Genomic DNA, 110052 nt, shown 5'->3' with positions numbered 1-110052 from the left:
GTGGGGTCGTCCACCAGATGGGCTCGACCGCCGTAGAAGGCGATCTGCGCCAGCTTTTCTTTGGCGGTGGAAGCCGGCACCACGGCAATGAACGGCAGTCCCAGCAGCCGCGCGAAATAAGCCTCGGAAATCGCCGTGGAGCCGCTGGAAGCCTCGATCACCGGCGCCCCGGGCTTGAGCCAGCCATTGCACAGGGCATACAGAAACAACGAACGCGCCAGGCGGTGCTTGAGGCTGCCGGTGGGGTGGCTGGACTCGTCCTTGAAATACAGCTCGACGCCCGGCAGCCCCGGCAACGCCAGGGGGATCAGGTGGGTATCGGCGCTGCGCTGAAAGTCCGCCTCGATGATGCGTATCGCCTCGCGGGCCCACTGGCGTAGATAGGTCATGGATGTGTCCTCAATCGAGAATACCGGCCGGCACCGGGGTGCTGCCGCGCCACTGGCTGAGTGCAACCCCTGCGAAGACCAGGGCGGCTGCGGCGTACTGCCACGAGCTCAGGCTTTCGCCGAGCAACAACGCAGCAAACAGCAAGGTGAACACCGGCAGCAGATTGGTGAAGCCGGAGGCCTGGCTGACCGGCAGGCGGCTGACACCGAAGTTGTACAGGCCATAGGCTCCCACCGTAACCAGCAGTCCCAGATAGGCCACTGCAGCAATGCCCTGGAAACTCAGTTCAGCGGGTAACGACTGCCCCGCCAGCGCCAATGGCAAAAAGAACAGCGTGCCGATAAAAGCTTGCATGGCGGTCAGCACAAAGGGCGAGTAGCGCTCGCATAGACGCTTGAGCAACAGGGAATAGGCCGTGGCGCAGAGCACGGCAAGAAATTCGTAGAAGTTGCCCAGCAGCGGAGCCGGCGCGCTGGCATCGGCTTCACCGATCAGGCTCAGCCACAGCGCCCCGATCAGCGCCAGGAGAAAGCCTGCCCAGGTAGTCGCAGCGATGCGCTCACGCAGAAAGAAGAAGGCGCCCACTGCCACCAACATGGGTAGCAAGGCGGTGATCATCCCCGCCTGAGATGCGCTGGTGTGCTGCAGCGCGAGGGCTTCGAAGATGAAGTACAGGCAGGGCTCGCAAGCCGCGAGTAACAGCAGGTAGCGCCAGTCGCCAGGGCGGTACTCGACACGCCCTCGCCAGCGCCAGGCCAGCAGGAACACCAGACTGCCGATGGCCATGCGTCCGAATACCACCCACATCGGCGGCAGCTCGGCAAAGGCCAGCTTGAGGGCAATGAAGGAACTGCCCCACAGCGCCATGGCCAGCACCAGGCAAAGCGTTGCAAATGTCCGCCCCGGCATGACTGCCTCTCCAGAAAACCGACAGTCTAGAAGCCGTGGTGGAACCCGGACAGGCACAGCCAGCCAGGAAAACTGTGCTCCCGCCTGGTCACTCTTCCCAGGGTTTGCCGCGGGTGGCCGAGTCAATCGGCAGCTTTTGCTGCAAGGCGGCCTTGGCCAGCATGTGCGCGCTGACCGGCGCGGTGATGAAGAGGAACAGGGTGATCAGCAGTTCGTGCAGGCTGATGCCCTCCTCCCCCGCGCCGAAGAACAACATGGAAGCGACCACCAGCCCCCCCACGCCCAGCGTAGTGGCCTTGGTGGGGCTGTGCAGGCGGGTGAAAAAATCGGGAAAACGCACCAGACCAACTGCGCCGACCAGGGTAAACAAGCTGCCAGCCAGCAGGAAAAACGCGACCAAGGCTTCAATCCAGATATTCATGCGTCGCTCCTACTCGATGATGTCGCCGCGCAGCAGGTACTTGGTCACCGCCACCGTGCCAATAAAACCCATCACCGCAATCAGCAGAGCCGCCTCGAAGTACAGGTCGGAGCCCTCCCAGATACCCAGCAGCACGATCAGGGCAATCGCATTGATGTACAGCGTATCCAGAGCCAGGATGCGATCCGGCATGCTCGGCCCGCGGATCAGCCGTACCAGGGTCAACAGCAGCGCCAGTCCAACCAGGGCGACGCACAGGGGGATCACGTAGGCGAGCATGCGAACACCTCCAGCAGCGGGCGCTCGTAGCGCTGTTTGATCTGCGCCACCAGCGCGGCCTCATCGTCGATATCCAGGCAATGCAGTAGCAGGGTGCGGCGATCGGCACTGAGGTTGGCGGACACTGTGCCCGGCGTCAGGCAGATGATGCTGGCCAGCATGGTCAGCGCCAGTTCGTCGGTCAGTTCCAGGGGGACCTCGACGAAGGCCGGGCGTGGCCGGGTGAACGGGTTGAGCACCAGGCGCGCCACCTGCAGGTTGGCGACGATAATGTCGAACAGCACCAGCAGCAGGAAACGACACAACTGCCAGGGCTTGGCAATCTGCGGCGGGTTGATCCAGAACAGCTGTGACACCAGCGGGATCACCCAGCCCAGAAAAGCGCCCAGCAACATATGGCCGAAGCTGAAGTCGTTGACCAGCAGCAACCAGAGCAGCAGCAGGAACAGGCTCAGCAGTGGATGCGGTAGCCAGCGCCAGGTTCTCATTGGCCACCTCCGAGCAGCAGATAGGTATTCACATCCAGCAATTGCAACGCCGCGGCACTCAGGTACTCCAGCACGGGAGCAGCCAGCAGGGTCAGCAATGGGCTGAGCAGGAATAGGCCCACACAGGCCAGCAGACGGCCACGATCGAGTTCAGAACTATCCAGCTGATCCTGGCCGACACGCCAGAAAATGGTGCTTCCCGCGCGACTCAAAGCCACCAGCATGCCCAGACCGCCGACCAGCAGCAGCGGCCACAGCCACAGGGCGTACTGCCAGTCGCTGGCGGCACGCAACAGCAACAGCTTGCCGATAAAGCCCGACAGCGGCGGCAAACCGGCAATGGCGATGGCACCAAGGAAAAACAGCCCGCCAAGCAGGCGTGGGTGCTGGAGTGCCGGGCCCTGGACCAGATCGCCCGTTTTGTCGCCACGCTGGCGCGAAACCAGGTCGACCAGCAGGAACATGGCCGCCGACACCCAGGTGGTGTGTAGCCAGTAATACAGCGCCGCCTGCAGCGAGGCAGGGGTGCCGATGGCCATGCCAGCCAGCAGGGTTCCCACCGAGACAACCAGCAGATAGGCGATCAAACGCTGCAGGCTGCTGGCGGACAGGGCACCGAGCACGCCCGCGGCCAGGGTCAGCAGGGCCAGTGGCCAGAGCCACTCCTGGGCCAGATTGGCCAGGCTGCCGGCCTCGCTGCCAAACACCAGGGTGTAAACCCGCAGAATCGAATACAGACCCACCTTGGTCATGATGGCGAACAGCGCCGCCACCGGAGCACTGGCCGAGGCATAGGCGCTCGGCAACCAGAAATACAGCGGCAGGAAGGCCGCCTTGAGGCCGAACACCAGCAACAGCAGCAGACCGGCAGCCCCCAGGATTGGTGCCTGGTCCGCAGAGGCAGCAGCCACTTTCACTGCCAGATCGGCGATGTTCAGCGTGCCGGTAATACCGTACAGGGTACCCACGGCGATCAGAAACAGCGCCGAACCCAGCAGGTTGAGCACCACGTAGTGCAACCCTGCCCTCACCCGCTCGCGACCACCGCCATGCAGTAGCAGCGCATAGGAAGCAATCAGCAGGATCTCGAAGAACACGAACAGGTTGAACAGATCGCCGGTAAGGAAGGCGCCATTGATCCCCAGCAACTGAAACTGGAACAGCGCATGGAAACTGCTGCCACGTTCGTCATCGCCACGCATCGCATACAGCAGGGCGAACAGTGCCAGCACCGCGGTCAGCAGCAGCATCAGGGCACTGAGGCGATCCAGCAACAGCACGATACCGAACGGTGCGGCCCAGTTGCCGAGGGTGTACTGCTGCAGCTCACCCAGCCCGGCCAGGTGCACCAGCCACAGGCTGACCGGCAACAACGCCAGAGTGGCCAGCAGCGACAGAGAGCGCTGCGCCGCCATGCGAACACGCCCGCCCAGCAGTAACAGGCCGCCGGCGAACAGCGGAATAAGGACCGGCAGGATCAGCGCATGATTCATCGGCGCGGTTCTCCACCATCCACATGGTCGGTATCGTGCTCACCCAGGCTACGCAGAGCCAGCACCACAACAAAGGCGGTCATGGCGAACCCGATGACGATGGCAGTCAGCACCAAGGCCTGGGGCAATGGGTCGGTATAGCTCGCGCCCTCACGAATAACCGCAGGTACGCCACTGTGCAGGCGGCCCATGGAAAATAAGAACAGGTTGACCGCGTAGGACAACAGGGTCAGGCCCATGACCACGGGAAAGGTGCGGGCACGCAGCAGCAAATACACGCCGCTGGCGGTCAGCACACCGAGTACCAGAGCGAACAGGGCTTCCATCTCAGAGCAACTCCTCGGTGCTATTGCCACGGGTCAGCTTGCCCAGGCTGGCGAGAATCGTCAGGGTGGCGCCGACCACGGCGAGGTAGACGCCGAGATCGAACAACATGGCGGTGGCCAGCTCGAACTCTCCCACCAGCGGCAGGTGGAAGTGGCCGAACGAAGTGGTCAGGTAGGGATAACCGAACAACCAGCTACCCAGCCCGGTCAAGCCGGCAAGCAATACACCGGCACCGGCCACGCGCTGGTAGTCCAGCGGCAGGCGGCTCTGCGTCCAGCTCACGCCATTGGCGACATACTGCAGGATCAGCGCCACGGCGGTGATCAGGCCGGCAATGAAACCGCCGCCCGGCAGGTTATGACCGCGCAGGAAGATGAACACCGACACCAGCAGCGCCAGCGGCAGCAGCACCCGCGACAGGGTGGACAGGAACAGCGGATGACGGTCGCGGGCCCAGTGGTGCCCGGCGCTGTCGGCCTGCGGCTGATACAGGCGCAGGCCTTCGAGCAGAGCGAAGATGCCCACGGCGGCGATGGCCAGCACAGTGACCTCGCCCAGGGTATCGAAGCCACGGAAGTCCACCAGGATCACGTTGACCACGTTGGTACCGCCGCCGCCCGACACACTGTTGTCCAGGAAGAAACCGGAGATGCTCTGTAGCGGGCGCGTCAGCACGGCATACGCCAGCAACGCCACCACCCCACCGCAGCCCACCGCCACGATGAAGTCACGCAAGCCACGCAGACTGCTGCTCTCGGCTGGCGTGTGCGACGGCATGAAGTACAGCGCCAGCATCAGCAGGATGATGGTCACCACCTCCACCGATAGCTGGGTCAGGGCCAGATCCGGCGCCGAATAACGGGCAAACACCAAGGAGACCAGCAGACCGACCACACTGAGCATAAGCAGCGCCACCAGACGCTGGCGATGGAAGATCACCGTCAGCAGCGCCGCCACGCACAGCACCGTAGCGCCCATCAGCCCCGGCCCGTCCAGAGGTGACAAGCCCAATGAACCGGTAAAGCGTGGCAGGCCGGTCAGACTGCTGACCACCACCGCCAGCGCAGCGAGCAGCATCAGCGCCAGATAACGCTGCAGCGAACCGTTCTCCAGCAGCGCGGTAATCCGCCGGCTGAGTGCCACCACGGCGCGTACGCCACGCTCGAACACATCCTTGGCGTCCACCTCGGGCAGGCCGGCATACCAGCGGAACAGCGGCTGGCGGAACAGGTACACCAGAATGCCGCCCAGCGTGGCAGCAAAACTCATGGCCAACGGCAGGTTGAAGCCATGCCAGATGGCCAGGTTGTACTCCGGCAGCGGACCATTGAGGCTGGCCTGGGCCGCCACCGACAGCAGCGGCGCCACGGTATAGCCCGGCAGCATGCCCACCAGCAGGCAGAGGAAGACCAGCACCTCCACCGGCACCTTCATATAGCGTGGCGGCTCGTGGGGCGGGAACTTGGGCAGGTTGACCGGCTCGCCGTTGAAGAACACGTCATGGATGAAACGCAGCGAATAGGCCACCGAGAACACTCCGGCCAGGGTCGCAGCAGCCGGAATCACCCAGTTGAAGCTGCCCAGCAGATCCTGCTGCAGGGTCTCGCCAAAGAACATTTCCTTGCTCAGGAAGCCGTTGAGCAACGGCACGCCGGCCATCGCCGAAGACGCCACCATCGCCAGCACCGCCGTGTGCGGCAGGTACTTCCACATGCCATTGATGCGACGCATGTCGCGACTGCCGGTCTCGTGATCGATGATCCCCGCAGCCATGAACAGCGAAGCCTTGAAGGTCGCGTGGTTGATAATGTGGAACACCGCCGCCACCGTCGCCATGCGCGAGTCGAGGCCGAACAGCAGAGTGATCAATCCCAGGTGGCTGATGGTCGAGTAGGCCAGCAGACCCTTGAGATCGTGCTGAAACAGGGCCATGCCGGCGCCCACCAGCAAGGTCGCCAGGCCGGTCAGGCTGACCAGGTAGAACCACAGGTCGGAGCCGCTCAGTACCGGGTACAGGCGCGCCAGCAAAAAGACCCCGGCCTTGACCATGGTCGCCGAGTGCAGATAGGCCGACACCGGCGTCGGCGCCGCCATGGCATGTGGCAGCCAGAAGTGGAACGGGAACTGCGCCGACTTGGTGAACACACCCAGCAGCACCAGCACCAGCATCAGCGGATACAGCGCATGGGCACGCACCTGATCGCCGGCCGCCAGCACTTCGCTGAGCTGGAAGCTGCCGGCCATCTGCCCCAGCAGCAGCACCCCGGCCAGTAACGCCAGGCCACCGCCACCGGTTACCGCCAGCGCCATGCGCGCGCCTTTGCGGGCATCGCCTCGATTACCCCAGAAGCCGATCAGCAGGAAGGACGACAGGCTGGTCAGCTCCCAGAACACCATCATCAACAGCAGGTTTTCCGACAGCACCACGCCGAGCATGGCGCCCATGAACAGCAGCAGGTAGGAGAAGAAACGCCCGACCGGCTCGCGCTCGGACAGGTAGTAGCGGGCATAAAGGATGACCAGCAGGCCGATACCGAGGATCAGCAGGGCGAACAGAAAGCCCAGGCCGTCCAGGCGCAGCGAGAGATTCAGTCCCAGCTCGGGCAACCAGTTGTACGACACCAGCAGGCGCTCGCCAGCGAATACCCGCGGGGCCAGCCAGAGCAGCCAGGCCAGGCCCAGCAGGGGTGCGACGGCGGCGGCCAGCGTAGTCTGCACGCGGCCGAAACGATCAAACAGGATGGGCAGGAGAGCGCCGAAAAACGGCAAGCCGACAATGAGCAGCAGCTCCATGAATCTCCCCTTTCCTCAAGCCCCATGCCGCTGCACAGCTGGGGCGAATCAGACTTTCCATTGCGCCGCTAAGTCGTTGTCAGCGCAGGACTAGCGGGCGATTATCCATGACTGGGAGAAGCAAGTCATGGCTGAATTATTACCAGAACTTATCTAACCAGCACGCCCGATAGACGCACAAAGGAAAAGCCCGGCAAATGCCGGGCTGGTCAGATCAGTGAGCGACGCGACTGGTGCCATCCACCGTCATGATGCGTACCCGGTCACCCACGCGGAAGATCTCGTTCTCCTGCACTTCCTGCACGTAAGCGCGCAGCGTACCGTCATCCTCGCGCACGGTGATCTCCACACCCTGAGTGCGGGTCAGCCCCTCCTCGGTGGCGGCGCCCAGCAAACCACCGGCGACAGCACCGATCACCGCTGCCACGGCGGAACCACGACCACCGCCAATGGTGCTACCGCCAATGCCACCGACCACCGCACCGGCACCCGCACCGATGGGCGTCTTGGTGCCCTCGATCTTCACCGGGCGCAGCATCTCGACAGTGCCCAGACGCACGGTTTGCACCTTGCGCGCCTCGTCGCGACTGTAGCTATCGCCGCTCAGATTGGAAGCACAACCACCCAGGGTCAGACCCAGGGCAACCACGGAAACAGTCAGTAGATTGGATTTGCGCATTAGGTTCTCTCCAAGTAAGGCAGTTATTAGACAGCGGCAACTGCTGCCTGTCACCCGCTCCATGGCAGTCACTCACAGTGTAGAAGCCGGGTGCGACATCGGGTCAGGTTTCCTGGCGCTTCGAGCTGGCGCAGGATGGCGGGACTCTTGGAGAAATCCCTGCATGGACTATTTCATCGTCGCCGTCGCCACCCTCGCCGGCCTGATCTTTCACGGGTGGCTGTATCGGCTCATTCGCCGCTGGATGGACCGCGACCTGGCGCTGTCAATCGCTGCTGGCGACCCGGCCATGCAGGCCCACCTGCTGGAGTGCCTGGAACAGGCCAAGCGCCAGGGTATACCACGGCGCCAGCTGGAAGACTGGCTGCACCAGGCGGCCAAGGACTATCTACAGCAAGGCCACTAGGCGCGGGCCATACGCCACACCCGCGCCAGATCACAGGCGCGCGCCTCCAGCGCCGCCGCCGCCCCGGCCATGGCCTGCTCCAGGCTTTGCGGCCCGGCGCTGAGGCTGAAGGCCGCATCGATACCCGCCTCATACGCCGCCTGATAGCCCTCTCCCAGGCTACCTGCCAGCGCGATGACCGGCACCCCGGCGGCACTGGCGACCCGCGCCACGCCCACTGGAGTCTTGCCATGCAGGCTCTGTGAATCCAGCCGCCCCTCCCCGGTGATCAGCAGATCCGCGCCTTGCACCGCAGCAGCCAGTTCGGAGAGCTCGGCCACCAGTTCGATGCCGGGACGGAACCTGGCGTGCAGGAACGCCCGCGCGGCAAAGCCCAGGCCGCCGGCAGCACCGACACCGGGAAAACCGCTGTGATCCTTGCCCAGCGTGGCGGCGACTACCTGAGCGAAGTGACCGAGCGCCGCATCCAGCGCCAGCACCTGCGCGGCACTGGCGCCCTTCTGCGGACCAAAGACATGAGACGCACCGCGCGGCCCGCACAGCGGGTTGTCGACATCCGCGGCGACCTCCACCTGCACGCCGAGCAAGCGCGCGTCCAGACCACTCACATCGATGCGCGCCAGACGCGCCAGCGCCAGGCCGCCCGGCTCCAGCTCCTCATCCCGGGCGTCGAGAAAACGCACGCCCAGCGCCCGCAGCAAACCGGCCCCACCGTCGTTGGTCGCACTGCCGCCGAGACCGAGAATGATGCGCCGTGCGCCAGCCTCCAGCGCCGCGCGAATCAGCTCGCCGGTGCCATAGCTGCTGGCCCGCGTGGCATCGCGCTGCTGCGCCGGAACCCAGTGCAGACCGCTGGCCGCGGCCATTTCCAGCACCGCCGTAGCATCGCCCAGCCAGCCCCAGTGCGCCTGAACCGGCTCGCCCAACGGGCCACTGACGCGTAGCTCGCGGCGCTCCCCCCCACAGGCCGCCAGCACGGCATCCACCGTGCCTTCGCCACCATCGGCCATCGGCCGCAGCAGCACTTCGGCCTCGGGAAACACCCGCAACCAGCCACGGGCGATGGCCTCGGCCACCTCCGGCGCACTGAGGCTTTCCTTGAAGGAATCGGGGGCAACGACAATCTTCATCAACAGCGACCTTGCAGAGAATTACAACAACACCAGGCTGAGCAGCCAGACCGTGACGATACCGGCAATACCCTGCACCAGCGTGGCCATGGTTTGTGCGCGGTAGGCCACCGCCACCGGCATGCGGCTGAACTGGGTCACTACCCAGAAGAAGCTGTCGTTGGCGTGGGACACGGTCATGGCGCCGGCACCGATGGCCATCACGGTGAGCACGCGACCCATCTCGCTATCCAGGCCCAGCTGCCCGAGCAGCGGCGCCACCAGTGCGGAGGTGGTGACCAGCGCCACGGTGGACGAGCCCTGGGCGCTCTTCAGCGCGGCGGCGACCACGAACGGCATGAACAGACCGATACCCAGCGACGACAGGGTGCTGCCCAGGTAATCACCCAGCGGCGTGGCCTTGAGCACGGCACCAAAGGCACCGCCGGCACCGGTAATCAGCAGGATCGGCGCCGAAGCCATCAGGCCCTCGGCCACACGGTCATGCAGTTCCTTGCGCTTGTCTTCGCTCTTGAGCAGGGTGCAGGCCAGCGCCAAGCCGACCAGCAGCGCCACCACCGGCTGACCGAGGAAGCTCAGCACGCTCAGCAGCGCGCCCTCGCCCAGCGGCTTGCTGGGGAACGCGGCAATCGAGCCCAGGCAGATCAGCAGGATCGGCACGAAGATCGGTGCGAAGGCCTGGAAGGCGCTCGGCAGTTCACCATAGCGCGCCTTGAGCACGGCGAAGTCTTCAGCGGCCGGCAATGGCTGGCCATCGTCTTCCAGCGCGATGTCCTTGCCGATGAAACGGTTGGCCCAGAGCATGCCGGCCAGGGCCGTGACCATGGCCACCAACAAACCGACGCCGATCACAAGACCCAGGCTGGACTCCAGCCCCAGGTTACCGGCAGCCGCGATCGGGCCTGGGGTCGGCGGCACGAAGGTGTGGGTGGCGTAGAGCCCCGTGGCCAGGGCCACGCTCATGGCCACCACGGAGACCTTCATTCGTGCGGCCAAAGCGTTCTTCAGCGAATTGAGGATGACGTAGCCGGAATCGCAGAACACCGGGATCGACACCAGGTAGCCGATGATCGACATGGTCAGGGTCGGGAAACGCTCGCCGAGCAGCCTGATCACCGTCTCGGCCATGGTGATCGCCGCGCCGCTGCGCTCAAGGATCACCCCGATGATGGTGCCGAGCACGATGACGATACCGATATAGCCGAGGATGCCGCCAAAGCCGGCCGTGATGGTCTTGACGATTTCGCCGCTGGGCAACTGGTAGGCGAAGCCGGCGACGAAGGCGGCAGCCAGCAACGCCAGGAAGGGATGCAGCTTGAGACGGGTAGTGGACAGGACGATGAACGCGATCAGCGCCACCAGGATCAGGACCAGAGTCATGGCCGATTCCTCTTGTTGTTATGGGTATGGGTGCCACGAGGCACGCCATTGTCACCCAGCCTCTACCGACGAAACCCCATGCAGCCGCACCAATACCCCTACCGGAAAAGCCCCAAAACTGTGCAAACGCACAAGCGGGGTTACTCCTCCAACAGCTCCAGCCCCAGCGTAAACAACAGCCGCTGATCACGCCGGGCCAGATCCAGCCCACTCAACTCGGCAATCCGTTCGAGTCGATAGCGTAGTGTATTGCGGTGAATACCGAGCGCCTCGGCACAGGCCTGTGGATGACCGTCGTGTTGGCACCAGGCCTGCAGGGTCTGGCGCAACTGGCCCTGGGCATCCTGGGCCAGTACCCGGCGCAACGGCGCCAACCAGCGCTGCAGCGACCAACTGTGGCGCTGGCCATGCAGCAGTGCCTGCAAGCGGTGCTGTTCCAGCCGCAGCAGGCGCGCCTCCGGCTTGTGGGCGCAGGCATACGCTTGCAGCTCGCGCAGGGCCAGCGCGGCCTCACGCAGCTCGGCCAGGTTCTCCAGCGTATCGCTGAGCAGCAGACGCCGCACACCCCAGCCACGGCTGTCGGCTTGCTCCAGCCAGGCCTGCTCATCACGCCCGGTCTGCAAGGGCCGGCACCAGAGCAACTCCTGCGCCGCCACAGGCCCGCACTGCTCGCCCTTGCCGCTCAGGGCGCCCAGTAGCCGCGTCGGCTCACCCGCCTCGGCCAGTTCCAGCAGTACCAGCTGCCGTGGCCAGCTGAGTGGCACGCCGATGCGCTCGGCCTCTGCGCTCAACTGGGACAGGCTCACCCCTGGATCGAACAGCTGGCGCAGCCAGGCCTCCAGCTGGTGACGCTGCCAGTGTCGCTCGGCTTGTAACTGACGCTGCTCAACCAGCATCTCGGCCGCCATGCGCACCAGCTCGGCATAAGGCCGCACCGTCTCCGGCGCGCCGGTGATGCCGAGCACGCCGATCAACTGGTCGGCATGCAGCAACGGCAGGTTAACCCCGGGGCGCACACCGCGCAGGCAGGCGGCGGCCTGGTCGTCGATCTCCACCACCCGCCGGTTGGCCAGCACCAGCTGCGCCCCCTCGTGACGCGTGTGCAGACGTTGCGGGTCGCCACTGCCGATGATCATGCCCTGGGCATCCATGACATTGATGTTGTGCGGCAGGATGGCCATGGCGCGGTCAACGATGTGCTGCGCCAGGGTGGAATCGAGTTCGAGCATCAGAGGCCTCCATCAGGAGGCCAGAGTTTAGGGGGCGAGGCGCTCGCGCAGCCAGTCGCCATCCACCAGGCGGTAGTTGAGACGATCATGCAGCCGGCTGGCGCGCCCCTGCCAGAACTCGATGCGTTCGGGCAACAGGCGATAGCCACCCCAGTGCGGCGGGCAATGTGGCGCGGTATCGAGGAAGCGCCGCTCGGTCTCGGCCAGGTAGCCTTCCAGTTCGGCGCGATCACGGATTACCCGGCTCTGCGGTGAAGCCCAGGCGCCCAGGCGGCTGCCCAGCGGGCGTACCTGGAAATAGGCGTCGGAGTCCTCGAAGGAGACCTTCTCCACCTTCCCCTCGATACGCACCTGACGCTCCAGGCTCGGCCAGAAGAAGGTCATCGCCGCATAGGGACATACCGCCAGCTGTTCACCTTTGGCGCTTTCGTAGTTGCTGAAGAAGGTAAAGCCACGCTCATCCAGGCCCTTGAGCAGTAGCACCCGGCAATGTGGACGGCCCTCGCCATCCACGGTCGCCAGAGTCATGGCATTGGGCTCCACCGGCAGCTGCTCGGTTTGCACCGCATCAGCAAACCACTGGCGGAACAGGGCGAAAGGCTCGCCCGGGGCCTGGGCTTCGCTAAGGCCGTCGCGCACATAGTCGCGACGCATATCGGCAATGGACTGAGACATACAAGGACTCCGGGTTCAGAATCCCTCTAGCTTACTGCGCCTTGGCCGGTTTTCCTTGATCTGCAACAGCTTGCGACAGCGGCACCGACGCAGGTTGGCTGTACTGGGCCAGCAGTGCGACCAGGGTCGGTTGCGGGGTCAGGACGATCTCCACCCGGCGGTTGAGCGCACGACCCGGGGCACTGTCATTGGCTGCGCGCGGCATGTCGGAACCTACGCCCTTGAGCAGCAGGCGATCACGCTGCAGGCCGCTGAGGCGGAAGATGGAAGCTACCGCCTTGGCGCGATCCTCGCTGAGCTTGCGATTGGCTTCGACCTGGCCGCTGCTATCAGCATGCCCAAGGATCAGCACGGCGGTTTTCGGGTCTTTTTCGAGAATCTTGGCCACACGAGTAAATGGGCCCAGCACGGCCGGCATCAGCATGGTGGGGCGATCCGGATTGAACGAGCTCTCCACCGGCGCAGTCACCACCAGTACGTTTTCACGACGCTCAAGCTCCATGCGGGTGTTCTTCAAGGCTTCCTTCAAGCGCGGCTCGTACTCGTCGAGCCAGGCATTAGTCAGCTGATGGTCGACCTTGGGTACAACCTTGGCCACGGGCTTGGAGTCATCGGCCTGGGATAGAAAGGAGCCGGAACAGGCGGCCAGGCTGATGCAGCTGAGCAGAACGAGGGCTTGAGTTCTCATTATTGGTCTTCCAAGTGGCGGGTCATAAACATTGATCCAGCACACGCGCCAGTTTTTGCGTGCGCGGGTCCATCAAAACGTAGGGGCCGAGGCTGTTGGTGACGAAGCCAAAAGCGACTTCGCGCTCGGGGTCGGCAAAGCCTACCGAACCACCAGCGCCCGGGTGGCCGAAAGCCTTGCTGCCCAGGCCGTAGGTGGCATTCGCTACGCTTGACTGATCGAGCATGCAGCCCAGGCCAAAACGGGTTGGCGTCAGCAGGGTGAGATCGTCACCGCAGGCATGCTCGCGGGTCATCTCGTTCAGCATTTCTGCCTCCAGCAAACGGCCATCGAGCAGTGCGGCGTAGAAGCCCGCCAAGGCACGGGCATTGCCATGGCCATTCGCCGCCGGTTGCTGCGTGCGCCGCCATTCCGGCTTGTTGGTGCTGGTCAGAATAGACGGTGGATTGGCAAAAGCGCGCGTGCTCAGCGCATTCGGTTCGCTCATCATGCATTTGAACAAACGCTGTGCGGCGGCATCGCCCAGCTCACCTTTCTTGCGGGCGATATGGGCGACGCGAGGAAATTCTTCTTCGGCCAGGCCGACATGGAAATCCAGCCCCAGCGGCTTGGCGATGCGCGCAACAATCGACTCACCCGGGCCACGGCCGTCGACGCGGCGCAGCAACTCGCCGATCAGCCAACCATAGGTAATGGGGCAATAGCCATGGGCCTCGCCGGGCGTCCACCAGGGCTGCTCGGCGGCCAGGGCAGTGGTCATCTGCTGCCAGTCATAGAGCGCTTCGGCCGGCAGCATCTGGCGCAGAGCCGGCAAGCCGGCTTTATGACTGAGCAGTTGGCGCAAGGTAATGCGCGCCTTGCCCGCAGCAGCGAATTCAGGCCACCAACGCGCCACAGGCGCATCCAGCTCCAGCTTGCCCTGTTCCACCAACTGCAAGGCGGCAACGGCGGCGAAGGTCTTGGTACAGGAGAACAGGTTGAGAATGGTGTCGCTGTGCCAGGCCTCGGCGCTATCCTTATCGGCGGTGCCTGCCCAGATATCGACGACAGTTTCGCCACCGATCTGCACGCAGAGTGCGGCTCCGCGCTCCTGTGGATCAGCGAACAATTCGGCGAACGCTTCTTTGAGCGCCTCGAAACGCAGGTCGTAATAGCCCTGGATCAGCAACCCCATACTCCTCGGTCTGATTGCCGCGCATTGTTCCAGCCCAGGCGGCACATGGGAATCCTGGCCATCTGCCCAAGCGGCTTCCTCAGACCAACGGTGCGGGTTGGCCTGAGAAACCGGGCATGGCTCACGGTTTAGCCGCAGCCACAGGAGCTGCCAGCAATTTCTCGGGCACCGCCAGGTTGGCCGCCCGCACGGCTTCGACGAAGCCCTGCCAGGGACGATCGGTGATGGCCACCAGCCCCAGGTGGCCGTTCTCGCCGTCGAGCAAACGACCGCTGGCAGGCTGATCCAGGTACTGGAACCAATGCACGCCAACGATCACCGGCTCGTCCAGTGCGCGTTTGAGGAAGCGGGCATAAGCCGGGCCACGCTCCTCCTCGCGCGCCACCTCGCTGACACCACCCCAGAAAGGCCCACGATCGCGCGAGCCAAAGTGGAATTCGCTGATCAATAACGGCTTGTCCAGCGCCTGCAAGGCGGCGAAGTCATAGCCCTGCTGCGGCTCGGCGGTATAGAGGTTGAAGCTGAGCACATCACAGAACTGCGCGCAGGCGGCCACCGCTTCCGGCGTGGAAATGGCGAAACGCCCGCCCAGCAGCAGGTGGTTGGGGTCATGCCACTTCAGGGAGTCGGCGATGGTCTTGAAATAGGTCTCCGCAAACAGGCGCTGGAATGCCTGCAGATCGGCCTCGATCTGCGGATAAGCGGCACTCGGCAAAGGTGCTTCGAAACCCGGATCCTCCATCAGCTCCCAGGCCTTGAGTTGAATGCCCCAGGCTTTCGACAGCCCCGCCTCGTTGCGGTACTTGTCACGCAACTGCTTGAGGAAGGCGCGCTTGGCCGGCACATCCGTGCTCAGGCGCAAGGTGCCGTAGGCCAGGGCATAACGGGCACGAGGCCCGTCACCCGGTGCCGCCCAGGCCAGTTCGTTATCGGCGAAATAACCCAGCAGCCAGGGATCGTCACGGCGGTCACGGGTGGCGATGGCGATGGCGCGCTCGGCGGCCATGGCAAAACGCGGATCGAAGGGATCGGGCATGCCGCCCCACCAGTCGTGCCCGGTGCTGATGGTCGCGTAGTCGCCGGAAATCGACAGCGGAATGCTGTAGGGGATGCGCTTGGTCGCCACCAGACTGTCGTCGCTCCAGTTACCCAGGCTGTTGAAGCCCCAGGCTTGCAGACGATCGACGGCATGCTGCGCCCAGCGCACCTCGTCAAACCCGGCTGGCGGGCAAGGAGTCGGCTCCGCCGGGGCCGGTGTCGCGGCCAGCGGAGGCGCTACCACCGGGCAAGGTTCGGCGTAGCTGCGCTGCAGGTTGGCGCGGTAGAAATCGAACCAGCGACCATGGTCGAAGGCCCTGCCGCGATTGGCACCGTTGGTGCTGCGACTATCCCGCGTGCCGTAATAAGTCGCGAGTGGCTCGCCGTCCTTGGGCAGGTTGGTGAACAGGCTCTCGCGACCCTCTACATAGGTCTGGCTCTGCCAGGCGCTGACGGCGTTGACACCCAGCGAGTAGAACGGATTGCCCTCCGGACTGACCAGGAACCAGCGACCGTCACGCTTCTCGACACGGAAAAAGCCCGCCGCCTCGAAGCGTGTCGCAGCGCCCAGCCAACCGCCGAACTTGTCCTGCTGCGGACGCTGGCCCAACCAGGCCTTGAGTTGTTCGCGCTCGCCCTGAGCACCTTCACGCAACTGCTGATCCCGCTCGATCTTGCCCGGCCACTGGCCATGGGCATACTGCCCCCAGCCATCGATCAGGCCGTTATAGGCCTGCGCTTGCAGATCATCGGTACTAACGCCAAAGCGGCCCAAAAGGATACTGTGCGGCGAGTCCGGATTGTCGAGATAAAAGGTTACAGCGCTGACCTTGTCGCGACTCAGCTCGCCACTGACGTTTTCAGCCAGGAGTACGCGCTGGTCGCCCAGGCTCATCGGCATCGGTGGGCCGGCGCGCATGCCGCGCGCGAGCGGCGAAGTTGCCGTCAACGGTACCAGCAGGGTTTGCGCCGGCCCGGCTGGCAGCGCGATGCGGCTGTACAACGCTTTGCCATCGCGGCTTTCGATGCGCACATGCAAGGTCAGCGCCCAGTCCATGGCGTTCTGCAGGCGCAGGCTCATGGCCCCCTGCTGCGACCAGTCCCAATCGCCCTTCTGCGGCGACAGGCGCAGGCTCGGCTGCTTGGCTGCCGTGAACGTAAAGCGGCGCAGCACTTCACCTTCGGGCGTGGGTTCGGCAGTCAGTTCGGGAAAACTGGCGGCGCTGCTATCGACGCTTACGACATCGGTAGGTTTTACGAAACTGAGCAGAGTGGTCTGGTTCGCGGCGACCGCGCCCACTGGCGCGGCACAGATAAGGCTGAAAATTAAGGGCAAGGAACGGCGAATCATCAAGCGTGCTCTCCGGAAGATGCCCAAGTAGACAACAGCCGGGACAGTAGATGCCACCCCGCTTCAGGCAATCTCGCGGCGAAACGGAGGCAGCGCGTTGAGGATGGCCTTGCCGTAGCGCTGAGTCACCACTCGCCGATCCAGCAGGGTGATGGTGCCGCGATCCGCCTCGGTACGCAGCAGGCGACCGCAGGCCTGGATCAGGCGCAGCGAGGCATCGGGCACGGCAATCTCCATGAACGGGTTGCCGCCGCGCGCTTCGATCCACTCGGCCAGAGCCGCCTCCACCGGGTCGTCCGGCACGGCGAAGGGAATCTTGGCGATCACCACATGTTCGCAGTAGGCGCCGGGCAGGTCGACACCCTCGGCGAAACTGGCCAGACCGAACAGCACACTCTCCTCGCCGTCGTCGACCCGCGCCTTGTGCTTGTTCAGGGTTTCCTGTTTGGACAGGTTGCCCTGGATCAGTACACGCTTGCGCCAGTCGCGATCGAGGCCGTCGAACACGTCCTGCATCTGCTTGCGCGAGGAGAACAGCACCAGGGTGCCACGTGCGCCTTTCACCAGTTCCGGCAGGTCGCGAATGATGGCTGCGGTGTGGGCGGCGGCGTCACGCGGGTCGGCCTTGAGGTCCGGCACCCGCAGCAGGCCGGCGTCGGCATGGTGGAACGGACTGGGCACTACGGCGGTCACGGCCGCCTTGGGCAAGCCGGAGCGCATGCGGAAGCGGTCGAAGGTGCCCAGCGCGGTCAGGGTGGCCGAGGTCACCAGGGCACCGTAGGCAACGTTCCACAGATTGCGACGCAAGGTCTCGGCGGCCAGGATCGGGCTGGCGTTGACCTCGATATCGAAAGCCGCACCGCTTTCGGCCAGGGTCAACCAGCGTGCCATGGGCGGGCTGTCCTCAGGGTCCTCGACGGTAAAGGCGGTCCACAGCTCCCAGTTGCCCTGAGCGCGAGCCAGCAGGCTGCCGAACAGTGGGTACCACTCCTCGGCCTGGTGGCTGGCCAGGCCGAGGCTGGTGCCCTCGTCGTCCATGGCCTGCTTGAGCAGTTCGGTGAGGCGGGTGAACACGTCGGTGAGTTTGGCGAAGCCTTTCTTCAGCTCGATGCCCAGCTCGCGCAGGTGCTCCGGCACCAGGCCGCCCTCGAAGCGATGGCGCGGCCGCTCACGACCCTCCATGTCCTCGCCGGCGCGGAAATCGGCCAGCTGTTCGCAGGCGCTGAACATGAACTGCTGCTGGGTACGCAACTCGCGCGCCTGCTCGGGCACCTGCTCGATAAGGCGGCCGAGGTCACCAGGCAGCGGATGCTGGGCCAGCAACTTGGTCAGGTTCTTCTCCACCTGGCCGAGCCAGTCGGCAGTGCTGCGCAAGCGGGTGAAGTGGGCGAAGTGACCGATGGCCTTGTCCGGCAGATGGTGGCCTTCGTCGAACACGTAGAGGGTTTCGCGCGGGTCAGGCAGCACGGCGCCGCCGCCCAGGGCCAGGTCGGCCAGGACCATGTCGTGGTTGGTGACGATCACGTCGACCTTGGTCATGCCCTCGCGCGCCTTGTAGAAGGCGCATTGCTGGAAGTTCGGGCAGTGGCGATTGGTGCATTGACTGTGGTCGGTGGTCAGGGTGCTCCAGATCTGATCTTCCAGCTCCTCGGGCCAGCTGTCGCGGTCGCCGTCCCAGCGGTTGCCCGCGAGCTTCTCGATCATCTTGCTGTAGAGCTTCTGGCTCTGCTCGTCGACGTCGATGCGGAAGCCTTCCTCCTCGAACATCTGCGCGGTGGCACTCTGTGCCTGGCCTTCCTGCAGCAGCATGTCCAGTTTGGACAGGCACAGGTAGCGGCCCCGGCCTTTGGCCAAGGCGAAGCTGAACTGCAGGCCAGCGTTGCGCATCAGGTCCGGCAGGTCCTTGTGCACGATCTGCTCCTGCAGCGCCACAGTCGCAGTAGCGATCACCAGGCGCTTGCCGGCGGCCTTGGCGGAAGGAATAGCAGCCAAGCTGTAAGCCACCGTCTTTCCGGTACCAGTACCCGCCTCCACCGCCACCACGGCCGGCTCGCCGTCACGCTGACCTTCCTCGTTGGCCTTGATCGTGCCGAGCACCTTCGCCACCTCGGCGATCATCAGGCGCTGGCCATAACGGGCCTTGAGCCCCTTGGCTTCGAGAAAACGGCTATAGGCGCCCTGGATCTGGGACTTGAGTTCGGTGCTGAGCATGGGCGCGAAAGGCTGGATAAATTTTCAGTAGTTTACCGATAGGTTATGCTCGCGCGCCATCGTTAACCGGAGCCTGCCGATGACCGTATTCGCTGCCCTTTACTCCCTACACACCCTGGCCGCCCTGATCTGGGTTGGCGGCATGTTCTTCGCCTGGATGATTCTGCGTCCGGCCGCGATGGCCAAACTGCAGGCTCCGGAACGCTTGAGCCTGTGGCAGGAAGGTTCCGTCGCTTCTTCCTTTGGGTGTGGATCGCCGTGCTGGTCCTGCCGATTTCCGGCATGGGCATGCTGCATCTGCGCTTCGCCGGCTTCGAAGCCGCCCCGCGTTATGTGCAGATCATGATGGGGCTGTACCTGGTGATGCTGGCACTGTTCCTGCGAATCCAGTTGCTGCAATACCCTCAACTCAAGCGTGCAGTTGAGTCTCAGCAATGGCCGCAAGGTGGCGAAATATTGGGGCGCATTCGCCGCCTGGTAGGCAGCAACCTGTTGGTGGGACTGGCTCTGGTTGCCATTGCGGCAGCCCGACCGGGCTTCTGATCAAAAGCTCCTGCGCTACCGAGCAAGGGTAGCGCAGGAGTAACTTGCACTAACAAACGTGGCGACTCATGGCTGCGCCTCGACCGCCGCCTCCACTCGGCGATTGACCGCTCGACCCTCGTCGGTTTCATTGTCGGCAACCGGCCTGGACTCGCCATAACCCACCGACGACACCCGGTCACCCTCCACGCCATACTGGTTGACCAGTACGTCACGCACCGCATTGGCACGGCGCTCGGAGAGTCCTTGGTTGTAGGCATCTGAGCCTACGGAGTCGGTATGGCCTTCGACCACGGTAGAGGTCTGCGGGTACTGCTTCATGAAGTCAGCCAGGCTCTGGATATCGGCCATGCTGTCTTCCTTGACCACAGACTTGTCGAAGTCGAATTTGACATCCAACTCGACACGTACCGCGTCAGTCGCTTCGACAATCGGCTCCATGGGCGCCGCAGTATCCGGATATTCCGGCAGCGGACAGCCGTTATGACGCACTTCAGTGTTGGGAGGCGTTTCGGGGCAACGATCACGACGGTCATGTACACCATCGCCATCCTCGTCACCATCCTGGGCATAGCAAACCAGAGTGCCGATAATGGCACCAGCCACTGCACCTCCAGCTGCCCAGGTAGAACTTTCGATTGCACCAAGACCACCGCCGGCTAAGCCGCCCAGCACGGTGCAAATAGGCCAGTTCCCTTGGTTGAGTGGCGCGTCTCCCGTACTGGAAGTCGTGGTACAACCAGAAAGAACACTGCTGACCAAGAGAAGGGGTACTGCAGCCCTTGAGAGTCTTGTTCTCATGGCGGGGATCTCCTGTGTCACCGGTTAACTACCGGTAACACAGGAGTAAAGACCCGTCCCCCAAAGTGTACAAGCCAACGCCCGGTTGACGACCTATCGACAGTCGTCATTCCGGGCCTCGGTTACTTAGGGGCGAGCTTCTACTTCGGCCTCAACGCGACGGTTGATGGCACGACCCTCTGCAGTGGCGTTGTCAGCCACCGGACGGCTTTCGCCATAGCCCACCGAGCTCACACGATCGGCACCTACGCCATACTGATCGACCAGTACGTCGCGCACGGCGTTGGCACGGCGCTCGGACAGGCCCTGGTTGTAGGCATCGGTACCGACGGAGTCAGTGTGACCTTCAACCACGGTAGTGGTTTGCGGGTACTGGCTCATGAAGTCGGCCAGGGACTTGATGTCGCCTTGGCTTTCTTCCTTGACCACTGCCTTGTCGAAGTCGAACTTGACGTCCAGCTCGACACGTACCGGCTCGGCAGGCTCTGGAACGACTTCTTCAACCACTACTTCCTCGACAACAACCTGCTCCTCGGCGCCATGCACCCAGCAATAGGCTGCGGCCAGGCCAGCACCCAACAGGGCACCACCACCCGCCCATTCGGAACTTTCAATAGCGCCCAGCGCTGCGCCTGTCACACCGCCAACGGCGGCGCAGGTTGGCCAATCGGTTTTCTGAATACCGGCACAACCGGTCAACAGGCCGCTTGCCAGGATCAGAGGTACTGCTTTCCTTGTGATACTCATTTCTTAGGTCTCCTGAGGGAAATCGGCATGGAACCGACAGCAAAGAAGTAAAGATCGCTTCCTTACTATCCGCTAGTTATAGGCAGTTTCCGGGCCTACTTCCACAGCTAGGCCAAATTTTCTCGACGCGATAGGCTTGCTGTTCGCTCTAGGGAACCCGTCGATGAGTCAGAATCTATCCCCCCGCACCCCCCAACAGTCACTTGCAGCGCTGCTCGATCACCACGTGCCGCAGCGCATGCTACTGGTAGGCGCCAGCCAATTGCCTGCCCTGGAAGCATTTCACCAGGCTCACCCAGGGTCCGTACTGGCCCATGCCGATGCCGGCGCATTGCCGGCTGAACTGGCAGCCCAGCGCTACGACCTAGCACTGATCGTGGATTGTCTGGAGCACCTGCCCAAACGCACCGCATTGGAACTGCTGGGTGGTATTCGCAACCTCAATGCCAGCAGGCTGGCCGTGCTGGTTGACCTGGACGCCTGCGACTGGGAAGAAACCGATTTCTTCGCCCTGGCCCTGCAGGACAGCGAGCGCTTCAAGCGGGACGAGCAGGTGCTGCACCTGTTCACCTACGACCTGCATGATTACAAACAGGTACCCGACTGGCTGAATGCCAAGTTCTGGGCCAACCCGGAAAACTTCGGCAAATACTGGTGGTAACTCCATGAACCAGACGTGCCACTGCGGTAGCGGCGACCCGCTGGAAGCCTGTTGCGACAAATATCACCAGGGCACTCCCGCTCCCAGCGCAGAGGCCCTGATGCGCTCACGCTACAGCGCCTATGTACTGGGCCTGATTGACTATCTGCGCGACACCACCCTCCCCGCCCAGCAGAGCGGTCTGGATCTGGCCGGCATTCGCGCCTGGAGCCTGGGCAGTACCTGGCTCGGGCTGGAGGTGGAAAGCAGCGAGGTGATTGGCGCACAACCAGAGCACGCCTTCGTGACGTTCACCGCCAGCTGGCACGACGGCACCAGCCAGCACAGTCATCGCGAACGCTCAGCCTTCGTGCAGCGCAACGGGCGCTGGTATTTCATTGATCCAACCGTCGCCCTCAAGGTGGGCCGCAATGACGCCTGCCCCTGCGGCAGCGGGCAGAAATTCAAGAAGTGCTGCAGCGCGTATATGAGCTAGAAGAAACGCCTTCGGTAAACAACGGAGAGAAGCGTATGCGCCAGCAACGGCAGATGGCCGCGGTGCACGCCGACATAGACCAGAACCTGCCATCGCCCCTCAACAGAGGCTGTACAGCGCCGCCAATAGTCGGTTACCAGACCTGCATGCCGCTCCGGGAGTGCAATCTGGCCCAGATCAGGCACAGACCAAACCACGCCATAGCACGAGGCCCGCATCAGCGGGCCTCGGTGTTTATTCCTGCAGCTTGAGGTGCGAAGTATCCGGTGGAGGCGCTGGCGGAGCATTCTTGGCCTGCCCCATATCACTGCCGACCGGTGCCAGACTGAACTGCGACATATCAACCTGCGGCGCCTGCGCTGGTGGCCTGGCATCCTGCAAATCGGCGCCGACCGGGGCAATGCCGAAATCCGGCGCTTCGACTTCGCTAAAAGCCGCCATGTATTCATCGCGCGGGATTACCCGAGTACTGCCACTCGTCGAAGCAGGAGCAGGGGCGGGAGCAGTTGCAGGCTCCGGCACGGCAGGTGGCGGCGCCATATCCACCTCCTCCACCTGCAGCGCCTGAACCAGGGCTATTGCACCGGCGCGCTCCATGGTCGAGCGATACTTCTCGGCACCCGCGGCATCCAGCCCGCTTTTGATCACGATGCGCCGTCCGGAGAACAGCAAGGCAATGCGCTGCTCGTCAGCCTGGAACAGACGCGCCAGGTTCGCCTTCACCTGCTCCACGGCAGCTCCGGGCACCAACTGCCCGGAGAAGGCAATCTCGTACAGACTCATGGTCACACTCCCGTCCAATTCGGGCTTCAGTATGGCGCAGTTTTTCCCTGCACTGCAGCTAGCCAGCCAGTACACGCTTGTTACACTGCGGCAACCATTGGAGTTTCTCGATGCTTATACGGGCGCCACATACAACAACTATCGCCCTGACATTGCTGATGCTTCTGGCAACCAGCCTGAGTGGCTGTGCCAGTTGGTTTGCCAGCGATTTTCAGGATCCTCACGTCCATCTGGTCAAGGTCGACGTGATTAAAGCGCGCCTGCACGAGCAACGCTTCAGCCTGCGCTTTCGCATCGACAACCCCAACGACACGGCGCTGGTTATTCGCGGCCTGATCTACGACATACAGCTCAACGGTGTACCACTAGCAAACGGCGAGTCCAGCCGCTCCATCGAGGTACCTGCGCATGGCCGCAGCGACTACGAGGTGGCGGTGCGCACCAATCTCTGGCGTCACCTCAAAAAACTGGTCAAGTCCCTGGAAAACCCCGAACAAGCCATCCGCTACCAGCTGCGCGGTGAGGTCAAGGCCGGCAGCTGGCTGTTCGGTCGCAACGTGCATCTGCAGCGCAATGGCGAGATAATCCCCGGCGATTACATCCCGGAGTGAGCGTCATGACTCAGCAACCCCACGTCCACGGCCCCGACTGCAACCACGACCACGATCATCATCATGACGACGGTCACGTGCACGGCCCGCACTGCAACCATCACCACCAGGAGCCGGTGCGCAATCCGCTGAAGGAAGTCGGTCGCAACGATCCTTGCCCCTGTGGCAGCCAGAAGAAGTTCAAGAAGTGCCACGGCGCCTGATCTGAACTGATGGTCGACAGGGCTTACCGCCCTGTCCGCCCCTACTCTGCTTCACGTTCGCCCTCTACAATTCGCACCCATCATCCGTCTCCCGCGCCAGGAGCCAGTCATGGGTTCGCGCTTCCTTCGTCTTACCGTCCTCGCCACCCTGGGTAGCAGCCTGCTGCTCGGCGGCTGCCAGTCATTTCTCAACAGTCGTTATGCCGACAGCGTGCACCCCGACCAGGGCATCGTCCGCGTCCAGGGTCTGGCGCAGAGCGTGGTGGTACGGCGCAACGCGCTGGGCATGCCGCTGATCGAGACCACCACCTTCCATGACGCCCTGTTCACCCTGGGCTACGTGCATGCTGCCGACCGCCTGAGCCAGATGGTCGGCATGCGCCTGCTGGCCGAGGGCCGCCTGGCGGAGATGAACGGCCCGGGCGTGCTGGAAATCGACCGTTTCATGCGCACGGTCAACCTGCGTGCCCAGTCCGAGTTGCTGTACAAAAATGCCTCACCGCGGATCAAGAAGTTCTTCGAGGTCTACGCCCGCGGCGTCAACGCCTACCTGTTCCGCTACCGGGACAAGTTGCCGATGGACCTGGCCGAGAGCGGCTACCGCCCGGCCTACTGGAAGCCGGAAGACTCGGTGCTGCTGTTCAGCCTGCTCAACTTCGGTCTGTCAGTGAACCTGCAGGAAGAAATCGCCGCCCTCACCCTGGCAGGCAAGGTCGGCGCCGACAAACTGGCCTGGCTGCTGCCCACCTACCCCGACGAGCCGCTGCCCTTCGAGGAAGCCGAAAAACTGCGCGGCCTGAGCCTGGCCGGCAAGATTCCGGGACTGGCCGCAGTGAATGACGCCGCCGGCCAGGTCGCGGCACTGAACATGCTCGGCGTCGCCGCTTCCAACAACTGGGCCATCGCCCCGCAGAACAGCCACAGCGGCAAGAGCCTGCTGGCCAACGATACCCACCTGCCGCTGTCGATGCCCTCGGTGTGGAATTTCGTGCAGATCCGCTCGCCGAAATTCCAGGCCGCCGGCGTCTCCATCGCCGGGGTGCCGGCCGTGGTCGCCGGCTTCAACGGCAAGCTCGCCTGGGGCATGACCATGGTCATGAGCGACAACCAGGACCTGTACCTGGAAAAGGTCAAACAGGAAGGTGGCCGTCTCTATTACCTGGCAGACGGCAAATGGCAGCCGGCGCGCGAACGTCAGGAGACCTTCTTCATCCGTGGCCAGCGACCGATCCGCGAGACCATCTGGGAAACCCGCCACGGCCCGCTGCTCAACTCCGCCCTGGGCGAACGCAAGATGCCGCTGCAACCGTTGCCGTTCACCAGCGGTTACGGCCTGGCGCTGCGCACCATTCAAAACGAGGCGGATCGCTCGATCGACGCCTTCTTCGACCTGTCCCGCGCGCAGTCGGTGGAGCAGGCCTTCGAAGCCACCCGCGACGTGCGCGCCATGGCCCTGAACATCGTGTTCGCCGACGTCCGGCACATCGGCTGGCAGGTCACCGGCCGCTACCCCAACCGCAAGCAGGGCACCGGCCTGGTGCCTTCGCCCGGCTGGGACGGCGCCTACGAATGGGACGGTTACGCCGACCCCATGCTGCACCCTTACGATCAGGACCCTATGCAGGGCTGGCTGGGCACCGCCAACCACCGCACCGTGCCGCGTGGCTATGGCATGCAGCTGTCCAACTCCTGGTTCTACCCGGAGCGCGCCGAGCGCATCGCGCAACTGGCCGGGGCCGGCAGACATGACCAGAAAAGCATGATCGCCATGCAGTACGACCAGACCACGCCTTTCGCCGGCAAGCTGCAGGCGATGCTCGACGCTCCGAACATGGCCGCGCCACTGAAGCAGGCCATCGCCGCCCTGCCCGCCGCCGAGCGCGCCAAGGCCGAAGAAGCCTACCAGCGCCTGATGGCCTTCGACGGGCGCATGGCCGCCACCTCGGCCGACGCAGCGCTGTATAGCGCCTTCCTGCAGGAAAGCGCGCGGCAGACTTTCCTCGATGAACTGGGCCCGGAAACCTCGCCGGCCTGGCAAGCCCTGGTGGACACCGCCAACAACAGCTACTCAGCCCAGGCCGACCATCTGCTCGGCCGCGACGACAGTCCGTTCTGGGACGATGTAAAGACCGCGCAGAGGGAAGACAAGCCGACAATCATGGCGCGCAGCCTGGCCGCTGCCGTCACCTACCTGGAAGGCAAACTCGGCACCAACCGCAGCACCTGGCAGTGGGGCGCGCTGCACCAGTACCGCTGGACCAGCAACGCGACCAAGATGGCGCCCTACCTGAGCGCCAGCCAGCGCAGCGCGATCGGCTCGATCAAGGGCTACCTGGACCGCGGCCCCTACCCGGCCGGCGGCGACCACGGCACCCTCAACGTAGCCGCCTACGAATGGGGCAACAACTTTGACGTATGGCTGATCCCCGCCATGCGCATCATCGTCGACTTCGGCCTGCCCGAGCCGATGATCGGCGTCAACAGCTCCGGCCAGTCCGGCAACCCGGCCAGCCCGCACTACGCCGACGGCATCGAGGCCTGGCTCAAGGGCGGCTACATGAGCTTCCCCTTCCAGAGCGGTAACCTCGACAAGGTCTACGGCAGCAAGCGGCTCATGTTGATGCCAGGGCGCTGAGCCAACCCGCGAGATTGATCGCAGCAGCGCATCGCCGCTGCGATCAACTACCAAGTGCCCGGGCCGTGGCTATCCGACGGTCGGCCAGGCAACTGAAGGCAGCGCAAAGCCGGCGCCAGTGTGCAGCAAACATCGGCAACAACACCAAAGCCGGCGCTGTGGCCTTCCCTACCTGAAGGCCGAACCCATCAAGTCCCTCATACCCAACAGGGGGCTAGCCCTTATGCAAAACACGGCTCACTAATCACTAGCCGGTATATAAGCCTCAACCAAAAGCCTTAAACAGTTTAAAAACAGCCCTTTACAACCGGTTTGTAGCACTACACTTCAAATCGAGCGGCTAACCCCGCTCCCGGTGGGGCCTTTATTAGAATCAAGAACAGCTGCCAGGCACTGGCCCCACCGGAACCCTAAGCGAGGGGATTATGGGAATTGCCGCCAGCGAACTACGCCAACACGTCATCCGCCCTACCCTGCTCTATCTAGGGCGCCACTCAGCCAGCGCCGAAGCCCTCCTGCTTGGCAGTGCCGCAAGCCAGTCGGCGCTTGGTCATGCCCTCAGTGACCCGCACGGACACGGCCTCTACCACATCAGCGAAACACGCCATCACCGGCTCTGGGACCAACACCTGGCGCACGACCCGGATCTGGCCAGCTTGGTACGTGGCCTGGCCAGTCAGCACGCCTTTCTCGCCGCCCCCCACCTGGAACTGGCCGTCAACCTGCGTTACGCCACCGCCATCGCCTGGCTGCTGATCGAAACCGAGCAGGCTCCACTGCCAGCCGCCGATGATCTGCATGGCATGGCCCGGGTCTGGCGCCAGGTCTTTCGTCCGCATGGCCGCTTGCGCGACTTCATTCAGGCCTGGCAGCACTGCGTTGCCGAACAGTACCGCGCCGCCTGAACGACCACTGACTAAGCGGTCAACAAAAAGACCGAAAGCACACCCCCAATACGATTACGAATCTTCACGAAAAAGGCATTCCAGAGCGGTTGGCAAGCCATGGCAAAACCTATAGTTTGCCGCCCCTTGTTCCAGCCGTTCGTGAGCACCCTAATGAAAAACCTCTGGTTGAAGACCTCTCTCGCCCTGACCGTCAGTGCGATCTCCACTCACAGCCTGGGCAACGGAATTGCCATCAACGAACAAAGCGTCAGCGGTATGGGCACCTCCTTCGCCGGTCGTGCGTCCTCCGCCAACGACGCCTCCGTGCTGTACGGAAACCCGGCCGGCCTGAGCAAATTGGACCGCGCCCAAGTCACGGGTGGCCTGGCCGTGATCGACGCCAAAATCGATATCGATGACGCCAGCGACGAAACAGCCGAAGGCGACATGGTGCCCTTCGCCGCCGTGCCGTTCGGCTACTACGCCAGCCCGATTGACGACAAGTGGAGCTGGGGCCTGGGCTTCTACGTGCCCTATGCACTCGTCAGCGATTACGAGAAGAGCTTCGGCGGCCGCTACAAGGGCCTGACCAGCAAGGTGGAAGTGCTTACCCTGCAACCGACCCTGAGTTACCGCATCAATGACCGCGTATCTGTCGGCTTCGGCCCGACCATCAACAAGATCAAGGGCACCCTGATCAACCGCCTGGACAACACGGCCGTGGGCGGCACCGGCGAAGCCAAGCTGGGCATCAAGGGTGACGACGTCGGCTACGGCTTCAACGCTGGCGTGATGGTCGATGTCACCGACCAGCTGACCTGGGGCCTGACCTACCACTCCAAGGTCGACTACACCCTCGAAGGCCGTACCAAGGTCAGCGGCGGCAACGGCCTGATTGGTCTGTTCAATGGCCGCTATGACGCCACTCTGGACTTCACCACACCGGAAAGCGTCGACACCTCCTTTGCCTACCAGCTGGATGACCGCTGGACCCTGTTCGCCGGCGCCACCTGGACGCGCTGGAGCCGTCTGGACGCCATCGTCGTGGAAAACGAGGGCACTCCGGCCAATCTGTTGGGTGAAGTCACCGAAGAGCTGAAGTGGCACGACACCTGGTCCTACGCCATCGGCGCTTCCTACCAGCTGAATCCGCAGTGGGTCCTGCGTACCGGCCTGGCTCTGGACCCGTCTCCGGCCGAAAACGCCCACCGTACCGTGCGCATCCCAGTGGGCAACCGCAAGGTGTTCTCCATCGGCGCCGGCTGGTCGCCCAGCGACGACCTGACCGTCGACGTGGCCTACTCCTACCTCAAGGAAAACCCGGCCAAGGTCAACCAGGAAGCCACCGAACTGGCTGGCGTGGACATCGCTCCAGGCTTCAGCGCCGAGTACAACAACAGCGCCCACGGCCTGGGTGTGCAGGCCACCTACCGCTTCTAAGTGCGGTTCGCGGCCACAAAAAAGCCGGGCAGTAGCCCGGCTTTTTCTTGCCTGAGCATTACTGCGTCGCCGGCACCTGCGGCTGAGCGATGGCCTGTTCCACCGCGGCGATCAGATCCTCGTCGTCCGGCTTGGTCAGGCTGGAGAAGCTGGCGACTACCTTGCCGTCGCGGCCCACCACGTACTTGTAGAAATTCCAGCGTGGCGCGCTGCTCTGTTCGGCCAGTTCGCGGAACAGCGGAACCGCGTTCGCACCGCTGACAGGCTGCGGCTCGCTCATGGCGAAGGTCACGCCGTAGTTGATGAAACACACCTTGGCGGTTTCCTCGGTGGTGTCGGCCTCCTGGCGGAAATCATCGGAAGGCACGCCCAACACTTCCAAGCCTTGATCCTTGTAGCGCTGGTAAAGCGCTTCGAGCCCTTTGAACTGCGGCGTGAAACCACAGTGGCTGGCGGTATTGACCACCACCAGCGGCTTGCCGGCAAAACGCTGGCACAAGTCGATCTGCTCCTTGCTGCGCAAATGCTGCAGTGGCGCCTGATCCTTCAGCAAGGGCGGGCACTCGGCCGCCCACAGCGGCATGGCAGACAGAGATAGAGCAAGCGCGGCGAATCGCGTCATCATCGGAACAACCTCCAAGGCAGCAAGACCTCCACGCTACTCGCCCAGGCGCTCACGGGCAATCCTCAGCACAGGCTCATGCCTATCTGCAGCAAGGCCAGGCCACCTTGGCTCCAGCCCCACCAGGCCAGCGCCAGCAGGGCGGCGAACAGAAGCAGGCCGCCACTGGCAAGGGCCTTGCGACTCACACCAGCTCCCCGGCGCGCAGGCGCGCCACCGGCTGCTCACGCACCGGCCAGTTGAGCGCCGCCGCCAGCAGCCCGAAGAGAATCGCCAACTGCCAGACCACGTCGTAGCTGCCGGTGTGGTCGTACAGATAGCCACCCAGCCAGCCGCCAAGGAAGGAGCCCAGTTGGTGGAACAGGAAGACGATGCCACCGAGCATCGACAGGTTGCGCACGCCGAACAGGGTGGCCACCGTGCCATTGGTCAGCGGAACGGTCGATAGCCAGAGGAAACCCATGGCCATGCCGAAGGCATAGGCGCTCCACTCGGTCAGCGGCAAGTAGACGAAGGCGACAATCACCAGCGTGCGCAACAGGTACAAGCCGCTGAGCAGGCGCGGCTTGGACATCCGCCCGCCGAGCCAGCCGGCCACGTAGGTGCCGAAGATATTGAACAGCCCCACCAGCGCCAGCACCGTGGTGCCGACGGTTGCCGGCAGATGCTGATCGACCAGATAGGACGGCAGGTGCACGCCGATGAACACCACCTGGAAGCCGCAAACGAAGAAGCCCAGCGCCAGCAGCCAGAAGCCCGAGTGACTGCAAGCCTCGCGCAGCGCCTGGCCCAGGCTTTGCTCGGTGCCGCTGGCTGCCGGAAGCGGCTGATCGCGAATCATCAGCGCCAGCGGCGCGATCAGGGCCACCAGAAGGCCCAGCGCCAACAGCGCCGAGGACCAGCCCAGCCAACCGATCAGCCCCAGGCTGCCCGGCAGCATGGCGAACTGGCCGAAAGAGCCGGCCGCCGCGGCGATGCCCATGCCCAGGCTGCGCTTCTCTGGCGGCAGTGCGCGGCCGACCACGCCGAGCAGCACGGAGAACGAAGTGCCGGACAGGCCGATACCGATCAGCAGGCCGGCACTGAGCGACAGCGACCAGGCCGAGTCGGAACCGGCCATCAGCCCCAGGCCGACGGCGTACAGCAGGCCACCCACGACGATCACCCGCCGCGCGCCGAAACGGTCGGCGATGGCGCCGGTCACCGGCTGAGCCAGGCCCCAGATCAGGTTCTGCAGGGCGATGGCAAAGGCGAAGGTTTCGCGGCCCCAACCGTATTCGCTGCTCATCGGCGCCAGGAACAGGCCGAAGCCGTGGCGGATGCCCAGGGACAAGGCCAACACCAGCGATGCGCCGAGGAGCACCCAGCCCGCCGTGCGCCAGGATGCGCCGTGCGTGGAATCATTCATCTGCGTCGTCTCCGCGGGCCGCGCCCGTCAATCGATGGTTTCCAGATCATCGAGCAGCAGCATCAGCTGCGCCCGCTTGTCCGCGCCCAGGCGCTTCGCCAGTGCCTGTTGAGCCTGCTCCCACAGCGGCGCGCCTTGCTCCAGCAACCGCTGGCCAGCCTCGCTCAGCGCCACCTGTCGGCTGCGCTGGTCGCTTCCTTCGCCAAAATCCACCAGGCCCATGCCCTGCACCACCTTGAGGTTGCGCCCCAGGGTGCTGCGATCCAGGCCCATGGCCTCGGCCAGGGTTGTGATGCTTGGCTTCCCGAGGCGCTGCAGATTGCGCAACAGGGAAAACTGCGCGGCATTCAGCCCGACCGGCGCCAGGGCGTCGTCGTACAGGCGGGTCACACCACGACTGGCGCGGCGCAATTTGGTGCAGAGGCAGTGGGTCGGCAACATGGATACAGGTATATACCCGCATCAAGCGAGCAGACAGATACAGTTGCCGGGCAAGCCGGCAGCACAGCTGAACGGATGGCGCGCGGGAAGGGCTTACACCAGCGCCAGGGCCAGCAGCACGGCACACTCCACCAGTTCCAGCAGAGCCCCCGCCGTATCACCCGTGGTGCCGCCCAGGCGAGCGATAAAGGCCCGACGCAGCCGCCAGAACACCAGGGCAGCCACCAGCAGGGCGAGCACAGCACCCCAGCCTAGCAACAGCATGGCCAGAGCGTGCGCAGCCAGCACCCAGGGCAGGCGCTCACGCGGCAGATGCTCGCTCAGCGCCGCGCCCAGGCCGCCGGCGCGCACATAGGGCGTGGTCAGCAACAGCAGCGGCAACAGGGCCCGCCCCAGCCAGGGCGCCAACAGCAACCCGGCCCAGGCTCCCTGCTCCAGCAGCACCACCAGCGCGGCGAACTTGAGCAGCAACACCAGCACCAGCAGCACCACGGCAATCGGCCCGCTGCGCGGGTCCTTCATGATCGCCAGGGTGCGCTCACGGTCGCCATAGCCGCCCACCCAGGCATCCGCCATGTCGGCCAGACCATCGAGATGCAGGCCACCGGAGAGTCCGACCCAGACCGCCAGCAGAATCGCCGCCTGCAGCAAGGTCGGTGTCGTGCCGAGCACGGCGTGCAACCCCAGCAGCAGTGCGCCAATCAGCACCCCGACCGCCGGATACCAGAGCAGCGAGCGGCCGATCTGCTCGGGCGCAGGCATGCCCGGCAGGCTTACCGGCAGGCGGGTAAGAAACTGCAGGGCAATGAGCGCCGGCAGCGGCAACATCAGGCTTCGCTCAACGCCAGGCCCGCACCGACCTGCAGGCGATGCAACGCGCCATAACCGACTTCCACCTGTAGCAGCTGGTTTTCCGGCAGGCCACGGACACGCGCCAGCAGCAGACGCATCACCCCGCCATGGGTCACCAGCAGCACCCGCTGGCCCGCCAGCTCAGCCTGCAGACGCTCGACAGCGCCGAGTACGCGGTTGGCGAAGTCACGCACCGGCTCGGCTTCGGGCGGTGTGAAACCATAGGGATCGTTCCAGAACTGGCCCAGGGCCTCGGGATCTTCCAGCAGGATTTCCGCCGAGTTGCGCCCTTCCCAGGCGCCGAAATGCAGCTCGCGCAAGTCCGCCTCGATGCGCAGCGGCAGACTATTGGCTTCGGCATATTGCGCGGCGAAGACGGCGCAGCGCTGCAGCGGCGAGCTGATCACCAGGTCCCAGCCAGCCTGGCCGGCCAACGCATCGTGCATTTGTTGGTAACCCTGCTCGCTGAGGGCATCGTCGCTGCTGCCGCGAAAACCGGGGCCTGCCACGGTGGTGCCATGACGCAGCATATCCAGGAAAAGAGTCATGAACGGTCCTCGACCAGTGCTTCGGAAAAGGTTGCCATGCTGCCGTGCAGCGCACAGGCCAGCTTGATCAGCGGCAGCGCCAGGGCCGCGCCACTGCCCTCACCCAGGCGCAAGCCAAGGTCGAGCAACGGCTCGGCGCCCAGCTCGGCCAGCACGGCGGCATGGCCCGGCTCGGCGCCGGCATGGGCGAACAGCAGCCAGGGTTGCACGCTGGGGTTCAGGCGTAGCGCGCAGAGCGCCGCCGCCGAGCAGATAAAGCCATCGACCACGGCCACGATGCCGAGCTGGGCGCAGGTCAGGTAGGCTCCAGCCAGGGCCGCCAGCTCGAAGCCGCCAACCCGGCGCAAGGCTTCGAACGGCTCACCCAGCTGCGCGCCATGCAGGACCAGGGCGCGCTCGATGACCGCCTGCTTGTGACGCACGCCGGCGCCATCCAGTCCGGTGCCGGGGCCGGTCAGCTGCATCGGCGTCAGATCACTCAGGGCGCAAGCCAACGCCGTGGCGGCGCTGGTATTGCCGATGCCCATCTCGCCGGCGAGGAACAGGTCGCAGCCGGCGGCCTGGGCCTCCAGCACGCTATCGCGACCGGCCTGCAGCGCGGCCCTGCATTGCTCGGCAGTCATCGCCGCTTCGACGGCGAAGTTGGCGGTGCCGGCGCCCAGGCGCAGGTGGCGCACACCGGGCAGCGCCAGCTCGGGGTCGATGGTGCCCAGATCGATCAGGCGCAGCGGCATGCCCTGCTCGCGCGCCAGCACGCTGACGGCCGCACCGCCGCTGACAAAGTTGGCCAACATCTGCGCGGTGACCGCCTGCGGGTAGGCAGACACGCCCTCGGCCACCACCCCGTGGTCGCCGGCGAACAGCGCCAGCTGCGGGTTGTTGATCACCGGCTTCTCCCGCCCCTGCAACGCGGCCAGGCGCACCGCCAGCGTCTCCATCGCACCGAGGGCGCCGGTCGGTTTGGTCAGCTGCGCCTGGCGCGCCAGGGCGGCGGCCTCGGCTCTGGCATCAGGCTGGCGGCAAGGCTCTAGCCACCAGAGTGCAGCGGTCATAGCGGCTCTCCCTTGAGCAACATCGGCAGGCCGGCCACGCAGAACTGTACGCGCTCGGCCCGTTCGGCCACGGCCTGGTGCAGCCAACCGGCCTCGTCGACATAGCGGCGGGTCAGCTCGCCCAGCGGCACCACGCCCAGGCCGGTCTCGTTGCTGACCAGGATAATGCGTCCCGGCAGCTCGCCCAGGCTCTCCAGAAAGGCATCGCGCTGCATGGCCAGGCGGGTGTCGTCGTCCAGCATCAACAGGTTGGTCAGCCACAGGGTCAGGCAGTCGACCAGCAGGCAGCGCTCCGGGGCAGCCTGTTCGCGCAGCACCCGGCCCAGTTCGACGGGCTCCTCGACCAGTGCCCACTCGGCCGGACGCCGCTCGCGATGATGAGCGATGCGTGCGCTCATTTCGCCATCCAGCGCCTGGCTGGTGGCGATATAGGTGACGGCCAGTCCGCTGTGCCGGGCCAGTTGTTCGGCCAGCCGGCTCTTGCCGGAGCGGGCGCCACCGAGGATCAGATCAAGCATGAAGAGCCCTCTCGGAAAACAGCGGGGGCGGGTTCAGCCCGCATCGCGGCTGAAGCCGCTCCCACAACAGCTACAGCCCGCATAGCTCGCGGAGCTTGCGGGTGTCCAGATGCGCCTCGACCAGGTCGGCCAGGCGCTCGATATCGCGTTCGCGGCGGGCATGGTAATCCACCTGCCGCGCCTCGCGCAGGCCAGCCCAGCGCAGCAGTGCGGCGCAGGCGGCCGGTTGCTCGAACAGGCCATGCAGGTAGGTGACCATGATCTGGCCGTCGGCGCTGATGGCGCCATCACGGCGGCCATCATCCAGCTGCACCGCAGGCGAAGCGAGCGCCGGGCCATGGCTGACCCCGGCATGAATCTCGTAGCCGCTGACCTCCAGCTCGCCCAGGCTCAGGCGCCCACGCACATTGCGCAGCTGCTTCTCCGGTTCCAGCACCGTGGCGTAGTCGAGCAGGCCGAGACCAGTGCTGCTGCCGGCCTCGCCTTCCAGGCCATGGGGGTCGTCGATGCGCATGCCAAGCATCTGCAGGCCACCGCAGATGCCGAGGACCTTGCCGCCGTAACGCAGGTGGCGGGCGATGGCGGCGTCCCAGCCATGCTCGCGCAGGCGTGCCAGGTCGGCACGCACGCTCTTCGAGCCGGGCAGGATGATCAGGTCGGCCGGTGGCATGGCCTGACCGGGGCCAATGAACTGCAGATCCACCTGCGGGTGCAGGCGCAGCGGGTCGAAGTCGGTGTGGTTGCTGATCCGCGGCAGCACCGGCACGGCCACGCGCAGTACCTCGCGCTCCTTGTCCGGCTGCAGCACCTGCACCGCGTCCTCGGCCTCCAGGTGGAAGTCCATCAGGTAAGGCAGCACGCCGAGCACCGGCTTGCCGGTGCGCTGCTCCAGCCAGTCCAGCCCGGGCTGCAGCAGGGCGATGTCGCCGCGAAAGCGGTTGATGACGAAGCCCTTGATCCGCGCCTGCTCACTCGGCGAGAGCAGGTCCAGGGTGCCGACCAGGTGGGCGAACACGCCGCCCTTGTCGATATCGGCGATCAGCAGCACCGGGCAATCCACCGCCTCGGCGAAGCCCATGTTGGCGATATCGCCTTCGCGCAGATTGATCTCGGCCGGCGAGCCGGCGCCCTCCACCATTACCACCGGGTACTGCGCAGCCAGGCGCGCGTGGGAGGCCAGCACCGCCTCGCGAGCGACGCGCTTGTAGTCGTGGTAGGCCACGGCGTGCATGTTGCCGACGGCGCGGCCCTGGATGATCACCTGGGCGCCGGTGTCGGAATTGGGCTTGAGCAACACCGGGTTCATGTCGGTATGCGGTGCCAGCCCGGCGGCCTGGGCCTGCACCGCCTGGGCACGGCCGATCTCGCCGCCATCGGCGGTCACCGCACTGTTCAGCGCCATATTCTGTGGCTTGAACGGCACCACGCTGACGCCCTGGCGCTTGAGCCAGCGGCACAGGGCGGTCACCAGGGTGCTCTTGCCGGCATCGGAGGTGGTGCCCTGGACCATGAGCGTCGCGGTCACGAACGGTACTCCTTGAGCGCCTGCTCCAGCCGTGCCCAGCCCGCCTCGTCGCCCGGCAGACCGAAACGCAGCCCTGGCGGCGCAGTGATCAGCCGCACCAGGATGCCGCGCCGGGCGAGGAATTCGTGCAGTTCGGGCGGCCGCTCGTGCAGCACCAGCTGGAACAGTGAGGTGCCGCCGGCCGGTGGCAGGCCGTACTGGCTGAGCAGCACCGCCAGGCGCAGCCCGTCGGCTTGCAGGCGCTGGCGCTGGTACTCCTGCTGCACAACGTCGAGCAGCGCTGCGCGCGCCACCTCGCGGGTCGGCCCTGCCACGGCCCAGGGGCCGAGTTGTTCATCCAAACGATCCAGCAGCGCCTGTTCGGCCAGCACGAAGCCCAGGCGCATGCCGGCCAGGCCGAAGAACTTGCCGAACGAGCGCAGCACGATCAGCCCCGGCAGCGGGCTATGGGCAGCCAGGCTCAGCTCGGGTGTACAGTCGATGAAGGCTTCGTCCACCACCAGCCAGCCACCGCGCGCGGCCAGCTGCGCCTGCCAGCTCAGCAAGAGCTCCGTCTCGATCCGCCGCCCAGTAGGGTTGCCGGGGTTGACCACGACAAGCACATCCAGACGCTCCAGCGCACGATGCACGGAGCCCTCGCTGATCTCCTGCAGGCGATGGCCCTCGCGGCGCCAGGCCTGGGCATGTTCGGCATAGGCCGGTGCGACGATGCCGACCCGCGACTCGCCACGCAGCCGCGGCAGCACCTGGATGGCCGCCTGCGAGCCGGCGACCGGCAGCAGCGCCTGCACGCCGTAGTAGTCGCGCGCGGCGGCTTCCAGGCCATCGTCCAGTTCCGGCAGGCGATTCCAGGCGCCCACCGAGATCGTCGGCAGCGGCCAGGGATAGGGCGCGATGCCGGTGGACAGGTCCAGCCACTGGTTCAGTTCGATGCCGAATTGCTGCGCCGCCAGGCGCAAACGACCTCCATGCTCAAGCAAGCCAGACTCCTCCCACGCTCAATACCAACAGCCACAGGCCCACGCCGGCATACACCAGATTCAGTGCCCGCTCGATATCCCGCGCCTGCGCCTCGCTGCCCTCGCCCAGCTGCGGGCGCTGCTCCTCGACGCCGTGGTAGATCGCCGCGCCGCCCAGGCACACGCCCAACGCACCGGCACCGGCGGCCATCACGGGGCCGGCGTTGGGGCTGTCCCAGTGCGGCGCCTGCGCGCTCCAGCAGCGGATGGCGCGGTGCGTCTGGCCGAGCAGCGCATAGGTCAGCGCCACCAGGCGCGCCGGCACATAGTTGAGTGCATCGTCGATCTTCGCCGCCGCCCAGCCGAAACGCTCGAAACGCTCGTTGCGATAGCCCCACATGGCGTCCAGGGTATTGCTCAGGCGATACAGCACCACGCCCGGCGCACCGAGCAGGCAGAACCAGAACAGCGCGGCGAAGACGGCATCGGAGCCGTTCTCCAGCACCGACTCGGTGCCGGCGCGGGCCACGGCGGTGGCGTCCAGCTCGCGGGTGCGACGGCTGACCAGGTAGCCGACGCGTCGACGCGCCTCGTCCAGCTGTCCCAGGCGCAAGGCCTGGGCCACCGGCTGGGCATGCTGGGCCAGGCTCTTCAAGCCAAGGGCGAAGTACAGGGCAAGAATCTCGACCAGCCAGCCCAGACTGGAAAGCGCCAGCAGCCAGACCAGGAGGACCGCCGGCAGCACCGCCAGGCACCAGCCGGTGACGCCGTGGCTGCGCCAGCCACGCCCGCCGGAATTGAGCCGCTGTTCAATGCGTTGGGCCAGGTTGCCGAAGCCCACCAGCGGGTGCCAGCGCCGTGGCTCGCCGAGCCAGGCATCCAGGCCCAGCCCGGCCAGTACCGCCAGCACCAGGCTCATCGCTGCCCCCAGTGGTCGGTGAACAGCAGCTCCGCCAGCGGCCGCTCGTGGGCCCAGCCCTCCTCCACCAGCATCGGCCGTTCGTAGAACTCATGCACAGGCCCCAGGCACAGTACCGCCACCGGCTGACTGCCCGGCGGCATGCCGAGCAGCTCGGCCAGGGCCTCGGGCTCGAACAGCGATACCCAGCCCATGCCCAGGCCCTCGGCGCGCGCCGCTAGCCAGAGGTTCTGGATGGCGCAGCTGAGCGAGGCCAGGTCCATCTGCGGCAGGGTGCGGCGGCCGAACACATAGGCCTCGCGACCGTCCATCAGCGCCGCCACCAGCAGTTCGGCACAATCGCGGATGCCCTCGACCTTGAGCCGCATGAACGCGTCGCTGCGCTCGCCCAGGGCCTCGGCGGTACGCACCCGCTCAGCCTCGACCAGGCCATGAATGGCCTCGCGCAGCTGCGGCCGGGTAATGCGAATGAAGCGCCAGGGCTGCATCAGGCCGACGCTGGGCGCCTGGTGCGCCGCCGCCAGCAGACGCTGCAGCAGCTCCGGCGCCACCTTGCCACCAGCGAAGTGGCGCATGTCGCGGCGCTCGGCAATGGCGCGGTAAACGGCGGCGCGGTCCTCGGGGCGGTAGGCGTGATCGGTCATGGCAGCAATAGCTCGGCCGCCGCCCGCGGGTTGGACGGCAGATAGAAGTGGATGTAGGACGCCGTGAGGCGCCCTATCTGGTAGACCGCTTCGGCTGTGCGTCGCTGATTGGGGCAGGCGCCCCGCGCGCGGGGCTGCAATGGGCAGTCCAGCGTCGAATGGTGGTAAGTATGCCCGCGCAGGCGGCCCTGCGGCAGCTCTACGTGCTGCAGCGCCAACGCCGCCAGACGCGGCTGCATCGTCGCTTCCCCCGGCAACAGCCCGGCCAGTTCGGCACGCTCGCCCTGCTGGTCGGTCAGCGCCTGCAGCAGATAGAGCATGCCGCCGCATTCGGCGAGGATCGGCTTGCCTGCCGCGTGATGGGCACGGATCGCCGCCAGCATCGGCTGATTGCCGGCCAACTGATGCAGATGCAGTTCCGGGTAGCCGCCGGGCAGGTACAGACTATCCACCGCCGGCAGGGTGGCGTCCGTCAGCGGCGAGAAGCACACCAGTTCGGCGCCGAGCGCCTGCAGCAGGTCGAGGTTGGCCTGGTAGAGGAAGGCGAAACTGCTGTCGCGCGCCACGCCGATGCGCACACCGCGCAGCCAGGGTTCAAGCGGTGCGGCGGATGGCGCGGCAAAGTTCACCGGCGCCGGCAGCACGGCCCCGGCGCTGGCCAGTAGGGCGTCGGCGGCGGCATCCAGACGCGCATCCAGATCAGGCAGCTCCTCGGCCTGCACCAGGCCCAGGTGGCGGCTGGGCAGTTCCATCTCGCCGCTGCGCGGCAAGGCGCCATACCAGGACAGCACCTCTGGCAGACAGACACGCAGCAGCTCGGCATGCGTGGCGCTGCCGGTGCGATTGGCCAGCACGCCGGCAAAGGGCAGGTCCGGCTGGAAACTGGCCAGACCGTGGGCCACGGCGGCGAAAGTCTGCGCCATGGCGCTGGCGTCGATCACGCCGAGTACCGGCACGCCGAAACGCCGCGCCAGGTCGGCTGCCGAGGGCTGACCGTCGAACAGTCCCATCACGCCTTCGATCAGGATCAGGTCGGCCTCCCCCGCCGCCTGCCAGAGCAGACGCCGCGACTCGGCCTCGCCGACCATCCACAGGTCGAGCTGGTACACCGGCGCGCCGCTGGCGCGCTGCAGGATCATCGGGTCGAGAAAATCCGGGCCGCACTTGAACACCCGCACCCGCCGCCCGGCCCGCACATGCAGACGCGCCAGTGCGGCGGTGACGGTGGTCTTGCCCTGCCCGGATGCCGGGGCGGCAATCAGCAGGGCCGGGCACGCGCGCACCGCCATCAGCCGACGACTCGTGGCTTCACGCCGCCAGCCGCGCGCCAGCCGACATACAGCAGGCTCGCCATGCCGACATACAGCGCCATGTTGCCGAGAAAGCGCGGGTAGTAATGGCCAATGCGCGGCAGGAAGCCTGCCAGGCTCGGCTCCGGGTAACGCCCGGAGAGGAAGTAGAAGCCGCCGCTGGACAGCAGGTGGCAGATGAAGGCGGCCACCAGCACGGTCACCGCCAATACCACCAGACTGGCGGCCTGCTCGCGATGCCAGCCGGCATACAGCCGGCCGCCCAGCCATAACGCGGCGTAGGCCGGCACCAGCATCCAGTAGGCGGGCGAGGTGCACCAGTCACTGACGCTGCCGCTGGCGACCATGCCGAAGTCCAGCAGCGTCGCCAGGGCGAACAGCGCCGGGAACACCCAGCGCGGGCGCAGCAGGACGCCGGCAAGGAAGAACACCGCCCAGCTGGCGCTGGGCAGGTTCAGCGTGGCGAAGTGCTGACCGCGAGTGACGATCATCAGCAGGGCCAGCAGCAGGCCAATCAGCAGCTGGTTGCGAGTGGAAAGTACCGGCATGACGGATCTCCTAACTTAGAGCGCCTGGTAGCGCAGGGTGACATAGAAGGCACGACCGGGCTGTTCGTAGGTCTGCGCGGTTTCGTAGTCGCGGTCGAACAGGTTGCTGACCTTGGCCTGCAGGCGCCATTCGGCATCGATGTGGTATTCGCCACGCAGGTCCACCAAGGCATAGCCCGGCAGGCGCGATTCCTCGTCGTTGCTGGCGGAGTCGAAGCGCTGGCTGGCGGCGAACAGGGTCGCGCCGACGCCGAAGTCACCCAAACGGCGATCCGCATCCAGGTTGAAGGTGCGCTTGGCCCGCCGCGCCAACTGGTGGCCGTGGTTCTGCGCGCTGCGGTCCTGCGGGTCGAGCAGGGTCAGGGTTGCACTCAGGTCCCAGTCCGCCAGTTGCGTACGCGCCAGCGATTCTAGGCCACGAATGCGCGCGGACTCGACATTCTCTGGGCGCATCGGGCTGCTGCCAGCCCAGACGATCAGGTCGTCGATCTGGTTCTCGAAGGCGTTCAGGCTCCACTCGCCCCACCCTGCGGTACCTCGCAGGCCGATCTCATAGTTTTCCGACTCCTCCGGTTTGAGCTCCGGGTTGCCGGCGGTATAGCTGCTGGCCGGGTAATAGAGGTCGTTGAAGGTCGGTGCACGGAAGGCCGTGCCATAGGCGGCGCTGAGGGTCAGGCTGTCGCTGAGGTCGTAGCTCCAGCCGAGGTTGCCGGTATCGTGGTCGCCGTACTGCTGGTTGTCGTCGCGACGCAGGCCGAAAGTCAGGCCATGGCGACCAAAACGGCCCTGATACTGGGTGTAATAACCGCGATTGAAGCGCGAATCTTCGGCATAGACGTCCGAGGTGTCGATGCGGTCCTGCTGGTAGTCGAAGCCCAGGGTCAGCAGCTGATCGTCGCCCAGGCTGAAATCGTTCTGCCAGCCCAGCGAGTCGCGCTCGCTATCGAAGCGCGAGTAGAAACGGCCATCCTGGTAGTTGTCGCTGCGCTCTTCGCTATGCCCGGCCTGCAAGGTGACCTTCCAGGCGTCCAGGGGGTTGAAGCGGGCACGCCCGCCGAGCACCTGTTGCTCGCCATCTGAGTATGCGTCGCGACCGCTGGTGCCGCGCGAACTGCGACTGTCGAAGTCGCTGTGGGTATCGCCCTGCAACCAGTTGCCGTCCAGCTCCAGGCCGTTGTCAAAGCGCAAGCCGCCACGCAGTGAGGCAGAAAACTGGCGGTAGCCATCGTTGTCCGCCTCGTAGGCGTTAGGCGCTGCGGATCGATAGGCACGGGCGTTGATGCCTGCGGTATCGTCGCTACTGACCCCCAGGTCGAACCAGCCACGGCCATTCCCCCCGGCCACGCCGGCAGTACCGCTATAACTGGAGCGGCTGCCCGCACCCAGCGAAAGGTAGGGTTTGAAACCCTCGCCCTGACCACGCCGGGTGAAAAGCTGGATCACCCCACCCAGCGCCTCTGAACCATAGAGTGCCGAGCGCGGGCCGCGCACCACTTCGATACGCTCGATCAGTCCCAGGGGAATGTCCTGCAATGCAGCACTGCCGGAAGTAGCAGAGCCGATCCTGACGCCATCGACCAGCACCAGCAGTTGTTTGTCGCTGGCGCCACGCAGGTATAGCGAGGTGCTCTTGCCGCGCCCGCCATTGCTGGCGATCTGCACACCAGCCAGGCCACGCAGCACTTCGGGCACCGAGGTGGCCTGGCTGCGCTCGATGTCGTCACGAGTGATCACGCTGCTGGAAGCAATTGCCACCAGCGGGGTCGCGGTACGGGTAGCAGTGACCACCTGCCGATCGAGATTGAGAGGGTTCGCCTGCACGGCAAAGGGGGCAAGGCTGAACAGCGCGCACGCCGCCAGCCGCAAATCGGACTTGCTCAAGTTGTCGTTCTCCGTCGCGCCACCCGCGCGACACTGCGGGATAAGGCGTTGGGAGAACGAACGGAAACGCGGCAGCCGCGCCCGGCGCCGCCCTCCGCAATGCCGTGGATTGCGACAGGCCGGTCTCCGGGCTCGTGAGCCAAGCCATGCGGCTTGCGGGCCGCGCCTTCCCATGCCGGAGCACAGTGGCGGGATGCGACCTTTGACTCACCTACCGTTGCGGGGGCAGCGCCGGCATGGTGTTGCGATTACGCAGCACGCACCGGCTTCCCTGTTTCACCCCTCGACCGCATGCGGCGGGGGCACCTGAAGCAGGCGCGCAGCTTAGTGGCCGAGCCTGGCGCGGTCAATGCGCCAGCTCTAGAACGAGCCTCAGGGTCGCGGGGTAAAGCCGGCAGGTTTGCTGGCCAGCCAGTCGACGAAGGTGCGCAGGCGCTCATCGCCCAGTAGCGCCTCACGGCTGTTGTAGGTCAGCGCCAGCTCCTTCTCACTGAAAAGCTTGTGGATCTGGTTGTGGCAGGCGCGACAGACCCACAGGGTGGCGGTGATGCGCTCGCTCTTGGCATAGCGTTTCTGCACGTAGGGCTTGTCGTGCAACGCCTTGGGGATCAGGTGGTGACGGGTCAGCGGCAGCGCTCTTTGGCACAGCTCGCAGACATCCGGCTGGGGAGGAAGGCGGATCACCGTCAGCGCTTGCGGCAGAGGCTCAGACCATCGCCCAGCGGCAACAGGCTGAGATCGACGCGACTGTCGCGCTTGAGCGCCCGGTTGAGCGACTGGATGGCACGGGTGTCCTGGCTGTCCGGACTCTGCTCCAGCACCCGCCCGCTCCACAGGGTGTTGTCGAACAGAATCAGGCCGCCCTGACGCGCCAGCACCAGGGCGTGCTCCAGGTACACCGGGTAGTTGGCCTTGTCGGCGTCGATGAAGATCAGGTCGAAGCTCTCGCCCTGCCCACCGCGCTCCAGCGCGTTGAGGGTTTCCAGGGCCGGCGCCAGGCGCAGCTCGATGCGCTCGCTAACCCCGGCCTCGTACCAGTAGCGCTCGGCGATGCTGTTGTACTCGCCAGGCAGATCGCAGCAGATCAAGCGGCCATCGGCTGGCATGGCCTGGGCCATGCACAGCGCGCTGTAGCCGGTGAAGGTGCCGATTTCGAGAATCCTGCGCGCACCACTGATCTGTACCAGCAGGGCCATGAACTGCCCCTGCTCCGGAGCGATCTGCCAGTGCGCCGTGGACAGCTGGGCGGTTTCCTCGCGCAGGCGCTTGAGCAGCGCCGACTCGCGCAGCGAGACGTCCAGCAGGTACTGGTACAGCGCGTCGTCGAGAGTGAGCGTGCGATTGGTCATGGCTGCTGGGCCAGATGGCTCGGCGCCAGGACCCGCTTGGCCCCCAGGTAGCTCTTCTGCCAGTAGGTCTGGCTCAGATAATCCAGACGTACCGTACCGCCACTGGAGGGGGCATGCACGAAGCGCCCTTCGCCGACATAAATGCCGGCATGACTGACCTGGCCGCCACCACTGGTGGCGAAGAACACCAGGTCGCCACTCTGCAGCTGATCGCGCCCCACGTTGGGCGCACGCAGCTTGATCATCTCGCGGGTCGAGCGCGGCAGGCTGATGCCCGCCGAATTACGATAGACGTAGCCGATCAGACCGCTGCAGTCGAAACCGCTGTCCGGCGTGTTGCCGCCATAGCGATAGGGCGTTCCCACCAGCCCGATGGCACTGATCAGCACATCGTTGGCGCTGGCGTCGACGACGGGTGGGGGGCTGTAATCTGGGGCGGAGGGGGGGCTGCTGGCGCAGGCGCTCAACAGCGCGACGAAGGCAAGCAGGGTGAGGCGAGCCGTAGAGTGCATGGGCGGGCGTCCTGGCCGGGATGCGCCCTACTCTGCCGGCTCACTGCCGCGGGCGCAAGCCCGCGAGAAGCTCAGCGGGACTGAGTGGTGGCTACGCTCTGCTCAGGCGCCAGGGCCAGTACGCGCTTGGCTTCCATGTAGCTGCGCTTCCAGTAGCTGTCTTCCAGGCTGTCCACCCGTACACCGCCGCTGCGGCTGCTGCTGGAGTGAATGAACTGATCATCGCCCAGGTAAATACCGGCATGGCTGACGCGGCCACGGCCACGGTTGTTGAAGAAGATCACATCGCCCGGCTCAAGCTCGTCGCGCGCCACCAGCGGCGCATCGAGGTTGATCATCTCGCGGGTCGAGCGCGGCAGCTGCATGCCCGCCTCTTCCTTGAACAGGTAACCGATGAAGCCGCTGCAGTCGAAGCCGGTCTTGATCGAGGTGCCGCCGAAACGGTAGCGGGTGCCGACCAGGGACAGGCCTTCGCTGAGGATGCTGTCCGCCAGCTGCGGCAGCTCGTAGGGCTGGTCGTCGGTCACATCGCTGAAGTCTTCTTCAGGCAGGTACTCGACCGGGGATTGCGGCTCCACCACGCTGACTTGTGGCTGCGGAGCCTGGCTGGCGCAGGCCGCCAGCAGGACTGTAAGTGCAATGGGCACGAGGGGTGCGAAGCGCTTGAGCATGGGCACGACCGTGTCTAATGGTTATCTGATGGCGGGGGAATATGCCGTCTGCTTCGATGAATTGCAAATTCAATGCCCAGAAATGTGACCCAATAGTTCCGGCAAAACGTCTGAGGCTCTCGCCAATAGCCGGGCGTCAACCCAACGACTTACATCGGTCTGCTGCGGGTTCACTTCGACCGTGAACCCGCCGTTCCTACGGGCTTCGGCCAGGGGCTCTACGATGTAGGGGAAGCTCGCCGTAGTCCCTACGGCCATCACCACCTCGAAGCCTTGCCGCACCTGATCATAAAGCCGACCAATGGCATCTTCCGGCAGCATTTCCTCGAACAGCACCACCGGTGGGCGCAGCACGCCCCCACAGCGGGCACAGAGTGGTGGCAAGGGTCGCTGCAGATGCGCGGCCAACTCCGCGTCCTCGGCACCGCAGGACTGGCAATACAGCGGTGCCAGCTCGCCATGGATCTCGATCAGCCGCTCCACCGGCGAGCCGGCCTGGCGGTGATAACCGTCGATGTTCTGGGTCAGCACCCAGCATTCGGGTTTGAGGCGCTGCAACTCGGCGATGGCGAAGTGCCCGGCATTGGGCTGCGCGCCCAGGCAAGCCTCGCCGAGCTGGGCCAGGTATTTCCAGCACAGCGCCGGATTGCGCTGCAGCATGGGCCCGGACAGCGCCGCCTCGATCGGTAGTCCCTCGGCAGTCAGGCCGTTGTACAAACCACCGAGACCACGATAGGTCGGCAGGCCGGAATCGGCAGAAAGCCCGGCGCCGGTGATGATCAGGATGCGTTCGGCACGCTGAATGGCCTGGGCGACGCGGAGAATATCGCTCACCATGGCGTAGCCTCCTGCTGGCTCAATGGTTGACGGTGTAGGCCAGCATCATCGACAGCTGGCAGAGAGGTCGCCCGCTCTGTTCGTGCCAGTGGTTGAAGGCAGCCTGCACGGCGGCCAGCTCTCTCAGGCTGGTCGGCGCCTTGTCGAGGATCTGCTGGGCCTTGAGCGCGGCGACCATGTCCTCGGTGGCAATGAAGGTGTCCTTGCCGGCCATGCGCAGCAGGCGCGGCGCCGATTGCCCGCCGAGCTGGCTGCCGTGCTTGGCCAGGTACTTCCACAGCCCGACGATATCGCTCTCCGGCCAGTCGGCGATCAGGGCGCCAAAGCTGCCCCTCTCCTTCTGCACATCGAGCACGAACTGGGCATTGCGCGGCACGCTTTTGAGCTTGCCCAGGTGACGGATCAGTCGCGCATCCTGCATCAGTCGCTCCAGGTGCTCGGCGCCCATCAGCACGACTTTTTCCGGATCGAAGCCGAAGAAGGCCTGTTCGAACGCCGGCCACTTGGCATCGACCAGACTGTGCTTGAGGCCGGCACGGAAGATGCGCAGCGAGATCAGCGACAGGTAACGGTCATCGCTCAGGTCGCGCAGCTCCTGCGCGCTCCTCGGCTGCGGCAGACGCGCTTCCAGGGCTTCGACCGAGCCGAAACGGTTCAGGCAGTACTCGTAAATCCACTGGTAGTCGCGCATGTCTCGTCCTTGAAGATGCGGGTCAGAGGCTCATCACATCGAGGAAACGCGGTGTGGCGCTGTCGTCGATCTTCAGGCTCTGGAAGTCGAACAGGTTGCGGTCGGCCAGTTGCGACGGCACCACATTCTGCAGGGCGCGGAACATGATCTCGGTGCGGCCCGGGCTCTTGCGTTCCCAGTCGTTGAGCATCTCCTTGACCACCTGGCGCTGCAGGTTCTCCTGCGAGCCGCACAGGTTGCACGGGATGATCGGGAACTCCTTCATCACCGAGTAGGCCTCGATGTCCCTCTCCTGGCAGTAGGCCAGAGGGCGGATCACCACGTTGCGGCCGTCGTCGGACAGCAGCTTGGGCGGCATGGCCTTCAGCGTGCCGCCGTAGAACATATTGAGGAAGAAGGTTTCCAGGATGTCGTCGCGGTGGTGCCCCAGCGCCATCTTGGTCGCGCCGATCTCGTCGGCGTAGGTGTACAGGGTGCCGCGGCGCAGGCGCGAGCACAGCGAGCAGGTGGTCTTGCCCTCCGGGATCTTCTCCTTGACCACCGAGTAGGTGTCCTTCTCGATGATGTGGTATTGCACGCCGATGGACTCCAGGTAGGCCGGCAGCACGTGCTCGGGGAAGCCGGGCTGCTTCTGGTCCATGTTGACCGCGACGATCTCGAACTGGATCGGCGCGACCTTCTGCAGGTACAGCAGGATGTCCAGCAGGGTGTAGCTGTCCTTGCCGCCGGACAGGCAGACCATCACCTTGTCGCCGTCCTCGATCATGTTGAAATCGGCGATGGCCTCGCCGACCTGGCGACGCAGGCGCTTCTGCAGTTTGTTCTGGTTGACCGAGAGGGTGCTGGGCATGGTGCGGGAAAATCCGGGAGGTGAAGGCGAAAAGCTGGCTATTTTACGCACAAAGGCCGGCCACGACAGCCCGTGTTAGGCTCAGCCGATGAACAACGACCTAGACCCTGCACTCGACCTGGCCGAGCAACTTCACCAACTGCTGCGAGCAGAACCCGCCGGCATCAGCGAATTCCAGCTGATCCAGCAGCTCAAGGCCCGCCATTGCACGCACATTCCCAGCCTGGGCCTGGACGACAAGCTGGTGCTGTTTCGCACCCATTTCCTGCTGTTCAACGCCCTGTACCGGCTACGCGATCACCTGTGGCATAGCCAGGTCGCGCACCTGGATATCAACCCGCTCTGCGTGCGCTTGCAACCCTGGCAGCCCGGATGCCAGGGCCTGGCCGAGCATGACCCGCTGCGAGACTACTACCTCGATCTGCAGCAGTTGCGCGACACCAGCGCAGACGACGTGGAAAAGCTGCTGGCCAGCTTCTGGACGCGCATGCAGGGCGGTGACGAGAAGCGCGCGGCGCTGGAGTTGTTCGAATTGAACGACGGGCAACCGCTCAAGCTGGCCACCATCAAACAACGCTATCGCCAACTGGTGAGCCAGCATCATCCGGATCGGGGCGGCAGTACCAGCCGCCTGCAATCGATCAACCTGGCGATGGAAATACTTGAGCGTTATTACGGCTGAGCTGTAGAGAGCGATTCACTCTAAAGCCACGACTCACGCGGGCTGCAGCCTTCTCCTATACTGCGGCATACGGTCGCACTTAACTCGGCCCGCACCCGGCGACGCTGCTCACGCACACCGGGCGCCACCGCGGGGCGATCGACAATAAAAAGAGGAGGTGTCTGCATGATCCACCATGTTTGGGGGCTCTTCACCCATCCCGACCAAGAGTGGCAGGAAATCCGTGGCGAGGAAGAAACCATCAGCCACATGTACCTGACCCACGTCCTGATTCTCGCAGCCATACCGGCCATCTGCGCCTACTTCGGCACTACCGAAGTGGGGTGGCGCATCGGCGACGGCGAGGCGGTCAAACTCACCGCAACCAGCGCACTACAGATGACGATCATGTCCTACCTGGCAATGCTCGCCGGCGTAGCCGTGATGGGGGCGTTCATCCACTGGATGGCGCGCACCTATGACTCCAACCCGAGCCTGACCCAGTGCGTGGTATTCGCCGCGTACTGCGCCACCCCCCTGTTCGTCGGCGGTGTCGCGGCGCTGTATCCCAGCCTGTGGCTGGGCATGTTCGTCGGTACGGCAGCAATCTGCTACACGGTCTACCTGCTCTATGCGGGCATTCCGACCTTCATGAACATCCCTTCCGATGAGGGCTTCATGTTCTCCAGCTCGGTACTGGCCGTTGGCCTGGTCGTGCTGGTGGCAATGATTGCCTGCTCGGTCATCCTCTGGGGCTTCGGTGTAGGGCCTGTCTACACCAACTGAGTGTTCTCCGGCCTGCCGCCACAGGGAGCCGCCTTCGGGCGGCTTCGTGTTTTATCGGGCGCAGCGGCCCGGCATAATCCGCACATGCCCGAATTGCTCCATGCCCGCGTCGAAGCCTGCTACCAGCTGGCCGAGGACTTTTTCAAACGTACCTTCCCGCGCCCTGAGATCAGCTTCAAGCTGCGTGGGCAGAAGGCTGGTGTCGCGCATCTGCAGGAAAACCTGCTGCGCTTCAATCCCAAGCTGTATGCGGAGAACCGCGAGCACTTCCTCAAGCAGACCGTGGCCCACGAAGTCGCCCACCTGGTCGCGCACCAGCTGTTCGGCCCACGCATCCAGCCGCATGGCGAGGAGTGGCAGCTGATCATGCGCGGGGTCTACGAGCTGCCACCGGATCGTTGCCACAGCTACGACGTTGGCCGGCGCAAGGTCACCCGCTACCTCTACCTGTGCCAGTGCCCGGACGGCGAGTTCCCCTTCTCCGCACAACGCCACGGCTTGGTAAGCAAGGGCCGGCGCTACTTCTGCCGGCGTTGCCGCGCGACGCTGGTGTTTAGCGGCGAGCAGCGGGTGGAGTGACCCGCCGGGTCAATAGCCCACTTCGAGCATGTGCTTGATCGATTGAGTGCGCCTGCGCGCCTCGTCGGCCATGCACTCAGCCTCCCAGAAGCCGGTCCAGCTGCTGCCCTCCACCCGGTCGCGGGCGTACACGCTGCAGTACTGCTCGCGAAAGCGGATCCAGGTGCGCTGAGCCTGCACAAGGTCCGACACCAGATGAGGACTCTGCTCCTTTAGACGAGCCACCTGCTGATCATAACTGGCCTGCAACTCCTGCTCAGCGGCTTTCCACTTGGGCCCTTGGCATCCACTGGTGGCCATCGCACTACCCAGGGCGCAAGGGTCTTCCTCCGCAAAGGCAAGCGTGCTTATAAGCAGTAGCAGAGACATCCAAATCGACCTGACCATAGCTCGCCTCCTTGGCAAAAGGAGGCAAGGCTAGTGCAGTGGGTGAAGGTCGTCGAGCCCCTATGCCAGCGCTTTGCTCGCCCTGAGCGCGGAGATCTGCTCGGCGTCATAGCCCAGCTCGCGCAGCACCTCGTCACCGTGTGCACCGACCGCCACGCCGATATGCCGTGGCGGCTCCAGCCCTGCGGAGAAACGGATCGGGCAGGCCAGCTGGCGTTGCGCTGCCCTACCCTCGCGCGGCACCTCGGTGACCACGCCACGGGCCTTGAGCTGCGGGTGCTCGACCGCCTCGGACAGCTTGAGCACCGGCTCGACGCAGGCATCCAGGGCGGCGAAACGCTGCTGCCAGTCGGCCAGGTCGTGCTTCTCGATCTCGATCTCGATCTCGCGCTTGAGCGCCTTCTGATCCTTGGGCGACATGCCCAGGGCGGCCAGTTCCGGGCGGCCGATGGCGGCACAGAACTGCTGCATGAACTGCGGCTCCAGGCTGCCCACCGACAACCAGCGGCCGTCGCGGGTACGGTAGTAGTCATAGAAACTGCCGCCGTTGAGCGCCTGGTTCTCCATGTCCGGCTCCTGGCCGGCGGCGAGGAAGCCGGCGCCGGCCATGGCGTGTAGGCTGAAGGCGCAGTCGGTCATGCTGATGTCGACGTACTGCCCCAGCCCCGTACTTTGCCGGGCGATGACCGCGGCAAGCAGGCCGATCACCCCATGCAGCGAGCCACCGGCGATATCCGCCACCTGCACACCCAGCGGCAGTGGCCCCGTCTCGCGGCGCCCGGTGTAACTGGCCAGGCCGCTCAGCGCCAGGTAATTAAGGTCGTGTCCGGCGCGGTCCTTGTACGGCCCGGTCTGGCCGTAGCCGGTGATGGAGACATAGATCAGCCGCGGGTTGATGGCCTTCAGTGCCTCGTAACCGAGACCGAGCTTGTCCATCACCCCCGGGCGAAACTGCTCCAGCACGATGTCGTACTCGGCCACCAGGCGCCGCACCACTTTCAGCGCCTCGGGCTGCTTCAGGTCCAGCGCCAGCGAGCGCTTGTTGCGGTTTAGGTAGGCATGACTGGCGGACACGCCGTCGACATGCGGCGGCAGCACGCGCACCAGGTCCATGCGCGTCGGCGATTCGATGCGCAGCACCTCGGCACCCATATCGGCCAGCAACAACGAGGCGAACGGCCCCGGCAGCAGGGTGGAGAAATCCAGGACTTTGAGCGAAGACAGCGGGCCTTTCATCGTCAGCTTCCAGTGCAGTGAGTCTCTGGCAGGTTAGCCTCGCGCTTCGCACGTACTCAATGACCCCTACGCTCGGCACCATTGACCCAATCGACCATCAGGCACATGCAACTGTATGGTCCATTTGAAAACCATCTGCGGATTGCGCCGCTCGACCGGCGGCGTAATCTGGCGGCTCCCACCCGGAGCCCCCGCATGAGACCCGCTGACCTGCTTCGCCTACTGCTGCTCGCCGCCATCTGGGGCGCCAGCTTCCTGTTCATGCGCATCGCCGTGCCGGAACTGGGCAGCCTGCCCACCGCCTTCCTGCGCGCCTCACTTGGCGCCCTCGGCCTGCTAGTGTTTCTCCTGGTGCTGCGCCCGGCCTGGCAATTCCACGGCAAGTTCAGGGCCTGCCTGCTACTGGGCGTGATCAACGCCGGTCTGCCGTCGGTGATGTACTGCCTGGCCGCTCTTGTGCTGCAGGCCGGCTACTCGTCGATCTTCAACGCCACCACGCCACTGATGGGCGTACTGATCGGCGCGCTGTTCTTCAGCGAAAAAATGACCACCAGCAAAGCCGCCGGCGTGGCCATCGGCCTGTTCGGCGTGGCCGTGCTGACCCGCACCGGCCCGGTCGCCTTCGACCTGCCCCTGCTGCTTGGCGCGGCCGCCTGTCTGGTAGCCACCACCTGCTACGGCTTCGCGGGCTTCCTCACCCGCAACTGGATCGGCCCACTGGGCCTGGACAACCGCTTGGTGGCCTTTGCCAGCCTGCTCGGTGCCAGCCTGTTCCAGCTGCCATTGTTCGCCGGCAGCCTGGCCTGGCAGCCGCCGGCCAATTGGGGCGGGCCGGCACTCTGGTTATCGCTGGCCGGCCTCGGCCTGGTCTGCACTGCCTTCGCCTACGTCCTGTACTTCCGCTTGCTGGCCGACATTGGTCCGATCAAGGCCAGCACCACCACCTTCCTGATACCGCCGTTCGGCGTACTCTGGGGCGCCCTGCTGCTCGGCGAACCGCTGTCCTGGGACTATCTGCCGGGCTGCGCACTGATCGGCGTGGCGCTGTGGCTGGTGGTGCGACAGCCGCGAACGCTCGTCAGCCGGCATACCGCCTGAGGTGCAATCCAAACCCTTTAAATGCAATATTTTTGATTGAAAGAGGCAAAATTATTAGCTTGTCTTGATCAAGAGCGATCTTCACACTTCGCCAGCCCGTTAAATGCCCCAATAAGAGGCATTTTACAGGCCGGATGCGCGCTTTTCGTGCAGCAGCCGAACCCGCGCAATGTTTGGTCGATGATGAATCCCTCTGCCTCCCTGCTCAACCGGCTTGCGAGCCTTGCCCCAGGCGCGTCGCCGACTCGCCCTCGCGAGTGGCTGCGCATTTCCTTTGGCGTCGCCTTGGGTCTTTCGCTGAGCCTGCTGCTCAGCCTGCAACTGTTCCCGGAACAGACGCTTATCCACCTGCTTGGCCCGCTGGCAGCCACCGCCGTGCTGCTGTTCGCGGTGCCCTCTGGCGCCCTGGCACAACCCTGGTCGGTGCTGGTCAGTTACCTCAGCGTATCGGCCCTGGCGATTGTCGTGCAGCAACAGCTGGGCTATTCCCTGCTGGCCTGCGCCCTGACCCTGGGCTTGAGCGCCCTGACCATGAACGTGCTGCGCTGTCTGCATCCGCCGGCAGGCGCCCTGTCACTGTGCGTGCTGCTCAGCGATGAACTGATCCGCCAGCAGGGCTTCCTGTTGCTGCTGCCGATTTTCGGTACGGTCACCTGCCTGCTGGTGTGTGCGCTGATCTACAACAACCTCACCGGCGTGCGCTACCCAAAACGCGCCGAGCGCACTGAGCTGCACCACACTCGCGATCCCCTGCCGGATTATCGGGTTGGTATCTCCGACGCCGACCTGGATCAGGCCCTGGAAGACTTCGGCGAGTTCGTCGACATCACCCGCGATGATCTGGCCCAGTTGATCCACGCCACTGAACGCCACGCCCTCAAACGCGGCATGGGCACCCTGCTGGCCGGGCAGATCATGTCCCGCGACCTGCGCTGGGTGTCACCCGAGGCCACACGCGAACAGGCGCTGGAGATGCTGCGCCACCACCGTCTGCGCAGCCTGCCGGTGCTCGACGCGCTGCAGCAGCTGGTCGGCATCCTCAGCCTGGTGGATCTGGTCGAAACGGCACCACGCGCCCGCCTGTTGCGATGGCGACCAGGGCGCAGCGTCAAGGTGGCGGAGCTGATGAGCAGCCCGGTGCGCCATGTCGACAGCCAGGCCCATGTGGCCGAGCTGATTCCCCTGCTCTCCAGCCAGGGCCTGCATTGCCTGCCGGTGCTGGAGAATGGCGTGCTGGTCGGCATCATCACCCAGACCGACCTGATCGCCGCCCTGCAGCGCGATGTGCTCGAGCGCCTTGGCTGACTAAATCATCGGGTTCCAGCGCTGCGACCAGTCGCTGTCGGAGATGGCCACCCGGCGCAGGCACTCGAACGCCTGCTGCAACGCAGGTGAAGCCCGCTCGCGGGCGTAGACCAGATACACCGGATACATGAACTCCGGAGCCTGCTCCACCAGCTCCAGCAGGCCATGGTCCAGGTAGCTCTGCACCACGCGACGACGGAAGTAGCCGCTGCCGCCGACATCCAGAATGTACTGCAGCGCCAGCGGGCCAAGATTGAAGCTGACTGACGCCTGCGCATGGCCCGGCAGCGCCGCGTTGTGGCGCTGACGAAACTCCTCGCCCCAATCGACATAGACGTAGGGCGCGGGCTGACGCGGATTGCGCACCTGTACCAGGCGCTCCTCCATCAACAACTCCACCTGCAGGCCCGGCCAATACTGCGCCTGGTAGACCAGAATGGCGTCCAGCCCGCCCTGCTCCAGACGCTGCAACAGGTTGCCACCATCGCCGATATGGCTGTGTACGGCATGCTTGGTCAGAGTCTGGCGCAGTTCACACACCCATTTGAGCATCAGCGGGTTGCACAGGCTCGGTTCGGCGCCGATGTGCAGAATCTCCGCGCAGTCCTCCGGCAGCGGCAGCTCCTGCTGCGCCGCTTCCCAGGCCTGCACCATGCGGTTGGCGAAATCGACGAAGGCCTCGCCATTGGACGTCAACTTGGCACCGGAGCGATTGCGCAAGAACAGGCTGCAGTTGAGTTGGCTTTCCAGGCTCTGGATGCGCGCGGTGACAGCAGTCTGGGTCAGATGCAGGCGCTCCGCCGCGCCAACGAAGCTGCCGCAGCGGACGATTTCAAGAAAGGTACGGGCCAGGTCGACGGACATCGCAATTACCGAGCTGCACGGGGGGCGCGAGTATAGCGCCCGTGCTCCCCTGCCCAGCGCTGTCGTGACCTTATTGCTGCAGCTCCTGCTCGGTGAACAGATCGCTGAACAGCATGCTCGACAGGTAGCGTTCGCCCGAGTCCGGCAGCACCACGACGATGGTCTTGCCCTGCATTTCCGGCTTCTCGGCCAGGCGCACGGCGACGGCCATCGCCGCGCCGCAGGAAATGCCGCAGAGAATGCCCTCCTCCTGCATCAGGCGCAGGGCCATGGCCTTTGCCTCGTCGTCGGTCACCTGTTCAACCTTGTCGACCAGGGACAGGTCGAGGTTCTTCGGCACGAAGCCGGCGCCGATGCCCTGAATCTTGTGCGGGCTCGGCTTGACCTCGTCGCCGGCCAGGGTCTGGCTGATGACCGGCGACGACACCGGCTCCACCGCCACCGAGAGAATCGGCTTGTGCCGGGTGTTCTTGATGTAGCGCGAAACGCCGGTGATGGTGCCGCCGGTGCCAACACCCGCCACCAGCACATCGATGGCGCCGTCGGTGTCGTTCCAGATTTCCGGGCCGGTGGTCTTCTCGTGAATGGCCGGGTTGGCCGGGTTGTCGAACTGCGCCGGCATGAAGTGGGTCGTGGGGTTGGCCGCCACCAGGGCCTCGGCCTCCGCAATGGCGCCCTTCATGCCCTTGGCCGGCTCGGTCAGCACCAGCTCGGCACCCAGGGCCTTGAGCACCTTGCGCCGCTCCAGACTCATGGAGGCCGGCATGGTCAGCACCAGCTTGTAGCCACGCGCGGCGGCGACGAAGGCCAGGCCGATGCCGGTGTTGCCCGAGGTCGGCTCGACCAGGGTCATGCCCGGCTTGAGTACACCGCGCGACTCGGCGTCCCAGATCATGTTGGCGCCAATCCGGCATTTGACCGAATAGCCCGGGTTGCGCCCCTCGATCTTGGCCAGGATGGTCACGCCCTTGGGGCCCAGACGGTTGATCTGCACCAGCGGCGTGTTACCGATGGACTGGGCGTTGTCGGAAAAGATGCGACTCATGACAGGATCCTTGTGCGGGCAGAAGCGAGACCGCCAAGCCTATGCCCGGCCCATGTCGGCGTCCAGCCTGGCATGCCGCATGAGCAATTGACTCGTGACCCGCCATTCAGTGACTGAATAGCGCGTATTCGTTCACAGTCCGCCAGGGTGCGGGGTATAGTCGGGCTTTCCGTTTTCGCCGTGACGGGCACTGCCCGCGCGTTACCGTTCGAGGAACACAAGATGAAGTTCGAAGGCACTCAGTCCTACGTCGCCACCGACGATCTCAAGCTCGCGGTCAACGCCGCCATCACCCTGCAGCGCCCGTTGCTGGTCAAGGGCGAGCCTGGCACCGGCAAGACCATGCTCGCCGAGCAGCTGTCGGAAGCCTTCGGCGCCAAGCTGATCACCTGGCACATCAAGTCCACTACCAAGGCCCACCAGGGCCTGTACGAGTACGACGCGGTCAGCCGCCTGCGCGATTCGCAGCTGAACTCGGAGAAGGTTCACGACGTTCGCAACTACATCAAGAAAGGCAAGCTGTGGGAGGCCTTCGAGGCCGAAGAGCGGGTGATCCTGCTGATCGACGAGATCGACAAAGCCGACATCGAGTTCCCCAACGACCTGCTGCAAGAACTCGACAAGATGGAGTTCTACGTTTACGAGACCGACGAGACGATCAAGGCCAAGCAGCGCCCGATCATCATCATCACCTCGAACAACGAGAAGGAACTGCCGGACGCCTTCCTGCGCCGCTGCTTCTTCCACTACATCGCCTTCCCGGATCGCGACACCCTGAAAAAGATCGTCGACGTGCACTACCCGAACATCAGCGGTGAGCTGGTGGCCGAGGCGCTCGACGTGTTCTTCGACGTGCGCAAGGTGCCGGGCCTGAAGAAGAAGCCGTCCACCAGCGAGCTGGTCGACTGGCTCAAGCTGCTGATGGCCGACAACATCGGCGAAGCCGTGCTACGCGAGCGCGATCCGACCAAAGCCATCCCGCCGCTGGCCGGTGCCCTGGTGAAGAACGAGCAGGACGTGCAGCTGCTCGAGCGCCTGGCCTTTATGGCGCGCCGCGCCGGGCGCTGAGGCTTATCTCCCCTCTCCTGCCGGGAGAGGGGCCGGGGGTGAGGGATCAGCGGGCCGCTGCGAGTTGTCTGTTAGCCCCTCACCCTAACCCTCTCCCAGTGGGAGAGGGGATTGTCCGTACATCCCGAGAGGTCCGCAGCCATGCTGCTCAACCTGTTCAATGAAATGCGCGCGGCCAAGGTGCCGGTGTCGGTGCGCGAACTGCTCGACCTGATCAACGCGCTCAAGCACAACGTCGTGTTCGCCGACATGGACGAGTTCTACTTCCTCGCCCGGGCGATCCTGGTCAAGGACGAGCGTCACTTCGACAAGTTCGACCGGGCCTTCGGCGCCTACTTCAAGGGCCTGGAGAATCTCAACGAGCACATCGAAGCGCTGATTCCCGAGGACTGGCTGCGCAAGGAATTCGAGCGCCTGCTGACCGACGAGGAGCGTGCGCAGATCCAGTCCCTCGGCGGCCTGGACAAGCTGATCGAAGAATTCAAGAAACGCCTCGAAGAGCAGAAGGAACGCCACGCAGGTGGTAACAAGTGGATCGGCACCGGCGGCACCAGCCCGTTCGGCTCCGGCGGTTACAACCCCGAGGGCATCCGTGTCGGCGATGCCGGCAAGCGCCAGGGCAAGGCCGTGAAGGTGTGGGACCAGCGCGAGTACAAGAACCTCGACGACCAGGTCGAGCTGGGTACGCGCAACATCAAGGTGGCCCTGCGCCGCCTGCGCAAGTTCGCCCGCGAAGGTGCGGCGGAAGAATTCGATCTGGGCGGCACCATCGACCACACGGCCAAAGATGGTGGCCTGCTCAATATCCAGATGCGTCCGGAACGCCGGAATACGGTAAAGCTGCTGATCCTGTTCGACATCGGCGGCTCGATGGATGCGCATGTGAAGGTGTGCGAAGAGCTGTTCTCGGCCTGCAAGACCGAGTTCAAGCATCTGGAGTACTTCTACTTCCACAACTTCATCTACGAGAGCGTGTGGAAGAACAACCTGCGCCGTACCAGCGAACGCTTCTCCACCAACGACCTGCTGCACAAGTACGGTCCGGACTGGAAAGTGGTGTTCGTTGGCGATGCGGCCATGGCGCCCTACGAAATCACCCAGCCCGGCGGCAGCGTCGAGCACTGGAACGAGGAAGCCGGCTACGTCTGGATGAAGCGCTTCATGGACAAGTACAAGAAGCTCATCTGGATCAATCCCTACCCCAAGGACGCCTGGAACTACACGGCCTCCACCAACATCGTCCGCGAGCTGATCAACGATCAGATGCACCCGCTGACGCTGCGCGGGCTGGAGGAAGGCATGCGCTTCCTGTCCAAGTAAGCCGCCAACGGGCCCCTCGGGGCCCGTTGTGTCATTCGGCGCTAGCCGTGGACGGCTCGCTCTCGCCGACCTCCCGCCAGCTGCTGTCCGGGTCGAAACGCTGCATGGCGGTGGCGATCTGGCCGCCATCCGGGCCCAGGTCTTTCTCGAACACCTGGCCGTCATGGCTGATCATGAAGCTCATCACCCCGCTGTCGGCATACTCCGCCGGCCAGGCTACCAGGGCGAACCCCCGGCTCATGTTGTCGCCAAGCCGATAATCGTAGGAGCCGCCCGGCGCCGAGGGCCCCTGTGCAGCAAGGATGCGGTAGTGATAGCCATGCCACTGGCCGTCGGGCAGCTCGTCACCGAACAATGGGCCCAGCGGGCTCTGCTCGGTATCGGGGGCGTCCGGCCAGTAGAGGCCATCATGCAGACCATCGCTGCTGACGAACTGTTGCGCATATTCGAGCACCCCGTCGCCATCGCGGTCGATTTCGGCGTAATCCATCTGTGCGTCGTGATAGGCACGTACCGCCTGGATGGCTGACGCTTCGTTGCGACCGATACGGCGTACGCGAATTTCCTCGGCAGCGGCCTGGGTATCGAAGTGCCAGCCACCCGCCTCCTTCTGCAAGGGTAACGGCAACACCCAGCCCACCTCCCCCACCAACAGGTGGGCCTGGCCCTGTCCGTCCTCCTGGATGTGGTGCGCCTCGCGATAGAGGGCGAGAAAGGCCTCGACATCCTTGCGCTCGATGGCATCGGTGGGGATGTATTGCTGCCAGTCGGCGCCCAACAGTTGCTCCAGCTTGGTCGCATCGGCCTTGTCGGCGCCCAACGCGTCAATCAGCGCTTCGGCAGCACTTTGCGGGCTGGAAAAGAGTTGCTGCGCCTGGGCGCCAGACAGCACAGAGGTCAACAGCAACGCCAGCAGGGTACGGGGCAGGAACGTCATGAGGATTCTCCTGTCAGCGCCGACGCATGCCGCCGCCGGCATGTGCCCGAGGCGCACGCTGCACCTGCTGGCCGGCAGCACGCGCAGTTTGTGGCCGGCTGGCTGCTGCACGACTGACCTGACCACGGTTTATTTGTTGTTTGGCCTGAGTGGGACTGCGCGCACCGGCAAAGGCGTTGTCGCGGGTACGCGGAACCGACGCCCGTGCCTGGCGCACCTGCTGGCGAACCTGCGCATTGTTCTGCAGTTTCTGTCCTGCCTGGGGATTGTTGTTCAGTTCGCGGCGGGCGTTTTCGAGCCGCGGCCGAGCCTCGCTACCATTGGCTGGGCGCTGCTCCAGGCGCTGCCGGGCCTGGTCACGGTCGATCTCCTGAACCCGTTCGCGGGCTTCTCGATTGTTGCTGGCGGGCGCTGAGATACCCCGCTCGTTGAGCGCCTGGCGTGCCCGCTCGCGCTCGGCGAGGCGATCTGGCTCATGCCCGCGCAGCGCATCGCGTTGCTGCGCTCCATCCAGGCGCCGGGAGAACTGCTCGCGGCTGGCCCGGTCGCGGTAGGGCACGCCATTGCGATTGAGCGAATTGTGCTGCCACTTGTTCTGGTTGATCTCCAGCTTGCGGTTGATATTCAGATCGTTGTAGCGATGCACGTCGATATCGATATCGTGGTCGCTCCAGTCGCAGTCGCCCCACAACGAATTGACGATCGCCACCCCGGCGCCGAAGGCCAATCCGGCGGCCAATGCATGACCGACGTAATAGCCCGGCGGCGGCGGGTAATAGACTGGAGGGTAAGAGGGGTAAGACCAGGTGCCGTAGACCACGCTGGGGTTGTAGCTGGGCACATAGACCACCTGCGGATCGGCCGGCTCGATGATGATGGTCTGTGCCGGTGCCTGCTGCACATCGGCCGCCGAAGCGGTGCTGTCGGCTGGAGCGGGCTGCATGCTGACCTTCTGCTGCTCGTTGGACTCCAGATTGCCGGCAGCCTTGGCCTTGCTGCGCAGGCGCTGCACCGAATCCATGACCGCATCCGGTTGGGCCAGGAAGGCATCGCCCACCCGCTGTACCCAGGCCGGGTCCTGCCCCAGGGTAGCCAGGACGGCCGGGAAGGCCACCAGCGATTGCACACTGGGATCCCAGGGCTGGTCCGCTACCTGGCGTACGGCTTCATCGCCGCTGGCATCCGGGTGTTCCATCGACCAGGACGCCGCATCGGCGACATTGCCCGGGTAAGTGGCCGCCATCAACACCTGGGCCAGCAGACTGTCCGGATACAAGGCCAGCGGCGCCAGCATCTGGTCGAGTTCCTCCGTGCTGAACACGGCCTCGCCGGGCTGCGTGGGGGGCGGCGCAGCAGAGGCCGTATCGCTGGGTGCGGCAGCCTGGTTGGCCGGGCTGCTGGTAGCCGGCGCATTGTCCTCTTCGGAGCAGCCGGCAAGAATCAGCAGGGCAAGAAACCAGGAGCCGAATCGATGATGAGCAGGCATGACGCTTCTCCCTGCAGGGCAGGTCAGAACGGGTCAGCTTAGCCTAGCCAAACCACCGGACTTTGCCGTGTGCATTATCAGACGGGAGGTAAAGCGTTAGGCTGGCCAGGTCATTTCCGGAGTTTCCTGATCATGCACAACCTTTCCCTGCAGGACGCCGCCGCACCGGACGGCGTCTGCTACGGCTGCGGCAGCCGCAACCCGCATGGCCTGCACGTCAAGAGCCGCTGGCACGAGGACGGCATTCACGTCATCGCCGAACATCTGCCAGACCCCATGCACTGCGGCTGGCCGGAGCTGGTCTACGGAGGCCTGATCGCCATGCTGGTGGACTGTCACTCGAACTGGACGGCCATGGCCTACCACTACCGCGCCGAAGGTCGCGAGCCGGGCAGCCTGCCACGCATCGACTGCGTCACCGGCAACCTCGGCATCAAGTTCATCAAGCCCACGCCCATGGGCGTGCCGCTGCGGCTGCGCGCCCGCATCGAAGGTGATGTGGGGCGCAAGACCCAGGTCATCTGCGAGATCTACGCGGGCGACCAGCTGACGGCAATCGGCGACTCCACCTTTGTCAGGGTCGATACCAGCCAGCTGGCGGCCGCCGCCCATGGCCGCGGGGACTGATCAGCTCTCCAGCCGCTGCACTGCGCCCGGGTCGATATCGGCACTGCCCTGCTCGACCCGCTCGCGCGCCAGTCGTGCCCCTTCGGCGGCGGTCAGGGCGAACAGCCGCTCCGGATCGGCCGCGCGCAGTTGCAGGGCCATTTTCTCGGTGCCTTCGGCCACGTCGATGGTGCGCTGGCCCGCCGCCAGACCGGCAATGATGCGCTGCGCGGCTTCCTCGGCGGGCATGCCGTTGTCGATATTCACATCGCTACGACCACGCTTCTGGCCATCGCCACCGAGCGCATTGGTCGCCACCCCGGTGCGCACCGAGCCCGGCAGAATCACACTGACGCCAATGCCGTGGGCCTGCTCGACCTCGGCACGCAGCGCTTCGAAATAGCCGATCACTGCATGCTTGGCGCCGCAGTAGCCAGTACGCAGTGGCGCGCCGACCTTGCCGGCTACCGAGCTGACCACCGCCAGCTGACCGCTGCCACGGGCCACCATGCGCGGCAGCAGCGCCTGAGTCAGTGCCACCGGCGCCAGGTAGTCGACCTCCATGAGCTGGCGATAGACCTCGAAGCGGGTGTCCAGCGCCAGGCTGCGCTGGCTGATGCCGGCATTGTTGATCAGGCAGTCGATGTGCCCCTGCCAGGCCCAGGCCTGCTCGACCAGACCGGCCAGCGCGGCGTAATCGGTCGTTTCGAAGGGCAGCACCAGGCTACGCTGCGGCGCCAGGGCGGCCACCGCCTGCAGCGCCTCGGCACGTCGGCCAGACAGGATCACCAGGGCCCCCTGCTGCTGCAACCCGCGCGCCAGCGCCTCGCCGATCCCCGACGAGGCTCCGGTGATCCACACCACACGATTGGCAAACGTCATGTGCACACCCTCTTGTTGTTTCGCCTCAGGCTAGCCGCTCAGCACGAGGACGCCCATGACCGAGCGCGCCAAGCTGCTGGCTTCACTGCGAAACAAACAAGGGGTCAACGCCAGTGGCGTTTCTCGTAGGCAATTGGCTTGTGCCGACGGCCGACGCCAAAGGTCCAGCCAATGCCCAGAGCCAGCAGTTCGGCCAGCCAGGCCAGCATCAGGCCAGCCCCCAAGGCCCAGGCGATGGCCTGCGGCGCCAGCAGCACCTGGTAGCTGTAGGCATCCAGGGTTTCCTGTAGCAACACCGGGTCGGCGTTCGTGCTCAGGTGCAGCACCTGGGCATACCAGGGCCCCTGCATGGCCAGCCACTCGGCTTCCAGCAACTGCGAGCGACTCACCAGGTGATTGAGGCTCTCTGCATCGCTGCGCATCACCTCGTCCGTGCTGGCCCGGTAATGCGCAACCAGAGCCTTGAGATCGCCATTGAAGAATTTCGCGGCCGTCTCGCGAAAGCCCTGCAGGCTCTGCTCGGACTCGGCCAGGTGGGCGCTCACCCGCTTGGCGTAGTCGTCGATGAAGCCCGGTACCTGCACGCCGACCAGCAGGCCGAAGGCGAACACCAGCAGACGCAAGTAACCTCGAAACATCCTTACCCCTCCATCTGCCCATGGGCGATACGCTCGCCGCGCCGCCACAGGCTCCATTGCCCCGGCTGGAACAGGTTCCAGCTCTCATTCTCGGTCAAAGGCTCGGTGGCAATCACCGTCACCACATCATTCGGCGTGGTTTCCGCCTGGAAGTCCACCGTCAGGTCCGCATCCTTGAGCCGCGCCGGGCCGAAGGGCGCACGCCGGGTAATCTGCGCCAGCTTGGTCGAGCAGAAGCAGAACAACCAGTCGCCGTCGCTGAGCAGGCAATTGAACACGCCCTTACCACGGTATTCCTGCGCGGCCTGCACCAGCACCGGTAGCAGCACTTCGGCCGGCACCGGCTCGGGAAAGGCACCGCGCACGCGGTTGAGCAGGTCGCAGAAGGCCGCCTCGCTGTCGGTATCCCCCACCGGCCGATAGAAGCTGAACGCCGGTGCGAAGCCAGCCAACTGGCCGTTGTGGGCGAAGCACCAGTTGCGCCCCCACAGCTCGCGCACGAAGGGATGAGTGTTGGCCAGGCAGACCTTGCCGACGTTGGCCTGACGGATATGGCCGATTACCGTTTCACTCTTGATCGGATAGCGCTGCACCAGCCGCGCCACCTCGGAGTCGACGCTGGCCAGCGGGTCCTGGAACAGACGCAGCCCGCGCCCTTCATAGAAGGCAATGCCCCAGCCATCGCGGTGCGGGCCGCTGCCGCCACCGCGCTGCATCAGCCCGGTGAAACTGAAGACGATATCGGTCGGCACATTGGCGCTCATGCCAAGCAGCTCGCACATACTTCAGACCTCCTGCAACGCCGCGCGCAGGCAATCGGCCTCACGCGCCAGGCGGGCCTCCAGACGCTTGCGCCCCAGTGGCAGAAAGCGCGTGAGGATACGCCAGCAAAGCGCCGGCAAGTCGCCATGGCGGCGCGGGATCAGGTGCAGATGCAGGTGCGGCACATGCTGGTTGGCCACCGGGCCATCATTGAGCAGCAGGTTGATACCCAGCACACCGGGATCACTGCGGTACAGGGCCCTGGCCACTCGGTCGGCCAGATCCAGCAGGGCCTGCCTGGGTGGCTCAGGTAAGTCCGCGAGAAAGGGAGCGTGACCCTGGGCGACTATCAGCACATGGCTGGGGCGTAACGGGAAAATATCCAGCAGCACCAGAAAGTGCTGATCCTGATACAGGATATGCGCGGGCTGCCGGCCGTCGGCGATAGCGCAGAACACACAGGTCATGGGCTCTCCTTGGCATTTCACCGCAGGCTGAACATCCGCCCCAGCAGCCGAGGCTAAAGGCGCGGCTCGATGCGCAGACGCCGCTCGCCCTGGGCATCCATGCGCGTACCGACCTCGTCGTAGCGCTCATCACGACTCATCAGCTCACGCAGGGTCGGCTCGTCTTCCTCGGCCACCTGCGGCGCCGTGGCTGCGGTGCGCCGCCCTTGCCACCAGCGCTCGAGCGGCCAGCGCAGCGCACAGAAGGCCAGCCACACAGCGAAGGCGATGGCACCGTAGATCGCCAGGTCGGCCACTGCACGCCAGGCGTTGTTGCCGACCTTGAACAGCATGTCCAGGGCCGTGATGGCGATGGCCGGGGCGAACAGCTCCTTGGCGGGGTCGACGATGGTCGGGGTCAGCAGCAGCACGGCCACCAGCACGCGCAGCGGCTCGCGCAGCCAGCGCCACATCCAGCAGGTCATGCGGCACCACACCAGCAGGCAGCCAAGCGCGGCAACGGCGTAGGCGCCCCAGGCGAGCAGATAGTCTTGTTCGGTCATGGTGTGTCGTGGCCTGGCCGGCAAAGGGGGGCTTATGATAACGGCTTTTGCGCGACCTGCGCCTCCCCGTGGTCGCCCTGCAGCCGAGAACCCGCATGACCGACGCCCCGATTGCCCGCCGCGAGACCGGCACCGATCCCTACCGCTGGCTGGAACAGCGCGATGCCAGCGAGGTGCTCGACCACCTCAAGGCCGAGAACGCCTACCTCGAAGCCCAGCTGGCCGAGCAGGCCGCACTGCGCGAAAGCCTGTTCCAGGAAATCAAGGGGCGCATCCGCGAGACCGACCTGTCCCTGCCCGTGCCCTGGGGCCCCTGGCTGTACTACCAGCGCACCACCGCGGGCGATGAATACCCGCGCCACTACCGCTGCCCGCGCCCGGCCGACGGCTCGCTGAGCGTGGACGAACACGCCGAACAACTGCTGCTCGACCCCAACGCCCTGGCCGGTGACGGCTACCTGGCCCTCGGCGCCTACACCGTCAGTCCGGATCACCGCCTGCTCGGCTACAGCCTGGACACCGCCGGCGACGAAATATACCGCCTGTTCGTCAAGGATCTCGGCACTGGCGAGGTCAACGAACTGCCGTTCGACGACTGTGACGGCCAGATGACCTGGGCCAACGACAACCAGACCCTGTTCTTCGTCACCCTCGACGACACCCACCGGCCACACCGCCTGTACCGCCACCTGCTGGGTAGCGAAAGCGCCGAACCGGTGTTCGAAGAGGCCGACGGCCGCTTCTTCCTCAGCTGCTACCGCGCCAGCTCCGAGCGCCAACTGATCCTCAGCCTGGGCAGCAAGACTACCAGCGAGGCCTGGGTGCTCGACGCTGACACGCCGGCCGGCGAGTTCCGCTGCCTGGCACTGCGCCAGGAAGACCACGAGTACGACGTCGATCACGGCCTGCTGGACGGCCAATGGACCTGGTTCATCCGCAGCAACCAGGCCGGGATCAACTTCGCCCTGTATGTCGCCGACGAAGCCAAGCCCGGCCGCGCCCACTGGCGCGAGCTGATCGGCCACGACCCACAACGCATGCTCGAAGGCCTCAGCCTCAACCAGCAGGCGTTCGTCCTCAGCCTGCGCGAAGGCGGGCTGCCGATCATCGAAGTCCACCCGCAGGGCGCCGCGCCCTACCCCGTGCAGCTGCCGGATGCCGCCTACAGCCTGTACGTGCAGGACAGCCTGGAATTTCACAGCCCGGCCATCCGCCTGCGCTATGAAGCACTCAACCGCCCGGCCCAGGTGCGCCAGCTGGAACTGGCCACGGGTGAGCAACAGGTGCTCAAGCAGACGCCGGTAGAAGGCCCGTTCGATGCCGACGCCTACGAGAGCCGTCGCCTCTGGGCCACCGCCAGTGACGGCACCCAGGTGCCGGTCAGCCTGGTGGCACGCCGCGAGGTGTTCGCCGCCGGCAAACCCGCACCGCTGTACCTCTATGGCTACGGCGCCTACGGCGAGAGCCTCGACCCCTGGTTCAGCCACGCACGCCTGAGTCTGCTGGAGCGCGGCTTCGTCTTCGCCATCGCCCACGTGCGTGGCGGCGGCGAGCTGGGCGAAGCCTGGTACCGCGCCGGCAAGCTGGAGCACAAGCAAAATACCTTTGGCGACTTCATCGCCTGCGCCGAGCAGCTGATCGCCGACGGCCTGACCACCCCCGCGCAGCTGGCCATCAGCGGCGGCAGCGCCGGCGGCCTGCTGATCGGTGCCGTGCTCAACCAGCGCCCCGAGCTATTCGCCGCCGCCATCGCCGAGGTGCCCTTCGTCGACGTGCTCAACACCATGCAGAACCCCGACCTGCCGCTGACCGTGACCGAATACGACGAGTGGGGCGACCCCAGCCAGTCCGAGGTGTACGAGCGGATCAAGGCCTACGCCCCCTACGAAAACGTGCGTGCGCAAGGCTACCCGGCGATCCTCGCCGTGGCCGGCTACAACGACAGTCGCGTGCAGTACTGGGAAGCGGCGAAATGGGTAGCGCGCCTGCGTGAACTGAAAACCGACGCCAATCTGTTGTTGCTCAAGACCGACCTCGGCGCCGGTCACGGCGGCATGAGCGGCCGTTATCAGGCCCTGAAGGATGTGGCGCTGGAGTACGCCTTCCTGCTCAAGGTACTGCAGTAACTCAGCTTGGCAGCGCACGCCCCACTGTTTATGGTGCGTGCTGCACAGCAGTGCCCCCACATCTTGAAAAGGACTTCACAATGCCCAGCTACACATTGCTTCCCGCGCTCCTCCTGGGCCTGAGCCTGCCGCTGCAGGCTCAGGTCTACACCTGGGTGGACGAGAACGGCCAGAAGCATTTCGGCAGCCAGCCGCCTACGCCGCAACAACAGGTCGAAACGGTCAATATCCGCCAGGGCTACAGCAGCGACGGGCAACAGCCCGCCGTCGTGGAAGCCGCGCCCGACTTCGCCTCAGAGCCCGAAGCAGAAAAAAAACCGGCCAAAAGGTCTGCCTCCAATAAAGAGATGTGCAGTGAAGCGATGCGCTGGACAGCCATCGACATCCCCAACCTCAAGGAAATCGCCGGCGAGCGCAAGAAAGACGGCAAGATCACCGCAGATCAACACAGACAAGCCCTCAAAGGCCTGGACGAGGTCAAGAAACACATCACCCTGCAGAACTGCCTCGCCAGCAAGGGCGAGGACCGCGAACGCTTCGAATGCCTCTCCAAGGGTTTGGGCATCGCCGTCTGCTCCGGGGCGCTGGAAGCCGCCCTGAAGAACCTCTAAGCCACCATGCAAACGCTGCTCTATCGCTGGCTGCTTGCCGTGGCCCTGGGCCATGTGGCCTTGGGCATGGCCCTGGCCTTCGCCGTGCATACCTCGCTGACCCAAAGCTACTTTGACTACCTCTACGCCAGCGTCGCCCACAGCCCTCCCCCGGCCGAGTTCCAGGGCCTGCTGCGAACCATGGTTGGCCTGCTCGGCCCGACGGTGGCCAGCTGGGGGCTGTTGTTCTGCGCTCTGCTGATGCTTTACCGCCAACACGGGCATCGCCTGATCAAACCAGCGCTGTTCGCTGCGCTCTTGGTCTGGTGTGCGTTGGACAGCGGTATTTCCGCCTACTTCGGACTGTCCTGGCACGTCTATCTGAACCTGAGCGCCGCCCTGAGCCTTGCCCTGCCGTTACTGCTGCTGAAACCCATCAGGGCCTGTCGATAGACTCCGCAGGGTGGCTTTGCTGGCTGCGCCGCTGAGTCTCCAGTGCCGGTAACGGCTGATCCTTGGGCAAGGGTCGGGGAGCGGCCGCAGGCACCCGCGAGGAGGGCTGGCCGGGTTTGACCAGCAAGGGCGGGCTGCCCTGCGGCGTCATCGGCAGGCTGCGAATTTGCGGCTGGGCATAGGGCTGCGGCGTCGGCGTGCCAGGCATGCCGGGCTGCTGAGCCTGGGCGACCTGGCTCAGGCAAAGGAAAGGAATGATCCACAGGGCACGCATCGCAAGCTCCATTGGCGGCGGTTTGCCTTTATTCTGGCAGGGCCGCCACCCCGCAGCGGCCCAGCCGACCACAGGTAACGTCATGACCAGCAAGCTCGACCAGATCCTCGCCGAGGCCCAGCGCCGCCGCGAGACCAGCTACCGCGAAAAAGCCCTGCGCATGTACCCGCACATCTGCGGGCGCTGCGGCCGCGAATTCAGCGGCAAGCGCCTGAGTGAGCTGACCGTGCACCACCGCGACCACAACCACGACAACAACCCGGAAGACGGCTCCAACTGGGAGCTGCTGTGTCTGTATTGCCATGACAACGAGCACCAGCGCCAGGTCGACCTGCACTACCAGAAGGAAGAAGCGGCCACCGGCGGCAAGGGCAACAAGGTGACACACAAGGGCCTGGCCGGGCTGGCCGCGCTGCTCAACAAGGCCAACCCCGAGGGTTGACACAAAAACGCCCGCAGCAACGCGGGCGTTTCGGGCCATCAGGGCATCAGCGCAGCAGCTTGCTGTCGAGCACCTCGGAGCCCCGGCCCATGACGTTCTCGCTGATCTCGATGAAGTCCTGGGTACTGGCCTTGTCCAGGCGCATCAGCCCCCGGGTCACGTCGTCCAGCGAGCGCTGATTGTCGGTGGCCTTGCGGATTTCCCGGTCCAGCTCCTGCAACAGCAGCACCGCACGGGCGGTGACCGGGCCGCTGGAACGCTCGGTTCGCAGGCTGCCGACTTTCTTGCTCCACTTCATCAGCTTCTTGCGGATGATCTGGTAGCGATCCTCGCTCATGCCGCCGGCACGGCGTACCAACTCGATGGCGTAGTACTCGGCCAGGCCCTCGCTGATCCAGTCGCTTTTATCCTTGTCGCTGATGCGACTGAACACATGCACCAGCTCGTGCACCAGTGAGCTGGTGCCATTCTCGCTGACCAGTGGACGCTCGGCCTGGAAGTAGTAGGAGTTGGGGGCCGACAGGCCGCCCCGCCACATGGGGTCACCAGCACCGACGATCAGCAGCTTGGCCGGATCGCGCGGAAAAACCGCTTGCGCTTCGGGCCAGACGAAGGTCAACAGGGTGAGGATATCCATACGACGCATGCCCTCACCGACCGGCGCGGCTACCGTCACGTCGGTTTCGCCCAGCTGAGCGCGGCGGCTGCCGATCTTGCCGGCCAGAATCCAGCCGGTCGGGCGGTCGAACTTACGGCTGGGGTTGTCGATACGGAATTTGTTGTCGCCGATCTTCGGCCAGCCAGTCTCGACGCCGTTCCAGCCCTTGGGCAGCTCGAACTGCAGGCGTGCCACCAGCTCGTACTTTTCGTCGCTGTTCATGCGCGCGCTGGGCACCAGATCGTCGCCGCGCAGCAGAGCCCAGTCCGGGGTCATGCGTGCGTCGAAGGTTCCGTTGTCGCGTTCGTGGCTGACACGCACTTTGTAGCTGAGGCTGGCCTTACCTTTGGCCGGCTTCCAGATGGCGCTCTCAGGGCCGGCCTGCTGCCACTCACCGTCGGCCGTGAAATCACTGTAATAGCCCTTGCTGCCCAGGTTGAAGGCGAAGCTGTGCACCGCTTCACCCTTCTCCAGGGTCAGGCGCACCTCGGCCTGATCGCTCTCAGGCAAAAAACGTACGTGATAGTCCAGATCGACATGCTTGGCCGCCCATGACGGCGAACTCAAGCCCAGCAGAAAAGCAGCGGTCAACAGCTTGCGGGCAGGCATCGTAAAGCTCCATGCGGATGACAATGAATCGGTTTGGACACTGGACGAGGGTAAAGACTCAACCGGCGCGAAAAATCAGATGATCCTCCCAGTCTTCTTCGGCCACGCTGCCTTCGGCGAGCATGCGACCGGACTGGGAAATGCGTTCATGGTGCACGGCATCGGGGTCGCCGCTGACCAGGTGGTGCCACAAGGGAAGATCCTTGCCCTCGCTGACCAGGCGGTAGGCACAGGTCGGCGGCAGCCACTTGAATTGGTCGGCCTGGGCCGGGGTGAGCTGCACGCAGTCAGGCACGTGCTGGCGGCGATTGGGGTAATCGCTGCAGCGACAGGTTTTCAGGTCAAGCAATTTACAGGCGATGCGCGTGTAGTAGACGCTGCCGTCGTCCTCGTCTTCGAGCTTCTGCAGGCAGCACAGGCCGCAGCCGTCGCACAGGGACTCCCACTCGTCCTGATCGAGCTGGGCGAGTGTCTTGCGTTTCCAGAAGGGTTGAACGATAGCGGCCATGATCATGAGTACAGCGGGTAAAGGCGCGGCAGTCTAGCCCCAGGCCGCAATGCGGCCAAGCGCTGTCGGTCAGTAGCCGCGAGCGAAATTCACCTCGCCGCGCAGCGCCTGGTGGGTACGGTAACGCTGCAGGTTGTCGAGGAACAGCCTGGCCATGGCGGCCGGCTCGGTCGGCGCCGAGCTGTGCCCGGTCAGCAGCAGGCGCGGCGCCTCCCAGAACGGGTGCCCCGCCGGCAACGGCTCCTCGCGACAGACATCGATCACCGCGCCCGCCAACTGGCCTGCGATCAGGGCCTGCACCAGGTCGGTCTCGACCACCGCCGAGCCACGCCCGCTATTGATGAACAGCGCCTCGGGACGCATGCGCGCGAACAGCGCAGCATCGTAGATATCCCTGCTGGCCGGCGTATCCGGCAGCAGGTTGACCAGGCAATCGGCCCAGGCCGCCTGCTCGGGCAAATCCTGCAGGCCATGCACCTCAGCGAAGGGGGCGATCTTGCGCGGCTCGCGGGCAATGCCACGCAGCTCCACGCCAAAGGGCACCAACAGGCGCGCCACCTCGCTACCGATAGCGCCAGCCCCGACGATCAACACTCGGCAACCCCGCAGGCTGGGCGGCGCCTGGTTATCCCACTGCTGCGCCACCTGGCTGGCCAGACGTGGCAACAGGCGCCGACGGTGGGCCAGCAGGTAGGTCAGCACGTATTCGGCCATGACCTGACCGAAGATGCCCACCGCCCGGCTTAGCCGGTAATCGCGCGGCAGGTCATGAGCCAGCAACGGCGTGATGCCGGCCCAGGTGGATTGCAGCCAGACCGGGCGCAGGCCCTGACGCAGCAGTGGCACGGCCAGGTCCGGCTCGGCCAGCCACACCGGGCAGCTGGCGGCCTGCGCGGTGTCCGTGCACAACTCCAGCTCGGCATTCGCCGCCTGTAGTAGCGCCAGATACTGGGCCTGGTCACGCTCCAGCAGCAGGATGCGCATCAGACCGGGTCGTTGCGGCGCAGCAGTTCTTCCGGCAGGTGCTCGATGTAGTCGTCCTCGGGCGGCGGCATCTGCAGGTGGTAACCCTGCTTATCGAGGTTTTCCAGTACCTGGGTAATGTCCTCGCGGGCCAGTTGCTTCTCCGGCGTGAGGATCATCTCGAAGCACAGCTGCGGGGCGCCGAAGGCGGCCAGCAGGCCCTCCGGTACGCGCTTGAGGGCATCGGCCTTGAGCACATAGAGGTACATCTCGTTCTTGCGCGGGCTCTTGTAGATGGAGCAGATCTTCTTCATTGCAGTACGTCCAGCAGGGCTTGACCCATCAGTTCGCGGCGCCAGCCGCGCAGGTTGTCCGGCAGCGTCCATGGGCCGTTGGGGAAGCCGCTCTTGAGCAGGGCTTCCAGGGATTTCTTGCGCAGCATCAGCTCGGGGGCCATGTGCAGGCGCTCGGCCTCGCGCTGGCCGACAGCACGCAGCTTCTTCAGCAAAGCGCCGGCCTCGATCGGCAACGGCATAGGCAATGGCTCGGGCCATTGTTCGGGCGGCAGCGCGGCAGCTTCGCGGATCAGCTTGAGAATGGTCTCACCATCCTGGCGCACGGTGCGCGGGTGCATGTCCTCGATGCGCGCCAGGGCCACCGTGTTGTCCGGCTGGAAACGCGCCAGCGGCCACAGCGAATGCTCGCGCAGAATGCGATTGCGCGGCTGGTTGCGCGCCCGTGCCTGACGCTCACGCCAGGCGCACAGGGCGCGCAGCACGGCGAGTTGCTGGGGCGACAGCTTCCAGGCCAGCTTGGCTTCCAGATAGGCCTCGTCCGGGTCGATCTCGCGGCGCAGGTTGCTCACCAGCTCGGCGCCGTCTTCCAGCAGCCAAGCCAGCTTGTCGGCAGACAGCTGCGGCTGCAGCGCCTGGTACAGCTCGGCCAGGTGCACGGCATCCTCGGCCGCGTAGCTGACCTGGGTTTCGGAGAGCGGGCGCTGCAGCCAGTCGGAACGCGTCTCGCCCTTGGGCAGCTCGATGTTCAGCACGGCCTGCACCAGGCGCGAATAGCCCATGGAAAAGCCGATACCGAGGTAACCGGCCGCCAACTGGGTGTCGAACAGCGGCGCCGGCAGCGCGCCGGTTAGGCGCAGGAATACTTCCAGGTCCTCGCTGCAGGAATGCAGCACCTTGGTTACCGCCGGGTCTTCCAGCAGCTCGGCGAACGGCGTCCAATCCTTCACTTCGAGCGGGTCGATCAGGTAGGCGCGTTGGCCATCACCAACCTGCAGCAGGCCGGCAATCGGATAGAAGGTATCGACCCGCATGAATTCGGTATCGAGGGCAACGTAGGGCAGTTGTCGCCACTCGGCGCAGTGACGCGCCAGGCTGGCGTCGTCGAGGATCCATTGAATATCGATAGCCACGCGGCTCTCCTTCGGCAATGCCGCGCAGTATATATGCCCGGCGCTGATGCGGGGCATTCACGCCCCGCATGGCCGGCACGTGTACACTGCCGCCACCTCACCACAAGGAAGAACAACAATGAAGAAGCTCCTGGGTTTGCTGGCGCTGATCCTTGTCGCGGCCGCAGCCTATCTCGCAGTCACCCCCAGTCCCATCGAGCCGCTGGCCTGGCAGCCCGACCCTGCCCCGAAAATGACCGGTGTGCTGGAACCCAACGACACCCTGATGAAAGCCGAGCTGCTCGGCAAAGGGCAGATCCACGGCCCGGAAGATACCGCAGTAGACGCCCAGGGGCGGGTCTATGGCGGCCTGCATGACGGGCGGGTCATCCGCATCACCGACGGCCAGGTGGAAACCTTCGTCAGCACCGGTGGTCGCCCGCTGGGCATGGACTTCGACGCCCAGGGCAACCTGATCGTCGCCGATGCATACAAGGGCCTGCTCAGCATCGACCCGGCCGGCAAGATCAGCGTACTGGCCACCGAGGCCGAGGGCGTGCCCTTCGCCTTCACCGACGACCTCGACATCGCCAGCGACGGGCGCATCTACTTCACCGACGCCTCCAGCAAGTTCCAGCAGCCGGACTACCTGCTCGACCTGCTCGAAGGTCGCCCCTATGGGCGCCTGCTGGTGTTCGACCCGGCCAGCGGCAAGACACAAGTGCTGCTCAAGGACCTGTACTTCGCCAACGGCGTGGCGCTGTCGCAGAACGAGGACTTCGTGCTGGTCAACGAGACCTACCGCTACCGCATCCAGCGCTACTGGCTGAAGGGCGACAGGGCCGGCACCCACGAGATCTTCGCAGACAACCTGCCGGGCATGCCGGACAACCTGCAAGGCGACCGTGCCGGCACCTTCTGGGTGGCCCTGCCGACCCCGCGCAAGGGCGACGCCGACTTCCTGCAGAACCAGCCCTGGATCAAGGCCCAGCTGGCCAAGCTGCCACGTGCGCTGTGGCCGAAGCCGGCCTCCTATGGCCTGGCCATCGCCCTCAACGAGAAAGGTGAGATCGTGCAGAGCCTGCACGACACCAGCGGCACCCACCTGCGCATGGTCACTTCGGTCAAGCCGGTGGGCGATTACCTGTACCTGGGCAGCCTGGACAACGACCGTATCGGCAAGCTGAAGATTCGCTGACTGCCCCGCAACTGAAGAAGCCCGCCTTTCGGCGGGCTTCTTCGTTATAGGTGCAGCTTATCGTTCAGCCAGCTCCAGCAAGGCGTAAGGCTAATCCCGTAGGCGTAACCCGGATTGCATCCGGGCTCAGGCTGGCTGCTGAGTGAACGAAGGGCTGGGCGCCTGCTGGATCGTATCGCCCAGCAACTCCTGCATGCTCTGGCGGGTCTGTGCCATCAGCTCGGGCAACTGCTCAGGGCTGTAGCGACTGGTGTCGATCGGCCGGCCGATGTGGAGCTGCACCGGCTTGCCCAGATTGAAGCGCCAGGTACGGGCCGGCAGCACATCATGAATGCCACGAAAGGCGATGGGCAGGATGATCGCATTGGTGTCCAGGGCCAGGTGGAAGCAGCCCTTCTTGAACGGCAGCAGCTGGCCGTCCCTGGAGCGCGTGCCTTCCGGAGCGGCCCAGAGAACGATACCGCTTTCCATCATGCGTTTGGCCTTGTCCAGGTCCTGCAGCGCCTGCTGGCGATTGTGCCGATCTACCGAGGGGAACTCAGCCGCGCGAATCGCCGCACCGAACACCGGAATGCCGAACAGCTCCTTCTTCGCCAGCATACGGATCGACCCCGGCATCGCGGCAAAGGTGGCGGGAATGTCGTAGTGACTGGCGTGGGTGCTGAGCAGAATGTAGCGGCGACCGTCGCGAAAATCCGGAACCTGGCCATGCACGCTCAGGTTCATGCGCACCAGGCGCAGCAACAGCCCCGACCAGCGCCGGGTATAACGATCGATATCGGCGCGCTTCAACCGCCCGCAGAGGGCACGCAACAGCACTTTGCTGCAGTAGTACAGAGTGACCAGCGCCGAGCCCAGGATCACGCCGATGCGGCGCGCCAGGTTGGCACTTTCAATGACAGGGTGCAGGCCGGACATGGATACTTCCTCGTCTGGCGCTCGCCGACAGGGCTGGGAGCGCTTCTCTTCATAGGCACGACAGGTCGTGCGCGTGTTCTTATGATGCCCATAGTCCCGAATTCGACACAGGAGTTCCCATGCCGCTCGCCCAATTGATCAGTGCCGATCAGCTGCAGGCCCGCCTGGATGACCCGACGCTGGTGATCCTCGACTGCCGTTTCGCCCTGGACGCCCCGGATTACGGCGCCCGCAGCTATGCCGAAGGGCATATCCCCGGCGCCCGCTTCGCCGACCTGGAAAAAGACCTGTCCGGCCCGGTCAGCAAGGGCGTGACCGGCCGCCACCCGCTGCCGGACGCCAACGATCTGGTGGAAAAACTACGCGCCTGGGGCATCAGCAACGACTCGCCGGTGGTGCTCTACGACGACGCGCCCGGCGCCTTCGCTGCACGCGCCTGGTGGCTGCTGGCCTGGCTGGGCAAACGCGAGGGTGTTTACCTGCTCGATGGTGGCCTAAAAGCCTGGAAAGAAGCCGGCCTGCCGGTTGATACGCAACAACCTGCCGTAGCGCCTGGCCACTTCAGCGGCCAGGCCGACCATCGCTTGCTGCTCAACGCCAGCGCGCTGCAGCAGCGCCTGGGCAGCGCGGAGCTGACCTTGCTGGACGCCCGCGCCCTGCCCCGTTTCAAGGGCGAAGTGGAACCACTCGACCCGGTGGCCGGGCATATTCCCGGCGCCCAGTGCGCGGTGTTCACCGACAACCTGGGTGCCGATGGCCGCTTCCTGCCCGCCGAACAGCTACGCGCACGCTTCGACGCCCTGCGCGGCCATCGACCGGTTGAAGCGCTGGTGGCTTACTGCGGCTCGGGCGTCACCGCCTGTCACAACCTGTTTGCCATGAGCCTGGCCGGCTACCCGCTGGCACCGCTGTACGCCGGCTCGTGGAGCGAGTGGATCACCGACCCGACAAGGCCGGTGGCGACCGGAGACTGAACTCATAGGAGGGGCCTTGGCCGCGACGACTCGATCACACGCCCCGGAGAGTCGCGGTCAAGGCGGACTGCCGCCCTACCCCCTATAAACCGCGCAACCGCTTGGGCGTCAGCCCCATATAGCGGCGCATGGCGGTGGTCAGCGCACTCTGGCTGGAAAAGCCACACTCTTCAGCGATCCGCACCAGCGCCAGCGGGCTCTCGCGCAGCAGGCGCGCGGCGTGGTCGAGGCGGGTCTTGAGCAGGTACTGATGCGGAGTCAGGCCGACACTGTCCTTGAACTGGGCGTGGAAATGGCTGGGACTCAGGCAGGCCACCTGGGCCAGCTCGACCACCGTGATACGCCGCGCCATGTGTTCGGCGATGTAGGCATCCAGCCGGGCCACATCCAGGCTGGCCACGGGTTGCTTGCGGCCCTGGCCGAACACACGCAAGTGCAGGGCCCGCAACAACACGCCACCCAACGCACGGGCCAGATGCACATCGCTGCCATAGCGAGCCAGCTCGGCACCGGCATAGCTCAGCAAGTGCTGGAAGTCGGCATCCAGGGTGGGGTAACGCGGGCTTTCGAAGAGCTCGGCCAGCAGGCTGAGGTCTTCGGCCGGTGTGCCACGCCCGTCCAGATCGAGGATCAGCATGCGGTTGTCGCCCACGCCGGCGAATTCATGGGCGGCATCCCCCGGCACCAGGCAGGCACGCATGCGGCACACCTCGCCGCCGCGCCCGTCTACCTCGAACTCGGCGCGCCCGGCCAGCGACAGCACCAGCTGATGGTGATCATGAGCATGGACGTGGGCCTGGTCATCCAGGCGCATCAGGCGCGCTGCAAGCATCTCGGCATACCGGCAAAGGACAAGCGCGCACTTTACCGGGTTGCACCCTGAAACAACATGGGTTGCGACGAGTGACACCAACCGCCTTGCTCTCCACCCTGCTTCGCCTCGGTCACCCAATACCGCCGGCCTGCAGCGCTGCCCACGCCTTGCCGCACACCCGTACATCGGTGGCCTTCACGAGCAAGCCCTGCAGGCTTTCGCGCACACGCACCAAATGAGTGAGCCCTAACGCCTGGGCGCACAAAGCCTGAGCAACGATATGCGCAGCCTCGACCACCGCAGAGGCTGCCTGTCAGTCGTCTCAAGCCAGCGCGACTGCCGAGCAAGCCACGCAGCCGATCCAGGCACTGAACGGCGCGCGCTGGCGAACAGCCCGGAGAAGCTGGCAAAGGACTTGCTTGATCCAGTCACCACCCCGATGAGCCAAACCGCATGAGCCCCGAACTGTTTTTCGCCGTTGGCCTGGGTATCGCCCTGCTGGTACTGGGCCAGCTGCTGACCCGCCGGGCCAGCCAGCTTCACCGCGCCACCCTCAATGAATTGCAGGGCCAGTGCCTGCAGCGCAGCCTGGAGCTGCTGCGCGCCCTGCAAAAGCATCGCGGCCTCGGCGCCCAGTACGACGTCGCCAGCGTCAGCCAACGCAATGCCCTGGCCCGCCAGCTCGATCAGCTGTGGCTGAACTGGCCCGGAGAAAGCCTGGAACTGGCGCCGCTTCACCAAGAGTGGCCGCGCCTGCGCATGAAGCCCGCCGATTTCGACGCCCACAGCCAGGTGATCGCCGAGCTGTTGCAGGTCATCGAGCAGCTGGAGGCTCGCCTGCAGCACAACGGCATTCAGGGCCTGGCCCTGGCCTGCCGCAATCTCGAAGACCTGGCCCGCCTGCGCGGCCTGGCCGTGCGGGCGGCCAACTACGACAAGTGCCCGCCCGTGCTGCAGGAACAGATGCGCAAGCTCTGCCTGCAGATCGCCGCCAGCGATGCAGACCAGCAACTGCAGGCCTTGCTGCAGCGCCTGAGCGCCGAGCTGATCGAAGCGCAGACCACCCGCCTCGGCCCGGCCGACTGTTTTGCCCTGCTCACCCCGGTGATCGAGCAACGCCTGCAGAGCCTGCCCGCGCACCAGCAGATCCTCGGTTGAAAACCCCGGAGCACCGCCCCATCTAGCACTGAACAGTGCAGACAAAGGTGCTCCATGAACGATCAGGACTCGCAAGAACACGCCACCGGGCTGGTACTGGCCGCCGAACGCCTGCCGGACAAACTGTACATCCTGCCCATCCACAACCGCCCGTTCTTCCCGGCCCAGGTGCTGCCGGTGATCGTCAACGAGGAACACTGGGCAGAAACCCTGGAGCTGGTGGCCAACACCGAGCACAAGAGCCTGGCACTGTTCTACGTCGACCAGCCGGTGACCGACCCGCGCCACTTCGACACCGCCAGCCTGCCCGAGCACGGCACCCTGGTGCGCCTGCACCACGTCAGCCGTGAAGACGGCAAGCTGCAGTTCGTCGCCCAGGGGCTGACCCGAGTGCGCATACGTGGCTGGCTCAAGCGCCATCGCCCGCCCTACCTGGCCGAAGTGGAGTACCCGCGCAGCGCCGATGACCCGCGCGACGAGGTCAAGGCCTATGCCATGGCGCTGATCAACGCGATCAAGGAGCTGCTGCCGCTCAACCCGCTGTACAGCGAGGAACTGAAGAACTACCTCAACCGTTTCGGCCCGAATGATCCGTCGCCGCTGACCGACTTCGCCGCTGCCCTCACCACCGCACCGGCGGCCGAGTTGCAGGAGGTGCTGGACTGTGTGCCGATTCTGCGGCGCATGGAGAAGGTTCTGCCGCTACTGCGCAAGGAAGTGGAAGTGGCGCGCCTGCAGAACGAGCTGTCCGCCGAGGTCAACCGCAAGATCGGCGAGCACCAGCGGCAGTTTTTCCTCAAGGAACAGCTCAAGGTCATCCAGCAGGAGCTGGGCCTGAGCAAGGACGACCGCAGCGCCGACAGCGACGAATTCCGCGCCCGTCTGCAGGGCAAGACCCTGTCCGAACAGGCACGCAAACGCATCGACGAAGAGCTGGGCAAGCTCGCGATCCTCGAAACCGGCTCGCCGGAATACGCCGTCACCCGCAATTACCTGGACTGGGCCACCAGCCTGCCCTGGGGTGTGCTCGGCCAGGACAAGCTCGACCTCGGCCATGCGCGCAAGGTGCTGGACAAGCACCACGCCGGCATGGACGACATCAAGGCGCGCATCACCGAATTCCTCGCCGTCGGCGCGTTCAAGGGCGAGATCGCCGGCAGCATCGTGTTGCTGGTCGGCCCGCCCGGCGTGGGCAAGACCAGCATCGGCAAATCCATCGCGGAGAGCCTGGGCCGGCCGTTCTACCGCTTCAGCGTCGGCGGCATGCGCGACGAGGCAGAAATCAAGGGCCACCGCCGCACCTACATCGGCGCCCTGCCCGGCAAGCTGGTGCAGGCGCTCAAGGAAGTCGAGGTGATGAACCCGGTGATCATGCTCGACGAGATCGACAAGATGGGCGCCAGCTACCAGGGCGACCCGGCCTCGGCGCTGCTGGAAACCCTCGACCCCGAGCAGAACGTCGAGTTTCTCGACCACTACCTGGACCTGCGCCTGGACCTGTCCAAGGTGCTGTTCGTCTGCACCGCCAACACCCTCGACTCCATCCCCGGCCCGCTGCTCGACCGCATGGAGGTGATCCGCCTGTCCGGCTACATCACCGAGGAAAAACTGGCCATTGCCAAGAAACACCTGTGGCCGCGTCAGCTGGAAAAGGCCGGGGTCAAGAAGAGTCAGCTGAGCATCAGCGACGCCGCGCTCAAGGCGGTAATCGAGGGCTATGCCCGCGAGGCCGGCGTGCGCCAGCTGGAGAAGCAGCTCGGCAAGCTGGTACGCAAGGCCGTGGTCAAGCTGCTCGACGCGCCGGACAGCAAGGTGAAGATCGGCCCCAAGGATCTGGAGGCCTACCTGGGCATGCCGCATTTCCGCAGCGAGCAGGTGCTCCGCGGCATCGGCGTGATCACCGGCCTGGCCTGGACCAGCATGGGCGGCGCCACCCTGCCCATTGAAGCCACGCACATCCACAGCCTTAACCGCGGCTTCAAACTCACCGGCCAGCTGGGTGAGGTGATGAAGGAGTCGGCGGAGATCGCCTACAGCTACATCGCCGCCAACTTGCCGCACTACGGCGGCAGCCCCGGCTATTTCGACCAGGCCTTCGTCCACCTGCACGTACCGGAAGGCGCCACGCCCAAGGACGGCCCCAGCGCCGGCATCAGCATGGCCAGCACCCTGCTGTCCCTGGCGCGCCAGCAGGCGCCGAAGCAAGGCGTGGCCATGACTGGCGAACTGACCCTGACCGGCCAGGTGCTGGCCATCGGTGGCGTGCGCGAGAAGGTCATCGCTGCGCGCCGGCAGAAGATCTTCGAGCTGATCCTGCCGGAGGCCAACCGTGGCGACTTCGCTGAGCTGCCGGACTACCTGAAAGAAGGCATCACCGTGCACTTCGCCAAGCGCTACAGCGACGTGGCCAAGGTGCTGTTCGACTGACACCTGCGGGCAGGCGCATGCGCACCTCGCCCACGGGTCGATTCAACCGCTATGCTGTGCGGGTTTGCGCACAACAGGAGCCCGCCATGAACCTCGCTCAACGCCTGCTGCTTCCCGCCAGCCTCACCCTGCTGGCGGCCTGCTCCAGCCAGCCTGGTAGCGCGATCCTGCAGGAGAAACAGTTGGGCAACTGCCCGATGGATCTGCGCAAGGGTCAGACCCTCACCATCAGCCTGCCGAGCAACCCCACCACCGGTTTCCGCTGGGTGGTGGCCGACGCCGCACCGGGCGTGCTGCGCAGCCTCGGTCCGGAGGTGTACACCACACCGGAAGACGCCGGTGTAGTCGGCGGCGCCGGCAAGTCCACCTGGCGCTACGAGGTCTACCAGAAAGGCGACGGCCGCCTGCTGATGGAATACCGCCGCCCCTGGGAAGTGGAAGTGGCGCCGGCCAAGGTCATCGACTGCCCACTCAGCGCACGCTGATGGCGCCATAGGCTGGGCGTACTGGCATCCCGCGCCAGGCGAACAGACCATGAGCGGGAAATAATCGGCGCCTACAACAACAAGAGATAACCACATGCGCCTGTTCCTCTGCCTGCTCGCCCTGGCCGGTGTCGGCCTGTTCCTGCTCGGCCTGCACCTCGAACTCAAGTGGCTGACATTGCTCAGCAAACCCCTGCCGGTAGTCTGCCTGCTGCTGTGGCTGCGCAGCGCACCAGCCTCCACCTATCGCAACTGGGTCGCCATCGGCCTGGGCTTTTCCCTGCTGGGAGACATGCTGCTGGAGTGGCCGGCGGATCTGTTCGTCTTCGGCCTGGGTGCCTTCCTGCTCGCCCACCTGGCCTATCTGGTGGCCTATCTGGGCGACAGCCGCCGCCTGGCGCCTGGCGCCCTGCTGATCGCCGCTGTGGCGGCTGGCAGCATGTTCGCCCTGTTGGCCAGTGCCGGGCTGGGCCCCCTGCTGCTGCCCGTGGCGCTGTACAGCCTGGCCATCGGCTGCATGCTGTGGCGCGCCCTCGCTCGCCTGGGGACGCCTGGGATTGCCAGCAGTTCGGCCTGGCTGGCGGCGGTCGGCGCAGCGCTGTTCGTGCTGTCGGACAGCCTGATCGGCCTCAACCGCTTCGTCGCGCCGTTCGAGAGCGCCCGCTACGCCATCATCCTCACCTACTGGCTGGGGCAACTCGGCATCGCCGCCTCGGTGCTGGCCCTGCGCCCTCGCTCGCGACGGTAGCTCCCGCTGCGCCTGGCCACGTCACAGACTTCAAGATACGGACGGCAGCCCGGCGCCAAATCGACTATAGAGAGAAAGCGGTTCAGACATAAGGAGTCCGTCATGCGCAGTACCCGCTGGATTACGCTGCTCCTCCTCCCATCGCTGCTCGCCGGTTGCGGCAGCCTGTTACCCAGCGAGCGCGCCGAAGTGCTCTCACCGTTCAACGACTACCTGGATGCCGAAATCCGCTACTCCCAGGCCCAGCCGGGCAAAACCACGCGCTCGGAACTGTTCTCCCTGGGCTTCGACCCGCTGAGCCAGGGCAACGGCAAGATGCTCTCGTTCATCGACCTGCGGGTGATGTTCGTGCAGCCCAACGTCCCCATCGAGTACCTGCCGGACGGCCTGCTCAAATGCCTGGAAGCCAAGGATCGCTGCATCGGCTACGCCTTCGATTTCAACAAAACTGATACTCAGCGCGTCGGTAGTTTCTGGGCCGATGTGTTCAATTTCCGCAAGAAGCGCGAGCTGCAGGGCTGGGCCTTCCGTGCCGTGTTCGTACTGGTCGACGACACTCTGGTGCACAAGGTCAGCAATGGCGAGCCGAACATTCGCCGCTACGAGGTCAAGCGCAACCCGCTGGGCCCGCTGCAGGGCGCCGGCGAGTTCTTTTCCGACCAGCTGAAGTGATGATGGTTGGGCCTCGCCACGCTCTTGGCTAGAATGCCGGCCTTTGAACCGCCGACCCCAGCCCCGTGAAACAGACTCCCGACCGCATCTTTGCCCAGCCTCTGGAACAGGTACCCGACTTCGTCTTCAACGAGGACGTGGCCAAGGTCTTTCCGGACATGATCAAGCGCTCGGTGCCGGGCTACCCGACCATTGTCGAGAACCTCGGCGTGCTGGCCGGGCAATTCGCCCAGCCCAACTCGGTGCTGTACGACCTCGGCTGCTCCCTCGGCGCAGTAACTCAGGCCCTGCGCCGCCATGTGCGCAGCGACGGCTGCCGGGTGATCGCGGTGGACAACTCCCACGCCATGGTCGAACGCTGCAGCGAATACCTGCACGCCCAGGACGCCATGTTCCAGGAGCTGCTGCCGGTGCAGGTGATCGAGGCGGACATCCTCAGCCTGGACTTCCAGCCCGCCTCGCTGGTGGCGCTGAACTTCACCCTGCAGTTCATCGCCCCCGAGCAGCGTCTTGAACTGCTCAGCCGCATTCGCCAAACCCTGCTGCCCGGCGGCGCACTGATCCTCTCGGAAAAGCTGCGCTTCGAAGACCCAGCCGAGCACGAGCTGCTGGGCGATCTGCACCTGGCCTTCAAACGCGCCAACGGCTACAGCGAGCTGGAAATCGCCCAGAAGCGCAGCGCCATCGAGAACGTGATGAAGCCGGACAGCCTGGAGCAGCATCGCGAGCGCCTGCTGGCCGCTGGCTTCTCCAAAGTCGTGCCCTGGTTCCAGTGCCTCAACTTCGCCTCGCTGATTGCCCTGCCATGATTTTTCGCCGCCTCGACCTCGACGCCCTGCAACAAGAACTGGGCAGCACGCCGCTGCAAGACTGGGCCGCCGACCTGCCCGCCCAGCTCGACGCCAAACTGGCCATCGGCCATGGCGACCTGGCGCGCTGGTACGCCGCCGTTGAGGCGCTGCCGCCGCTCACGGCCGAACACATCGAACTGCGCGACGAACTGCGCCTGCGCGGTGCCTGCGACGACACCTCCCGCGCCGCGCTGAAAAGTGCCCTGCAGGGCCTGATTCCCTGGCGCAAGGGTCCCTTCCACCTGTTCGACGTACACCTCGACACCGAATGGCGTTCGGACTGGAAATGGTCACGCGTCGCTCCGCATCTCGACCTGGCCGGCAAGCGCATCCTCGATGTCGGCTGCGGCAACGGCTACTACATGTGGCGCATGCTCGGCGCCGGCGCCAGGGCCGTGGTCGGTGTCGATCCCAACTGGCTGTTCCTCAACCAGTTCCTCGCGGTGAAAAACTACCTGCCCGAGTCGCCGGCCTGGCATCTGCCACTGGCCCTGGAAGAATTGCCGGCCAAGCTGGAAGGCTTCGATACCGTGTTCTCCATGGGCGTGCTCTACCACCGCCGTTCACCCATCGACCACCTACTCGACCTCAAGGACAAGCTGCTGCGCGGTGGCGGACTGGTGCTGGAAACCCTGGTGGTCGAAGGTGACAACCAGCAGGTACTGGTGCCCGAGGACCGCTACGCGCAGATGCGCAACGTCTGGTTCCTGCCCTCGGTGCCGGCGCTGGAGCTGTGGCTGCGCCGCGCCGGCTTCGTCGACGTGCGCTGCGTGGATGTCTCCACCACCAGTGTCGAGGAACAACGCAGCACCGACTGGATGCGTTACCAGTCGCTCCCCGAATTCCTCGACCCGGCCGACCACAGCCGCACCGTCGAAGGCCTGCCGGCGCCGACCCGCGCCGTGCTGCTGGCGCGCAAGCCCTGAGCAACACGGCACAGGCCTGGCCGCCGGCCCGCAGCCTACAACTATTTCGCCGCGCCCCACGGCGCCTGGCGCAGCACCTCGACACAGCGTGTCTGGAGAAACTCGCGCAGCAGCCGCACCGGCTGGCTGAGCTGGTCACGGTGGGCGCAGATCAGGTTGAGCGGGGTCGGCTCACCCAGCCAGTCGGCCAGCACGACCTGTAAGCGTCCCGCCGCCACATCACCGGCTACGTCGAGCCAGGACTTGTACACCAGGCCCTGCCCCGCCACGGCCCAGCGCCGCACCACATCGGCGTCGTCGCTGACCCGGTTGCCGCTCACCGCCAGCACCTGAACCTGCTTGCCCTGGGTGAAACTCCAGCGCTCATGCACCCGCCCGCCGAGCATGTATTGCAGGCAGTTGTGCCGGCGCAGATCGTCCAGCTGCTGTGGCGTGCCATGCCGCATCAGGTAGCCGGGCGCCGCGCACAGCACCCGGCGGTTGCCGCTGGCCACGGGCAAGGCCACCAGGCTGGAGTCCTCCGGCGCGCCATAGCGCAGGGCCAAGTCCACCGGCTGACGCAGCAGGTCGGTCACACGATCGCTGAGCAGCAGACGCAGGTCGAGCTGCGGGTGCTCGGCCTGAAACTCGTCGAGCCAGGGCAGCAAGACATTGCGGCCGAAATCCGACGGCGCGGCCAGCTGCAGCACGCCATCCAGCCGATCACGCCCGCCGGCCAGCTGCTGGCGCCCTGCCTCCAGGCTGGCCAGCGCCGCCCGCGCATGGTTCAGGTACTGCTCGCCTTCCAGGGTCAGGCGCAGGCTGCGGGTCGAGCGCAGCAACAGACGCGCCTGCACCTGCCGCTCCAGACGCTTGAGCGCCGCGCTGGCCACGGCGGGCGAGCAGTCCAGTTCGCGGGCGGCGGCGGACAGGCTACCCAGCTCGGCCGTGCGCACGAACAACTGCAGATCATCGAGGCGCAGCATGGCCCTTCCTTTTTCAAAAAAATATTGAAAGAGACTCTATTGCAGCCGGGTTTTTCTCGCCATACAGATAAAAGACCATGCCAACCACGCAGACTAAGCTGCATGCCACCGACTTCGCGGAGAGCCCGGATGAAAGCCATCGCCTACTACCAGAACCTGCCCATCGACCAGCCCGAGGCCCTCCTCGACGTCGAACTGCCAGTGCCACAGCCCGGCCCGCGCGATTTGCTGGTGGAAGTTCACGCCATCTCGGTCAACCCGGTGGACACCAAGATCCGCCGCAACGTGGCGCCGGAGGCCGGCCAGGCCAAGGTGCTGGGCTGGGACGTGGCCGGCGTGGTGCGCGCGGTGGGCAGCGAGGTCAAACAGTTCCGCCCCGGTGACAAGGTGTTCTATGCCGGCGCCATCGACCGTGCCGGCGGCAACAGCGAACTGCACCTGGTGGATGAACGCATCGTCGGGCGCATGCCCGGCTCGCTCGATTTCGCCCGCGCCGCCGCCCTGCCGCTGACCGCCATCACCGCCTGGGAACTGCTGTTCGAACGCCTGCAGGTGCGTGAAGGCCAGGGCGACGGCCAGAACCTGCTGGTGATGGGCGCCGCAGGCGGGGTTGGCTCGATCCTGCTGCAACTGGCACGCAAACTCACCAACCTGACGGTAATCGGCAGCGCCTCGCGTCCGGAAACCCGGGCCTGGGTCACTGAGCTGGGCGCGCACCATGTCATCGACCACAGCCAGCCGCTGCTGCCGCAACTGCAGGCCCTCGGCATCGAACAGGTAGACATGGTCGCCAGCCTGACCCAAACCGATCTGCACTTCGACGCCCTGGTCGAAGCCCTGCGCCCGCAGGGCCGCCTGGCGCTGATCGACGACCCGGCGCAGCTGGACGTAATCAAGCTCAAACGCAAGAGCCTGTCGCTGCACTGGGAGTTCATGTACACCCGCTCGCTGTTCCAGACCGCCGACATGGTCGAGCAGCACCGCCTGCTCAACCGGGTCGCGCAACTGATCGACGATGGCGTGCTGCGCACCACTCTGGGCGAGCATTTCGGCAGCATCAACGCCAGCAATCTGCGCAAGGCCCACAGCCTGCTGGAAAGCGGCCGGGCCAAGGGCAAGATCGTGCTGGAGGGGTTCTGAACCACCGTTCATACGAGCTGGCACCACGACCGTCCATGACAAAGTGCCAGCAGGCACGACGGTAGCGACTAGACTGAAACCAGCCCGGCCAACAGGAGTTCCGGGTCGGTTTCAGTTTGTGTTTGCCGAGGGTTCAGGATGCAACCCAACCTCTCCCGCCCGCTGCGTATCGCCGGGGCCTACTTGGCCTTCAGCATCGCCTGGATCTTGCTCAGCGACCTGCTGCTACAGGCGCTGCCGTTCGACGATGCCACCCTGCACAGGCTGCAAACCGTCAAGGGGCTGGCCTTCGTTGCCCTCAGCAGCCTGCTGATTCTGTTGCTGTGCCGTTATGAACTGCGCACCCAGCAACACCTGGAGCAGGGAATGCGCCAGCGTTTGCTGCTGTTGCAGCAGACCCAGCGCGATGTCGGCCTGGGCAGCTGGGAATACGATGGCCAGCAGTTCGCCTGGTCTGCCGAGGCACTCCACCTGTTCGAGCGCCCGGATAGAGACAATCGCAGCACACTCGACGAACTGCTGAGCTGGCTCCATCCGGCCGACCGCAATGCCGTGCAACGGGCCCTGGAGGCCACCCTGAAAGGTGGGGCGCCATTGCTGGTCAATGCCCGCCTCAACCGCCCGAGTAGCGAGACGTCGGTGTGGTTGATGCTACGCGGTAGCGCGGATGCCGGCGGTACGGCCCATGGCAGCGTGCAGAACATCAGCAGCCAGAAACGCGACGAACAGGCCCTGCGCGAAAGCGAACAGCGCTTCCGCCAGTTGTTCGAACAGACCCCGCACATCGCCGTACAGGGCTACGACCGGGAACGTCGGGTGATCTTCTGGAACCAGGCCAGCACCCAGCTCTACGGCTACAGCGTGGCCGAGGCCATGGGCCGGCGTCTTGAAGAGCTGATCATCCCACCGGCGCACCAGGCCCAAGTGATCAGCAATATCAACGCCTGGATGATCGGCGGCCCGGCCATACCGGCCAGCGAGATCACTCTGCGCCACCGTGACGGCAGCGCAGTTCACGTCTACTCCAGCCACCTGATCATCCACAACGCACGCAATCAGCTGGAGATGTACTGCGTCGATATCGACCTGAGGCAACAGCAGCTTGCGCATCAGTCCCTGGAGGCCAGCGAAGCGCGTTATCGCGAACTGGTCGAACAGCTGCACGAAGCCATCTTCCTCACCGATACCGGCGGGCGCCTGACCTTCCTCAACCCGGCGTGGGTGTCCATTACCGGCTACAGCATTCAGGAAAGCCTGGGCACTCCACTGCTCGACTTCATCGAGGATAACCACCGGGAACTGCTCGCCGAGCAGATGTCCGCCATCCTCTCGCACCGGAGCAGCACCTGGCTCGGCGAGTTGCGCCTGCGCAACGCCAACGGCCGTCAGCTCTGGGTCGCCCTGCGTCTGGGCACGGAGGTCAGCCCGGAACTGGGCCTGCGCGGCAGCCTCAGCGACATCGACGAGCACCGCCATAGCCTGGCCCTGCAGCAAGCCCGCAATGCGGTGCTCGACCGCATGCTGGCACAGCGCCCGCTGCATGAAACGCTAGGCGACATGACCCAGCGCCTGGAGCAGATCAGCCCGCAGATGATGATCTCCGTCCTCAGCCTGGAGTACGGCAAGCTGCGCGTAATGGCCGCCCCCAGCCTGCCGACCGACTACATCGCGCTGATTGATGGTCTCCCTGCCCAGCTCGGTTTGGGCAGCTGCAGCCATGCCGCCGCCAGCGGCGAGCTGACCGTGACCGAAGATATTCTCAAGGACCCTTACTGGGCGGAATATCGTGATGCGGCCCTGCACGCGGGGCTGCGCGCCTGCTGGTCCCTGCCGTTCAAGAACGACCAGGGCCAGGTGCTCGGCGTATTCGGCATCTACTCCCGCCACCCAACCCGCCCGGCGCAGGAAGACGTGGCCCTGGTCACCGAATTCACCCGCCTGGCCGGGCTCGCGGTTCGCCAGCATCAGCGCGACAGCGAACGCCTGCAGAGCGAACTGCGCTTTCGCGCCACTTTCGAGCAGGCCGCCGTCGGCATCGCCCATCTGGCGCCGGATGGGCAGTGGCTGCGCGTCAACCAGCGGCTGTGCCAGATGCTCGGTTACCAGCGTGAGCAGTTGCTGCAGCTGACCTTCCAGGACATCACCCACCCGGACGACCTGCTCAAGGATCTGGAGCAAACCCAGCGCCTGCTGAACAACGACATCAATCGCCTGACCCTGGAGAAGCGCTACCTGCGCCATGACGGCAGCATCCTGTGGGCCAAGCTCAATGCCACCCTGGTACGGCATACCAACGGCGAGCCGCACTACTTCATCTCAGTGCTCGAGGATATTGGCCTGCATAAGCAGCACGAACTGGCCCTGCGCCAGGCGGCCGCGGTGTTCGAGAGCACTCAGGAGGCAGTGGTGATACTCGATGCCAGACGGCGCATCATTACCTGCAACCCGGCCTTCAGCCTGATCACCGGCCTGGGCCCGCAACAGGCCATCGGCGGGCGCCTGCCCCTCAAACCCGGCACCAGCGTGGAACGCATGCGCTACCGCGATCTGTGGCGCCGGGTACAACGCAGTGGCAGCTGGCAAGGTGAACTCAGTGGACGCAAGGCGGACGGCTCATCCTTTCCCTTCTGGCTGACAGTCAGCCGGATACGTGACTGCGATCCCAGCCAGCCGCAATACGTCATGACCTTCACCGATCTCAGCCAGTACCGCGAAAGCCAGGAGCGGTTGGCCCACCTGGCCCACTTCGACACCCTCACCGACCTGCCCAACCGGCTCTACGCCCTGGAACGCCTGAACCACGCGCTGGAACATGCCCAACGCCACGGGGAACGGGTAGCGTTGCTGTATTTCGACCTGGACAACTTCAAGACCATCAACGAGAGCCTCAGTCACAAGGTCGGCGACGAGTTGCTGATCGCCGTGGCCCGGCGCCTGCAAAAACGGTTGCGCAACGAAGACACCCTGGCCCGCCTGAGCAGCGACGAGTTTCTGGTGGTGCTGGAGAACCTGCAGCGCCCGGAGGAAGCCGCCGGCATTGCCCGCACCCTGATCGAACTGCTGGAACGCCCCCTGCCATTGGGCAGCGGTCACGAGGCCTATCTGAGTGCCAGTATCGGCATCAGCCTGTACCCGGACGACGGTACGAACAGCGACGATCTGCTGCGCAATGCCGACAGCGCTCTGCACCAGGCCAAGCAGGAAGGGCGTAACACCTTCCGCTTCTATACCCAGGGGCTGACTCATCAAGCGCACACCCGTCTAAGCCTCGAAGGCCGCCTGCGCCAGGCGCTTAAACGCAATGAATTCACCCTGCACTACCAGCCGCTGGTCAGCGCCAGCGACGGCAGTGCCATCGGCGTGGAAGCGCTGCTGCGCTGGAACAGCCACGAGGGCATGGTTTCCCCAGCCCAATTCATCCCCCTGGCCGAAGACACCGGACTGATAGTCCCCATCGGCACCTGGGTACTGCGCGAGGCCTGCCGGCAGATGCAGTTCTGGCGCCAGCAAGGCCTGAGCCTGCAAACCCTGGCCGTCAACCTGTCGCCGCGCCAGTTCCGCCAGGCCGACCTGGTGCAACAGGTGCGCGACGCCCTGCACGACAGCGGCCTGCCGGCCGAATACCTGGAGCTGGAAATAACCGAAGGGGCGCTGATGGAGAACCTAGAACAGGCCCAGGCAACACTGGCCGCCCTGAAGGCGCTGGGGATCAAACTGGCCATCGACGACTTTGGCACCGGCTACTCCTCCCTTGCCTACCTGCGGCGCTTCCCCCTGGACAAGCTGAAGATCGACCAGAGCTTCATGCAGGGCGTGCCCCAGGATCAGGCCAATCTGGAGATCACCGCCACCATCATCGGCCTGGCCCGCAGCCTCAAGCTGAACGTACTGGCCGAGGGTGTGGAAACCCGCGAGCAGCTGCTGGCCCTGCGTCAGCTGGGCTGCGAACAATGTCAGGGCTATCTGTTCAGCCGTCCGCTGAGTGCACTGCAACTCGCCCACTGGCTACGTAGCAGCGAGCAATCGGCGAGTTGATCCAGATCATGGCGAGAGGCCGATTCGCGCCTAGACTGCAATCTCCGGATCGATCTGGAGAGCAGCGATGAACATTCTCATTCGCCCCATGCAAAGCGCCAGCGGGACACGCTGGCAGGTGTGCCTGGATCAGCACGGCGTGAGTTTCCGCAGTGAAGCCGAAGCACAGGAGTTCGTCCGCATCCTGCGCGCGCGCCTGCAGGCACCACACCCCCTGCCCTGGCGCAATGCGCCGGCGGTACGCAGCGCCAGCTGAGCTGACTCAGAACTCCAGCGACAGCTTGCGCGCGTGGCGAGTGGTCAACAGCGCCAATACCACGGTCAGCGCCCCACACAGCATGATGACCAGCGCCATCGGCCGGGCCGTGCCGTCGTGCAGCACGCCGACCACAATAGACGCGCCGGCCGCCACGCAGAATTGCAAGGAACCGATCAGTGCCGAAGCGCTGCCGGCCTGCGCGCCCTGCCCAGCCATGGCGCAGGCAGTGGCATTGGGCAGAATGCACGACAGGCTGGCCATGCAAACGAACAGCGGCAGCAGCAACGGCCAGAGCGGCTCCGGCTGCTGCATGGCCACCAACAGCAACGCCAGCGCCGACGCCAGGTAGACCCAGACAGTGCGCTTGAGCCAGTAGCCAGGGCCGTGATGGCGCAACAACCAGCCATTGAACTGGGCGGTGATGATGAAACCGGCAGCATTCATGCCGAACAGCCAACCGTAGTTCTCCGCCGACACGCCATACAGCTCGATGAAGACGAAGGGTGAACCGGAGATGTAGGCGAACATGCCGGCCATGGCCACCCCTCCCGTGATGCCATAACCGATCAGCAGAGGGTCGTGCAGCAGACGCCAGTAGCGCCCGAGCGCACCACGCAGAGGTTGCGCCGGCAGCGAGGGCGAACGGGTTTCCGGCAGCCAGAGCAGCACGCCAATCAGGCAGAGCGCACCGAACAGCATCAGCCCATAAAAGATCGACTGCCAACCGAACAGGTGCAGCAAAATACCGCCGCCCAGGGGCGCAAGGATAGGCGCCACGCCCATCACCAGCATCAGCTTGGAAAACGCCTTGGCCGAAGCCAGCGGGTCGCACAAATCACGCACCACCGCGCGCGAGATGACCATGCCGGCACAGCCGCCCAGCGCCTGCACGAAGCGCGCGACGATCAACCACTCCAGACTCTGTGCCAGGGCACAGGCCAGCGACGCCAGCACGAACAGCACCACGCCCGCCAGCAGCGGACGGCGCCGGCCGAAACGATCGGCCAGGGGGCCATAGATCAACTGCCCCAGCGCAACACCGGCGAAGTAGGACGCCAGCGACAGCTGAATGTGTTCGACATCCGTGCCGAACGCCTTGGCCAAGGTAGGAAAGCTCGGCAGGTAAAAGTCGATGGCCATGGGCCCGAAAGCACTCAGAGCGCCAAGGATCAACAAAATACGAAAGCTCATGAGTCATCCAGTGCGGGGTTGCCCCCGAAAAAACCAAGGGCGCCCGGTGGGCGCCCGCTTACAGGCTGACAGATTGTCGCTGTCAGTGCGGCTCGTGGGGGGTCGCCGTTTTCTTGTTGCGCCCCAGCTTTTCTCCCAGCGACTCCACCAGCAGGTAGAACATCGGGATCATGAAGGTTGCCAGCAGAGTGGCGGCGAGCATGCCGCCAATCACCCCGGTACCGATGGAATGACGGCTGGCGGAACCCGCCCCGGTGCTGATGGCCAGTGGCACGCAGCCGAGGATGAAGGCCAGCGAGGTCATCACGATGGGACGGAAGCGCAATTTGGCCGCCTCGAACGCCGATTCGAAGATACCCTTGCCCTCGGCACGCAGCAGCACGGCGAACTCGACGATAAGAATGGCGTTCTTCGCCGCCAGGCCGATCAGGGTGACCAGACCAACCTGGAAGTACACATCGTTCTGGATGCCACGCAGCCACACGGCCAGGATCGCACCGAACACGGCGAAGGGCACCGCGGTGACTACCGCCAGCGGTAGCGTCCAGCGCTCGTACTGGGCCGCGAGGATCAGGAACACCATGATCAGACCGAAGACGAACGCCGTGCTGCCCGAACCCTGGGTCGCCACTTCCTGGTAGGCCGAGCCGATCCAGCCCAGGCTGTATTCGCTGCCCAGCACCTCATCAGCCACCTCCTGGATGGCCGTCAGCGCCTGACCGGAGCTGTAACCCGGCGCCGGGCCACCGAGGATCTTCGCCGCCGGATAGACATTGAAGCGCGCGTAGGTATCCGGGCCGAGGATACGCTTGACCTTGATCAGGGTAGTCAGCGGCACCAGGTCGCCACCCGAAGCGCGTACATAGACCTGCGACAGGTCTTCCGGCTTGCGACGGAACTCCGACTCCGACTGCAGGCTGACCTGCCAGGTGCGGCCGTACAGGGTGAAGTCGTTGACATAGTAGCTGCCGAAGGTGGCCTGCATGGCGGTGAACACATCGCTGATCGACACGCCCAGGGCACGCGCCTTGGTGCGGTCGAGGTCGATGTAGTACTGCGGCACGTTGGCACTGAAGGTACTCTGCACCCCGGCCAGCTCCGGGCGTTTCTGGGCCGCGGCGAGGAACTCCTGCACCTTGGCCGCCATCTGCTCGACGCCGGCGCCACCACGGTCCTGGATATAGCCCTCGAAACCACCGGTAGTGCTCATGCCGGTAATCGGCGGCGGGTTGAAACTCATGACCACGCCGTCCTTCTCGGACAACCCCATGCCCATGAACTCTCGGGTCAGGTTGCGCGCGTCCAACTCCGGCGTGGTGCGCTCGGACCAGTCCTTGAGCGGTACGAAGCTAACCCCGGCGTTGGTACGCTGGCCGGAGGTCAGCACGTCAAAACCGGCGAACGTCACCACATCCTCCACCGCGGGATGCTTCATCAGCTGCTCGGTGAAGTCGTGGGTCAGCGCATCGGTACGGTTGATCGAGGCCGCCGGTGGCAGGAAGTAGGCGTTGATCACATAGCCCTGATCCTCGTCAGGCACCAACGACCCCGGCACGCGAGCAAACAGCCCGATGGTCAGGACAATCATGCCGCCGAACAACAGCAGGCCAATCAGCGAGCGCTTGAGGAAGAAAGCCACGCCGGCGCCATAGCCGTCGGTCAACTTATCGAAGAAGCGGTTGAAGGCCCGGAACGGTGCCGCCGGTTCCCTGTGTTCATCCTTCAGCAACAAAGCGCAGAGTGCTGGCGACAGGGTCAAAGCGACGATGCCGGAAATCACCACCGACACGGCGATGGTGATGGCGAACTGTTTGTACATCTCGCCCGCCAACCCGCCGAGAAAGCCCACCGGCACGAACACGGCGCACAGCACCAGGACGATGGCGATGATCGGGCCCGTGACCTCTTCCATCGCCTCGATGGCCGCTTCGCGGGCGGCCAGCTTCTTGGTGCGCATCACACGCTCGACGTTCTCGATCACCACGATGGCGTCGTCCACCACGATACCGATGGCCAGCACCAGGCCGAACAGGGTCAGCAGGTTGATGGAAAAACCCAGGGCATACATGCCGGCGAAGGTGCCGACCAGCGATACCGGGATGGCCAGCACCGGGATCAGCGTGGCGCGCCAGTTCTGCAGGAACAGGAACACCACCAGCACAACCAGCACCAGTGCTTCGCCGAAGGTATGGACCACCTCCTCAATCGATACCTTGACGAACTTGGTGGTGTCGTAGGGGATCTTGTAGGTGATACCTTCGGGGAAACGCTTGGACAGGCGCTCCAGGGTGTTCTGTACCGCCTCGGCGGTATCCAGCGCATTGGCGCCAGGCTGCAGATAGACACCGAACGCGGCGTTCTGCTGGCCGTTGAGGCTGGTCACCAGGGCATAGTCCTGGGCGCCCAGCTCGATGCGCGCCACGTCCCTGAGCAACAGGCTGGCACCGGTGGCATCCGAGCGCAGAATCACGCTCTCGAACTCCTTGGGATCGGTGAAACGCCCTTGAGTGGTCACCGTGTAGGTAAAGTCCTGCGGCGTCTGCAGCGGCTGCTGACCGAAGCTGCCGGCGGCGAACTGCGAGTTCTGCTCGCGGATGGCATTGACCACATCGGTCGGCGTCAGGTCGTACTGGGCCAGCTTGTCCGGCCGCAGCCAGATGCGCATGGAGTAGTCCTTGGAGCCGAACTGACTGACATCACCGACGCCAGGCAGACGCTTGAGCTCGTCGATGACATTGATCAGCGCGTAGTTGGAAATGAAGATCGGGTCTTTTGAGTTGTCCGGCGAGTAGAGGGTGACCACCTGGAGAATGTCCGAAGACTTCTTCTCCACCTTCACCCCCTGCCGGCGCACTTCCTCCGGCAGCTTGGCCAGGGCGGCCTGCACCCGGTTGTTGACATCGATAGTGGCCTGATCCGGGTCACGGCCCACCGCGAAGTACACCGACAGGCTCATGGCGCCGCTGGCGGCCGAGTTGGAGAGCTGGTAGATCATGCCCTCGACGCCATTGATTTCCTGCTCCAGCGGCGCGGCCACGGTCTCGGCAATGACCTGGGCGCTGGCGCCCGGATAGCTGGCCGACACCGACACCTGCGGCGGCAGAATCTGCGGATACTGGGCCACGGGCAGCGCCTTCATCGCCGACAGACCGGCCAGAATGATGACGATGGAGATGACCGCGGCGAACACCGGCCGGTCGATGAAGAACTTGGAGATCATGGCCAGGCCCTCTTACTGCTGCGCAGCGGCAGCGGGCTTGTCGACCACCTTGACCGGCGCGTTCGGCCGAACCTTGGGTAGCCCTTCGACGATGACCTTGTCGCCGGCCTCGATACCGCTTTCCACCACCCAGCGTCCCTCGGCGGTATGGGCGGTGCTCACGGGCCGCACGCGGGCCAGGCCCTCCTGGTCCACCACATAGACGAAAGTACCGTTCGGCCCCTGGGATATCGCGCGCTCCGGCACGGTGATGGCGTTGGGCTTGCTGATGCCCTTGACCACCACGCGCACGAACTGACCCGGCATCAGCGCCTGGTCCGGGTTGGGCACCACGGCGCGCACGCTGACGGTGCCGGTGCTGCGGTCGATGGTGCTGTCGGTGAAGTCCACCTTGCCCTGCAGCGGGTAGCTGCTGCCATCGCCGTACTTGATCTCCACGCTCATCTCCTGGCCGCCCTCGCGCACCAGCGCGCCACTTTGCAGGCCACTGCGCACATCGGATACCTCACGGTCGGGCGCCGCGAAGTTGACGTAGATAGGGTCGAGCTGGGTGATCTGGGTCAGCAGACTGGCATTGGGATCGCCCGCCACCATGAGGCTGCCCTCGGACACCGTTTCCTTGCTGGTGATGCCGGAAATCGGCGCCTCCACCGTGGTGTAGTCGAGGTCGATCTGCTTGGACTGAACCTCGGCCTTGGCCGCTTCGATGTTGGCTTTGCTCTGCTCGAAGTTGGAGATGGCGTTGTCCAGCTCACTCTCGCTGGCGAAGCCCTTCTTCTGCAGCTCGCGGATACGCTTGAGGTCGCGCTCGGTCTGCCGGTAGCGCGCCTGCTCCTGGGCCAGCGCGCCCTTGGCTCGCGCCAGGGCAGCCTGATAAGGACGCGGATCGATGCGGAACAGCACCTGCCCCTGCTTGACCTGGCTGCCCTCCTGATAGGTGCGCTCCTGCAGAATGCCGCTGACCTGGGCCCTTACCTGAACCTCGCGGAAGCCCGCGGTACGCGCCGGATATTCGAACTGCAGCGGCAGCGACTCGACCTTGACCGCCTCCACCACCACCTCGGGCGGCGGCATCTGCTGACCACCGCTCTCTGCGGCTTGCGCCTGTGCACCGAGCAGCAACCCGAAACCGAGGATTGCGAGCGTGAGGGAAGGTTGGCGAGCAGGCATATGTCGTCTCCGTGACGTTTAATTCGGGCAGCCGGGAATGCTAATTACATACATACATGACTGTAAACAAATGAATGGCGCAAATATCGCTACACTGCGTTCCCCAGCACAGAGCCTAGTCCGAATCCTTCTACCCGACATGCGCAGAACCAAAGAACAAGCAGAACAAACCCGCGTCGCCATCCTCGCCGCAGCCGAACAACTGTTTCTGGAAAAAGGTGTGGCCCACAGCAGCCTGGAACAGATCGCCAGCGCTGCCGGCGTGACTCGTGGCGCCGTGTACTGGCACTTCGAGAACAAGGCGCACCTGTTCCACGAAATGCTCAATCAGATACGCCTGCCGCCAGAACAGATGGCTGAGCGCTTGTGCGCCTGCACCGGTGGCGACGCCCTGCTGGGCCTGCGCGAACTCTGCGTGGAGGCCATCGAGAATCTGGCCCGTGATGAACAGAAGCGCCGGGTCTTCACCATCCTGCTGCACCGCTGCGAATTCACCGCTGAACTGCGCGAAGCCAAGGAGCGCCACGACGCCTTCATCAACCAGTTCATCGAACTGGTGGAGAACCTGCTGGCGCAACCCACCAACCGCGCGCGCCTGCGTCAGGGCATGACCCCGCGCCTGGCCGCCCGCGCCCTGCACGCCCTGATTGTCGGCCTGTTCACCGACTGGACCCGCGACCCCAGCCTGTTCGACCCGTTGACCGACACAGGCCCCATGATCGACGCGCAGTTGCAGGGCCTGCTGCACGACTGGCAGGCACCGGCCTGAGCCGAGTAGGCTCAGCCGGCGGCTGCAAGCCTTCCGGGATCAGACGGCCTCGGCCTGGTAACCCCGATCGCGAACAGCCTGCAGCAGTTGCTCCAGGCTCTGCACACTGGCGACCCGTACCTCACCCGCGCCGAGATCGACCTGGATCTGAGCCGCCGGGTCACCGGCCTGCAGAGCACGGGTAATGGCGCGGACACAATGTCCGCAGGTCATGCCGGACACTTTCAGAACATGCATGGTGGTGCCTCCTCATCTGATTGACCTCTTCACCGTGGAGCCTGCCACCGTGGCAAGGTCAAGCCGCAAACTTGTCCTGCGCGCTCAACTGACCCAAGCTGCAGACAGACCAAGGAGACAGCCGCATGCGCCTTTGCCTCACCCTGCTCTGCCTGCTCAGCCTCACCGTCCACGCCGACGAAGCCCCTTCTGAGCCTCCCGTCGCGCCGGCCAACCCGGTACAGATGGCGCCCACTCCGCAGGCCACGATGACCTTGCCGACGCCTATCGACTATGGCGTGCTGACGGTGTCGCGCGAGCGCCTGGAAGTGTCCACGCCCTGTGATATCGGCCTGTACCTACAGGGCAACCTGACTGCACGCCTGTACCAGGGGCAGTCGGTCACCCTCAACCTGCCACCAGGCGAAATCCAGGTGCGCCTTGGCCAGCTCGGCGGGGGCGGCTGCCAGCCACGCTTCGAGCAACTGCGCAGCCAAACCCTGCGGATCACGGTCGGCGAAGTACAGAAGTACCGGATCGCCATGGACAATCAGGGTATTCGCCTGATTCCGGCGCCCCTCAACTACTGAGCGCGACACTCGGGCGCTTGACCTTGCCCTGGCGTCAAGGTTGATCCTAGGGACGAATCCGGAGGAGTCGCCCCGATGAGCACGATGCAGACTTTCGACATTCCCATCCAAGGCATGACCTGCGCAGGTTGCGCCGGCCGCGTCGAGCGCGCCCTGGCCAAGGTGCCCGACGTGCAGCAGAGCAGCGTCAACCTGGCCAGTGAACAGGCGCGGGTCACGGCACCACCCGAACGCCTGGGCGAGCTGCTGGCAGCCGTCGAACAGGCCGGCTACCGGGTGCTCTCGCAACGCCTGGAGCTGGCCATCAGCGGCATGACCTGCGCCAGCTGCGTCGGCCGCATCGAGCGGGCACTGGGCAAGGTGCCGGGAGTCCGTAGCGTGAGCGTCAATCTGGCCAGCGAACGGGCCCGTGTCGAACTGCTCGCCGGCGCCAGCAGCCGCGCCCTGCTCGATGCGGTCGAAGACGCGGGATACAGCGCCCGCCTGGTCGATTCCGCACCCGCTCAGGCGCCCCAGGCGGCCCTGCGCCGTGAACGCCTGGCCGTGCTGGCCGCCCTGTTGCTGGCTGCGCCACTGGTGTTGCCTATGTTCGCCGAGTGGGCCGGCCTGCACTGGATGCTGCCAGCCTGGGTGCAATTCGCCCTGGCCACGCCGGTGCAGTTCGTGCTCGGCGCGCGCTTCTACCGTGCCGCCTGGAAAGCCGTGCGCGCCGGCAGTGGCAACATGGATCTGCTGGTGGCACTGGGCACCAGCGCCGCCTATGGCCTGAGCCTGTACCTGTGGGCAACCGCCAGCGACCACCATCCACCGCATCTGTATTTTGAGGCTTCCTCCGTGGTGATCGCCCTGGTACTGCTCGGCAAGTACCTGGAAAGCCGCGCCAAACGTCAGACCGGCGCCGCCATCCGCGCCCTCGAAGCCCTGCGCCCGGATCAGGCCAAGCGCCTGGTCGATGGCCGCGAGGAAAGCGTCGCCATCGCCGACCTGCGCCTGGACGACCAGGTGGTAGTCAGACCCGGCGAGCGCTTCCCGGTCGACGGCGAAGTACTCGAAGGCCACAGCCAGGCTGACGAAGCGCTGATCAGCGGCGAGAGCCTGCCGCAGGCCAAGGGTCCGGGTGATCGGGTGATCGGCGGGGCCATCAACGGTGATGGCCGGTTGATCGTGCGTACCACGGCCCTGGGCGGGGAAAGCGTGCTGGCGCGCATCATCCGCCTGGTGGAAGACGCCCAGGCGGCCAAGGCTCCAATCCAGAAACTGGTGGATCGGGTCAGCGCCGTATTCGTGCCGGTCGTGCTGCTGATCGCCCTGGCCACACTGGCGGGCTGGTGGCTGGCGGGCGTCGGGATCGAACAGGCACTGATCAACGCCGTGGCCGTGCTGGTGATCGCCTGCCCCTGTGCGCTGGGCCTGGCCACGCCGGCGGCGATCATGGCTGGCACCGGCGTGGCCGCGCGCCACGGCATTCTGATCAAGGATGCCGAAGCCCTGGAGCTGGCCCAGCAGGTTTCCGTGGTGGCCTTCGACAAGACCGGCACGCTCACCTCGGGCCAGCCGCGCGTCGTACATCTGGCCACGACGGGAATCGAGCAAGCCGAGTTGCTGCGCCTGGCCGGCGCCCTGCAGCAAGGCAGCGAACACCCACTGGCGCATGCCGTGCTGGTTGCCGCCAAGGAGCGCGAAATCGCCCTGCCCGGCATCAGCGCCAGCCAGGTGCTGGCCGGGCGCGGCATTCGCGGCGAGGTGGAAGGTCTGACGCTAGCCCTGGGCAACCAGCGCCTGCTCGAAGAACAGCAGCTCAACAGCGACCTGCAACAACAGGCCACGGCCTGGGAAGCCGAGGGGCGCACCCTGTCCTGGCTGCTGCAGTTCCAGCCGCAGCCCCAGGTACTGGGCCTGCTGGCCTTCGGTGACAGCCTCAAGGAAGGATCACAGCAAGCCATTCAGGCCCTGCATGAGCGCAACATCGAGTGCCACCTGATCAGTGGCGACAACGCCGGCAGCGCCGGGGCCGTTGGCCAGGCACTGGGCATCGACCGGGTGCATGCCCAGGTACTGCCGGAAGAAAAGGCCGCGCATATCGCCGCCCTCAAGCAGAACGGCGCCCACGTGGCCATGGTCGGTGACGGCATCAACGACGCACCGGCTCTGGCCGCCGCCGATGTCGGCATCGCCATGGGCGGCGGCACCGACGTGGCCATGCACGCCGCCGGCATCACCCTAATGCGCGGCGACCCGCGCCTGGTGCCGGCCGCCCTGGAGATCAGCCAGCGCACCTGGCACAAGATTCGTCAAAACCTGTTCTGGGCCTTCGTCTACAACGCCGTGGGTATTCCGCTGGCCGCCTTCGGCCTGCTCAACCCCATGCTCGCCGGCGCTGCCATGGCCCTGTCCAGCGTCAGCGTGGTCAGCAACGCGCTGCTGCTCAATACCTGGAAGCCCAAGAAACAGTGATGCCGTAGCCCGGATGCAATCCGGGGCCAGCCATTCCCGGGTTTCACCCGGGCTACGAGACAGTGGAGAGCGACCATGAATATCGGCCAAGCCGCCCAGCAGAGCGGCCTCAGCGCCAAAATGATCCGCTACTACGAGGCCACCGGCCTGCTGCGACCAGCCGGACGCACGGTCAGCGGCTACCGGCAGTACGCTGAGCAGGACCTGCACGTACTGGCCTTTATCAAGCGCTCGCGTGACCTGGGCTTCTCCCTGGAGGAAGTCGGCAAACTGCTGGCGCTGTGGCAGGACCGCGAGCGCGCCAGCGCCGACGTGAAGGCGCTGGCGCAGGGCCATGTCGACGAGCTCAACCGCAAGATCGCCGAGCTTACCGCCCTGCGCGACACCCTGGACGAGCTGGTGCAGCACTGCCAGGGCGACCATCGGCCGGACTGCCCGATCTTGCGCGACCTGGCAACCGGCAGCCGCTGCTGCACAAACACCTGATAGCAAAAAACCCAACGCCGGCGTAGGGCCGGCGTTGGGCTTATCGGTGGACGACAGGCCAGACCTGTCGTCGTTAACGCGACTTAGAAGCTGTACTTCGCCGACGCGGTGAAGCTGCGCGGAGCACCGTAGGTCATGGCGCCGTAGGCGTCGAAGATGTCGAAGTACTTCTCGTCGGTCACGTTGTTGGCGTTCAGCTGCGCCGAGAGGTTCTCGGTGATCTGGTAACGCGCCATCAGGTTGACCAGGGCGTAGGCGTCCTGCTCGATCTTCTCCGAGTTGCCAGCCGGGTTGGTGGCGTAGGTGTAGATGGCATCCTGCCAGTTCACGCCGCCGCCGATGGTCAGCTTGTCGTTGAAGATGCCCGGCACGCGGTAGGTGGTAAAGGTCCGTACCAGCTTGGTCGGGTACAGCGTGTTGACGTCGTCGCCCTCGGCGTCTTCCAGGTCGAACTGGGTGTAGCCCGCCATCAGGTTCCAGCCCGGAGCCAGCTCGCCATTCACTTCCAGCTCGAAGCCCTTGCTGGTTGCACCTTCGGAGGCCTCGTAGGCGTAGCCGCCCACCGGATCGGTAGGATCGATCAGCTGACCGGTGCTCTGGCCCAGGTTGTCCTGCTTGATCTGGAAGATCGCAGCAGAAGCATTCAAGCGGCCGTCGAAGAACTCGAACTTCAGGCCGGTTTCGTAGCTTTCGCCGGTAATCGGATCCAGCTGCTGGCCGTTGCTGTCACGCACCGACTGCGGCAGGAAGATTTCCGTGTAACTGGCATAGGCCGAGACGGTTTCGGTGAGGTCGTAGACGATACCGGCGTAGGGCGTGATTTCGTTGTCGACGTCGGTCTTGCTGACTGCCGAGTAGATGTCTTCGCTGGTCTTCTCGTAGAAGCTGTCACGCGCACCGAGGATCAGCTTGAGGTCGTCGCTCAGGTTAAGGCGGGTCGCCGCATAGACACCGCGCTGCTCGACCTCACCGTAGCCGTAGTCGCCGCGTGGCCCCCAGACTGGCTCGGCGAAATCACCCTTGTAGGCATCGAAATTCGCTACCCCACCGAAGCCGCTCAGCGCAGGCACCTGATCGGCGTCGAAGTCCTGCTCGCTATGGACATAGCCGAAGGCCAGATCGTGATCACGCCCCATCAGGGCGAACGGGCCACTGAAGCGGATGCTGTAGTCGTCCTGGGTGGTTTCCGTCTTATAGGTCGCCGGGAACGAGGACATGCCGCTGGCGCCATCGCGGCCAGGATTGCCGGAGAGATAGAGCAGGGCGGAATCGCCGGTCCGCTCGCCGCGGTTGTAGCTGAGGTTGACCTGCCAGTCGTTGGCGAAGGTGTGATCCAGATTGACGAAGTAGGTCTCGTAAGTGGTATCCCACTGGCTCCAATTCGCCGAAGAGGTCTTGGAGCGGCTCCAGTTGGTGCGACCACCGTCGGCATACCAGACGGGCAGGCCACCCCACATCGGCGAGTCGGACTTGTTTTCCTGCCGGCTGGCGCCGAACCACAGAGTGGTATCGGGCGTCAGGTCGATATCCATGGTGCCGTAGAAGGTTTCACGCTGGTTGGAGTGCAGGTCGATCCAGCTGTCACCTTCGTTGTACTCGCCGACCAGGCGCGCGCGGATAGTACCTTCCTCGTTGAGCGCCATGGACAGATCACCGAGGGTGCCGTAGGTATCCCAGGTGCCGGCCTTGACCTCGACCGAACCGGTCAGCTCGCGGCTGCTGGCCCGCTTGCGCACCATGTTCAGCGAAGCGGAAGGGTCGCCGGCACCGGTCATCAGGCCGTTGGCGCCACGCACCACTTCGACACGGTCGTACATGGCCAGGCTGCTGAAGATCTCACCCGAACTCCACGGCTGCTCGTAGATGGTCGGCACGCCGTCGATCATCAGCGAGTTGAGCTCGAAACCGCGGGCATTGATCTGGCCACGGCTGGTTTCGTAGCGGTTCAGGGAAATACCGGTGGTGTTGTTGACCACGTCGGTGATGGTCTGCAGATCCTGATCCTGAATACGCTGCTGCGTCACCACGGTGACCGACTGCGGCGTCTCGCGCAGGGACATCTTCAGCGGAGTGGCCGTCTTGGCGGCACGGGTGGTGTAGGACTGGGTGCCCTCGGTCACCTCACCCAGGCCAGTGTCGGCCTCACCAGTAATTGCTAAGGCGTCCAGCGTCACGGCCTCCCCAGAGGTATCAGCGGCATACACCGGCAAGGCAGCTAAAACGCTACCGGCAGCGAGCAGGTGTACAGCCATGGCCAGCGGGCGCAGAGCCATGGGCGAACGAACAGCAGCGGCGTCTTGAGGACGCAGGGGAGTCAGGGACATGGGGGTACTTCCGAACAACTGGAGTTATATGAGAATACTTATCATAACAACTCAGCACCCGTTATTGCGAAATATTTTCAAAAGCTAATGAACCTTGATAACAAACAAGAGTCGAAACCCGATTTGCACAGCCCGCTCTTAAGGCTTAGCGCTGGTCATGCGGAAATGCGTCCATAAAAAAGGGGAGCCTGAGGCTCCCCTTCTGTTGACACCTGAACGACTCAGGAGGCTTGTGACTGCAGGTAGTTCTGCAAGCCAATGCGATCAATCAGTCCGAGTTGCTGTTCCAGCCAGTAGGCATGGTCTTCCTCGGTGTCGTGCAGTTGCACTTCAAGCATTTCGCGGCTGACGAAGTCACCGTGCTTCTCGCACAGCTCGATGCCTTTGGCCAGGGCCTCGCGCACTTCGTACTCCAGCTTGAGATCGGCACGTAGCATGTCCGGTACGGTGGCGCCGGGGTGAATCTTCTTCGGCGTCATGTTCGGCGTGGCTTCGAGGAACAGGATGCGCTTGAGCAGGGCATCGGCGTGCTCGGTCTCCTCCTCCATCTCATGGTTGAGGCGCTCGTAGAGCTTGGTGAAGCCCCAGTCCTCGTACATCCGCGAGTGGAGGAAATACTGATCACGCGCAGCCAGCTCGCCACGCAGCAGATCCTTCAGATAATCGACAACCTCTGTCGATCCTTTCATGAGCGCCTCTCCAGAAACATCAGTGCAGGCTGAAAGCTTCGACCTTCACATCGCTGCGGTCAAGGCTAGAAATCAAACAGCCCACGAAGCGATTCGCATTAGCCAAAGCCGCATCGTTACGGGGCTTCAGGTAATTCTGGAACTAACGAAAATCACTCGTATCACAGCCCTCTACTGACCGAAAAAACCTCTAGCCAGCCTCCCGGGAAAGCGCGCAACCCCCTGTCACACAGCCGCTGAAAATGCTGTCGCAGTCGCTATCCACGGGGATTGATCCAGCGCCGCCTGCGCGGGGATGGCTGCATTGAACTCAGCACATCACCGCAACCCGGCGAAAGACGCTCATAGACTGACTGCACAGGGATGCCCTTACTCCGCAGAGCAGCCACCGGTAGCACGGTCATCAGCAGCCCGCCGGACAGCAGACCGGACACCGGTACCGCCGTGCTACCAGAGCCACAGCGTTGCTCGATCCTAATGGCACTTCTTCGGCGTCGCGAAAGTGGCCCGGTAGCGCCAATCGCGGCTAAAGCCGCTCCCACAGGAGTTGCGCAGGTGGGTGCAGATTATCTGCCGTGGGAGCGGCTTTAGCCGCGATCAACTCAGGTAACACCGAACTCTAGGAGGGGCCTTGGCCGCGATGCCCATGATAGAGCCTGGATTTCGGCCAAGGCCTGCAACACACGCAGCGTCGGCCCCATGCAAAAACGCCCGCAGCAAGCGGGCGTTTTCGTTTCGGCGGGCCTCAGCGCTCCCAAGGCGGCGGTGGCGGCTCATCGCGCGGGGCGTCTTCGGCGTTGCGCATAGCGTCACGGCGCGCCTGTTCGGCCAGGGCGGCCTTGATCTCGCGCATCACCGAGTCGACGTCCGCTTCGCTCTCCGGCTCGGCGTACAGACCGGTGAGCTGGGTCTCGGGGGTCAGCTTGCCGTCTTCGAACAGCGCCCACATTTCCTTGGCATAGCGGGTGTCGAGCAGCTCCGGGGCGAACTGGCCGAAATACTCGGCCATGTTGCGCACATCGCGTTCCAGCATGCGAAAGGCGTGATTGTTGGCCGCAGCATCCACCGCCTGCGGCAGGTCGATGATCACCGGGCCATAGGGGTCGAGCAGGACGTTGAACTCCGACAGGTCACCATGTACCAGGCCGGCACAGAGCATCTTGACGATCTCGCCGATCATGAAGGCATGGAATTCGCGGGCATCTTCGGGCAACAGGTCGACATCGTTGAGACGTGGCGCGGCATCGCCGTGGCCGTCGTCGACCATTTCCATCAGCAACACGCCGTCGAGGTAGTCGTAGGGCTTGGGCACACGGACGCCGGCATTGGCCAGACGGAACAGGGCCGACACCTCGGCGTTCTGCCAGGCCTCTTCCTGCTCCTTGCGTCCGTACTTGCTGCCCTTGGCCATGGCGCGGGCGTCGCGGCTGTTGCGGGTCTTGCGCCCTTCCTGATATTCGGCGGCCTGACGGAAGCCACGCTTGTTGGCCTCCTTGTACACCTTGGCGCAGCGCAGTTCACTGCCACAACGCACCACGTAAACCGAGGCTTCCTTGCCGCTCATCAGCGGCCTTACCACCTCGTCGATCAACCCATCTTCGAGCAACGGTTCCAGGCGTTTCGGGGTTTTCATCGAGCTGAACGGGCCTCCATCGGTGTTTTCACGCCCTTATACGGCAATCCGAGCGAACTAGCACCCAGTGCACGGCGCAGCGCCTCGATGGCATAACGCACCTTGGCCGGCTGGGCGTCGCGGCGTGGGGTTACCAGGTAGACGCCGATGCCGCTTGGCTGCCACTGCGGCAGCACCACCAGCAGCTCGCCACGCGCCAGCAACTCGCGCACTTCCGGTTCCGGCTGCAGCGACACGCCCATGCCGGCCAGGGTGAACTCGCGCACCGAGAGAATGTTGTTACACACCACCCTGCCCTCTACCCGCAGGCGCTGCAGAGCACCGCCCGGGCCGTGCAGGGTCAGCTGGCCGCCACGCTCGTGGCCCAAGGTCAGCCAGTCCAGGCCGCTCAGGTGCTCCGGCCCGTCGATGCGGGCGCAGCGTGCCAGGTAGCTGGGGGCCGCGCACAGCAGCATCGGCCAGTCACCGACATGGCGGGCGACCAGGCTGGAGTCCTCCTGATTGCCCACGCGGATGGCCAGGTCGATGCGCTGCTCGACCAGATCGATTTGCTCGTCCTGAAAGAACAGGCGCAGGCTCAGCTGCGGATGGGCCAGCAGCAACGGTGCCAGGGCACTGGTTACCAGGTGCCCGGAAAACCCCACAGGCGCGGCGATGCGCAACTCGCCCACCGGGGCATCACGCAGTTCGGCCAGGCGTTGTTCGGCCTGCTCGGCCAGTTCGACGATTTGCCGGCAGCTCTGGTACAGCTGCGCACCGGCCTCGGTCAGGGTCAGGCGCCGGGTGGTGCGGTGCAGCAGGCTGAGCTGAGTGCTCTCCTCCAGGCGGCGAATCTGCTGGCTGACCGCCGAAGCCGTCATGCCCAGGGCGTCGGCGGCGGCAACCATGGAGCCCTTGTCCACCACGGTGGCGAACAGGGCCATGCGCTTGAGCTGCTCCATTATTAAGCTCCACTTCATTGTCAAAGCGGATTAGGCGTCTTTTTCTAGCCTTTATCCAGCTGCAATTATGGCTACACCCATAACGCACCGAGACATTCTCATGAAAATCGCCCTGATCGGCGCCACCGGCTTTGTCGGCAGCGCCCTGCTGGAAGAAGCCCTGAACCGCGGCCACCAGGTCACCGCCCTGGTTCGCCACCCGGAAAAACTGCCGGCCCATGAACGACTCAGCGCGCTGCGCGCCGATGTACGTGACGTTGCCGCCCTCACTGAGCAACTGCGTGGCCACGACGCCGTGCTCAGTGCCTTCAACCCTGGCTGGGAACAGGCCGACATCCGCGAGCAGTTCATCGCCGGTTCGCAGGCCATTGTCGCAGCGAGCAAAGCAGCCGGCGTCAAACGCCTGCTGGTGGTCGGTGGTGCCGGCAGCCTGTATGTCGCCCCTGGCCTGCAACTGATCGACACGCCGGACTTTCCCGCCGAATACAAGGAAGGGGCCGAGGGCGCACGCCAGGCCCTGAACCAGCTGCGCGACGAACAGGAGCTGGAATGGACCTTCCTCTCCCCTGCCGCCCTTCTCCAGCCGGGCCCGCGCACCGGCCAGTTCCGTCTTGGCGGCGAGCAGTTGCTGATGAACGGCAATGCCCCCGGACACATCTCCGTGGCCGACCTGGCCGTGGCCCTGCTCGACGAAACCGAACAACCGCAGCACATCCGCCAGCGTTTCACGCTCGCCTACTGAAGCCCCAGGTAACAGGAAGACTTATGACCACTTACCGCAGCAGCGCCTTCGTCACTACCGAAACACCAGCCCGCTATATCAGCCGCCTGTGCAAACACTTCGCCCACAAGATCCCGGTCAGCTTCGACGAGCAACAGGGCCGCATCCAGTTCGACGGCGGCCTGTCAATGTTGCTGGCCGAGGAAGGCGGCCTGCGCCTGCGCGTGGAGACCCAGGATCAGGAAAGCCTGGAACGTCTACAGAACGTGGTGGCCAGCCACTTCGAGCGCTTCGCCTGGCAGGAAGCCCTGACCCTGAGCTGGCAGGCAGAGGTCTGAGGGCCTGCTCATAGCCATTGATCGTTACGCTTGCGCCGTACCCGCAGCATGGTCGGCAGGATCAGGCCGGCAAACAGACCCGCTCCGGCGATGCCGCCACCGTAGACCATGTAGGTCATCAGCACCTGCTGGCGCTCTTCACCCAGCTGGGCTCGAGCCTCGCGCAGTTCGGCCTGAGCCTGGTTCAACTGGCTGTCCAGATCACTGCGCGCAGCCTGCAGTTCGTCGATCAGCGCCTTGCGTGAATCCAGGGTCTCCTGCATGCCCTGCACCCGGGTCTTCCAGGTGTCATCGATACCCTTCAGCTCGGCACTCAGGTCGGCGACCTTCTGCTGCAGCTGCGGCAGGCGCTCGGCCTGGCCGGGCATCTCCTGCAGGTCGCGGGTGGGAATCCACACCGCGTCGCCATTTTCCCCGCGCACCTGGCTGTAATCACCCTGACTGCGCAGCAACTCGACCTTCTGCCCGGAACTGAGCGTACCGACGATGCGATAGCCATCGGTCGGCCCGCTGCGCACATAAGTAGTGAGGCTGTCGCTGACCCAGCGACTATTGCCGCCCTCCTCCTGCGCCCAGGCCGGGCTGTTGGCGCTCAGCAGGCCGCCGAGCAGGATGGCGCAAAGCACGCGCCACTGAAACGAGGAGAAACAGGCAAGGGAAGGAAGGGATCGGGACATTGGACAATCTTCATCTGGCGGGAACACAACACCCGGTCAACGGGCACGACAAGAGGTCGGCCAGGCACACGGGCTGAGCTACCCAGGCGGCAAATGGCCATGCCAGCGCTACCGACTGGACCGACAGCAGACAGACCCCGTGAGGCTGGATCGGTTCACTCACCCGCGCCAAGGGGCAACCTTTGAATGCGAGAACAGGAACAGGGCGACAGTCTGAGCGCTGGATGCGTGGTTCAGAAAAGCAAAAGCCCGACGGATGCCGGGCTTTTTGGTGGCCGGGCTTGTGGCCTGGCCGGGTGCCGCACGAGTCGGCTCGAGGTAGGAAGCGCCAGATACCGGGCGGGTAGCCCCCTTGCGGTGTATCCGGCGTGGCCGCGGGCTTGCGCCCTGGGCCGGGTCAGGCGCCCTGAGAGAGCTCCTGGGAGCGGACAAAGGCCGCCCGGGCTGCTGCTTCGACCAGTTGGCGCATGGCCTGGTCCTGTTCGAAGCGGGCAATCGCGGCTGCCGTGGTGCCGTTAGGCGAAGTCACGGCAGTACGCAGTTCGACGAAATCGGCTTGCGGCTGCACCTGCAGCGAGGCGGCGCCGAAAGCGGTCTGCGCGGCGAGGGCCTTGGCCAGTTCGGCCGGCAGGCCGAGGGCCACGCCAGCATTGGCCAGGGCCTCGCTGAACAGGTGGTAATAGGCCGGGCCGCTGCCGGACAGGGCGGTGACCGCGTCCAGCTGACCTTCCTGCTCGACCCAGTAGGCCTTGCCCACGGCATTGAACAGATGGGCAATCTGCTCGCGGCGCTCGCTCGCCAGTGCATCGGCGCTGAACAGGCCGGTGCAGCCGGCGCCGACCAGTACCGGGGTGTTGGGCATCACCCGCACCACCGGGCAGCGCTGGCGCAGACCCTGGCTGAGACTGGCGCAGGTGATGCCGGCCGCCACCGAGATCACCACCGCACCCTGGCAAACAGCGTCCGGCAGCTCGCCCAGCACCTGGCAGGCATAGCCCGGCTTGGTCGCCACCACGATCAGCTCGAAAGGCTGCGCCGGCAACGCTTCCAGGCTGGGGTAAAGGCTGGCACTGCTGGATGCCTGCAGATGGGGGTCGACGGCGCTGATGCTGTCCACCAGCCCGGCGGCCAGCCAGGCCTCGCCAATGGCGCTGCCCATGCGGCCGTAGCCGATAAAGAGTGCGTTCATGCGGTTCCTTTCAGGCATTGCAGCCTGTGGGTGGGCTAAGCATGCCCGGGAAAGCTTTCAGGCAGCTTTCCAGGGCAAGGTTTTCGGAAAAGTTCGTAGGCACGCCCGGCCGCCTCGCGGCGGCCGGGCATGGGCCATCAGCCGATGGTCATCAGGCTGGCGTTGCCGCCGGCCGCTGCGGTGTTGACCGACAGGGCGTGCTCGATCAGCAGACGTTCCAGCGGGATGTCGGTCTCGCCCTTGTTCAGGCCGTGCACGCTGACGATGGCGCCCTTGCGCTGTGCCGCCTGCTGGCAGACTTCGCGCAGCTGGTCGGAATCGCCGTGGTGCAGGATGGCGTCGAACTCGGCGTCGACCGTGCTCCAGTCGGCGACCAGCTCGATGCGCTTCTGCACCTCTTTCGGCAGCTCGGCGTACAGCGCGCGCTGGCTTTCCAGCCACAGCGCGTGGCTGCCCACGGCCAGGGTCGCGGCCAGTTGCGCCAGCAGGTCGCTGCGCTCGTCGGCCAGGCCCAGCACGCGCTCACGCGGCAGCAGGGTGTAGCTGTTGCGCTCGCCGGTCGGGCCGGTCAGCAGGTGGCTGCTGTAGCTCTGGGTCAGGCCCAGGTACTGCTCGAACAGGGTGGCAACGGTCGGCTCCTGCTTGGCTGCCCACTCGGCAAAGGCAGTGCGCGCCTTGGCCAGCTCGGCCGGCACGTCCAGCGCCTGCACGTTGTCGCCCTTGAGCTGCTCGGCCACGGCTTCCTGCGGACGGGTCGACAGCAGGCGGTACAGGTACAGCGGACCGCCAGCCTTGGGACCGGTGCCGGACAGGCCTTCACCACCGAACGGCTGCACGCCGACCACGGCGCCGACCACGTTGCGGTTGACGTAGAGGTTGCCGACCTTGGCGCTGCTCACCACCTGGTTGATGGTCTCGTCGATGCGGGTGTGCACGCCGAGGGTCAGGCCGTAGCCGCTGTCGTTGATCTGCTGCAGCAGCTTGCCCAGGTCGGCGCGCTGGTAGCGCACCACGTGCAGCACCGGGCCGAAGATCTCGCGCTTGAGTTCGTCGAAGCTGTCCAGCTCGATCAGGGTCGGCACCACGAAGGTACCGCGCTTGAGCTCGTCGACCTCGTAACGGGCGCACTGGAACACCTTGCGGCCCTTCTCGCGCAGCTTGGCGATGTGGTTGTCGATGTTGTCCTTGGCCTCACTGTCGATCACCGGGCCGATGTCGGTGTGCAGACGCTCCGGCGCGCCGACGCGGTATTCGGCCATGGCGCCCTTGAGCATTTCCACCACGCGGTCGGCCACGTCGGCCTGCACGCACAGCACACGCAGGGCCGAGCAACGCTGGCCGGCGCTGTCGAAGGCGGAGTTGACCACGTCGACCACCACCTGCTCGGCCAGGGCCGAGGAGTCGACGATCATGGCGTTGAGGCCGCCGGTTTCGGCGATCAGCGGAATGCTGCGGCCCTGGGCGTCCAGGCGACCGGCGATATTGCGCTGGAGGATGCCGGCCACTTCGGTGGAACCGGTGAACATCACGCCACGCACGCGCTCGTCACCGACCAGGCGGGCACCAACGGTTTCGCCACGGCCCGGCAGCAGCTGCACGGCACCGCCGGGTACCCCGGCTTCCAGCAGGATGCGCACGGCCTGGGCGGCGATCAGCGGCGTCTGCTCGGCCGGCTTGGCCAGTACGGTGTTGCCCGCGGCCAGCGCGGCGCAAACCTGGCCGGTGAAGATCGCCAGCGGGAAGTTCCACGGGCTGATGCACACCACCGGGCCCAGCGGGCGGTGGCTGTCGTTACCGAAGCTGCGCGCCTGGGCGGCGTAGTAGCGGAGGAAGTCGACCGCCTCGCGCACTTCGGCGATGGCGTTGGCAAAGGTCTTGCCGGACTCGCGCACCAGCAGGCCCATCAGCTGCTGCATCTCGCCTTCCATCTGGTCGGCGGCGCGCTCCAGCACGGCGGCACGCTCGGCCGGCTGGGTCGACTGCCAGATCTGCCCGCTGGACAGGGCGCAGAGGATGGCGCTCTTGACGTCGGCCTCGCTGGCCTCGTGCACGTGACCGACCAGATCGCGGTGATCGGCCGGGTTGCGCACCGGCTCGGCCGGGCCTGGGTTCGGTGTGTCGCAGCCGAGAATCGGGCCGGCGACATAAACCGTGTTGGTGGACGACAGCAGCGCCGAGGACAGCGAGCCCAGG

111 protein-coding genes, 2 pseudogenes and 1 riboswitch (2 of these 114 running past the window's edge) are annotated in these 110052 nt (G+C 65.0%); of the genes and pseudogenes, 40 read left to right on the top strand and 73 right to left on the bottom strand.

The window, feature by feature from the left end:
• From ACF8C6_RS01115 to ACF8C6_RS01075, 9 genes are all read right to left on the bottom strand, one after another.
• Positions 1-389, bottom strand: partial view of a PLP-dependent cysteine synthase family protein gene (locus tag ACF8C6_RS01115; protein ID WP_392497622.1) — the start only. It extends 706 nt beyond the left edge of the window; the window shows 389 of its 1095 coding nt (coding positions 1-389); its start codon is at positions 387-389; the stop codon falls past the left edge of the window.
• A 10-nt stretch (positions 390-399) separates the two neighbouring features.
• The gene (locus ACF8C6_RS01110) at positions 400-1299 is read right to left on the bottom strand and encodes a DMT family transporter (RefSeq protein WP_392497621.1); all 900 of its coding nucleotides are present in this window, start codon (positions 1297-1299) and stop codon (positions 400-402) included.
• A gap of 88 nt (positions 1300-1387) precedes the next feature.
• On the bottom strand, positions 1388-1720 hold the full coding sequence (locus tag ACF8C6_RS01105; RefSeq protein WP_392497620.1) for a Na+/H+ antiporter subunit G: 333 nt from the start codon (positions 1718-1720) through the stop codon (positions 1388-1390).
• A 9-nt stretch (positions 1721-1729) separates the two neighbouring features.
• Positions 1730-1999 carry a K+/H+ antiporter subunit F gene (locus ACF8C6_RS01100; protein ID WP_277689802.1) on the bottom strand — a complete coding sequence of 90 codons (270 nt, stop codon included), beginning with the start codon at positions 1997-1999 and terminating at the stop codon, positions 1730-1732.
• A complete protein-coding gene (locus ACF8C6_RS01095) occupies positions 1984-2487 on the bottom strand; it encodes a Na+/H+ antiporter subunit E (RefSeq protein WP_392497619.1) in 504 nt (167 codons plus the stop codon). The genes ACF8C6_RS01100 and ACF8C6_RS01095 overlap by 16 nt, the downstream gene beginning before the upstream one ends.
• Positions 2484-3980: a monovalent cation/H+ antiporter subunit D gene (locus ACF8C6_RS01090; protein ID WP_392497618.1), complete on the bottom strand. Its 1497-nt coding sequence runs from the start codon at positions 3978-3980 to the stop codon at positions 2484-2486. Before ACF8C6_RS01090 ends, ACF8C6_RS01095 begins: the two co-directional genes overlap by 4 nt.
• Entirely contained in the window at positions 3977-4306 is a 330-nt protein-coding gene (locus ACF8C6_RS01085) for a Na+/H+ antiporter subunit C (RefSeq protein WP_392497617.1), read from the bottom strand. The genes ACF8C6_RS01090 and ACF8C6_RS01085 overlap by 4 nt, the downstream gene beginning before the upstream one ends.
• Before the next feature lies 1 nt (position 4307).
• Positions 4308-7100, bottom strand: a complete 2793-nt coding sequence (locus ACF8C6_RS01080) for a monovalent cation/H+ antiporter subunit A (RefSeq protein ID WP_392497616.1) — start codon at positions 7098-7100, stop codon at positions 4308-4310.
• 214 nt (positions 7101-7314) lie between these two features.
• Positions 7315-7779, bottom strand: coding sequence for a glycine zipper 2TM domain-containing protein (locus ACF8C6_RS01075; RefSeq protein WP_392497615.1), 465 nt, complete (start codon positions 7777-7779; stop codon positions 7315-7317).
• 163 nt (positions 7780-7942) lie between these two features.
• Here ACF8C6_RS01075 and ACF8C6_RS01070 point away from each other — a divergent pair, with 163 nt between their 5' ends.
• Positions 7943-8185, top strand: coding sequence for a hypothetical protein (locus ACF8C6_RS01070; protein WP_392497614.1), 243 nt, complete (start codon positions 7943-7945; stop codon positions 8183-8185).
• Here the strand turns inward: ACF8C6_RS01070 and ACF8C6_RS01065 are convergent.
• From ACF8C6_RS01065 to dinG, 8 genes are all read right to left on the bottom strand, one after another.
• Entirely contained in the window at positions 8182-9315 is a 1134-nt protein-coding gene (locus tag ACF8C6_RS01065; protein ID WP_392497613.1) for a glycerate kinase, read from the bottom strand. The two genes, ACF8C6_RS01070 and ACF8C6_RS01065, sit on opposite strands and share 4 nt — an antisense overlap.
• Before the next feature lie 21 nt (positions 9316-9336).
• Positions 9337-10695: a GntP family permease gene (locus ACF8C6_RS01060; protein ID WP_392497612.1), complete on the bottom strand. Its 1359-nt coding sequence runs from the start codon at positions 10693-10695 to the stop codon at positions 9337-9339.
• 140 nt (positions 10696-10835) lie between these two features.
• Positions 10836-11924, bottom strand: coding sequence for a CdaR family transcriptional regulator (locus ACF8C6_RS01055; RefSeq protein WP_392497611.1), 1089 nt, complete (start codon positions 11922-11924; stop codon positions 10836-10838).
• Between the two features lie 27 nt (positions 11925-11951).
• A complete protein-coding gene (gene pdxH, locus ACF8C6_RS01050; RefSeq protein ID WP_392497610.1) occupies positions 11952-12599 on the bottom strand; it encodes a pyridoxamine 5'-phosphate oxidase in 648 nt (215 codons plus the stop codon).
• A 31-nt stretch (positions 12600-12630) separates the two neighbouring features.
• Positions 12631-13287, bottom strand: coding sequence for an OmpA family protein (locus tag ACF8C6_RS01045; protein WP_277689813.1), 657 nt, complete (start codon positions 13285-13287; stop codon positions 12631-12633).
• Positions 13288-13309: 22 nt separating this feature from the next.
• Entirely contained in the window at positions 13310-14455 is a 1146-nt protein-coding gene (locus tag ACF8C6_RS01040; protein WP_392497867.1) for a serine hydrolase domain-containing protein, read from the bottom strand.
• 127 nt (positions 14456-14582) lie between these two features.
• Positions 14583-16850: a beta-agarase gene (locus ACF8C6_RS01035; protein ID WP_392497609.1), complete on the bottom strand. Its 2268-nt coding sequence runs from the start codon at positions 16848-16850 to the stop codon at positions 14583-14585.
• A 63-nt stretch (positions 16851-16913) separates the two neighbouring features.
• Positions 16914-19061, bottom strand: coding sequence for an ATP-dependent DNA helicase DinG (gene dinG / locus ACF8C6_RS01030; RefSeq protein WP_392497608.1), 2148 nt, complete (start codon positions 19059-19061; stop codon positions 16914-16916).
• Positions 19062-19140: 79 nt separating this feature from the next.
• Here dinG and ACF8C6_RS01025 point away from each other — a divergent pair.
• Positions 19141-19604 (top strand): annotated as a pseudogene (locus ACF8C6_RS01025) (CopD family protein).
• A 66-nt stretch (positions 19605-19670) separates the two neighbouring features.
• On the opposite strand, the gene ACF8C6_RS01020 reads toward ACF8C6_RS01025, so the two are convergent.
• Positions 19671-20405, bottom strand: coding sequence for an OmpA family protein (locus ACF8C6_RS01020; protein ID WP_392497607.1), 735 nt, complete (start codon positions 20403-20405; stop codon positions 19671-19673).
• A 126-nt stretch (positions 20406-20531) separates the two neighbouring features.
• A pseudogene (locus ACF8C6_RS01015) lies at positions 20532-20894 on the bottom strand (OmpA family protein); the annotation flags it as partial.
• A 421-nt stretch (positions 20895-21315) separates the two neighbouring features.
• On the opposite strand from ACF8C6_RS01015, the gene ACF8C6_RS01010 reads away from it, so the two are divergent.
• Positions 21316-21813, top strand: a complete 498-nt coding sequence (locus tag ACF8C6_RS01010; protein WP_392497606.1) for a DUF6231 family protein — start codon at positions 21316-21318, stop codon at positions 21811-21813.
• 4 nt (positions 21814-21817) lie between these two features.
• On the top strand, positions 21818-22288 hold the full coding sequence (locus ACF8C6_RS01005; RefSeq protein WP_277689819.1) for a YchJ family protein: 471 nt from the start codon (positions 21818-21820) through the stop codon (positions 22286-22288).
• A 234-nt stretch (positions 22289-22522) separates the two neighbouring features.
• Here the strand turns inward: ACF8C6_RS01005 and ACF8C6_RS01000 are convergent, their stop codons facing one another.
• A complete protein-coding gene (locus ACF8C6_RS01000) occupies positions 22523-23071 on the bottom strand; it encodes a hypothetical protein (RefSeq protein ID WP_392497605.1) in 549 nt (182 codons plus the stop codon).
• Positions 23072-23181: 110 nt separating this feature from the next.
• Between ACF8C6_RS01000 and ACF8C6_RS00995 the strand changes: the two genes are divergently transcribed.
• From ACF8C6_RS00995 to ACF8C6_RS00975, 5 genes are all read left to right on the top strand, one after another.
• Positions 23182-23682 carry an LEA type 2 family protein gene (locus tag ACF8C6_RS00995; RefSeq protein WP_392497604.1) on the top strand — a complete coding sequence of 167 codons (501 nt, stop codon included), beginning with the start codon at positions 23182-23184 and terminating at the stop codon, positions 23680-23682.
• 5 nt (positions 23683-23687) lie between these two features.
• Positions 23688-23885 carry an SEC-C metal-binding domain-containing protein gene (locus ACF8C6_RS00990; protein WP_021701673.1) on the top strand — a complete coding sequence of 66 codons (198 nt, stop codon included), beginning with the start codon at positions 23688-23690 and terminating at the stop codon, positions 23883-23885.
• Positions 23886-23994: 109 nt separating this feature from the next.
• Positions 23995-26520: a penicillin acylase family protein gene (locus ACF8C6_RS00985; protein ID WP_392497603.1), complete on the top strand. Its 2526-nt coding sequence runs from the start codon at positions 23995-23997 to the stop codon at positions 26518-26520.
• A gap of 425 nt (positions 26521-26945) precedes the next feature.
• Positions 26946-27425, top strand: a complete 480-nt coding sequence (locus ACF8C6_RS00980; protein ID WP_277689823.1) for a hypothetical protein — start codon at positions 26946-26948, stop codon at positions 27423-27425.
• Positions 27426-27578: 153 nt separating this feature from the next.
• A complete protein-coding gene (locus ACF8C6_RS00975) occupies positions 27579-28847 on the top strand; it encodes an OmpP1/FadL family transporter (protein ID WP_392497602.1) in 1269 nt (422 codons plus the stop codon).
• Positions 28848-28905: 58 nt separating this feature from the next.
• Here ACF8C6_RS00975 and ACF8C6_RS00970 read toward each other — a convergent pair whose 3' ends face one another.
• From ACF8C6_RS00970 to ttcA, 22 genes are all read right to left on the bottom strand, one after another.
• Positions 28906-29472 carry a glutathione peroxidase gene (locus ACF8C6_RS00970; protein WP_392497601.1) on the bottom strand — a complete coding sequence of 189 codons (567 nt, stop codon included), beginning with the start codon at positions 29470-29472 and terminating at the stop codon, positions 28906-28908.
• 62 nt (positions 29473-29534) lie between these two features.
• Positions 29535-29657: a hypothetical protein gene (locus ACF8C6_RS00965; protein ID WP_392497876.1), complete on the bottom strand. Its 123-nt coding sequence runs from the start codon at positions 29655-29657 to the stop codon at positions 29535-29537.
• Positions 29654-30877 carry an MFS transporter gene (locus tag ACF8C6_RS00960; protein ID WP_392497600.1) on the bottom strand — a complete coding sequence of 408 codons (1224 nt, stop codon included), beginning with the start codon at positions 30875-30877 and terminating at the stop codon, positions 29654-29656. The genes ACF8C6_RS00965 and ACF8C6_RS00960 overlap by 4 nt, the downstream gene beginning before the upstream one ends.
• A 27-nt stretch (positions 30878-30904) precedes the next feature.
• On the bottom strand, positions 30905-31318 hold the full coding sequence (locus ACF8C6_RS00955; RefSeq protein WP_392497599.1) for a MarR family winged helix-turn-helix transcriptional regulator: 414 nt from the start codon (positions 31316-31318) through the stop codon (positions 30905-30907).
• 93 nt (positions 31319-31411) lie between these two features.
• Entirely contained in the window at positions 31412-32146 is a 735-nt protein-coding gene (locus ACF8C6_RS00950) for an adenosylcobinamide-GDP ribazoletransferase (protein ID WP_392497598.1), read from the bottom strand.
• A complete protein-coding gene (gene cobC / locus ACF8C6_RS00945) occupies positions 32146-32718 on the bottom strand; it encodes an alpha-ribazole phosphatase family protein (protein WP_392497597.1) in 573 nt (190 codons plus the stop codon). Before cobC ends, ACF8C6_RS00950 begins: the two co-directional genes overlap by 1 nt.
• The gene (gene cobT / locus ACF8C6_RS00940; RefSeq protein ID WP_392497596.1) at positions 32715-33770 is read right to left on the bottom strand and encodes a nicotinate-nucleotide--dimethylbenzimidazole phosphoribosyltransferase; all 1056 of its coding nucleotides are present in this window, start codon (positions 33768-33770) and stop codon (positions 32715-32717) included. Before cobT ends, cobC begins: the two co-directional genes overlap by 4 nt.
• The gene (gene cobU / locus ACF8C6_RS00935) at positions 33767-34288 is read right to left on the bottom strand and encodes a bifunctional adenosylcobinamide kinase/adenosylcobinamide-phosphate guanylyltransferase (RefSeq protein WP_392497595.1); all 522 of its coding nucleotides are present in this window, start codon (positions 34286-34288) and stop codon (positions 33767-33769) included. Before cobU ends, cobT begins: the two co-directional genes overlap by 4 nt.
• Before the next feature lie 70 nt (positions 34289-34358).
• Positions 34359-35798: a cobyric acid synthase gene (locus tag ACF8C6_RS00930; protein ID WP_392497866.1), complete on the bottom strand. Its 1440-nt coding sequence runs from the start codon at positions 35796-35798 to the stop codon at positions 34359-34361.
• Positions 35799-35809: 11 nt separating this feature from the next.
• Positions 35810-36793: a threonine-phosphate decarboxylase CobD gene (cobD, locus tag ACF8C6_RS00925; RefSeq protein ID WP_392497594.1), complete on the bottom strand. Its 984-nt coding sequence runs from the start codon at positions 36791-36793 to the stop codon at positions 35810-35812.
• Positions 36786-37691 (bottom strand): adenosylcobinamide-phosphate synthase CbiB, encoded by a 906-nt coding sequence (gene cbiB, locus ACF8C6_RS00920; protein WP_392497593.1) that lies wholly within the window; start codon positions 37689-37691, stop codon positions 36786-36788. The genes cobD and cbiB overlap by 8 nt, the downstream gene beginning before the upstream one ends.
• A complete protein-coding gene (gene bluB, locus ACF8C6_RS00915; protein WP_392497592.1) occupies positions 37688-38335 on the bottom strand; it encodes a 5,6-dimethylbenzimidazole synthase in 648 nt (215 codons plus the stop codon). Before bluB ends, cbiB begins: the two co-directional genes overlap by 4 nt.
• Entirely contained in the window at positions 38332-39624 is a 1293-nt protein-coding gene (locus ACF8C6_RS00910) for a cobyrinate a,c-diamide synthase (protein WP_392497591.1), read from the bottom strand. Before ACF8C6_RS00910 ends, bluB begins: the two co-directional genes overlap by 4 nt.
• Complete coding sequence (locus tag ACF8C6_RS00905; protein ID WP_392497590.1) at positions 39624-40193, bottom strand: hypothetical protein; 570 nt, start codon at positions 40191-40193, stop codon at positions 39624-39626. Before ACF8C6_RS00905 ends, ACF8C6_RS00910 begins: the two co-directional genes overlap by 1 nt.
• A gap of 15 nt (positions 40194-40208) precedes the next feature.
• The gene (gene btuB, locus ACF8C6_RS00900) at positions 40209-42074 is read right to left on the bottom strand and encodes a TonB-dependent vitamin B12 receptor (protein WP_392497589.1); all 1866 of its coding nucleotides are present in this window, start codon (positions 42072-42074) and stop codon (positions 40209-40211) included.
• A 99-nt stretch (positions 42075-42173) separates the two neighbouring features.
• Positions 42174-42399, bottom strand: a riboswitch (cobalamin riboswitch).
• Between the two features lie 47 nt (positions 42400-42446).
• A complete protein-coding gene (locus tag ACF8C6_RS00895; RefSeq protein WP_392497588.1) occupies positions 42447-42758 on the bottom strand; it encodes a hypothetical protein in 312 nt (103 codons plus the stop codon).
• A 2-nt stretch (positions 42759-42760) separates the two neighbouring features.
• Positions 42761-43423: an O-methyltransferase gene (locus tag ACF8C6_RS00890; RefSeq protein ID WP_392497587.1), complete on the bottom strand. Its 663-nt coding sequence runs from the start codon at positions 43421-43423 to the stop codon at positions 42761-42763.
• Positions 43420-43935: a C40 family peptidase gene (locus ACF8C6_RS00885; protein WP_392497586.1), complete on the bottom strand. Its 516-nt coding sequence runs from the start codon at positions 43933-43935 to the stop codon at positions 43420-43422. The genes ACF8C6_RS00890 and ACF8C6_RS00885 overlap by 4 nt, the downstream gene beginning before the upstream one ends.
• 71 nt (positions 43936-44006) lie before the next feature.
• Positions 44007-44606 (bottom strand): C40 family peptidase, encoded by a 600-nt coding sequence (locus ACF8C6_RS00880; protein WP_277689841.1) that lies wholly within the window; start codon positions 44604-44606, stop codon positions 44007-44009.
• Between the two features lie 69 nt (positions 44607-44675).
• The gene (locus tag ACF8C6_RS00875; protein ID WP_392497585.1) at positions 44676-45443 is read right to left on the bottom strand and encodes an NAD-dependent deacylase; all 768 of its coding nucleotides are present in this window, start codon (positions 45441-45443) and stop codon (positions 44676-44678) included.
• 19 nt (positions 45444-45462) lie between these two features.
• On the bottom strand, positions 45463-46134 hold the full coding sequence (locus ACF8C6_RS00870) for a DNA-3-methyladenine glycosylase I (RefSeq protein WP_392497584.1): 672 nt from the start codon (positions 46132-46134) through the stop codon (positions 45463-45465).
• A gap of 22 nt (positions 46135-46156) precedes the next feature.
• Positions 46157-46984 (bottom strand): tRNA 2-thiocytidine(32) synthetase TtcA, encoded by an 828-nt coding sequence (ttcA, locus tag ACF8C6_RS00865; protein WP_392497583.1) that lies wholly within the window; start codon positions 46982-46984, stop codon positions 46157-46159.
• Positions 46985-47072: 88 nt separating this feature from the next.
• Here ttcA and ACF8C6_RS00860 point away from each other — a divergent pair, with 88 nt between their 5' ends.
• From ACF8C6_RS00860 to ACF8C6_RS00850, 3 genes are all read left to right on the top strand, one after another.
• Entirely contained in the window at positions 47073-47666 is a 594-nt protein-coding gene (locus tag ACF8C6_RS00860) for a DNA-J related domain-containing protein (protein WP_277689845.1), read from the top strand.
• A 165-nt stretch (positions 47667-47831) separates the two neighbouring features.
• A complete protein-coding gene (locus ACF8C6_RS00855; protein WP_392497582.1) occupies positions 47832-48431 on the top strand; it encodes a Yip1 family protein in 600 nt (199 codons plus the stop codon).
• Between the two features lie 84 nt (positions 48432-48515).
• On the top strand, positions 48516-49010 hold the full coding sequence (locus ACF8C6_RS00850) for a SprT family zinc-dependent metalloprotease (RefSeq protein WP_392497581.1): 495 nt from the start codon (positions 48516-48518) through the stop codon (positions 49008-49010).
• Between the two features lie 9 nt (positions 49011-49019).
• Here the strand turns inward: ACF8C6_RS00850 and ACF8C6_RS00845 are convergent, their stop codons facing one another.
• Both ACF8C6_RS00845 and ACF8C6_RS00840 read right to left on the bottom strand, forming a co-directional pair.
• A complete protein-coding gene (locus ACF8C6_RS00845) occupies positions 49020-49379 on the bottom strand; it encodes a lysozyme inhibitor LprI family protein (protein WP_392497580.1) in 360 nt (119 codons plus the stop codon).
• 78 nt (positions 49380-49457) lie between these two features.
• Positions 49458-50633 carry a CaiB/BaiF CoA transferase family protein gene (locus ACF8C6_RS00840; RefSeq protein WP_392497579.1) on the bottom strand — a complete coding sequence of 392 codons (1176 nt, stop codon included), beginning with the start codon at positions 50631-50633 and terminating at the stop codon, positions 49458-49460.
• Between the two features lie 195 nt (positions 50634-50828).
• Here ACF8C6_RS00840 and ACF8C6_RS00835 point away from each other — a divergent pair, with 195 nt between their 5' ends.
• Together ACF8C6_RS00835 and ACF8C6_RS00830 are read left to right on the top strand one after the other, a co-directional pair.
• Positions 50829-51731, top strand: a complete 903-nt coding sequence (locus ACF8C6_RS00835; RefSeq protein ID WP_392497578.1) for a DMT family transporter — start codon at positions 50829-50831, stop codon at positions 51729-51731.
• Between the two features lie 285 nt (positions 51732-52016).
• Positions 52017-53036 (top strand): HPP family protein, encoded by a 1020-nt coding sequence (locus tag ACF8C6_RS00830; protein ID WP_392497577.1) that lies wholly within the window; start codon positions 52017-52019, stop codon positions 53034-53036.
• Here the strand turns inward: ACF8C6_RS00830 and ACF8C6_RS00825 are convergent, their stop codons facing one another.
• Both ACF8C6_RS00825 and cysK read right to left on the bottom strand, forming a co-directional pair.
• The gene (locus ACF8C6_RS00825) at positions 53037-53900 is read right to left on the bottom strand and encodes a LysR family transcriptional regulator (protein WP_392497576.1); all 864 of its coding nucleotides are present in this window, start codon (positions 53898-53900) and stop codon (positions 53037-53039) included.
• Positions 53901-53970: 70 nt separating this feature from the next.
• Positions 53971-54945: a cysteine synthase A gene (cysK, locus tag ACF8C6_RS00820; RefSeq protein ID WP_392497575.1), complete on the bottom strand. Its 975-nt coding sequence runs from the start codon at positions 54943-54945 to the stop codon at positions 53971-53973.
• 222 nt (positions 54946-55167) lie between these two features.
• On the opposite strand from cysK, the gene ACF8C6_RS00815 reads away from it, so the two are divergent.
• Both ACF8C6_RS00815 and ACF8C6_RS00810 read left to right on the top strand, forming a co-directional pair.
• Complete coding sequence (locus tag ACF8C6_RS00815) at positions 55168-56013, top strand: MoxR family ATPase (RefSeq protein WP_277689853.1); 846 nt, start codon at positions 55168-55170, stop codon at positions 56011-56013.
• A 141-nt stretch (positions 56014-56154) separates the two neighbouring features.
• Entirely contained in the window at positions 56155-57333 is a 1179-nt protein-coding gene (locus ACF8C6_RS00810) for a VWA domain-containing protein (protein ID WP_277689854.1), read from the top strand.
• A 31-nt stretch (positions 57334-57364) separates the two neighbouring features.
• Here the strand turns inward: ACF8C6_RS00810 and ACF8C6_RS00805 are convergent, their stop codons facing one another.
• Together ACF8C6_RS00805 and ACF8C6_RS00800 are read right to left on the bottom strand one after the other, a co-directional pair.
• On the bottom strand, positions 57365-58270 hold the full coding sequence (locus ACF8C6_RS00805) for a DUF2950 domain-containing protein (protein WP_392497574.1): 906 nt from the start codon (positions 58268-58270) through the stop codon (positions 57365-57367).
• Positions 58271-58283: 13 nt separating this feature from the next.
• Positions 58284-59756, bottom strand: coding sequence for a DUF3300 domain-containing protein (locus ACF8C6_RS00800; RefSeq protein ID WP_392497573.1), 1473 nt, complete (start codon positions 59754-59756; stop codon positions 58284-58286).
• A 132-nt stretch (positions 59757-59888) separates the two neighbouring features.
• Between ACF8C6_RS00800 and ACF8C6_RS00795 the strand changes: the two genes are divergently transcribed.
• A complete protein-coding gene (locus ACF8C6_RS00795) occupies positions 59889-60383 on the top strand; it encodes a PaaI family thioesterase (protein WP_392497572.1) in 495 nt (164 codons plus the stop codon).
• Here the strand turns inward: ACF8C6_RS00795 and ACF8C6_RS00790 are convergent, their stop codons facing one another.
• The 5 genes from ACF8C6_RS00790 to ACF8C6_RS00770 all read right to left on the bottom strand — a co-directional run bounded on the left by ACF8C6_RS00790 (position 60384) and on the right by ACF8C6_RS00770 (position 63653).
• Entirely contained in the window at positions 60384-61244 is an 861-nt protein-coding gene (locus ACF8C6_RS00790) for an SDR family NAD(P)-dependent oxidoreductase (RefSeq protein ID WP_392497571.1), read from the bottom strand.
• A 104-nt stretch (positions 61245-61348) separates the two neighbouring features.
• Entirely contained in the window at positions 61349-61882 is a 534-nt protein-coding gene (locus ACF8C6_RS00785; protein WP_392497570.1) for a DUF2937 family protein, read from the bottom strand.
• 2 nt (positions 61883-61884) lie between these two features.
• Entirely contained in the window at positions 61885-62664 is a 780-nt protein-coding gene (locus ACF8C6_RS00780) for a class II glutamine amidotransferase (RefSeq protein WP_392497569.1), read from the bottom strand.
• Positions 62665-62667: 3 nt separating this feature from the next.
• On the bottom strand, positions 62668-63111 hold the full coding sequence (locus ACF8C6_RS00775; protein WP_392497568.1) for an HIT family protein: 444 nt from the start codon (positions 63109-63111) through the stop codon (positions 62668-62670).
• A 53-nt stretch (positions 63112-63164) separates the two neighbouring features.
• The gene (locus tag ACF8C6_RS00770) at positions 63165-63653 is read right to left on the bottom strand and encodes an MFS transporter (protein ID WP_392497567.1); all 489 of its coding nucleotides are present in this window, start codon (positions 63651-63653) and stop codon (positions 63165-63167) included.
• Between the two features lie 95 nt (positions 63654-63748).
• Between ACF8C6_RS00770 and ACF8C6_RS00765 the strand changes: the two genes are divergently transcribed.
• The 3 genes from ACF8C6_RS00765 to ACF8C6_RS00755 all read left to right on the top strand — a co-directional run bounded on the left by ACF8C6_RS00765 (position 63749) and on the right by ACF8C6_RS00755 (position 66822).
• Positions 63749-65779, top strand: coding sequence for a S9 family peptidase (locus tag ACF8C6_RS00765; protein ID WP_392497566.1), 2031 nt, complete (start codon positions 63749-63751; stop codon positions 65777-65779).
• A gap of 80 nt (positions 65780-65859) precedes the next feature.
• Positions 65860-66390, top strand: coding sequence for a DUF4124 domain-containing protein (locus ACF8C6_RS00760; protein WP_392497565.1), 531 nt, complete (start codon positions 65860-65862; stop codon positions 66388-66390).
• A 6-nt stretch (positions 66391-66396) separates the two neighbouring features.
• Positions 66397-66822, top strand: a complete 426-nt coding sequence (locus tag ACF8C6_RS00755; RefSeq protein ID WP_392497564.1) for a hypothetical protein — start codon at positions 66397-66399, stop codon at positions 66820-66822.
• Here the strand turns inward: ACF8C6_RS00755 and ACF8C6_RS00750 are convergent.
• The gene (locus tag ACF8C6_RS00750) at positions 66806-67096 is read right to left on the bottom strand and encodes a hypothetical protein (RefSeq protein ID WP_392497563.1); all 291 of its coding nucleotides are present in this window, start codon (positions 67094-67096) and stop codon (positions 66806-66808) included. The two genes, ACF8C6_RS00755 and ACF8C6_RS00750, sit on opposite strands and share 17 nt — an antisense overlap.
• Positions 67097-67178: 82 nt before the next feature.
• On the opposite strand from ACF8C6_RS00750, the gene ACF8C6_RS00745 reads away from it, so the two are divergent.
• Positions 67179-67538: a YajD family HNH nuclease gene (locus ACF8C6_RS00745; RefSeq protein ID WP_392497562.1), complete on the top strand. Its 360-nt coding sequence runs from the start codon at positions 67179-67181 to the stop codon at positions 67536-67538.
• 46 nt (positions 67539-67584) lie between these two features.
• Here the strand turns inward: ACF8C6_RS00745 and ACF8C6_RS00740 are convergent, their stop codons facing one another.
• The 5 genes from ACF8C6_RS00740 to rnd form a co-directional block, all read right to left on the bottom strand.
• Positions 67585-68805: a hypothetical protein gene (locus tag ACF8C6_RS00740; protein ID WP_392497561.1), complete on the bottom strand. Its 1221-nt coding sequence runs from the start codon at positions 68803-68805 to the stop codon at positions 67585-67587.
• 58 nt (positions 68806-68863) lie between these two features.
• A complete protein-coding gene (locus ACF8C6_RS00735; protein WP_392497560.1) occupies positions 68864-69313 on the bottom strand; it encodes a YcgN family cysteine cluster protein in 450 nt (149 codons plus the stop codon).
• A gap of 69 nt (positions 69314-69382) precedes the next feature.
• Positions 69383-70297, bottom strand: a complete 915-nt coding sequence (locus ACF8C6_RS00730) for a D-2-hydroxyacid dehydrogenase (protein ID WP_392497559.1) — start codon at positions 70295-70297, stop codon at positions 69383-69385.
• Positions 70297-70590 (bottom strand): YcgL domain-containing protein, encoded by a 294-nt coding sequence (locus tag ACF8C6_RS00725; protein WP_277689872.1) that lies wholly within the window; start codon positions 70588-70590, stop codon positions 70297-70299. The genes ACF8C6_RS00730 and ACF8C6_RS00725 overlap by 1 nt, the downstream gene beginning before the upstream one ends.
• On the bottom strand, positions 70587-71702 hold the full coding sequence (rnd, locus tag ACF8C6_RS00720) for a ribonuclease D (protein ID WP_392497558.1): 1116 nt from the start codon (positions 71700-71702) through the stop codon (positions 70587-70589). Before rnd ends, ACF8C6_RS00725 begins: the two co-directional genes overlap by 4 nt.
• Positions 71703-71820: 118 nt before the next feature.
• On the opposite strand from rnd, the gene ACF8C6_RS00715 reads away from it, so the two are divergent.
• Positions 71821-72879 (top strand): SMP-30/gluconolactonase/LRE family protein, encoded by a 1059-nt coding sequence (locus ACF8C6_RS00715; protein WP_392497557.1) that lies wholly within the window; start codon positions 71821-71823, stop codon positions 72877-72879.
• 126 nt (positions 72880-73005) lie between these two features.
• Here ACF8C6_RS00715 and ACF8C6_RS00710 read toward each other — a convergent pair whose 3' ends face one another.
• Positions 73006-73797, bottom strand: a complete 792-nt coding sequence (locus ACF8C6_RS00710; RefSeq protein ID WP_392497556.1) for a lysophospholipid acyltransferase family protein — start codon at positions 73795-73797, stop codon at positions 73006-73008.
• A gap of 119 nt (positions 73798-73916) precedes the next feature.
• On the opposite strand from ACF8C6_RS00710, the gene ACF8C6_RS00705 reads away from it, so the two are divergent.
• Entirely contained in the window at positions 73917-74771 is an 855-nt protein-coding gene (locus tag ACF8C6_RS00705) for a sulfurtransferase (RefSeq protein WP_392497555.1), read from the top strand.
• An 82-nt stretch (positions 74772-74853) separates the two neighbouring features.
• Here the strand turns inward: ACF8C6_RS00705 and ACF8C6_RS00700 are convergent, their stop codons facing one another.
• Entirely contained in the window at positions 74854-75603 is a 750-nt protein-coding gene (locus ACF8C6_RS00700) for an AraC family transcriptional regulator (protein ID WP_392497554.1), read from the bottom strand.
• Between the two features lie 435 nt (positions 75604-76038).
• Between ACF8C6_RS00700 and ACF8C6_RS00695 the strand changes: the two genes are divergently transcribed.
• From ACF8C6_RS00695 to cmoB, 7 genes are all read left to right on the top strand, one after another.
• Complete coding sequence (locus tag ACF8C6_RS00695; RefSeq protein WP_277689878.1) at positions 76039-76743, top strand: hypothetical protein; 705 nt, start codon at positions 76039-76041, stop codon at positions 76741-76743.
• 54 nt (positions 76744-76797) lie between these two features.
• Positions 76798-79170: an endopeptidase La gene (gene lon, locus ACF8C6_RS00690; protein ID WP_392497553.1), complete on the top strand. Its 2373-nt coding sequence runs from the start codon at positions 76798-76800 to the stop codon at positions 79168-79170.
• A gap of 86 nt (positions 79171-79256) precedes the next feature.
• A complete protein-coding gene (locus ACF8C6_RS00685) occupies positions 79257-79655 on the top strand; it encodes a protease inhibitor I42 family protein (RefSeq protein WP_392497552.1) in 399 nt (132 codons plus the stop codon).
• Between the two features lie 94 nt (positions 79656-79749).
• Positions 79750-80403, top strand: a complete 654-nt coding sequence (locus ACF8C6_RS00680; RefSeq protein ID WP_392497551.1) for a lysoplasmalogenase — start codon at positions 79750-79752, stop codon at positions 80401-80403.
• Between the two features lie 102 nt (positions 80404-80505).
• On the top strand, positions 80506-81075 hold the full coding sequence (locus ACF8C6_RS00675) for a hypothetical protein (RefSeq protein ID WP_392497550.1): 570 nt from the start codon (positions 80506-80508) through the stop codon (positions 81073-81075).
• Positions 81076-81140: 65 nt separating this feature from the next.
• Positions 81141-81884, top strand: a complete 744-nt coding sequence (gene cmoA, locus ACF8C6_RS00670; protein WP_392497549.1) for a carboxy-S-adenosyl-L-methionine synthase CmoA — start codon at positions 81141-81143, stop codon at positions 81882-81884.
• Positions 81881-82852 carry a tRNA 5-methoxyuridine(34)/uridine 5-oxyacetic acid(34) synthase CmoB gene (gene cmoB, locus ACF8C6_RS00665; RefSeq protein WP_392497548.1) on the top strand — a complete coding sequence of 324 codons (972 nt, stop codon included), beginning with the start codon at positions 81881-81883 and terminating at the stop codon, positions 82850-82852. Before cmoA ends, cmoB begins: the two co-directional genes overlap by 4 nt.
• A 41-nt stretch (positions 82853-82893) precedes the next feature.
• Here cmoB and ACF8C6_RS00660 read toward each other — a convergent pair whose 3' ends face one another.
• Positions 82894-83817 carry a LysR family transcriptional regulator gene (locus tag ACF8C6_RS00660; RefSeq protein WP_392497547.1) on the bottom strand — a complete coding sequence of 308 codons (924 nt, stop codon included), beginning with the start codon at positions 83815-83817 and terminating at the stop codon, positions 82894-82896.
• Between the two features lie 129 nt (positions 83818-83946).
• On the opposite strand from ACF8C6_RS00660, the gene ACF8C6_RS00655 reads away from it, so the two are divergent.
• The 3 genes from ACF8C6_RS00655 to ACF8C6_RS00645 all read left to right on the top strand — a co-directional run bounded on the left by ACF8C6_RS00655 (position 83947) and on the right by ACF8C6_RS00645 (position 89248).
• Positions 83947-84957: a zinc-binding alcohol dehydrogenase family protein gene (locus tag ACF8C6_RS00655; RefSeq protein ID WP_392497546.1), complete on the top strand. Its 1011-nt coding sequence runs from the start codon at positions 83947-83949 to the stop codon at positions 84955-84957.
• Positions 84958-85095: 138 nt separating this feature from the next.
• A complete protein-coding gene (locus ACF8C6_RS00650) occupies positions 85096-88992 on the top strand; it encodes an EAL domain-containing protein (RefSeq protein ID WP_392497545.1) in 3897 nt (1298 codons plus the stop codon).
• 67 nt (positions 88993-89059) lie between these two features.
• Positions 89060-89248 carry a hypothetical protein gene (locus tag ACF8C6_RS00645; protein WP_392497544.1) on the top strand — a complete coding sequence of 63 codons (189 nt, stop codon included), beginning with the start codon at positions 89060-89062 and terminating at the stop codon, positions 89246-89248.
• Between the two features lie 6 nt (positions 89249-89254).
• Here the strand turns inward: ACF8C6_RS00645 and ACF8C6_RS00640 are convergent, their stop codons facing one another.
• The 3 genes from ACF8C6_RS00640 to ACF8C6_RS00630 all read right to left on the bottom strand — a co-directional run bounded on the left by ACF8C6_RS00640 (position 89255) and on the right by ACF8C6_RS00630 (position 94832).
• A complete protein-coding gene (locus ACF8C6_RS00640; protein ID WP_392497543.1) occupies positions 89255-90442 on the bottom strand; it encodes a Bcr/CflA family multidrug efflux MFS transporter in 1188 nt (395 codons plus the stop codon).
• An 82-nt stretch (positions 90443-90524) separates the two neighbouring features.
• Entirely contained in the window at positions 90525-93662 is a 3138-nt protein-coding gene (locus tag ACF8C6_RS00635; protein ID WP_392497542.1) for an efflux RND transporter permease subunit, read from the bottom strand.
• Between the two features lie 12 nt (positions 93663-93674).
• Positions 93675-94832 carry an efflux RND transporter periplasmic adaptor subunit gene (locus ACF8C6_RS00630; protein WP_392497541.1) on the bottom strand — a complete coding sequence of 386 codons (1158 nt, stop codon included), beginning with the start codon at positions 94830-94832 and terminating at the stop codon, positions 93675-93677.
• Positions 94833-94971: 139 nt separating this feature from the next.
• Here ACF8C6_RS00630 and ACF8C6_RS00625 point away from each other — a divergent pair, with 139 nt between their 5' ends.
• Positions 94972-95601, top strand: coding sequence for a TetR family transcriptional regulator (locus tag ACF8C6_RS00625; RefSeq protein WP_392497540.1), 630 nt, complete (start codon positions 94972-94974; stop codon positions 95599-95601).
• A 39-nt stretch (positions 95602-95640) separates the two neighbouring features.
• On the opposite strand, the gene ACF8C6_RS00620 is transcribed toward ACF8C6_RS00625, so the two are convergent.
• The gene (locus ACF8C6_RS00620; protein WP_392497539.1) at positions 95641-95838 is read right to left on the bottom strand and encodes a heavy-metal-associated domain-containing protein; all 198 of its coding nucleotides are present in this window, start codon (positions 95836-95838) and stop codon (positions 95641-95643) included.
• Between the two features lie 224 nt (positions 95839-96062).
• Here ACF8C6_RS00620 and ACF8C6_RS00615 point away from each other — a divergent pair, with 224 nt between their 5' ends.
• The 3 genes from ACF8C6_RS00615 (at position 96063) to cueR (ending at position 99347) form a co-directional block, all read left to right on the top strand.
• A complete protein-coding gene (locus ACF8C6_RS00615) occupies positions 96063-96407 on the top strand; it encodes a hypothetical protein (protein WP_392497865.1) in 345 nt (114 codons plus the stop codon).
• Between the two features lie 75 nt (positions 96408-96482).
• Positions 96483-98861, top strand: coding sequence for a heavy metal translocating P-type ATPase (locus ACF8C6_RS00610; RefSeq protein ID WP_392497538.1), 2379 nt, complete (start codon positions 96483-96485; stop codon positions 98859-98861).
• A 75-nt stretch (positions 98862-98936) separates the two neighbouring features.
• Positions 98937-99347: a Cu(I)-responsive transcriptional regulator gene (gene cueR, locus ACF8C6_RS00605; RefSeq protein ID WP_392497537.1), complete on the top strand. Its 411-nt coding sequence runs from the start codon at positions 98937-98939 to the stop codon at positions 99345-99347.
• Between the two features lie 83 nt (positions 99348-99430).
• Here cueR and ACF8C6_RS00600 read toward each other — a convergent pair whose 3' ends face one another.
• A complete protein-coding gene (locus tag ACF8C6_RS00600; RefSeq protein ID WP_392497536.1) occupies positions 99431-101671 on the bottom strand; it encodes a TonB-dependent siderophore receptor in 2241 nt (746 codons plus the stop codon).
• Positions 101672-101892: 221 nt separating this feature from the next.
• Positions 101893-102360 carry a bacterioferritin gene (gene bfr / locus ACF8C6_RS00595; protein ID WP_277689898.1) on the bottom strand — a complete coding sequence of 156 codons (468 nt, stop codon included), beginning with the start codon at positions 102358-102360 and terminating at the stop codon, positions 101893-101895.
• Here bfr and ACF8C6_RS00590 point away from each other — a divergent pair.
• Entirely contained in the window at positions 102359-102538 is a 180-nt protein-coding gene (locus ACF8C6_RS00590) for a hypothetical protein (RefSeq protein ID WP_392497535.1), read from the top strand. The two genes, bfr and ACF8C6_RS00590, sit on opposite strands and share 2 nt — an antisense overlap.
• A 567-nt stretch (positions 102539-103105) precedes the next feature.
• Here the strand turns inward: ACF8C6_RS00590 and ACF8C6_RS00585 are convergent.
• On the bottom strand, positions 103106-103993 hold the full coding sequence (locus tag ACF8C6_RS00585) for a PA4780 family RIO1-like protein kinase (RefSeq protein WP_392497534.1): 888 nt from the start codon (positions 103991-103993) through the stop codon (positions 103106-103108).
• A complete protein-coding gene (locus tag ACF8C6_RS00580) occupies positions 103990-104934 on the bottom strand; it encodes a LysR family transcriptional regulator (protein WP_392497533.1) in 945 nt (314 codons plus the stop codon). Before ACF8C6_RS00580 ends, ACF8C6_RS00585 begins: the two co-directional genes overlap by 4 nt.
• A gap of 100 nt (positions 104935-105034) precedes the next feature.
• Between ACF8C6_RS00580 and ACF8C6_RS00575 the strand changes: the two genes are divergently transcribed.
• Together ACF8C6_RS00575 and ACF8C6_RS00570 are read left to right on the top strand one after the other, a co-directional pair.
• Positions 105035-105676: an NAD(P)-dependent oxidoreductase gene (locus ACF8C6_RS00575; protein WP_392497532.1), complete on the top strand. Its 642-nt coding sequence runs from the start codon at positions 105035-105037 to the stop codon at positions 105674-105676.
• Positions 105677-105699: 23 nt separating this feature from the next.
• Complete coding sequence (locus ACF8C6_RS00570) at positions 105700-105993, top strand: DUF2218 domain-containing protein (RefSeq protein ID WP_392497531.1); 294 nt, start codon at positions 105700-105702, stop codon at positions 105991-105993.
• 8 nt (positions 105994-106001) lie between these two features.
• On the opposite strand, the gene ACF8C6_RS00565 is transcribed toward ACF8C6_RS00570, so the two are convergent.
• From ACF8C6_RS00565 to putA, 3 genes are all read right to left on the bottom strand, one after another.
• Positions 106002-106670 carry a TIGR04211 family SH3 domain-containing protein gene (locus ACF8C6_RS00565; RefSeq protein ID WP_392497530.1) on the bottom strand — a complete coding sequence of 223 codons (669 nt, stop codon included), beginning with the start codon at positions 106668-106670 and terminating at the stop codon, positions 106002-106004.
• 397 nt (positions 106671-107067) lie between these two features.
• The gene (gene proC / locus ACF8C6_RS00560) at positions 107068-107859 is read right to left on the bottom strand and encodes a pyrroline-5-carboxylate reductase (protein ID WP_392497529.1); all 792 of its coding nucleotides are present in this window, start codon (positions 107857-107859) and stop codon (positions 107068-107070) included.
• A gap of 137 nt (positions 107860-107996) precedes the next feature.
• A protein-coding gene (gene putA, locus ACF8C6_RS00555; RefSeq protein ID WP_392497528.1) for a trifunctional transcriptional regulator/proline dehydrogenase/L-glutamate gamma-semialdehyde dehydrogenase crosses the window boundary here: on the bottom strand, positions 107997-110052 show its 3' portion. The gene runs 1880 nt beyond the window's last position; only the last 2056 of its 3936 coding nucleotides appear in the window; its start codon lies beyond the right edge, outside the window — the gene reads right to left on this strand; its stop codon occupies positions 107997-107999.

Source organism: Pseudomonas sp. zbq_18, assembly GCF_043102245.1.
Taxonomy (GTDB): domain Bacteria; phylum Pseudomonadota; class Gammaproteobacteria; order Pseudomonadales; family Pseudomonadaceae; genus Aquipseudomonas.
Note: the sequence above shows the minus strand (reverse complement) of the source record. Positions and strands in the feature narration are given on the sequence as shown.

Excerpts from the sequence above, each read along its gene's own strand:
- ACF8C6_RS00800 (WP_392497573.1), bottom strand. The coding sequence starts at position 59,756 with ATGCCTGCTCATCATCGATTCGGCTCCTGGTTTCTTGCCCTGCTGATT.
- ACF8C6_RS00685 (WP_392497552.1), top strand. The coding sequence starts at position 79,257 with ATGAACCTCGCTCAACGCCTGCTGCTTCCCGCCAGCCTCACCCTGCTG.
- ACF8C6_RS00870 (WP_392497584.1), bottom strand. The coding sequence starts at position 46,134 with ATGCGCGACTACCAGTGGATTTACGAGTACTGCCTGAACCGTTTCGGC.
- ACF8C6_RS00760 (WP_392497565.1), top strand. The coding sequence starts at position 65,860 with ATGCCCAGCTACACATTGCTTCCCGCGCTCCTCCTGGGCCTGAGCCTG.
- ACF8C6_RS00735 (WP_392497560.1), bottom strand. The coding sequence starts at position 69,313 with ATGGCCGCTATCGTTCAACCCTTCTGGAAACGCAAGACACTCGCCCAG.
- ACF8C6_RS01000 (WP_392497605.1), bottom strand. The coding sequence starts at position 23,071 with ATGAGTCTGTACGAGATTGCCTTCTCCGGGCAGTTGGTGCCCGGAGCT.
- ACF8C6_RS01095 (WP_392497619.1), bottom strand. The coding sequence starts at position 2,487 with ATGAGAACCTGGCGCTGGCTACCGCATCCACTGCTGAGCCTGTTCCTG.
- ACF8C6_RS00675 (WP_392497550.1), top strand. The coding sequence starts at position 80,506 with ATGCGCAGTACCCGCTGGATTACGCTGCTCCTCCTCCCATCGCTGCTC.
- ACF8C6_RS00710 (WP_392497556.1), bottom strand. The coding sequence starts at position 73,797 with ATGTCCGGCCTGCACCCTGTCATTGAAAGTGCCAACCTGGCGCGCCGC.
- ACF8C6_RS00985 (WP_392497603.1), top strand. The coding sequence starts at position 23,995 with ATGGGTTCGCGCTTCCTTCGTCTTACCGTCCTCGCCACCCTGGGTAGC.
- ACF8C6_RS00680 (WP_392497551.1), top strand. The coding sequence starts at position 79,750 with ATGCGCCTGTTCCTCTGCCTGCTCGCCCTGGCCGGTGTCGGCCTGTTC.
- ACF8C6_RS00570 (WP_392497531.1), top strand. The coding sequence starts at position 105,700 with ATGACCACTTACCGCAGCAGCGCCTTCGTCACTACCGAAACACCAGCC.
- ACF8C6_RS00775 (WP_392497568.1), bottom strand. The coding sequence starts at position 63,111 with ATGACCTGTGTGTTCTGCGCTATCGCCGACGGCCGGCAGCCCGCGCAT.
- ACF8C6_RS01110 (WP_392497621.1), bottom strand. The coding sequence starts at position 1,299 with ATGCCGGGGCGGACATTTGCAACGCTTTGCCTGGTGCTGGCCATGGCG.
- ACF8C6_RS00910 (WP_392497591.1), bottom strand. The coding sequence starts at position 39,624 with ATGGCGGTGCGCGCGTGCCCGGCCCTGCTGATTGCCGCCCCGGCATCC.
- cobU (WP_392497595.1), bottom strand. The coding sequence starts at position 34,288 with ATGCTTGATCTGATCCTCGGTGGCGCCCGCTCCGGCAAGAGCCGGCTG.
- ACF8C6_RS00810 (WP_277689854.1), top strand. The coding sequence starts at position 56,155 with ATGCTGCTCAACCTGTTCAATGAAATGCGCGCGGCCAAGGTGCCGGTG.
- ACF8C6_RS01045 (WP_277689813.1), bottom strand. The coding sequence starts at position 13,287 with ATGAGAACTCAAGCCCTCGTTCTGCTCAGCTGCATCAGCCTGGCCGCC.
- ACF8C6_RS00765 (WP_392497566.1), top strand. The coding sequence starts at position 63,749 with ATGACCGACGCCCCGATTGCCCGCCGCGAGACCGGCACCGATCCCTAC.
- ACF8C6_RS01105 (WP_392497620.1), bottom strand. The coding sequence starts at position 1,720 with ATGAATATCTGGATTGAAGCCTTGGTCGCGTTTTTCCTGCTGGCTGGC.
- ACF8C6_RS00660 (WP_392497547.1), bottom strand. The coding sequence starts at position 83,817 with ATGCTGCGCCTCGATGATCTGCAGTTGTTCGTGCGCACGGCCGAGCTG.
- ACF8C6_RS00930 (WP_392497866.1), bottom strand. The coding sequence starts at position 35,798 with ATGGTCCAGGGCACCACCTCCGATGCCGGCAAGAGCACCCTGGTGACC.
- cobC (WP_392497597.1), bottom strand. The coding sequence starts at position 32,718 with ATGACTCTTTTCCTGGATATGCTGCGTCATGGCACCACCGTGGCAGGC.
- cmoB (WP_392497548.1), top strand. The coding sequence starts at position 81,881 with ATGATTTTTCGCCGCCTCGACCTCGACGCCCTGCAACAAGAACTGGGC.
- ACF8C6_RS00890 (WP_392497587.1), bottom strand. The coding sequence starts at position 43,423 with ATGACCAATCGCACGCTCACTCTCGACGACGCGCTGTACCAGTACCTG.
- ACF8C6_RS00845 (WP_392497580.1), bottom strand. The coding sequence starts at position 49,379 with ATGTCTCTGCTACTGCTTATAAGCACGCTTGCCTTTGCGGAGGAAGAC.
- ACF8C6_RS01005 (WP_277689819.1), top strand. The coding sequence starts at position 21,818 with ATGAACCAGACGTGCCACTGCGGTAGCGGCGACCCGCTGGAAGCCTGT.
- ACF8C6_RS00785 (WP_392497570.1), bottom strand. The coding sequence starts at position 61,882 with ATGTTTCGAGGTTACTTGCGTCTGCTGGTGTTCGCCTTCGGCCTGCTG.
- ACF8C6_RS00875 (WP_392497585.1), bottom strand. The coding sequence starts at position 45,443 with ATGGTGAGCGATATTCTCCGCGTCGCCCAGGCCATTCAGCGTGCCGAA.
- ACF8C6_RS00770 (WP_392497567.1), bottom strand. The coding sequence starts at position 63,653 with ATGACCGAACAAGACTATCTGCTCGCCTGGGGCGCCTACGCCGTTGCC.
- ACF8C6_RS00580 (WP_392497533.1), bottom strand. The coding sequence starts at position 104,934 with ATGGAGCAGCTCAAGCGCATGGCCCTGTTCGCCACCGTGGTGGACAAG.
- ACF8C6_RS01100 (WP_277689802.1), bottom strand. The coding sequence starts at position 1,999 with ATGCTCGCCTACGTGATCCCCCTGTGCGTCGCCCTGGTTGGACTGGCG.
- cobT (WP_392497596.1), bottom strand. The coding sequence starts at position 33,770 with ATGACCGCTGCACTCTGGTGGCTAGAGCCTTGCCGCCAGCCTGATGCC.
- cueR (WP_392497537.1), top strand. The coding sequence starts at position 98,937 with ATGAATATCGGCCAAGCCGCCCAGCAGAGCGGCCTCAGCGCCAAAATG.
- ACF8C6_RS01010 (WP_392497606.1), top strand. The coding sequence starts at position 21,316 with ATGAGTCAGAATCTATCCCCCCGCACCCCCCAACAGTCACTTGCAGCG.
- ACF8C6_RS00700 (WP_392497554.1), bottom strand. The coding sequence starts at position 75,603 with ATGCTTGCAGCGCGCCTGATGCGCCTGGATGACCAGGCCCACGTCCAT.
- ACF8C6_RS00755 (WP_392497564.1), top strand. The coding sequence starts at position 66,397 with ATGCAAACGCTGCTCTATCGCTGGCTGCTTGCCGTGGCCCTGGGCCAT.
- ACF8C6_RS00590 (WP_392497535.1), top strand. The coding sequence starts at position 102,359 with ATGAGCGCCTCTCCAGAAACATCAGTGCAGGCTGAAAGCTTCGACCTT.
- ACF8C6_RS00805 (WP_392497574.1), bottom strand. The coding sequence starts at position 58,270 with ATGACGTTCCTGCCCCGTACCCTGCTGGCGTTGCTGTTGACCTCTGTG.
- ACF8C6_RS00585 (WP_392497534.1), bottom strand. The coding sequence starts at position 103,993 with ATGAAAACCCCGAAACGCCTGGAACCGTTGCTCGAAGATGGGTTGATC.
- ACF8C6_RS00835 (WP_392497578.1), top strand. The coding sequence starts at position 50,829 with ATGAGACCCGCTGACCTGCTTCGCCTACTGCTGCTCGCCGCCATCTGG.
- ACF8C6_RS00575 (WP_392497532.1), top strand. The coding sequence starts at position 105,035 with ATGAAAATCGCCCTGATCGGCGCCACCGGCTTTGTCGGCAGCGCCCTG.
- ACF8C6_RS01075 (WP_392497615.1), bottom strand. The coding sequence starts at position 7,779 with ATGCGCAAATCCAATCTACTGACTGTTTCCGTGGTTGCCCTGGGTCTG.
- ACF8C6_RS00750 (WP_392497563.1), bottom strand. The coding sequence starts at position 67,096 with ATGCGTGCCCTGTGGATCATTCCTTTCCTTTGCCTGAGCCAGGTCGCC.
- ACF8C6_RS01060 (WP_392497612.1), bottom strand. The coding sequence starts at position 10,695 with ATGACTCTGGTCCTGATCCTGGTGGCGCTGATCGCGTTCATCGTCCTG.
- cysK (WP_392497575.1), bottom strand. The coding sequence starts at position 54,945 with ATGAGTCGCATCTTTTCCGACAACGCCCAGTCCATCGGTAACACGCCG.
- ACF8C6_RS00990 (WP_021701673.1), top strand. The coding sequence starts at position 23,688 with ATGACTCAGCAACCCCACGTCCACGGCCCCGACTGCAACCACGACCAC.
- ACF8C6_RS00640 (WP_392497543.1), bottom strand. The coding sequence starts at position 90,442 with ATGAGCTTTCGTATTTTGTTGATCCTTGGCGCTCTGAGTGCTTTCGGG.
- ACF8C6_RS01035 (WP_392497609.1), bottom strand. The coding sequence starts at position 16,850 with ATGATTCGCCGTTCCTTGCCCTTAATTTTCAGCCTTATCTGTGCCGCG.
- dinG (WP_392497608.1), bottom strand. The coding sequence starts at position 19,061 with ATGCTCAGCACCGAACTCAAGTCCCAGATCCAGGGCGCCTATAGCCGT.
- ACF8C6_RS00655 (WP_392497546.1), top strand. The coding sequence starts at position 83,947 with ATGAAAGCCATCGCCTACTACCAGAACCTGCCCATCGACCAGCCCGAG.
- ACF8C6_RS00730 (WP_392497559.1), bottom strand. The coding sequence starts at position 70,297 with ATGCGCATCCTGCTGCTGGAGCGTGACCAGGCCCAGTATCTGGCGCTA.
- ACF8C6_RS00980 (WP_277689823.1), top strand. The coding sequence starts at position 26,946 with ATGGGAATTGCCGCCAGCGAACTACGCCAACACGTCATCCGCCCTACC.
- ACF8C6_RS00905 (WP_392497590.1), bottom strand. The coding sequence starts at position 40,193 with ATGCCGGTACTTTCCACTCGCAACCAGCTGCTGATTGGCCTGCTGCTG.
- ACF8C6_RS00860 (WP_277689845.1), top strand. The coding sequence starts at position 47,073 with ATGAACAACGACCTAGACCCTGCACTCGACCTGGCCGAGCAACTTCAC.
- ACF8C6_RS00825 (WP_392497576.1), bottom strand. The coding sequence starts at position 53,900 with ATGTCCGTCGACCTGGCCCGTACCTTTCTTGAAATCGTCCGCTGCGGC.
- ACF8C6_RS00975 (WP_392497602.1), top strand. The coding sequence starts at position 27,579 with ATGAAAAACCTCTGGTTGAAGACCTCTCTCGCCCTGACCGTCAGTGCG.
- ACF8C6_RS00995 (WP_392497604.1), top strand. The coding sequence starts at position 23,182 with ATGCTTATACGGGCGCCACATACAACAACTATCGCCCTGACATTGCTG.
- ACF8C6_RS00840 (WP_392497579.1), bottom strand. The coding sequence starts at position 50,633 with ATGAAAGGCCCGCTGTCTTCGCTCAAAGTCCTGGATTTCTCCACCCTG.
- ACF8C6_RS01055 (WP_392497611.1), bottom strand. The coding sequence starts at position 11,924 with ATGCTCGAACTCGATTCCACCCTGGCGCAGCACATCGTTGACCGCGCC.
- ACF8C6_RS00780 (WP_392497569.1), bottom strand. The coding sequence starts at position 62,664 with ATGTGCGAGCTGCTTGGCATGAGCGCCAATGTGCCGACCGATATCGTC.
- ACF8C6_RS00615 (WP_392497865.1), top strand. The coding sequence starts at position 96,063 with ATGGCGCCCACTCCGCAGGCCACGATGACCTTGCCGACGCCTATCGAC.
- ACF8C6_RS00610 (WP_392497538.1), top strand. The coding sequence starts at position 96,483 with ATGAGCACGATGCAGACTTTCGACATTCCCATCCAAGGCATGACCTGC.
- ACF8C6_RS00740 (WP_392497561.1), bottom strand. The coding sequence starts at position 68,805 with ATGCCTGCCCGCAAGCTGTTGACCGCTGCTTTTCTGCTGGGCTTGAGT.
- ACF8C6_RS00645 (WP_392497544.1), top strand. The coding sequence starts at position 89,060 with ATGAACATTCTCATTCGCCCCATGCAAAGCGCCAGCGGGACACGCTGG.
- lon (WP_392497553.1), top strand. The coding sequence starts at position 76,798 with ATGAACGATCAGGACTCGCAAGAACACGCCACCGGGCTGGTACTGGCC.
- ACF8C6_RS00790 (WP_392497571.1), bottom strand. The coding sequence starts at position 61,244 with ATGACGTTTGCCAATCGTGTGGTGTGGATCACCGGAGCCTCGTCGGGG.
- ACF8C6_RS00960 (WP_392497600.1), bottom strand. The coding sequence starts at position 30,877 with ATGAATGATTCCACGCACGGCGCATCCTGGCGCACGGCGGGCTGGGTG.
- ACF8C6_RS00565 (WP_392497530.1), bottom strand. The coding sequence starts at position 106,670 with ATGTCCCGATCCCTTCCTTCCCTTGCCTGTTTCTCCTCGTTTCAGTGG.
- ACF8C6_RS01085 (WP_392497617.1), bottom strand. The coding sequence starts at position 4,306 with ATGGAAGCCCTGTTCGCTCTGGTACTCGGTGTGCTGACCGCCAGCGGC.
- ACF8C6_RS00885 (WP_392497586.1), bottom strand. The coding sequence starts at position 43,935 with ATGCACTCTACGGCTCGCCTCACCCTGCTTGCCTTCGTCGCGCTGTTG.
- ACF8C6_RS00850 (WP_392497581.1), top strand. The coding sequence starts at position 48,516 with ATGCCCGAATTGCTCCATGCCCGCGTCGAAGCCTGCTACCAGCTGGCC.
- proC (WP_392497529.1), bottom strand. The coding sequence starts at position 107,859 with ATGAACGCACTCTTTATCGGCTACGGCCGCATGGGCAGCGCCATTGGC.
- ACF8C6_RS01070 (WP_392497614.1), top strand. The coding sequence starts at position 7,943 with ATGGACTATTTCATCGTCGCCGTCGCCACCCTCGCCGGCCTGATCTTT.
- ttcA (WP_392497583.1), bottom strand. The coding sequence starts at position 46,984 with ATGCCCAGCACCCTCTCGGTCAACCAGAACAAACTGCAGAAGCGCCTG.
- ACF8C6_RS00970 (WP_392497601.1), bottom strand. The coding sequence starts at position 29,472 with ATGATGACGCGATTCGCCGCGCTTGCTCTATCTCTGTCTGCCATGCCG.
- ACF8C6_RS00705 (WP_392497555.1), top strand. The coding sequence starts at position 73,917 with ATGCCGCTCGCCCAATTGATCAGTGCCGATCAGCTGCAGGCCCGCCTG.
- ACF8C6_RS00635 (WP_392497542.1), bottom strand. The coding sequence starts at position 93,662 with ATGATCTCCAAGTTCTTCATCGACCGGCCGGTGTTCGCCGCGGTCATC.
- ACF8C6_RS01065 (WP_392497613.1), bottom strand. The coding sequence starts at position 9,315 with ATGAAGATTGTCGTTGCCCCCGATTCCTTCAAGGAAAGCCTCAGTGCG.
- ACF8C6_RS00815 (WP_277689853.1), top strand. The coding sequence starts at position 55,168 with ATGAAGTTCGAAGGCACTCAGTCCTACGTCGCCACCGACGATCTCAAG.
- ACF8C6_RS00650 (WP_392497545.1), top strand. The coding sequence starts at position 85,096 with ATGCAACCCAACCTCTCCCGCCCGCTGCGTATCGCCGGGGCCTACTTG.
- ACF8C6_RS01080 (WP_392497616.1), bottom strand. The coding sequence starts at position 7,100 with ATGGAGCTGCTGCTCATTGTCGGCTTGCCGTTTTTCGGCGCTCTCCTG.
- bfr (WP_277689898.1), bottom strand. The coding sequence starts at position 102,360 with ATGAAAGGATCGACAGAGGTTGTCGATTATCTGAAGGATCTGCTGCGT.
- ACF8C6_RS00855 (WP_392497582.1), top strand. The coding sequence starts at position 47,832 with ATGATCCACCATGTTTGGGGGCTCTTCACCCATCCCGACCAAGAGTGG.
- ACF8C6_RS00695 (WP_277689878.1), top strand. The coding sequence starts at position 76,039 with ATGAGCCCCGAACTGTTTTTCGCCGTTGGCCTGGGTATCGCCCTGCTG.
- ACF8C6_RS00950 (WP_392497598.1), bottom strand. The coding sequence starts at position 32,146 with ATGTTGCCGCTGCCGGCGCTCATTGCCCTGCAGTTTCTTACCCGCCTG.
- ACF8C6_RS00600 (WP_392497536.1), bottom strand. The coding sequence starts at position 101,671 with ATGTCCCTGACTCCCCTGCGTCCTCAAGACGCCGCTGCTGTTCGTTCG.
- cbiB (WP_392497593.1), bottom strand. The coding sequence starts at position 37,691 with ATGAGCCTGGTGCTGGCGGTACTGGCCGGGCTGGGCCTGGATGCCTGG.
- ACF8C6_RS00955 (WP_392497599.1), bottom strand. The coding sequence starts at position 31,318 with ATGTTGCCGACCCACTGCCTCTGCACCAAATTGCGCCGCGCCAGTCGT.
- ACF8C6_RS00745 (WP_392497562.1), top strand. The coding sequence starts at position 67,179 with ATGACCAGCAAGCTCGACCAGATCCTCGCCGAGGCCCAGCGCCGCCGC.
- bluB (WP_392497592.1), bottom strand. The coding sequence starts at position 38,335 with ATGACCGATCACGCCTACCGCCCCGAGGACCGCGCCGCCGTTTACCGC.
- ACF8C6_RS00625 (WP_392497540.1), top strand. The coding sequence starts at position 94,972 with ATGCGCAGAACCAAAGAACAAGCAGAACAAACCCGCGTCGCCATCCTC.
- ACF8C6_RS01020 (WP_392497607.1), bottom strand. The coding sequence starts at position 20,405 with ATGAGAACAAGACTCTCAAGGGCTGCAGTACCCCTTCTCTTGGTCAGC.
- ACF8C6_RS00795 (WP_392497572.1), top strand. The coding sequence starts at position 59,889 with ATGCACAACCTTTCCCTGCAGGACGCCGCCGCACCGGACGGCGTCTGC.
- ACF8C6_RS01090 (WP_392497618.1), bottom strand. The coding sequence starts at position 3,980 with ATGAATCATGCGCTGATCCTGCCGGTCCTTATTCCGCTGTTCGCCGGC.
- ACF8C6_RS00880 (WP_277689841.1), bottom strand. The coding sequence starts at position 44,606 with ATGCTCAAGCGCTTCGCACCCCTCGTGCCCATTGCACTTACAGTCCTG.
- ACF8C6_RS00620 (WP_392497539.1), bottom strand. The coding sequence starts at position 95,838 with ATGCATGTTCTGAAAGTGTCCGGCATGACCTGCGGACATTGTGTCCGC.
- ACF8C6_RS00715 (WP_392497557.1), top strand. The coding sequence starts at position 71,821 with ATGAAGAAGCTCCTGGGTTTGCTGGCGCTGATCCTTGTCGCGGCCGCA.
- ACF8C6_RS00725 (WP_277689872.1), bottom strand. The coding sequence starts at position 70,590 with ATGAAGAAGATCTGCTCCATCTACAAGAGCCCGCGCAAGAACGAGATG.
- pdxH (WP_392497610.1), bottom strand. The coding sequence starts at position 12,599 with ATGTCTCAGTCCATTGCCGATATGCGTCGCGACTATGTGCGCGACGGC.
- ACF8C6_RS00630 (WP_392497541.1), bottom strand. The coding sequence starts at position 94,832 with ATGCCTGCTCGCCAACCTTCCCTCACGCTCGCAATCCTCGGTTTCGGG.